This is a genomic window from Streptomyces sp. NPDC040410 (assembly GCF_055595715.1).
The window spans coordinates 228,880-344,222 of the sequence record NZ_JBVIVK010000005.1; the positions used below are offsets into that span (position 1 = coordinate 228,880).

92 protein-coding genes, 5 tRNA genes and 1 pseudogene (2 of these 98 only partly in view) are annotated in these 115,343 nt (G+C 70.5%); 20 read left to right on the forward strand and 78 right to left on the reverse strand.

Annotated elements, in window-relative coordinates:
- Window positions 1-260, reverse strand: partial view of a GTPase Era gene (gene era, locus ACZ562_RS13310; RefSeq protein ID WP_471177442.1) — the 5' end (the start) only. 700 nt of this gene lie to the left of the window's left edge; 260 of the gene's 960 nt are visible here — the first part of the coding sequence; the start codon lies at window positions 258-260; the stop codon falls past the left edge of the window.
- 222 nt (window positions 261-482) lie between these two features.
- Between era and ACZ562_RS13315 the strand changes: the two genes are divergently transcribed.
- On the forward strand, window positions 483-821 hold the full coding sequence (locus ACZ562_RS13315) for a P-II family nitrogen regulator (protein ID WP_471177444.1): 339 nt from the start codon (window positions 483-485) through the stop codon (window positions 819-821).
- 209 nt (window positions 822-1,030) lie between these two features.
- On the opposite strand, the gene ACZ562_RS13320 is transcribed toward ACZ562_RS13315, so the two are convergent.
- Both ACZ562_RS13320 and ACZ562_RS13325 read right to left on the reverse strand, forming a co-directional pair.
- On the reverse strand, window positions 1,031-1,381 hold the full coding sequence (locus tag ACZ562_RS13320; protein ID WP_471177447.1) for a cytidine deaminase: 351 nt from the start codon (window positions 1,379-1,381) through the stop codon (window positions 1,031-1,033).
- A gap of 27 nt (window positions 1,382-1,408) precedes the next feature.
- Window positions 1,409-2,230, reverse strand: a complete 822-nt coding sequence (locus ACZ562_RS13325; RefSeq protein ID WP_471177870.1) for a helix-turn-helix transcriptional regulator — start codon at window positions 2,228-2,230, stop codon at window positions 1,409-1,411.
- Between the two features lie 144 nt (window positions 2,231-2,374).
- On the opposite strand from ACZ562_RS13325, the gene ACZ562_RS13330 reads away from it, so the two are divergent.
- A complete protein-coding gene (locus tag ACZ562_RS13330; protein ID WP_471177450.1) occupies window positions 2,375-3,796 on the forward strand; it encodes an MFS transporter in 1,422 nt (473 codons plus the stop codon).
- Between the two features lie 127 nt (window positions 3,797-3,923).
- On the opposite strand, the gene ACZ562_RS13335 is transcribed toward ACZ562_RS13330, so the two are convergent.
- The 15 genes from ACZ562_RS13335 to hrcA form a co-directional block, all read right to left on the reverse strand.
- Window positions 3,924-4,283 (reverse strand): MmcQ/YjbR family DNA-binding protein, encoded by a 360-nt coding sequence (locus ACZ562_RS13335; RefSeq protein WP_471177453.1) that lies wholly within the window; start codon window positions 4,281-4,283, stop codon window positions 3,924-3,926.
- Complete coding sequence (locus ACZ562_RS13340; RefSeq protein WP_471177455.1) at window positions 4,280-5,587, reverse strand: hemolysin family protein; 1,308 nt, start codon at window positions 5,585-5,587, stop codon at window positions 4,280-4,282. Before ACZ562_RS13340 ends, ACZ562_RS13335 begins: the two co-directional genes overlap by 4 nt.
- Window positions 5,584-6,081, reverse strand: a complete 498-nt coding sequence (gene ybeY, locus ACZ562_RS13345; protein WP_471177458.1) for an rRNA maturation RNase YbeY — start codon at window positions 6,079-6,081, stop codon at window positions 5,584-5,586. The genes ACZ562_RS13340 and ybeY overlap by 4 nt, the downstream gene beginning before the upstream one ends.
- A 15-nt stretch (window positions 6,082-6,096) precedes the next feature.
- Window positions 6,097-7,170, reverse strand: a complete 1,074-nt coding sequence (locus ACZ562_RS13350; RefSeq protein ID WP_471177460.1) for a PhoH family protein — start codon at window positions 7,168-7,170, stop codon at window positions 6,097-6,099.
- A 173-nt stretch (window positions 7,171-7,343) separates the two neighbouring features.
- On the reverse strand, window positions 7,344-8,456 hold the full coding sequence (locus tag ACZ562_RS13355; RefSeq protein WP_471177463.1) for a carbohydrate kinase family protein: 1,113 nt from the start codon (window positions 8,454-8,456) through the stop codon (window positions 7,344-7,346).
- A 243-nt stretch (window positions 8,457-8,699) separates the two neighbouring features.
- Window positions 8,700-9,692 (reverse strand): adenosine deaminase, encoded by a 993-nt coding sequence (locus tag ACZ562_RS13360; RefSeq protein ID WP_471177467.1) that lies wholly within the window; start codon window positions 9,690-9,692, stop codon window positions 8,700-8,702.
- A 21-nt stretch (window positions 9,693-9,713) separates the two neighbouring features.
- Window positions 9,714-10,619, reverse strand: a complete 906-nt coding sequence (locus ACZ562_RS13365; protein ID WP_471177470.1) for a ribonuclease Z — start codon at window positions 10,617-10,619, stop codon at window positions 9,714-9,716.
- A gap of 6 nt (window positions 10,620-10,625) precedes the next feature.
- A complete protein-coding gene (locus ACZ562_RS13370; protein ID WP_471177473.1) occupies window positions 10,626-10,979 on the reverse strand; it encodes an HIT domain-containing protein in 354 nt (117 codons plus the stop codon).
- Between the two features lie 111 nt (window positions 10,980-11,090).
- Window positions 11,091-14,291, reverse strand: coding sequence for a S41 family peptidase (locus ACZ562_RS13375; RefSeq protein ID WP_471177476.1), 3,201 nt, complete (start codon window positions 14,289-14,291; stop codon window positions 11,091-11,093).
- Between the two features lie 45 nt (window positions 14,292-14,336).
- Window positions 14,337-14,876 (reverse strand): hypothetical protein, encoded by a 540-nt coding sequence (locus ACZ562_RS13380; protein WP_471177478.1) that lies wholly within the window; start codon window positions 14,874-14,876, stop codon window positions 14,337-14,339.
- A gap of 77 nt (window positions 14,877-14,953) precedes the next feature.
- Window positions 14,954-15,346 carry a VOC family protein gene (locus tag ACZ562_RS13385; protein WP_471177480.1) on the reverse strand — a complete coding sequence of 131 codons (393 nt, stop codon included), beginning with the start codon at window positions 15,344-15,346 and terminating at the stop codon, window positions 14,954-14,956.
- Window positions 15,347-15,386: 40 nt separating this feature from the next.
- Window positions 15,387-16,136 carry a 16S rRNA (uracil(1498)-N(3))-methyltransferase gene (locus tag ACZ562_RS13390; RefSeq protein ID WP_471177483.1) on the reverse strand — a complete coding sequence of 250 codons (750 nt, stop codon included), beginning with the start codon at window positions 16,134-16,136 and terminating at the stop codon, window positions 15,387-15,389.
- Complete coding sequence (locus tag ACZ562_RS13395) at window positions 16,133-17,263, reverse strand: nitronate monooxygenase (protein ID WP_471177485.1); 1,131 nt, start codon at window positions 17,261-17,263, stop codon at window positions 16,133-16,135. Before ACZ562_RS13395 ends, ACZ562_RS13390 begins: the two co-directional genes overlap by 4 nt.
- A 196-nt stretch (window positions 17,264-17,459) precedes the next feature.
- Window positions 17,460-18,596 (reverse strand): molecular chaperone DnaJ, encoded by a 1,137-nt coding sequence (gene dnaJ, locus ACZ562_RS13400; RefSeq protein WP_471177488.1) that lies wholly within the window; start codon window positions 18,594-18,596, stop codon window positions 17,460-17,462.
- On the reverse strand, window positions 18,597-19,613 hold the full coding sequence (gene hrcA / locus ACZ562_RS13405; RefSeq protein WP_471177491.1) for a heat-inducible transcriptional repressor HrcA: 1,017 nt from the start codon (window positions 19,611-19,613) through the stop codon (window positions 18,597-18,599).
- 167 nt (window positions 19,614-19,780) lie between these two features.
- Between hrcA and ACZ562_RS13410 the strand changes: the two genes are divergently transcribed.
- Window positions 19,781-20,506 (forward strand): MBL fold metallo-hydrolase, encoded by a 726-nt coding sequence (locus tag ACZ562_RS13410; protein WP_471177493.1) that lies wholly within the window; start codon window positions 19,781-19,783, stop codon window positions 20,504-20,506.
- A gap of 34 nt (window positions 20,507-20,540) precedes the next feature.
- Window positions 20,541-21,350 carry a DUF3097 domain-containing protein gene (locus ACZ562_RS13415; RefSeq protein ID WP_471177496.1) on the forward strand — a complete coding sequence of 270 codons (810 nt, stop codon included), beginning with the start codon at window positions 20,541-20,543 and terminating at the stop codon, window positions 21,348-21,350.
- A gap of 123 nt (window positions 21,351-21,473) precedes the next feature.
- Here the strand turns inward: ACZ562_RS13415 and hemW are convergent, their stop codons facing one another.
- Entirely contained in the window at window positions 21,474-22,706 is a 1,233-nt protein-coding gene (gene hemW, locus ACZ562_RS13420) for a radical SAM family heme chaperone HemW (protein ID WP_471177498.1), read from the reverse strand.
- A 69-nt stretch (window positions 22,707-22,775) separates the two neighbouring features.
- Complete coding sequence (locus ACZ562_RS13425; RefSeq protein WP_471177500.1) at window positions 22,776-24,590, reverse strand: SpoIIE family protein phosphatase; 1,815 nt, start codon at window positions 24,588-24,590, stop codon at window positions 22,776-22,778.
- Window positions 24,591-25,205: 615 nt separating this feature from the next.
- Here ACZ562_RS13425 and ACZ562_RS13430 point away from each other — a divergent pair.
- Both ACZ562_RS13430 and ACZ562_RS13435 read left to right on the forward strand, forming a co-directional pair.
- Window positions 25,206-29,369 (forward strand): HAMP domain-containing protein, encoded by a 4,164-nt coding sequence (locus tag ACZ562_RS13430; protein WP_471177872.1) that lies wholly within the window; start codon window positions 25,206-25,208, stop codon window positions 29,367-29,369.
- 12 nt (window positions 29,370-29,381) lie between these two features.
- The gene (locus tag ACZ562_RS13435; RefSeq protein ID WP_471177502.1) at window positions 29,382-29,957 is read left to right on the forward strand and encodes a response regulator; all 576 of its coding nucleotides are present in this window, start codon (window positions 29,382-29,384) and stop codon (window positions 29,955-29,957) included.
- Between the two features lie 82 nt (window positions 29,958-30,039).
- Here ACZ562_RS13435 and ACZ562_RS13440 read toward each other — a convergent pair whose 3' ends face one another.
- Together ACZ562_RS13440 and lepA are read right to left on the reverse strand one after the other, a co-directional pair.
- A complete protein-coding gene (locus ACZ562_RS13440) occupies window positions 30,040-31,914 on the reverse strand; it encodes an AMP-dependent synthetase/ligase (protein ID WP_471177505.1) in 1,875 nt (624 codons plus the stop codon).
- A gap of 202 nt (window positions 31,915-32,116) precedes the next feature.
- A complete protein-coding gene (gene lepA / locus ACZ562_RS13445; protein ID WP_471177507.1) occupies window positions 32,117-33,985 on the reverse strand; it encodes a translation elongation factor 4 in 1,869 nt (622 codons plus the stop codon).
- Between the two features lie 265 nt (window positions 33,986-34,250).
- Here lepA and rpsT point away from each other — a divergent pair, with 265 nt between their 5' ends.
- Window positions 34,251-34,517, forward strand: coding sequence for a 30S ribosomal protein S20 (rpsT, locus tag ACZ562_RS13450; protein WP_171112387.1), 267 nt, complete (start codon window positions 34,251-34,253; stop codon window positions 34,515-34,517).
- 199 nt (window positions 34,518-34,716) lie between these two features.
- On the opposite strand, the gene ACZ562_RS13455 is transcribed toward rpsT, so the two are convergent.
- From ACZ562_RS13455 to leuS, 9 genes are all read right to left on the reverse strand, one after another.
- On the reverse strand, window positions 34,717-35,112 hold the full coding sequence (locus tag ACZ562_RS13455; protein ID WP_471177511.1) for a nuclear transport factor 2 family protein: 396 nt from the start codon (window positions 35,110-35,112) through the stop codon (window positions 34,717-34,719).
- Between the two features lie 102 nt (window positions 35,113-35,214).
- A complete protein-coding gene (gene holA, locus ACZ562_RS13460; RefSeq protein WP_202424659.1) occupies window positions 35,215-36,201 on the reverse strand; it encodes a DNA polymerase III subunit delta in 987 nt (328 codons plus the stop codon).
- 77 nt (window positions 36,202-36,278) lie between these two features.
- Window positions 36,279-36,533, reverse strand: a complete 255-nt coding sequence (locus ACZ562_RS13465; protein ID WP_471177514.1) for a hypothetical protein — start codon at window positions 36,531-36,533, stop codon at window positions 36,279-36,281.
- Between the two features lie 41 nt (window positions 36,534-36,574).
- Complete coding sequence (locus ACZ562_RS13470) at window positions 36,575-37,414, reverse strand: arylamine N-acetyltransferase family protein (protein WP_471177516.1); 840 nt, start codon at window positions 37,412-37,414, stop codon at window positions 36,575-36,577.
- Window positions 37,415-37,418: 4 nt separating this feature from the next.
- A complete protein-coding gene (locus ACZ562_RS13475) occupies window positions 37,419-40,211 on the reverse strand; it encodes a ComEC/Rec2 family competence protein (protein WP_471177518.1) in 2,793 nt (930 codons plus the stop codon).
- Window positions 40,212-40,243: 32 nt separating this feature from the next.
- Window positions 40,244-41,062 carry a ComEA family DNA-binding protein gene (locus tag ACZ562_RS13480; protein ID WP_471177875.1) on the reverse strand — a complete coding sequence of 273 codons (819 nt, stop codon included), beginning with the start codon at window positions 41,060-41,062 and terminating at the stop codon, window positions 40,244-40,246.
- A 584-nt stretch (window positions 41,063-41,646) separates the two neighbouring features.
- Window positions 41,647-42,492, reverse strand: coding sequence for a DegV family protein (locus ACZ562_RS13485; protein WP_471177521.1), 846 nt, complete (start codon window positions 42,490-42,492; stop codon window positions 41,647-41,649).
- A 72-nt stretch (window positions 42,493-42,564) separates the two neighbouring features.
- Window positions 42,565-43,299: a hypothetical protein gene (locus ACZ562_RS13490; RefSeq protein ID WP_471177524.1), complete on the reverse strand. Its 735-nt coding sequence runs from the start codon at window positions 43,297-43,299 to the stop codon at window positions 42,565-42,567.
- 152 nt (window positions 43,300-43,451) lie between these two features.
- On the reverse strand, window positions 43,452-46,334 hold the full coding sequence (gene leuS / locus ACZ562_RS13495) for a leucine--tRNA ligase (RefSeq protein ID WP_471177526.1): 2,883 nt from the start codon (window positions 46,332-46,334) through the stop codon (window positions 43,452-43,454).
- A 447-nt stretch (window positions 46,335-46,781) separates the two neighbouring features.
- Here leuS and ACZ562_RS13500 point away from each other — a divergent pair, with 447 nt between their 5' ends.
- Both ACZ562_RS13500 and ACZ562_RS13505 read left to right on the forward strand, forming a co-directional pair.
- On the forward strand, window positions 46,782-48,056 hold the full coding sequence (locus tag ACZ562_RS13500; RefSeq protein ID WP_471177529.1) for a cytochrome b/b6 domain-containing protein: 1,275 nt from the start codon (window positions 46,782-46,784) through the stop codon (window positions 48,054-48,056).
- On the forward strand, window positions 48,053-49,663 hold the full coding sequence (locus ACZ562_RS13505) for an NADH-ubiquinone oxidoreductase-F iron-sulfur binding region domain-containing protein (protein WP_471177531.1): 1,611 nt from the start codon (window positions 48,053-48,055) through the stop codon (window positions 49,661-49,663). Before ACZ562_RS13500 ends, ACZ562_RS13505 begins: the two co-directional genes overlap by 4 nt.
- Window positions 49,664-49,782: 119 nt before the next feature.
- On the opposite strand, the gene ACZ562_RS13510 is transcribed toward ACZ562_RS13505, so the two are convergent.
- The 4 genes from ACZ562_RS13510 to ACZ562_RS13525 all read right to left on the reverse strand — a co-directional run bounded on the left by ACZ562_RS13510 (window position 49,783) and on the right by ACZ562_RS13525 (window position 51,825).
- Window positions 49,783-49,855: transfer RNA gene (locus tag ACZ562_RS13510), tRNA-Ala, on the reverse strand.
- Window positions 49,856-49,980: 125 nt separating this feature from the next.
- Window positions 49,981-50,214, reverse strand: a complete 234-nt coding sequence (locus tag ACZ562_RS13515; RefSeq protein ID WP_003976229.1) for a hypothetical protein — start codon at window positions 50,212-50,214, stop codon at window positions 49,981-49,983.
- A gap of 3 nt (window positions 50,215-50,217) precedes the next feature.
- A complete protein-coding gene (locus ACZ562_RS13520) occupies window positions 50,218-50,391 on the reverse strand; it encodes a hypothetical protein (RefSeq protein ID WP_471177534.1) in 174 nt (57 codons plus the stop codon).
- Window positions 50,392-50,460: 69 nt separating this feature from the next.
- Entirely contained in the window at window positions 50,461-51,825 is a 1,365-nt protein-coding gene (locus ACZ562_RS13525) for an MFS transporter (RefSeq protein ID WP_471177537.1), read from the reverse strand.
- Window positions 51,826-52,039: 214 nt separating this feature from the next.
- On the opposite strand from ACZ562_RS13525, the gene ACZ562_RS13530 reads away from it, so the two are divergent.
- Entirely contained in the window at window positions 52,040-52,918 is an 879-nt protein-coding gene (locus tag ACZ562_RS13530) for a helix-turn-helix transcriptional regulator (protein WP_471177539.1), read from the forward strand.
- A 70-nt stretch (window positions 52,919-52,988) separates the two neighbouring features.
- Here ACZ562_RS13530 and ACZ562_RS13535 read toward each other — a convergent pair.
- The 7 genes from ACZ562_RS13535 to ACZ562_RS13565 all read right to left on the reverse strand — a co-directional run bounded on the left by ACZ562_RS13535 (window position 52,989) and on the right by ACZ562_RS13565 (window position 57,447).
- A tRNA-Ala gene (locus ACZ562_RS13535) sits at window positions 52,989-53,061 on the reverse strand.
- Window positions 53,062-53,193: 132 nt separating this feature from the next.
- On the reverse strand, window positions 53,194-53,868 hold the full coding sequence (locus ACZ562_RS13540; RefSeq protein ID WP_471177542.1) for a histidine phosphatase family protein: 675 nt from the start codon (window positions 53,866-53,868) through the stop codon (window positions 53,194-53,196).
- Window positions 53,865-54,308 (reverse strand): ribosome silencing factor, encoded by a 444-nt coding sequence (gene rsfS / locus ACZ562_RS13545; protein ID WP_471177545.1) that lies wholly within the window; start codon window positions 54,306-54,308, stop codon window positions 53,865-53,867. Before rsfS ends, ACZ562_RS13540 begins: the two co-directional genes overlap by 4 nt.
- Window positions 54,309-54,408: 100 nt before the next feature.
- A complete protein-coding gene (locus tag ACZ562_RS13550; RefSeq protein ID WP_471177547.1) occupies window positions 54,409-56,178 on the reverse strand; it encodes a LytR C-terminal domain-containing protein in 1,770 nt (589 codons plus the stop codon).
- 17 nt (window positions 56,179-56,195) lie between these two features.
- On the reverse strand, window positions 56,196-56,930 hold the full coding sequence (nadD, locus tag ACZ562_RS13555) for a nicotinate-nucleotide adenylyltransferase (RefSeq protein WP_471177550.1): 735 nt from the start codon (window positions 56,928-56,930) through the stop codon (window positions 56,196-56,198).
- Window positions 56,931-57,011: 81 nt separating this feature from the next.
- A complete protein-coding gene (locus tag ACZ562_RS13560) occupies window positions 57,012-57,176 on the reverse strand; it encodes a hypothetical protein (protein WP_363118774.1) in 165 nt (54 codons plus the stop codon).
- Between the two features lie 109 nt (window positions 57,177-57,285).
- Window positions 57,286-57,447: a hypothetical protein gene (locus ACZ562_RS13565; RefSeq protein ID WP_471177552.1), complete on the reverse strand. Its 162-nt coding sequence runs from the start codon at window positions 57,445-57,447 to the stop codon at window positions 57,286-57,288.
- Window positions 57,448-57,570: 123 nt separating this feature from the next.
- Here ACZ562_RS13565 and ACZ562_RS13570 point away from each other — a divergent pair, with 123 nt between their 5' ends.
- A complete protein-coding gene (locus ACZ562_RS13570; RefSeq protein WP_471177554.1) occupies window positions 57,571-58,680 on the forward strand; it encodes a M48 family metallopeptidase in 1,110 nt (369 codons plus the stop codon).
- Window positions 58,681-58,954: 274 nt separating this feature from the next.
- On the opposite strand, the gene ACZ562_RS13575 is transcribed toward ACZ562_RS13570, so the two are convergent.
- The 5 genes from ACZ562_RS13575 to proB all read right to left on the reverse strand — a co-directional run bounded on the left by ACZ562_RS13575 (window position 58,955) and on the right by proB (window position 64,101).
- Window positions 58,955-60,025 (reverse strand): SCO2583 family membrane protein, encoded by a 1,071-nt coding sequence (locus ACZ562_RS13575; RefSeq protein ID WP_471177557.1) that lies wholly within the window; start codon window positions 60,023-60,025, stop codon window positions 58,955-58,957.
- Window positions 60,026-60,125: 100 nt separating this feature from the next.
- The gene (locus ACZ562_RS13580) at window positions 60,126-60,713 is read right to left on the reverse strand and encodes an SCO2584 family spore wall biosynthesis protein (RefSeq protein WP_471177559.1); all 588 of its coding nucleotides are present in this window, start codon (window positions 60,711-60,713) and stop codon (window positions 60,126-60,128) included.
- A gap of 220 nt (window positions 60,714-60,933) precedes the next feature.
- Window positions 60,934-62,220: a glutamate-5-semialdehyde dehydrogenase gene (locus tag ACZ562_RS13585; RefSeq protein WP_471177561.1), complete on the reverse strand. Its 1,287-nt coding sequence runs from the start codon at window positions 62,218-62,220 to the stop codon at window positions 60,934-60,936.
- 62 nt (window positions 62,221-62,282) lie between these two features.
- Window positions 62,283-62,777, reverse strand: a complete 495-nt coding sequence (locus ACZ562_RS13590; protein WP_471177878.1) for a hypothetical protein — start codon at window positions 62,775-62,777, stop codon at window positions 62,283-62,285.
- A 217-nt stretch (window positions 62,778-62,994) separates the two neighbouring features.
- Window positions 62,995-64,101: a glutamate 5-kinase gene (gene proB / locus ACZ562_RS13595; RefSeq protein WP_471177564.1), complete on the reverse strand. Its 1,107-nt coding sequence runs from the start codon at window positions 64,099-64,101 to the stop codon at window positions 62,995-62,997.
- A gap of 235 nt (window positions 64,102-64,336) precedes the next feature.
- On the opposite strand from proB, the gene ACZ562_RS13600 reads away from it, so the two are divergent.
- A complete protein-coding gene (locus ACZ562_RS13600) occupies window positions 64,337-65,749 on the forward strand; it encodes a polysaccharide pyruvyl transferase family protein (protein ID WP_471177566.1) in 1,413 nt (470 codons plus the stop codon).
- A gap of 188 nt (window positions 65,750-65,937) precedes the next feature.
- Window positions 65,938-67,983, forward strand: coding sequence for a hypothetical protein (locus ACZ562_RS13605; protein WP_471177569.1), 2,046 nt, complete (start codon window positions 65,938-65,940; stop codon window positions 67,981-67,983).
- A gap of 229 nt (window positions 67,984-68,212) precedes the next feature.
- On the opposite strand, the pseudogene ACZ562_RS13610 reads toward ACZ562_RS13605, so the two are convergent.
- From ACZ562_RS13610 to ACZ562_RS13655, 10 genes and pseudogenes are all read right to left on the reverse strand, one after another.
- Window positions 68,213-69,438: pseudogene (locus ACZ562_RS13610) on the reverse strand (glycosyltransferase family 2 protein).
- A gap of 215 nt (window positions 69,439-69,653) precedes the next feature.
- Window positions 69,654-71,768, reverse strand: coding sequence for a hypothetical protein (locus tag ACZ562_RS13615; RefSeq protein WP_471177571.1), 2,115 nt, complete (start codon window positions 71,766-71,768; stop codon window positions 69,654-69,656).
- 158 nt (window positions 71,769-71,926) lie between these two features.
- The gene (locus ACZ562_RS13620) at window positions 71,927-73,426 is read right to left on the reverse strand and encodes a D-ribitol-5-phosphate cytidylyltransferase (RefSeq protein ID WP_471177573.1); all 1,500 of its coding nucleotides are present in this window, start codon (window positions 73,424-73,426) and stop codon (window positions 71,927-71,929) included.
- Between the two features lie 835 nt (window positions 73,427-74,261).
- A complete protein-coding gene (locus ACZ562_RS13625; protein WP_471177576.1) occupies window positions 74,262-75,722 on the reverse strand; it encodes an FG-GAP repeat domain-containing protein in 1,461 nt (486 codons plus the stop codon).
- 187 nt (window positions 75,723-75,909) lie between these two features.
- A complete protein-coding gene (gene obgE / locus ACZ562_RS13630) occupies window positions 75,910-77,346 on the reverse strand; it encodes a GTPase ObgE (protein ID WP_471177579.1) in 1,437 nt (478 codons plus the stop codon).
- Window positions 77,347-77,450: 104 nt separating this feature from the next.
- Window positions 77,451-77,705: a 50S ribosomal protein L27 gene (gene rpmA / locus ACZ562_RS13635; protein WP_014672692.1), complete on the reverse strand. Its 255-nt coding sequence runs from the start codon at window positions 77,703-77,705 to the stop codon at window positions 77,451-77,453.
- A gap of 14 nt (window positions 77,706-77,719) precedes the next feature.
- Window positions 77,720-78,040 (reverse strand): 50S ribosomal protein L21, encoded by a 321-nt coding sequence (rplU, locus tag ACZ562_RS13640; RefSeq protein WP_009188585.1) that lies wholly within the window; start codon window positions 78,038-78,040, stop codon window positions 77,720-77,722.
- Window positions 78,041-78,236: 196 nt separating this feature from the next.
- Window positions 78,237-82,118 carry an Rne/Rng family ribonuclease gene (locus ACZ562_RS13645; protein WP_471177583.1) on the reverse strand — a complete coding sequence of 1,294 codons (3,882 nt, stop codon included), beginning with the start codon at window positions 82,116-82,118 and terminating at the stop codon, window positions 78,237-78,239.
- 259 nt (window positions 82,119-82,377) lie between these two features.
- Complete coding sequence (locus tag ACZ562_RS13650; protein ID WP_471177585.1) at window positions 82,378-83,145, reverse strand: TIGR03936 family radical SAM-associated protein; 768 nt, start codon at window positions 83,143-83,145, stop codon at window positions 82,378-82,380.
- 48 nt (window positions 83,146-83,193) lie between these two features.
- Complete coding sequence (locus ACZ562_RS13655; RefSeq protein ID WP_471177588.1) at window positions 83,194-84,405, reverse strand: hypothetical protein; 1,212 nt, start codon at window positions 84,403-84,405, stop codon at window positions 83,194-83,196.
- A 229-nt stretch (window positions 84,406-84,634) separates the two neighbouring features.
- Between ACZ562_RS13655 and ACZ562_RS13660 the strand changes: the two genes are divergently transcribed.
- Entirely contained in the window at window positions 84,635-84,949 is a 315-nt protein-coding gene (locus ACZ562_RS13660; RefSeq protein ID WP_471177590.1) for a hypothetical protein, read from the forward strand.
- A gap of 118 nt (window positions 84,950-85,067) precedes the next feature.
- The gene (locus ACZ562_RS13665; RefSeq protein WP_471177592.1) at window positions 85,068-86,051 is read left to right on the forward strand and encodes a hypothetical protein; all 984 of its coding nucleotides are present in this window, start codon (window positions 85,068-85,070) and stop codon (window positions 86,049-86,051) included.
- Here ACZ562_RS13665 and ACZ562_RS13670 read toward each other — a convergent pair.
- The 12 genes from ACZ562_RS13670 to ACZ562_RS13725 form a co-directional block, all read right to left on the reverse strand.
- A complete protein-coding gene (locus ACZ562_RS13670) occupies window positions 86,032-87,489 on the reverse strand; it encodes a hypothetical protein (RefSeq protein WP_471177595.1) in 1,458 nt (485 codons plus the stop codon). The genes ACZ562_RS13665 and ACZ562_RS13670 overlap by 20 nt on opposite strands.
- 152 nt (window positions 87,490-87,641) lie before the next feature.
- The gene (locus tag ACZ562_RS13675; RefSeq protein WP_471177598.1) at window positions 87,642-89,615 is read right to left on the reverse strand and encodes a TIGR03960 family B12-binding radical SAM protein; all 1,974 of its coding nucleotides are present in this window, start codon (window positions 89,613-89,615) and stop codon (window positions 87,642-87,644) included.
- A 93-nt stretch (window positions 89,616-89,708) separates the two neighbouring features.
- Window positions 89,709-91,220, reverse strand: coding sequence for a CYTH and CHAD domain-containing protein (locus ACZ562_RS13680; protein ID WP_471177600.1), 1,512 nt, complete (start codon window positions 91,218-91,220; stop codon window positions 89,709-89,711).
- An 86-nt stretch (window positions 91,221-91,306) separates the two neighbouring features.
- Entirely contained in the window at window positions 91,307-92,506 is a 1,200-nt protein-coding gene (gene rodA / locus ACZ562_RS13685; RefSeq protein ID WP_471177603.1) for a rod shape-determining protein RodA, read from the reverse strand.
- Window positions 92,503-94,749 (reverse strand): penicillin-binding protein 2, encoded by a 2,247-nt coding sequence (mrdA, locus tag ACZ562_RS13690; RefSeq protein ID WP_471177606.1) that lies wholly within the window; start codon window positions 94,747-94,749, stop codon window positions 92,503-92,505. Before mrdA ends, rodA begins: the two co-directional genes overlap by 4 nt.
- 151 nt (window positions 94,750-94,900) lie before the next feature.
- The gene (gene mreD / locus ACZ562_RS13695) at window positions 94,901-95,572 is read right to left on the reverse strand and encodes a rod shape-determining protein MreD (RefSeq protein WP_471177609.1); all 672 of its coding nucleotides are present in this window, start codon (window positions 95,570-95,572) and stop codon (window positions 94,901-94,903) included.
- A 12-nt stretch (window positions 95,573-95,584) separates the two neighbouring features.
- Window positions 95,585-96,532, reverse strand: coding sequence for a rod shape-determining protein MreC (mreC, locus tag ACZ562_RS13700; protein WP_471177612.1), 948 nt, complete (start codon window positions 96,530-96,532; stop codon window positions 95,585-95,587).
- A gap of 156 nt (window positions 96,533-96,688) precedes the next feature.
- Window positions 96,689-97,708 (reverse strand): rod shape-determining protein, encoded by a 1,020-nt coding sequence (locus tag ACZ562_RS13705; protein WP_004001297.1) that lies wholly within the window; start codon window positions 97,706-97,708, stop codon window positions 96,689-96,691.
- Window positions 97,709-98,033: 325 nt separating this feature from the next.
- Window positions 98,034-98,447, reverse strand: a complete 414-nt coding sequence (gene ndk / locus ACZ562_RS13710; protein ID WP_471177616.1) for a nucleoside-diphosphate kinase — start codon at window positions 98,445-98,447, stop codon at window positions 98,034-98,036.
- A gap of 145 nt (window positions 98,448-98,592) precedes the next feature.
- On the reverse strand, window positions 98,593-98,949 hold the full coding sequence (locus tag ACZ562_RS13715) for a DUF4233 domain-containing protein (protein ID WP_471177619.1): 357 nt from the start codon (window positions 98,947-98,949) through the stop codon (window positions 98,593-98,595).
- Window positions 98,950-98,955: 6 nt separating this feature from the next.
- Complete coding sequence (gene folC / locus ACZ562_RS13720) at window positions 98,956-100,476, reverse strand: bifunctional tetrahydrofolate synthase/dihydrofolate synthase (RefSeq protein WP_471177622.1); 1,521 nt, start codon at window positions 100,474-100,476, stop codon at window positions 98,956-98,958.
- Window positions 100,477-100,705: 229 nt separating this feature from the next.
- Window positions 100,706-103,330 carry a valine--tRNA ligase gene (locus ACZ562_RS13725; RefSeq protein WP_471177625.1) on the reverse strand — a complete coding sequence of 875 codons (2,625 nt, stop codon included), beginning with the start codon at window positions 103,328-103,330 and terminating at the stop codon, window positions 100,706-100,708.
- 136 nt (window positions 103,331-103,466) lie between these two features.
- Here ACZ562_RS13725 and ACZ562_RS13730 point away from each other — a divergent pair, with 136 nt between their 5' ends.
- Window positions 103,467-104,465, forward strand: a complete 999-nt coding sequence (locus ACZ562_RS13730) for a hypothetical protein (protein WP_471177628.1) — start codon at window positions 103,467-103,469, stop codon at window positions 104,463-104,465.
- 80 nt (window positions 104,466-104,545) lie between these two features.
- Here ACZ562_RS13730 and clpX read toward each other — a convergent pair whose 3' ends face one another.
- From clpX to ACZ562_RS13755, 5 genes are all read right to left on the reverse strand, one after another.
- A complete protein-coding gene (clpX, locus tag ACZ562_RS13735) occupies window positions 104,546-105,835 on the reverse strand; it encodes an ATP-dependent Clp protease ATP-binding subunit ClpX (protein WP_471177631.1) in 1,290 nt (429 codons plus the stop codon).
- Window positions 105,836-106,005: 170 nt separating this feature from the next.
- Window positions 106,006-106,686, reverse strand: a complete 681-nt coding sequence (locus ACZ562_RS13740) for an ATP-dependent Clp protease proteolytic subunit (RefSeq protein ID WP_471177634.1) — start codon at window positions 106,684-106,686, stop codon at window positions 106,006-106,008.
- A gap of 50 nt (window positions 106,687-106,736) precedes the next feature.
- Window positions 106,737-107,357 (reverse strand): ATP-dependent Clp protease proteolytic subunit, encoded by a 621-nt coding sequence (locus ACZ562_RS13745; protein WP_471177637.1) that lies wholly within the window; start codon window positions 107,355-107,357, stop codon window positions 106,737-106,739.
- Between the two features lie 326 nt (window positions 107,358-107,683).
- On the reverse strand, window positions 107,684-109,075 hold the full coding sequence (tig, locus tag ACZ562_RS13750) for a trigger factor (protein ID WP_471177639.1): 1,392 nt from the start codon (window positions 109,073-109,075) through the stop codon (window positions 107,684-107,686).
- A gap of 260 nt (window positions 109,076-109,335) precedes the next feature.
- Window positions 109,336-109,412: transfer RNA gene (locus ACZ562_RS13755), tRNA-Pro, on the reverse strand.
- Window positions 109,413-109,583: 171 nt separating this feature from the next.
- Between ACZ562_RS13755 and ACZ562_RS13760 the strand changes: the two genes are divergently transcribed.
- Window positions 109,584-109,657, forward strand: a tRNA-Gly gene (locus ACZ562_RS13760).
- 189 nt (window positions 109,658-109,846) lie between these two features.
- On the opposite strand, the gene ACZ562_RS13765 is transcribed toward ACZ562_RS13760, so the two are convergent.
- Window positions 109,847-109,921: transfer RNA gene (locus ACZ562_RS13765), tRNA-Trp, on the reverse strand.
- Between the two features lie 274 nt (window positions 109,922-110,195).
- Here ACZ562_RS13765 and ACZ562_RS13770 point away from each other — a divergent pair.
- Window positions 110,196-110,528, forward strand: a complete 333-nt coding sequence (locus tag ACZ562_RS13770) for a DUF6083 domain-containing protein (protein WP_471177881.1) — start codon at window positions 110,196-110,198, stop codon at window positions 110,526-110,528.
- A 279-nt stretch (window positions 110,529-110,807) separates the two neighbouring features.
- Here the strand turns inward: ACZ562_RS13770 and ACZ562_RS13775 are convergent, their stop codons facing one another.
- Window positions 110,808-111,002: a hypothetical protein gene (locus ACZ562_RS13775; RefSeq protein ID WP_125192859.1), complete on the reverse strand. Its 195-nt coding sequence runs from the start codon at window positions 111,000-111,002 to the stop codon at window positions 110,808-110,810.
- Between the two features lie 595 nt (window positions 111,003-111,597).
- On the opposite strand from ACZ562_RS13775, the gene ACZ562_RS13780 reads away from it, so the two are divergent.
- Entirely contained in the window at window positions 111,598-112,725 is a 1,128-nt protein-coding gene (locus ACZ562_RS13780; RefSeq protein ID WP_471177642.1) for an acyltransferase family protein, read from the forward strand.
- Window positions 112,726-112,731: 6 nt separating this feature from the next.
- Here the strand turns inward: ACZ562_RS13780 and ACZ562_RS13785 are convergent, their stop codons facing one another.
- A complete protein-coding gene (locus ACZ562_RS13785) occupies window positions 112,732-113,196 on the reverse strand; it encodes an HD domain-containing protein (RefSeq protein ID WP_471177645.1) in 465 nt (154 codons plus the stop codon).
- A 135-nt stretch (window positions 113,197-113,331) separates the two neighbouring features.
- Window positions 113,332-114,513 carry a PP2C family protein-serine/threonine phosphatase gene (locus ACZ562_RS13790; RefSeq protein WP_471177648.1) on the reverse strand — a complete coding sequence of 394 codons (1,182 nt, stop codon included), beginning with the start codon at window positions 114,511-114,513 and terminating at the stop codon, window positions 113,332-113,334.
- A gap of 162 nt (window positions 114,514-114,675) precedes the next feature.
- Between ACZ562_RS13790 and ACZ562_RS13795 the strand changes: the two genes are divergently transcribed.
- Window positions 114,676-115,343: the 5' portion of a GNAT family N-acetyltransferase gene (locus ACZ562_RS13795; protein WP_471177651.1), read on the forward strand. The gene runs 562 nt beyond the window's last position; only the first 668 of its 1,230 coding nucleotides appear in the window; its start codon is at window positions 114,676-114,678; its stop codon lies beyond the right edge, outside the window.

Genomic DNA, 115,343 nt, shown 5'->3' on the forward strand with positions numbered 1-115,343 from the left:
TCGCCGAGCAGCGTGCGCGGTTTGTGCAGCCCGGGGGTGTCCACCAGGATCAGCTGGGCGTCGGGCCGGTGCACGATCCCCCGTACCGTGTGCCGCGTCGTCTGCGGCTGGTTCGCGGTGATCGCCACCTTCTGCCCGACCAGAGCGTTCGTGAGGGTGGACTTGCCCGCGTTGGGGCGGCCCACGAAGCAGGCGAAGCCGGCGCGGTGGGGGGCCTCGGACGGCTCGGATGACTTGCTGCGAACGCTCATGGCGCCCATTCTCCCTGATCCACAGAGCCCCGCCGTACATGCGTCCGCCCGCGCTCCGGGCGGTGAGGTTTCCGGAAGCCGCCACGCGAGTTCGAGCCGAACGGAGCAGGAGCACACCGGCCTGGACCTTACGGTGCACGCCGGGACGGCCTACGATCACGGGGTCCTGGGGCACGGCGCCCCGGTCTCCGCATCCGTCCTCCCCTCCGCCCAGAAGGTCGGCACCCAGGCATGAAGCTCATCACCGCGATCGTCAAGCCGTACCGCCTCGACGAGGTCAAGACCGCCCTGCAGGACCTCGGCGTGCACGGTCTGACCGTGACGGAGGCCAGCGGCTACGGCCGCCAGCGCGGCCACACCGAGGTGTACCGCGGCGCCGAGTACCAGGTCGACCTCGTACCCAAGGTCCGGATCGAGGTCGTCGTCGAGGACGCGGACTCGGACGCCGTCATCGACGCGATCGTGAAGGCCGCGCAGACGGGGAAGATCGGCGACGGCAAGGTGTGGGCCCTGCCGGTCGAGACGGTCGTACGGGTCCGCACGGGCGAGCGCGGCCCCGACGCACTCTGAGCCGAGGGGCTCTGCGCCGGCGGGCGGCCTGAGCGGGGGCTCGTCATACCCGCGAGCCACCTCCCGCGGCTCTCCCGCAGCAGCGCCCGAGGCACCGGGGTCCGGGCCGCCGGCCGGCTTCCCGGCCTTCCTCACCACCGCCGCCGGGAGTGTGACCCGGTGGCCGTGGATGTACATGGGCCGGGTCTGGGGGCGGAGCCCCCGGGACCTCAGCCCGCGGAGACAGTCAGCCGGACCGTTCCGTCCGGCGAAGCCACCAGTACAGGGGTCCCGGCCCCGCCGAGATCCCGTACCGCCGCCAGATCCTCCGCAGCCGCCGACTCCGCCTCGGTCACCACAGCCGCCGCTTCCAAGGACTTCGCCCCGGACGCCACGGCCATCGCCACCGCCGTCTGCAGAGCACTGAGCTTCAGCGAGACCAGGGCAACGGTCCCCGCGACATACGTACGTCCGGTCTCGTCCCGCACGGCAGCGCCCTCCGGCACACCGTTGCGGGCCCGGGCGGAGCGGGCCAGGGTGACGATCTTGCGGTCCTCGGGGTCAAGCGCACTGTCGGTCATGACCTGAGCATACGAAGAACGCTCCCGTCACCCCGCCAAGGGGTACATCGCACCGCGCCGCCCCTCCGGCGAGGCCAGCCACTCCAGCTTCGCCGCGGTGTTCGCCTCGTCCAGCGGCGTGTGCAGCACGACCGTCAGATCGGGCCGCGCCGGCACTCTCATCGCCGTCGACTCGACGACCAGCAGCCCGGCCAGCGGATGGTCGAGCTCCTTGCGGACCTGCCCGGGGTCCTCGATGTCCCGCTCCTCCCAGAGCGCGGTGAACTCGGGACTGGCGGCCCTCACCCGGGCCAGCACGTCCTGGAGCCCCTCGTCGTCGGGGCTGGCCGAGCACGCCGCGCGGAACTGGGCGACGACCGTGCGGGCGTTCTTCTCCCAGCTCTTGCTCCGGCTCCGGTACAGCGGATCCGTGAAGAAGTCGACGAGGCAGTTCTGCGTGACGCCGGGACGCATGCCCAGCACCATCGCGGCGGCGTCGTTGTAGAGCACGCAGTTGTAGTACAGGTCCATGATGTGCGCCGGATACGGCATCCACGTGTCGATCAGCCGCTTCAGCCCGTCGCACTTGTCCCGCCGCTCCGGCTCGACCGCGGGCACGGGCGGGTTCAGCCCGGCGAGGACGTACAGATGCCGCCGTTCGGCGTTGCTCAGCCGCAGCACGCGCGCCACGGAGTCGAGGACCTGCGGGGAGACGGAGATGTCCCGCCCCTGCTCCAGCCACTGGTACCAGGAGGCGCCCACCCCGGCGAGCACGGCGACCTCCTCGCGGCGCAGTCCGGGGGTGCGGCGCCGCGCCCCGCCGTCCGGCAGACCCGCCTCGGCCGGCGAGACCCGGGCCCGCCGGCTCATCAGGAACTCGCGCAGTTCGCGCAGCCGACGGCTCTTCAGGGCGTCCTCAGGCACGTACAGTTCCCCCTCGCGCTGTCTGGTGGTGCCACCACCACCATAAGTTGCGACTCCCCACGCTTATTCCGGGCGCCGCAGGCTTCTGCCATGGCGATCGACACCACTACCTCGACCACTCCCCCCGTACGAGAACCGCTCGGCACCCCCCGGCTGTCGACGCGCGACAAGCTCGTCCTCTTCGTCCTTTGCGCGGCCCAGTTCATGGTCGCGCTCGACTTCTCCGTCCTGAACGTGGCCCTGCCGGTCCTCGGCACGGACCTGGGTATGAGCCAGTCGGCGCTGCAGTGGGCGGTGACGGCGTTCGCGCTGCCGTCCGGCGGATTCCTGCTGCTCTTCGGCCGCGTCGGCGACCTCTACGGCCGCCGCCGGCTGTTCCTGAGCGGGCTCGCCCTGTTCGGCGCGGCCTCGCTGCTGGCGACGTTCGCGTGGGACCCGGCCTCGTTCCTGGCGGGCCGGGCGCTGCAGGGCCTGGGCGCGGCGGCGATCGTGCCCACCGGCATGTCCCTGCTGACCACGACCTTCCCCGAGGGACCCGCGCGGGACCGCGCCCTCGGCATCTCGGGCACGCTGCTCTCCCTGGGCTTCACGGTCGGCATGGTGGCCGGCGGTGTCCTCACCGACGCATTCGGCTGGCGCTCCACGATGGGCCTGCTCACCGTCTTCGCACTGATCGTGCTGCCGCTGGCGCCCGGTCTGCTGCCCGAGTCCCGCACCCCGGAGCGCCCGCGCCTGGACGTGCCCGGCGCGGTCACCGTCACCGGCGGTCTGCTGTCCCTGATCTACGCCCTGTCGACGGCCGCCGACCACGGCTTCGCCCGCGCCGACGTCATCACCACGCTGGTCGCGGGCGTCCTGCTGCTCGGCGCCTTCGTCGCGGCCGAGTCCCGCGCCCAGGCGCCCCTGGTCTCGCTGCCGATGCTGCGCCGCCGCACGGTCGCGTGGGGCAACGTGGGCGGTCTTGTCACCTTCTCGATGATGTCGACGGTGGTCTTCGTCCTGACGCTGTACCTCCAGGAGGTGCTGCGCCTGTCGGCCTTCGAGACGGGCCTCGTCTTCGGCGTGCAGGGCGTGCTGTCGGCGGTCGCGGGCACATTCGCACCGAAGGTCATCGGCCGCTTCGGCGCACGCCGTACGCTCGTCGCCTCGCTCGCCGGCCAGGGCGCGCTGGTCGCCGGCCTGCTGGGCCTGAACGCGCACGGCTGGTCGGTGTGGCTCGCCACGGTCGCCGTCTCCCTGGCGAGCATGTGCCACCTGGGCGCGATCATCTCCTACGGCCTGACCGTCACCTCCGGTGTCCCCGACGAGGAACAGGGCCTGGCCACCGGCCTGGTCACCTCGACCCAGCAGGTCGGCATCACCGTCGGCATACCGCTGCTCGGCGTCCTGGCCACCACCTCGGACGACCTGATGTCGGGGGTGCACACGGTGCTGGCCCTGGACGCGGCGATCGTGCTCGCGGCGGCGGTGCTGGTGGCGCTCGGACTGCGCCGGGGTCAGCCGAGGAGCTGAGTGAGCTCGGAGCGCGTGGCCGCGTGGACGACCCGGCCGCGCGCTCCGTTCACGATCGGGGGGCGCGGGTATCGAACGGTCATGCGCCGGATTCTGACACGAGGTCAGCGCGTCCGGGCAAGGGATTTCACGGGCGGTCCAGGCGCAGCCGCTCCGCCCTCGGCAGACCGGCCACGACCAGGTCGTACGAGTCCTCGACGAGCTCGCGGACCACCCGGTCGGGAAGGCCGCCGTCGACGGTGACGGTGTTCCAGTGGCGCTTGTTCATGTGGTAGCCGGGCACGATGAGGCCCTCGTGCTCGCTCCGGAGCCGAGCCGCGTCCTCGGGGTCGCACTTCAGATTGACCGTCAGGGGGCGCGCGTCCAGGGCCGTCAGGGCGAAGAGCTTGCCCCGGACCTTGAAGACGGAGATCTCCGGCCGGAACGGGAAGTCCTCCACCGCGGCGTTGAAGGACAGGCAGAAGGAACGCAGCTGCTGCGGGGTCACTCCGCTTTCACCTCCTCGTCCGGCGGGTCCAGCGGGCCCACCGGCTCCACCAGCACTGTCACGATCTTGTTCCGGCGGCCGGCCGCCGCCTCCGCGGTCAGCCTGAGCTCACGGCTGTCGGGCAGTAGCACGAGTGACGACGCCCCGGCGATGGGCACCCGGCCCAGGGCCTTGGCGAGCAGACCGCCGACCGTCTCCACGTCCTCGTCGTCGTACTCCTCCAGGCCGTACAGCTCGCCCAGGTCGGTGATGTCGAGGCGGGCGGTAACCCGGAAGCGGTCGTCGCCGAGGTCCTCCACGGGCGGGAGTTCGCGGTCGTACTCGTCGGTGATCTCGCCGACGATCTCCTCGAGGATGTCCTCGATGGTGACGATGCCGGCCGTGCCGCCGTACTCGTCGATGACGACGGCGACGTGGTTGCGCTCCTGCTGCATCTCGCGCAGCAGGTCACCGGCGTTCTTGGTGTCGGGCACGAAGGCGGCGGGCCGCATCGCGGTGGACACCAGCTCGGTCTCGGCGTCCCGGCTGATGTGCGTCTTGCGGACCAGGTCCTTGAGGTAGACGATCCCGACGATGTCGTCCTCGCTCTCCCCGGTGACCGGGATCCGCGAGAAGCCGGAGCGCAGGGCGAGGGTGAGGGCCTGACGGATCGTCTTGTAGCGCTCGATGACCACCAGGTCGGTCCTCGGCACCATGACCTCCCGTACGAGCGTGTCGCCCAGTTCGAAGACCGAGTGCACCATCCGGCGCTCCTCGTCCTCGATCAGGGACTCCTTCTCCGCGAGGTCGACCAGCGCGCGCAGCTCCGCCTCGGAGGCGAAGGGGCCGCGGCGGAAGCCCTTGCCGGGGGTCAGCGCATTGCCGATGAGGATCAGCAGGGGCGGGATCGGGCCCATGATCCGTGCGAGCGGCAGCAGGACGTACGCGGCGGCCGTCGCCGTGTTCAGCGGGTGCTGGCGGCCGATGGTGCGCGGGGAGACGCCGACGGCGACGTACGACACGAGGACCATGACGCCGATCGCGACAAGGAGGGCCTCGGTGGTGCCGTCGAACTCCTGCAGGCAGGCGTACGTGACGAGGGCGGCCGCGGCCATCTCGCAGGCCACGCGGACCAGCAGCGCCACGTTGAGATAGCGGGTCGGGTCGGCGGCGACCTGCGCCAGCTTGGCGCTGCCGCGGCGGCCCGACTTCACGGCCTCCTCGGCGCGGAAGCTGGAGACCCGCGCGAGGCCCGCCTCCGCGCAGGCGGCGAGCCAGGCGACGACGACCAGGGCGATCGCGCCGGAGACCAGGGTGGGGCTCATGAGAGGGTCGGGGCCGGGGACGGGCCGGTCAGGCCCTTCTCCGCGCGCCAGCCGTCCACGATGGCGGCCTGCAGGCCGAACATCTCGGCCTTCTCGTCGGGCTCCTCGTGGTCGTACCCGAGAAGGTGCAGCACGCCATGGACGGTGAGCAACTGCAGCTCCTCGTCCATCGAGTGCTGTGTGGGCGCTTCCGTCCCCTGCCTGGCCGCGACCTCCGGGCACAGCACGATGTCGCCGAGGAGGCCCTGCGGGGGCTCGTCGTCGTCCTTCGACGGCGGACGCAGTTCGTCCATCGGGAAGGACATGACGTCCGTGGGCCCCGGCAGGTCCATCCACTGGATGTGCAGCTGCTCCATGGCGTCGGCGTCCACGACGATCACCGAGAGCTCGGAGAGCGGGTGGATGCGCATCCGCGCGAGCGCGTAGCGGGCGATGTCGAGGATCGCCTGCTCGTCGACCTCGGTTCCGGACTCGTTGTTGACGTCGATCGACATGGTCGTGCGTCTTCTCTACTTCCCCTTGTGCCCGGACGACCTGGCCCGGCCGCCCTTGTGGGTGCCGTTCTCGGTGCCGTGCTTGCTGTCGTACTTCTCGTACGCGTCGACGATACGGCCGACGAGCTTGTGCCGTACGACATCGTGGGACGTGAGCCGGGAGAAGTGGACGTCCTCCAGCCCCTCCAGGATCTCCTGGACCTGACGCAGACCCGACTTGGTGCCGGTGGGCAGGTCGACCTGCGTCACATCACCCGTGATCACGATCTTCGAGTCGAAGCCGAGGCGGGTGAGGAACATCTTCATCTGTTCGGGGCTCGTGTTCTGGGCCTCGTCCAGGATGATGAAGGCGTCGTTCAAGGTTCTACCCCGCATGTATGCGAGGGGCGCGACCTCTATGGTGCCGGCGGCCATGAGGCGCGGGATCGAGTCGGGGTCCAGCATGTCGTGCAGCGCGTCGTACAGCGGGCGCAGATACGGGTCGATCTTCTCGTACAGCGTGCCGGGCAGGAAGCCGAGGCGTTCGCCTGCCTCGACGGCCGGACGGGTCAGGATGATGCGGTTGACCTGCTTGGACTGCAGGGCCTGCACCGCCTTGGCCATGGCGAGGTAGGTCTTGCCGGTGCCGGCGGGGCCGATACCGAAGACGACCGTGTGCTTGTCGATCGCGTCGACGTACCGCTTCTGGTTGAGGGTCTTGGGGCGGATGGTCCGGCCGCGCGAGGACAGGATGTTCTGCGTGAGGACCTCGGCCGGGGTCTCCTGGCCGTCGCTCTCCCCGTTCTCGCTCGCCCTGAGCATGGCGATCGAGCGTTCCACTGCGTCCTCCGTCATCGGCTGCCCGGTGCGGAGCACCAGCATCATCTCGTCGAACAGGCGCTGGATGAGGGCGACTTCACCGGCGTCGCCGACCGCGCTGATCTCATTGCCCCGGACGTGGATGTCGGCCGCCGGGAAGGCCTTCTCGATCACGCGCAGGAGGGAGTCGCCGGAACCCAGCACGGTCACCATGGGGTGCTGGGCGGGGACGGTGAACTGTGCTCTCGCCTGCCCCTGCGCGGGGGTGTGAGCTGTGGGTGTCTGAGTCATGGGCCGGCTCTGTAGGCCTTGCTCGTCCTCCTCGATACGACTCGCCCGCCACAGGGGCGGCCTGGCGGTTTCAAGGGTACGCCGGGGCACTGACAACGCCGTAGGGCTTTTCGGCACCCCGTTCGACGCGCCCGGGGTCGGGCTGACGCCCGGAGTCAGGCCGACGCCCGGAGTCAGGCCGACTGGCCGAACCCGATCGTCGGCACCGCCCGCCGCAGCGGCCACGGTCTGGTCTCCTTCTCCGGGAGCATGCCCTCCAGGAACGCGTACCGGCCGAGGGCCGCCGGGGACTGGCCCTCGACCGACTGCACCTTGCGCCACCAGGCCGCGATCTCGGACCAGCCGGGGGCCGAGAGCGATCCGCCGAACTCCTGGACGGACAGGGCGGCGGTCAGTCCGGCGAAGGCGAGGCGGTCGGCCAGTGGCCAGCCCGCCAGCGTGCCGGTGACGAATCCGGCCACGAAGACGTCCCCGGCGCCGGTCGGGTCAAGGGCCTCCACGGCGATGGCCGGGACCTCGGCGGTCTCCCCGGTCCGCCCGTCCACCGCGTACGCGCCCTCCGCTCCCAGCGTGACGACCGCGAGCGGTACGTGTTCGGTCAGGGCGTGTGCGGCGGCCCGGGGGCAGGCGGCATCGGTGTAGCGCATCGCCTCCTCCGCGTTCGGCAGAAACGCCTCGCAGTGCTCGAGGTCGGCGAGGCCGGCGAGGTCCCAGGCACCGGTCTCGTCCCAGCCGACGTCGGCGAAGAGGCGGGTGCCGCGGCTCGCGGCCTGGGCGATCCACGGGGCCCGCTTGCCGGGCGTGAGCGCGGCGACGGCGGCGCGCGCGGGGGGCGGGCAGTCGGGCGCGGGCTCGTCCGGCGGCGGCTCGTGGCCGTGGGAGACCATCGTGCGCTCCCCCTCGTACGCCATGGAGACGGTGACCGGGGAGTGCCAGCCGGGCACGGTGCGCGACGGGGAGAGGTCGATGCCCTCGCCCTGTGCGAGCGCGTCCCAGCAGTACTCGCCGTAGTGGTCGTCGCCGAAGGCCGCGGCCAGCGACGTCTTCAGGCCGAGGCGGGACAGCGCGGTCGCCATGTTGGCGACGCCGCCGGGGCTCGATCCCATCCCGCGCGCCCAGGACTCGGTCCCGCGCACCGGGGCGGAGTCGAGCCCGGTGAAGATGATGTCCAGGAACACGGTGCCCGTGAGGTACACGTCCCAGGGCGGGTCCTCCGCCGCGCGCAGAGCGGCGAGGGGGTCGACCTGGGGTCGGCTGCGTTGGTCCTCTCCGGTGGACGCGATCACGGTGCGCTCCCTGACAATGGTGCGGATCAGGCCAGTGTGCCACCCCTCCTTTTCAGGCTCGGTTCACCTCCGGAGAGCAGAAGCCCGTGTCGAGCCCCGCCCGTGCTCGCCCTTCGGGCCTCCGCGTCCGGGACGGTGATCTCGCCGCCTTCGAAGGTGAGGCCCGGTCACGACGTCCTCCGACGAGGTGGGATTCCGCGAGGTCCTCACCCTCACCCGGCCGTCTCTGACACGGCGGAACGGCTACCCGAACTCGTACGCCTCCACCTCGGCGAGGTACCGCGCCCGCCGCTCCTCGTCGTGTTCCAGGAAGGAGGCGACGAAGGAGTTGCGGGCCAGGTCGCGCAGCCGGTCCTCGCCGAGGCCCAGGGTCCTGCGTACGGCGTCGAAGTTGTCGCCGGCGTAGCCGCCGAAGTAGGCCGGGTCGTCGGAGTTGACGGTGCAGAGCAGGCCGGCGTCCAGCATGGCGGGCAGCGGGTGGTCGGCGAGGACGTCGACCGTGCGGAGCCGGACGTTGGACAGGGGGCACACGGTGAGCGGGACGCGGTCACGGACCAGCCGCTGCACCAGCTGCGGGTCCTCCATGCAGCGCAGGCCGTGGTCGATCCGCTCGACACCGAGCACGTCCAGGGCCTCGGTGATGTACTCCGGCGGGCCCTCCTCCCCGGCGTGCGCCACCCGGCGCAGACCGAGCGCGGCGGCGGCCTCGAACACCTCGCGGAACTTCACCGGCGGATGCCCGGCCTCGGCCGAGTCCAGGCCGACGCCGGCGATACGGCCGAGGTGGGGCCTGGCCGCTTCCAGCGTCTCCATGGCGGACTCGGCGGACTCGTCCCGCAGGAAGCACATGATCAGCTGGGTGGAGACGCCGTGGTTCTCCTCGCTGCGGCCCAGCGCCCGCCACAGCCCCTCGACGACCGTCCCCATGCCGACCCCGCGCACGATGTGGGCCTGAGGGTCGAAGAAGATCTCCGCGTGCCGTACGCCCTGTGCGGCGGCGCGGGCGAGATAGGCCTCTCCGAGGTCCTCGAAGTCCCGCTCGGTGCGCAGGACGGCCATGAGCTCGTAGTACAGGTCGAGGAAGGACTGGAGGTCCTCGAACCGGTATGCCCTGCGCAGCGCATCGGTGTCCGGGTACGGGAGCTCGACGCCGTTGCGGGCCGCCAGTTCGAAGGCGAGCTCCGGCTCCAGTGTTCCTTCGATGTGGAGGTGCAGCTCTGCTTTCGGGAGGGGCATCGCAGCATCGTACGGCCGGTTCTACCGGCGTTTCGGAACCGGCACTCTCAGCAGGTCGTGCGCCACCGTCAGCTCGCCTTCGAATCCGGCCGCCCGCGCCTGCCGCTCGAACTCGTCCGGCTCCGGGTAGCGCTGGCTGAAGTGGGTGAGCACGAGGTGCCGTACGCCCGCGTCCCGCGCGACCCGTGCCGCCTGGGTGGCCGTCAGGTGGCCGTGTTCGACGGCGAGTTCCTCGTCCTCGTCGAGGAACGTGGACTCGATCACGAGCAGGTCGCAGCCGTCGGCGAGCGCGTACACACCGTCGCACAGCCGGGTGTCCATGACGAACGCGAACCGCTGGCCGCGCCGCACCTCGCTGACGTCGGCGAGGGACACGCCGCCCAGGGCGCCCTCTCGCTGTATCCGTCCCACGTCCGGGCCCTTGACGCCGTGCGCGGCGAGCCGGTCCGGCAGCATGCGGCGGCCGTCGGGCTCGACGAGCCGGTAGCCGTAGGACTCGACCGGGTGGGAGAGCCTGCGGGCCTCCAGGGTGTAGCCGGGCGCGGTCGCGAGGACGCCGTCCGCGGCCACCGGGGCCTCGGTGAGCTCGACCGTCTCACGGTAGGCGGTGGCGTACCGCAGACGGTCGAAGAAGCGCCGGCCTGACTCCGGGTAGTGCGCGGTGATCTCGTGCGGCACCCGGTCCAGGTTGATGCGCTGGATGACTCCGGCGAGGCCGAGGGAGTGGTCCCCGTGGAAGTGCGTGACGCAGATCCGGTTCAGGTCGTGCGCGGCGACCCCGGCGCGCAGCATCTGGCGCTGGGTGCCCTCGCCGGGGTCGAACAGGATGCCCTCGCCGTCCCAGCGCAGCAGGTAGCCGTTGTGGTTGCGGTGCCGGGTCGGGACCTGGCTGGCGGTGCCGAGGACCACCAATTCACGTACGGACACGGCTCGTTACCCGGGGGGCCACTGCATGCCGCGGCCGCCCAGGACGTGGGCGTGGGCGTGGAAGACGGTCTGGCCGGCGCCGGTGCCGGTGTTGAAGACGATGCGGTAGCTGTCCAGTTTGTCCTCGTCGGCGACTGCCTTCGTCTCGCGCAGGACGTCCGCGGCGAGGGCGGGGTCGGCGGCGGCGAGCGCGGCGGCGTCCCGGTAGTGCGCCTTGGGGATCACCAGGACGTGGGTGGGCGCCTGGGGGTTGATGTCCCGGAACGCGACGGTGGTGTCCGTCTCGCGGATGATCGTCGCCGGGACATGTCCCTCGACGATCTTGCAGAACAGACAGTCGTCCTGCGGCTCCCCTGCCATGCGGCTCCCTCCGGGTGGTTGATCGCGTACGGGGTCATCGTATCGTCGTCGGCTGCGGGTCCTCCGTAGCTGGTCGCGCAGTTCCTCGGAGCTGGTGCCGCGTCAGCGGCACTAGGCGGGCAGACTCGGCGGCGTCTTCGCCGGGCTCCCCTCCAGTGTCTCCAGCGCCAGCCGCACCGCCTCGTCCAGCTGTACGTCCCTCCCGGCCGCGTAGTCCTGCGGAGCCTGCACCACCTCCACGTCCGGGTCCACCCCGTGGTTCTCCACGCCCCACCCGTAACCCTCCAGCCAGAACGCGTACTTGGGCTGCGTGATGAGCGTTCCGTCGACCAGCCGGTACCGGCTGTCGATGCCGACGACGCCGCCCCATGTGCGCGTGCCGACCACGGGGCCGATCCCCAGCGCCTTGATCGCCGCGTTGACGATGTCGCCGTCGGAGCCGGAGAACTCGTTGGCGACGGCGACGACGGGCCCGCGGGGCGCGTCCTGCGGGTAGCTGACGGGCCGCATGCCGCGCGGCAGGTCCCAGCCGACGATCCGCCGGGCCAGCTTCTCCACGACCAGCTGGGAGGTGTGCCCGCCGCGGTTCTCACGGACGTCCACGACGAGGCCCTCCCGGGCGACCTCGATGCGCAGGTCGCGGTGGATCTGCGCCCAGCCGGGCGCCTGCATGTCCGGCACGTGGAGGTACCCGAGCCGGCCGCCGGACCGCTCGTGGACGTAGGCGCGCCGGCCGGCGACCCAGGCGTGGTAGCGCAGGGGTTCCTCGTCCGCGATGGGGACGACGACCGCGTGGCGCAGGTCTCCGCCGCCGGACGGGGAGATGGTCAGCTCGACCGGCTTGCCCGCCGTGCCGACCAGGAGCGGTCCGGGCCCGGTCACGGGGTCGACCGGCGTTCCGGCGACCGCGACGATCGCGTCCCCGGCGCGCACCGCGACACCGGGTGCGGCCAGCGGGGAGCGGGCGTCCGGGTCGGAGGTCTCGGTGGGCAGGATGCGGTCGATGCGCCAACTGCCGTCCGTGTGCCGGGAGATGTCCGCGCCGAGCAGGCCCTGCCGGGCCCCGTTGCCGTGTCCGCCGCGCGGGACGACGTAGGCGTGCGAGGTGCCGAGTTCGCCCTGGACCTCCCAGAGCAGGTCGACCAGGTCGTCGTGGGTGGCGACGCGCTCCAGCACGGGCCGGTAGCGGTCGAGTACGCCGTCCCAGTCGACCCCGCCGAGGTCCGGCCGCCAGAAGTGGTCCCGCATGATGCGGCCGGTCTCGTCGTACATCTGCCGCCACTCGGCCGCCGGGTCGACGCTCTGGCGTACGCGGCTGAGGTCCACGGTGATGTTGGTGTCGCTGTCGTCGTCGTTCGAGGCACGCCGGTCGCTGGGGACGACCTTGAGCCGGCCGTCGGTCCACAGCAGGACGCGTTTGCCGTCGCCGCTGACCGCGAAGTGGTCGGCGTCCGCGGCGAGGTGCTCGATGCGCTGCTGGGCCAGGTCGTAGCGCTCCAGCTCGGTGTTGGGGTCCGGGTCGTCCGGGGTGGCCCGGGAGGCGCCGAGCACACCGCGCACGGGGTGGCGCAGCCACAGCACACCGTCCTTGGCGGCGCGCAGGTTGGAGTAGCGGGCGGCCTCCACCGGGAAGGGCACGATGCGGTCGGCGAGACCCTCCAGGTCGATGCGGGTGGTCGGGGTGCCCTCGCTGTCGGGTGTCTCGTCCTTGTCCGGCGCGTCGAAGGGGCGGCCGTGCCGCTGCGGTCCGAAGGGGGACGGGGTGGTCGCGGCCAGGGTGATCAGGTGCGGGCGGGCGGCCTCCACGAACGCCAGGTCGAAGACGTGCTCGTCGTAGACCGGGTCGAAGGAGCGGGTCGACAGGAAGGCGAGGTGTCTGCCGTCGAGGGTGAAGGCCGGTGCGTAGTCCTTGAACCGCAGCGGGGTCGCCTCGGTGACCGACAGGTCGGTGGTGTTGGCGAGGCGGAGCTGGCGCAGCGGGTGGGTGCCGGGGTGCGACCAGGCCAGCCAGGCCGAGTCGGGTGAGAACACCAGCCCCGTGACGTCGCCGTCCTCGCTGCGGTCGACCTCGCGGACCTCGCCGGTCTCGCGTTCGACGAGCAGGACGCGTCCGTCGTGCGCGGCGACGGCGGCGCGGCTGCCGTCGGGCGCCATGGCGAGGCCGAGGACACGGCCGAGCTGTCCGGCGGCGAGCCGGCGCGGGGTGGCGCCGGGTGCGAGGCCGGTGGCGGGCGCGAACTCCAGGGCATCGTCGCCCCCCGCGTCCGTCACCCACACCACCCATTCCTCGCCGTCGGCGCGGAAGGTGCGCGGGAGGCGGGCCCGTACGCCGGGCTCGGCGGCGAGCGCGCGGGCGGGGCCGGAGCGGTGGGTGACCCAGTGGACGGCGCCGCGGACGGCGACCGCGCTGCCGCGGGCGGTGTGGTCGGGGGCGGCGGACCCGAACCAGCGGGCGGCGTTCACCGGGAACGGCTGGCGGTCGGTGCGCTGTCCGCCGAGCCCGATGTCGAGCCTGCGCGGCTCGGCGCCGTCGAGGTCGTCGAGGAGCCAGAGTTCACCGGCGGACGCGTATACGACCCGGGTGCCGTCGCCTGCCGCGTGCCGGGCGTAGAAACCGTCGAGAGGGGTGTGCCGCCGCAGGTCGGACCCGTCGGCGAGGGAGGAGTACAGCGCCCCGACGCCCTCGTGGTCGGACAGGAAGGCGATCCGGTCTCCCGCCCACACGGGGTGCTCGAGGTTGCCGTCGAGGTCCGCGTGCAGCCGTACGAACTCGCCCTGGCCGTCCGGGTCGATCCACAGCTTGCCCGCCGTGCCGCCCCGGTAGCGCTTCCACCAGGCGGCCTCGCGGCCCATGGGCGCGGACAGCAGCACCGGGCACGGCCCGTACGCGACGTCGCCGACGGGCCCGTACGGCAGGGTCGTGGCCGGTCCTCCGTCGAGCGGGACGGCCCGCGCCCAGGTGCGGCGCAGGCTCGCCTGGCCCTGTGTGCTGACCGCGAGGACCTGTCCGTCCGGGGTCCAGCCGCGCACCTGGGTCTTCCAACTGCCCCAGTATGTGAGGCGCTTGGCGGGTCCGCCGGCAGCCGGGGCGGTGTGCACCTCGGGCGCGCCGTCCCGGGTGGAGGTCCAGGCGACGGTCGCCCCGTCGGGGGAGATACGGGGCTGGGTGACCGGCACGTTGTCGGCGCTCACCCGCCAGGCGCGGCCGCCGTCGAGGGGGGCGAGCCACACGTCGTCCTCGGCGGTGAAGGCGACCAACTCGCCGTGCAGGTGGGGAAACCGGAGGTAGGAAGGCGTTGGCGACTGTGTCACCCGGTCACCCTATGCAGCGGCCGCGCCCGCGCACAGGCAAACCGATCACTTGCCCTCGACGGGCCGGCACTGGGGGTCGACCTGGCACCAGATGGTCTTGGTGACGGTCACCGTGGCCGTGGGCCCGGGCTGCCCTGGGTTGTTGACCGGCGGGGTCGTCCTTGAGTTGCAGTTGCCGAGCCCGTTCACATGGAACACGACCCTGCCGCCCACCTTGGCGGTGAGGTCGCCGCGCACGCACGCGCCGTTGACCGCGCGCGTGACCCTGCCGTTGACGGTGATGTCCTGCCCGTCGTCCGTCTTCCCCCGGCAGTCGACCTTGGCGACGGTGTTCTCGGTCGCCGAGGGCGCCGAGGAAGAAGACCTGTCGTCGTACGAGGCCGTGCAGGTCAGCCAGCGCACGTTCACATGCTCCCGCTGCAGCTTCCTGGTCGCGGTCTGGTCGGTCGTGAACGCCACGCTCGCGGAACCCAGCCCGTTCGGATCACAGGCGACCGCCCCGACCGCGGCGACCGCCGCGAGCACGGCCGCTCCCGCCACCCGCCGCCCGCGGCGCCGGCGCCAAACCCGCCTCAAGGCCCCCATGGAGGGCAGCCTGCCACTGACCCGCCCGTCGCGGTAGTGCGCATACGGCCACCCGCACGCCAGTGTGCGCCCTGCCGTCAGACCCGCAGCAGCAGCCACTCCTGGAGCTCCACCACGTTGCCCTCGGGGTCCTTGAGGTGGGCCACGCGCATGCGGTCCGTCATGGGGGCGGGACCGTGCAGGAGGGTCGCGCCGCGGGAGGTGATGTGCTCGCAGTAGGCGTCCAGGTCGTCCACGCGGAGCACCACCAGGGAGCGGTGCCCGCTGGCCTCGTCACCCAGTTCGCCCAGTATCCCGGCCATCATCGCCCGGTCCTGCAGGGCGATGCCGGCCGATCCGGTGGCGGGACTGAACTTCTCGTACGGCCCGTCCTGCGCCCCCGACTGCGGCTTGAGGCCGAGGACTTCGGCGTAGAAGCGGTAGCAGGCGGCGAAGTCGGTGACGAGCAGACGTACCTGTGCGAGTTCCAAGGTGTACCCCAGGTGTTCGGAACGGGTCGAGGACCGGCTGTCAGGACCAGCGGCCGGTACGGCCGAGCAACAGGGCCGTCGCCGCCGTGCCGGCGGTCGATGTGCGCAGCACGGTGGGACCGAGCCGGAACGCCTTCGCACCGGCCTGGCCGAACAGCGCCAACTCCTCCGGTGAGACACCGCCTTCGGGCCCCACGACCAGCACGATCTCGCCCGAGGCGGGGAGTTCCGCAGTCGCGAGCGGTTCGCTTCCGTACTCCCGGTCCTCGTGCAACACGGCGGCGAAGTCGGCTTTGGCGAGAAGTGCGGCAACCTGCTTGCTCGTTGCCGCGTCCGCGACCTCCGGGAAGCGCACCCGGCGCGACTGCTTGCCGGCCTCGCGTGCGGTGGCGCGCCACTTGGCGAGCGCCTTCAGCCCGCGCTCGCCCCGCCACTGGGTGATGCAGCGGGCGGCCGCCCACGGCACGATCGTGTCGACGCCGGTCTCCGTCATGGTCTCGACGGCAAGTTCGCCGCGGTCGCCTTTGGGCAGGGCCTGCACAACGGTGACGCGGGGCTGGGACTCGGGCTCCTCGGACACTCCGGTCATGTGGACGATCAGGCGGTCCTTGCCCTCGGCGGCGACCACCTCGCACTCGGCCCACCGTCCGGCGCCGTCCGTGAGGACGACCGCTTCTCCGGGCCGCATCCGCTTCACAGAGACGGCGTGCCGGCCCTCTGGGCCGTCGAGGACGTACTGTCCGCCGGCGCCCGCGCGGAAGTGCTCGACCACGAACACCGGAGCCGTCATCGGTCCTGGCCCTCCTCCGGAAATGCCGACAACGCTGTCCTCGCGACGTCGAGTTCGGCGGCCAGGACCTCCACCAGCTGCCCCGCGGGCAGTTCGCGGGCCATGCGGTGGCCCTGTCCCGCCCACAGCGCCATGCCCTGCGCGTCGCCCGCCTTGGCGGCCGCCTTGCGCAGCGGCGAGGTGAGGTGGTGAACCTCCGGGTAGGCGGCGGGCGCGTACGGGCCGTGCTCGCGCATGAAGCGGTTGACCAGGCCGCGGGCGGGCCGTCCGGAGAAGGCGCGGGTCAGCTCCGTGCGGACGAACAGCGGGTTGGTCAGGGCCCGCTTGTGCACGGCGTTCGCGCCGGACTCGGGTGTGGCGAGGAACGCGGTGCCGAGCTGGGCCGCGCTCGCGCCCGCGGCGAGCACCGCGGCGATCTGGCTGCCGCGCATGATGCCGCCGGCGGCGACGACCGGGAGGTCCACGGTCTCGCGGACCTGGGCGATCAGCGACAGGAGTCCGATGCCGGAGCCGTCCGCCTCGGGGAGGTCGCGGTGGGTGCCCTGGTGTCCGCCCGCCTCCACGCCCTGCGCGATCACCGCGTCGGCGCCCGCCCGCTGCACGGCGAGGGCCTCCTCGGCGGTGGTCGCTGTGACCAGGGTGAAGGACCCGGCGCGGCGGAGGCTGTCGAGGACGTCACGGCTGGGGACGCCGAAGTGGAAGGAGACGGCCGGTACCGGGTTGTCGAGCAGGACGGCGAGCTTGGCCTCGTAGCCGTCGTCGCGGCCGCTGTCGGGGTCGCCGAGTTCCGTCTCGTACCAGCCGGCCTCGCCGGCCAGCTGGTGGGCGTAGACGTCGACGGCGGCCGCAGAAGGGGGCGCGGCGCCGGCCGCTCCGGTGGCGCCGGAGCTTGCGCCGGGGTACTCGGGCTGCGGCATGAAGAGGTTCACGCCGAAGGGACGGGCGGTCAGCCCGCGCAGCTGCTTGATCTCCTGGTACATGCCGTCGGCGGTCTTGTACCCGGCGGCGAGGAACCCGAGCGCGCCGGCCTCGGACACGGCGGCGGCGAGCTGCGGCACGGAGACGCCGCCCGCCATGGGGGCCTGCACGATCGGAAGGCGACAGAGATCGGTCAGTGCGGAGGACATGACGGCATGTTGTCACGTCCTCCGAACAAGTCCGAATCCGGCTTCCGCCCGGCACAGGCCGGCGGCATCCAATGCCGGTTCGCATGTTCCGGCCCGTCCGGCGTTTTGCGGACGAGGCCGTTCAGTCCGGCAGCGGCGGTCTGGGGGCGGCTGCCCCCCGGCAAGGCCCGCTGTGGCTCTCCGGGTGCCCTGCACCTCAGCGCCCGTTGAACGCATCCTTCAGCCGCGAGAACAACCCTTGCTGCCCCGGCTGGAACTGGCCCTGCGGCCGTTCCTCGCCGCGCAGCTTGGCCAGCTCGCGCAGCAGGCGTTCCTGCTCGGGGTCCAGCTTGGTCGGGGTCGTGACCTCGACGTGGACGATCAGGTCGCCGCGTCCGCCGCCGCGCAGGTGCGTGATGCCACGGCCGTGCAGCGGGATCGACTGGCCGGACTGGGTGCCCGGGCGGATGTCGACCTCCTCCAGGCCGTCGAGGGTCTCCAGCGGGACCTTGGTGCCGAGGGCCGCCGCGGTCATCGGGATGGTGACCGTGCAGTGCAGGTCGTCGCCCCGCCGCTGGAAGGTCGAGTGCGGCAGCTCGTGGATCTCGACGTAGAGGTCACCGGCGGGACCGCCGCCGGGCCCGACCTCGCCCTCGCCCGCGAGCTGGATGCGGGTGCCGTTGTCGACACCGGCCGGGATCTTGACGGTCAGCGTCCGGCGCGACCGCACCCTGCCGTCGCCCGCGCACTCGGGGCACGGGGTCGGGACCACGGTGCCGAAGCCCTGGCACTGCGGGCAGGGGCGCGAGGTCATGACCTGGCCGAGGAAGGACCGTGTGACCTGCGACACCTCACCGCGCCCGCGGCACATGTCGCACGTCTGGGCGGACGTGCCCGGCGCGGCCCCCTCACCGCTACAGGTGGAGCAGACGATCGCCGTGTCGACCTGGATGTCCTTCGTCGTGCCGAAGGCCGCCTCGTCGAGCTCGATCTCCAGCCGGATCATCGCGTCCTGGCCGCGCCGCGTGCGCGAGCGCGGACCCCGCTGGGACGCCGTACCGAAGAACGCGTCCATGATGTCCGAGAAGTTCCCGAAGCCGCCCGCGCCGAAGCCGCCCGCGCCCCCGCCGCCCGCCTGGGAGAGCGGGTCGCCGCCGAGGTCGTAGACCTGCTTCTTCTGCGGGTCCGACAGCACCTCGTAGGCGGCGTTGATCTCCTTGAACCGCTCCTGGGTCTTCGGATCCGGGTTGACGTCCGGGTGCAGCTCGCGCGCGAGCCGCCGGAAGGCCTTCTTGATCTCTTCCTGCGACGCGTCGCGGCGCACGCCGAGAACGGCGTAGTAGTCCGTGGCCACCTACGACTCCGCCAGGATCTGTCCGACGTACCGTGCCACTGCGCGTACCGCTCCCATCGTTCCCGGGTAATCCATGCGGGTCGGTCCGACCACGCCTAGCTTGGCGACTGCCTCGCCGCCCGAACCGTAGCCGACCGAGACCACGGAAGTGGAGTTGAGTCCCTCATAGGCATTCTCGTGCCCGATCCGCACGGTCATGCCCGAATCCCCCGCCTCGCCAAGCAACTTGAGAAGCACGACCTGCTCCTCCAGCGCCTCCAGGACGGGCCGGATCGTGAGGGGAAAGTCATGTCCGAAGCGGGTCAGATTGGCGGTGCCGCCGATCATCAGCCGCTCCTCGTTCTCCTCGACGAGCGTCTCCAGGAGGGTGGAGAGCACCGTCGCGACCGTACCCCGGTCCTCGACGTCGAAGCCCTCCGGGAGATCCTCCACCAGCCGGGGCACGTCCGTGAAGCGACGGCCCGCGACCCTGCTGTTCAGCCGCGCCCGCAGATCCGCGAGCGAGGCCTCCCCGAAAGGCGCCTGGCAGTCGACCATCCGCTGCTCGACCCGGCCCGTGTCCGTGATCAGCACGAGCATCACGCGCGCCGGGGCGAGCGAGAGGAGCTCCACGTGCCGCACGGTCGAGCGGGTCAGCGACGGGTACTGCACCACGGCGACCTGCCGGGTGAGCTGGGCGAGCAGCCGCACGGTCCGCGCGACCACGTCGTCGAGGTCGACGGCGCCGTCGAGGAAGTTCTGGATGGCGCGCCGCTCGGGCGCGGTCATCGGTTTGACGCCGGCGAGCTTGTCGACGAACAGCCGGTAGCCCTTGTCGGTGGGGATGCGCCCGGCGCTGGTGTGCGGCTGCGCGATGTACCCCTCGTCCTCGAGGGCCGCCATGTCGTTGCGGACGGTGGCCGGGGAGACGCCGAGGCTGTGCCGCTCGGTGAGCGCCTTGGAGCCCACGGGCTCCTCGGTGCCGACGTAGTCCTGGACGATGGCGCGCAGCACCTGAAGCCTGCGTTCACTCAGCATCTCGCGCTCACCTCCAGAAGTCGTCGTCCCCTTGGCGCCTCGCCTGGCACTCTGTCCATCCGAGTGCCAGAGTTCCCCGGCCCAGTGTACGGCCGGGGGGTACGCCCCGGGCAAGGCCGGTCCCGCGTGGCCGTGCCCGGACAGACGGTCAACGCTAGCGTCGCCGTATGACGGTGACTTGGGAAGAGCTGGGGTGGCAGCGGATCGCGGCCGGGGTCGGGCGGTGCCGGCTGCCGGGGTGGGACTGCACGGCGGGGCTGGTCGTCGGCCGGGGCGCGGCGCTGATGATCGACGCCGGGTCCAGCCTCGCCGAGGGCGCCCGGCTGCGGGCGCAGGCCGAGGAGCTCGCCGACCACCGTGTGACCCATCTCGCGCTCACACACCCCCACTTCGATCACGTCTTCGGCGCCCCGGCGTTCGCGGGCGCGGAGGTGTTCGGCGCGGTGGGCATCGACACGGTGTTCGCCCACGGCGGCCGCGAGGAGCTGCGCGCGGACGCGGTGCGAGGGGGGCTCGACGCGAAGGCGGCGGACGAGGCGGCGGACGCTCTCGCCCCGCCCCGGCACCACGTCACCGGCGAGTGGACCCTCGACCTGGGCGGCGGCCGGCAGGTCCTGCTGGCCAACGTGGGCCCCGGCCACACGGCCCACGACCTGGTGGTCCTCGTCCCCGGCTCCCCGGAGGTCGTCTTCTGCGGCGACCTGGCCGAGGAGTCCGGCGAGCCGCAGGCGGGCCCCGACGCCGTACCGTCGCACTGGCCCGCCGCTCTCGACCGTCTGCTCGACCTGGGCGGCGAGGACGCGCTGTACGTGCCCGGTCACGGAGCGGTGGTGGACGCGGAGTTCGTGCGGGCGCAGCGCGACGAGCTGGCGGCGCGCTTCGGCGTGTCGTGACCGCCGCCCGGCGGCTTCTCCTATCGTCATCCGAATGCGCCAGTACTCTCCGGACCTGACCCCGCCGTGGAAGAAGCCCGTGCCCGTGCCCGAGGTACCGGCGGAACCGGGTCTGGTGGTGGAGGAACCGGGGACCGGCTTCTGCGGCGCGGTGATCCGCTGCGAGGCGGGCACGGTGACTCTGGAGGACCGCTTCGGCAAGCACCGCGTGTTCCCGATGGAACCGCGCGGGTTCCTCCTGGAGGGCCGGGTGGTGACTCTGGTCCGGCCGTCGTCGGCTCCGGTACGGCCGACCCGTACGGCATCCGGTTCGGTGGCCGTTCCCGGTGCACGCGCGCGCGTGGCCCGCGCCGGGCGCATCTACGTCGAGGGCCGGCACGACGCCGAACTGGTCGAGAAGGTGTGGGGCGACGACCTGCGCGTCGAGGGGGTGGTCGTCGAGTACCTGGAGGGCGTGGACGACCTGCCGTCGATCGTGGCCGACTTCGCGCCGGGGCCGGACGCCCGCCTCGGCGTCCTGGTGGACCACCTGGTGCCGGGCACGAAGGAGTGGCGCATCGCGCAGTCGGTGACGAGCCAGCACGCGCTGGTCGTCGGCCACCCGTACATCGACGTCTGGGAGGCGGTGAAGCCGGCGTCGCTGGGGATCGAGAGATGGCCGCGGATCCCGCGCGGGCAGGACTGGAAGACGGGGGTGTGCCGGGCGCTGGGGTGGCCCGAGAACACGGGGGCGGCCTGGCAGGGGATCCTGGCGCGGGTGCGCTCTTACAAGGACCTGGAGCCGGAGCTGTTGGGAAGGGTGGAGGAGCTGATCGATTTTGTCACGGATAGCGGTGGGGCTTGACTCCGGGGAACGTCCCGAAGTCGCTCGTGGCCCTCCACATCCGCCGCGACCTTTTGGCGGCAGCCTGCGAACCAGGTTCGGTGCCAAACCGACGTTCCGCTCCGATTCACCCCGTCGGAGTGATCAGTCGACCAGGTCCCTGACCACCGCGTCCGCCAGCAGCCGCCCCCGCAGGGTGAGCACGGCCCGCCCCTCGTCGTACGGCCCCTCCTGGAGCAGCCCGTCCGCCAGCGCCCGCCGCGACGCGGCCAGCCCCTCCGACCGCAGGAGATTCATCGGCACCCCGTCCCGCAACCGCAGCTCAAGCAGAATCCGCTCCACGCGCCGGTCCTCCGCCGATAGGACTTCCCGCCCGGCACCCGGCGAGCGCCCCGCGGCAAGCGCCGCCGCGTACGCCCCCGGATGCTTCACGTTCCACCACCGCACCCCGCCCACGTGCGAGTGCGCACCCGGTCCCGCGCCCCACCAGTCGGCACCGTGCCAGTACAGCTCGTTGTGCAGGCAGCGGCCGGCCGGGGAGGTCGCCCAGTTCGACACCTCGTACCAGTCGTAGCCCGCCGCCGACAGCATCTCCTCGGTTATCAGGTAGCGGTCGGCGTGGACGTCGTCGTCGGTCATCGGGACCTCGCCACGGCGGATACGGCGGGCGAGTTGCGTGCCCTCCTCGACGATGAGCGCGTACGCCGAGACGTGGTCCGGTCCCGCGCCGAGCGCCGCCTCCAGCGACGCCCGCCAGTCGTCGTCCGACTCCCCCGGCGTGCCGTAGATCAGGTCCAGGTTGACGTGCTCGAAGCCCGCCGCCCGGGCCTCCGCCGCGCACGCCTCCGGGCGGCCCGGCGTGTGCGTGCGGTCCAGCACGCGCAGCACGTGCTGCTTCGCGCTCTGCATGCCGAAGGAGATCCGGTTGAAGCCGCCCTCCCGCAGTGTCGCCAGATAGGCGGGGTCCACCGACTCCGGGTTCGCCTCGGTGGTGACCTCCGCGTCCTCGGCCAGCCCGAACTCGTCGCGGATCGACCGCAGCATCCGTACGAGATCGTCCGCGGCCAGCAGCGTGGGCGTGCCGCCGCCGACGAAGACCGTGCGGACCGGGCGCGGGTCGTCGCCGAGGACCTTGCGGGCCAGGCGGATCTCGTCGGTCACCGTGTCCGCGTAGTTGTCGCGGGAGGCGAGGACTCCGCCCGTGCCGCGCAGCTCGGTCGCCGTGTAGGTGTTGAAGTCGCAGTAGCCGCAGCGGGTCGCGCAGTACGGGACGTGCAGGTAGAAGCCGAGGGGTCGCTCGGCCGGCCCGGCGAGCGCGGACGCGGGAAGCCCGCCATCGGCGGGGACGGGCTCGCCGTCGGGGAGTGCGGAAGGCATGCCACCCATTGTCCAGCAACCCGCGGGAGGCTCCCGAAAAGCTCCACTCGGCCGGGCTCCCGCGCATACCTACTCGGCCTGCAGCACCAGCAGCGCCAGGTCGTCCTCCGGCGGACGCCCGCCGAACTCGTGCACCAGCCGCCGGATGCGTTCCGCGATCAGCTGTGCGCTCAGCCCCGCGCATCCGGCGAGCGCCTGCGCGAGGCCGTCCTCGTCGTCGAACTGGCGCGAGCCGGAGCGCCGCTCCGTCACCCCGTCGGTCACGCACAGGAGGCTGTCGCCGGGCCGCAGCTCGAAGGTCTCGCTGGCGTACGTCTCGTCCTCGACGACCCCGAGCAGGGTCTGCGGCCGCGCGGCCGTAAGGACCTCACCGCCCGCGCCGAGGAGCAGCGGCAGCGGGTGCCCGGCGGACGCGAGGGTGCAGCGGACGCCGCCGCGGAAGGGAACGAGCTCGCCGTAGAGGAGGGAGAGGAAGCGGTTCTGCGGGCCGTCGCCGGGCCCGACCGGCCGGCCGCCCGCGGCCACCAGCGCGCGGGCCGCCGCGTCCGCGGCCTCCGTCGCGTCGTCCAGGAGCAGCTGGTTGAGGCGGTCGAGGACATCGGCGACGCGGTAGCCCTCGCGGGCCAGCAGCCGCAGCCAGGGCCTGGCCAGGCCGATGACGACCGCGGCCTCGGGGCCCTTTCCCTGGACGTCGCCGAGGGCGAAGCACCAGCGGCCGTCGCCGCCCGGGAACAGGTCGTAGAAGTCGCCGCTCGGCCCTCCTTTGTCGCACGGCTCGTACACCAGGGCGCTGCGCACGCCCGGTATCTCCGCGACGGCGCCGGGCAGCAGCCCGCGCTGCAGTACGGCGCTGATGGTGGCCTGCCGGGCGTACTGCCGGGCCGCGCCGATGGCCAGCGCCACCCGGCGGCCGAGGTCCTCGACGAGCCCGGTGATCTCGTCGGGGAAGCGCAGCAGCCCGGCCCGTCCGATGACCAGGGTGCCCAGCGGGCGGCCGCCGGCGACGAGCCGGTAGGCGAGGGCGGAGCCGTCCGTTCCGTGCGGGCCGAGCGCCTCGCCGGGCCAGGGGAAGGGAACGGGCTGCGAGCGTAGGCCGTCGGGCGGGCAGGGCGGGTCCTTCTCCAGGGTCCGGCGCAGTTCCTCGATGCGGTTCTCGCTGCAGTGCCAGACCCGGGCGAGCCGGGGGCCGGGAGTGAACCCGCCGCCGTCGCCCCAGCCGCCGCCCTCGGCCTCCGTCGAGCGGGGCGACCCCCATCTCCCCATGACCTCGTCCTCCAGCCACACGGCGCACCAGTCGGCGAGGCGCGGCACGATCAGCTGTCCGGCGAGCGCGGCGACCAGGTTCTCGTCGAGCTGCCCGGCGAGCAGGTCGGAGGCCTCGGCGAGGAAGGACAGCGCGCCGCGCTCGAGCCACTCACGGTCCCGTTCGGCTCGCTGCGGCTCGGGGGCGAGGATTCTGGCAACGTGCAGCCCGCGCTCCAGCGCGCGCTCCCCGGCGTACGCGGCGATCGCGTCGCCCGCCGCTCTGCCCTGGGCGGGCAGCCGCGCCCACACGGTCTTCGCGCCCGTGCGGTAGGTGATGCCCCAGGACTCGGCCAGCGCGGCGACGAGCCGAAGTCCGCGACCGTACTCCGGTGTCTCGTACGGTGCTTCGGCATCGGCGCCGCGCGGTGCGCGCGAGGGGTGGTGGTCGCCGACTTCGATGACAAGGGCACCGGTCTCCGGCTCCACCCGGCAGACGAGCTCGACGTCGGTGCCCGCGTGCACGACGGCGTTGGTGACGAGTTCGCTGACGGCCACCACGGCGTCGTCGGTGAGCCGGTCGGTGAGGTGTTGGGTGCCGGGCAGGCCGTGCTCGGCCCACTCGGCGAGCACGGAGCGCACGAGTGCGCGGGCGGAGCCGGGTGCGAGTGGGCCGCCTGGCAGGGTGGCGTGGGCTTCGGCTCGCCGGGGTACTTCGGCGTACGCGCTCGCATCGCCGCACGCGGGCGCGTCGCCACACGCGGGCTCGTGATCGTGGGCGGGCGCGTCGCCGTACGCGGGCTCGTCGCCGCACGCGGGCGCATCGCCGTACGCGGGCTCGTGATCGGGGGCGGGCGCGTCGCCGTACGCGGGCGCATCGCCGTACGCGGGCTCGTGATCGTGGGCGGGCGCGTCGCCGTACGCGGGCTCGTCGCCGCACGCGGGCGCATCGCCGCACGCGGGCTCGTGATCGTGGGCGGGCTCGTGATCGTGGGCGGGCGGGTCGCCGTACGCAGGCGCATCGCCGCACGCGGGCTCGTCGTCGTACGCGGGCGCATCGCCGTACGCGGGCGCGCCAGAGGATCGCGCTTCTTCGCGCTCAGGCACATCGGAGGCACGGGAAGCGGTCTCCCGTTGCGCCGGAATGGCCCCCATGGACAGCTCCCCGAACGGTTCGTACGAATACGCCTCAGTCGACGCCGACAGAGTGACAGACTGGGCACGCCCATAAGCGCCGAGTTACCGAAGTGGGCCGCCATGAGTGAGAACAGTGCTACGCGTGTGCTCGAAGACGGACAGAAAGACGGTCAGATTCGAGCATCTGATCTACGTCCCCTGCTCGCCGCGATGACGGCCGCCCGGGACGGCGACTTCACGAAGGTGCCGGAGACGAGCCACGGGCTCGTGGCCGAACTCACCGCGGTCTTCAACCAGGTCATCGACCGGAGCGTGCACTTCAACTCCGAGGTGCAGCGCGTCAAGCGGGAGCTGGTGCGGCACGGCCGGCTCGACGAACGGCTCTCGGCGAGCCCGGGACAGGGCGGCTGGACCTCCCGGGTCAACGACGTGAACCAGCTGCTCGACGCCCTGGTGGCACCGGCGGCGAACGCGACGCGGGTGCTCGACGCGGTGGCCGGCGGCGATCTGACCCAGCGGGTCGATCTGCACGACGGGAGCCGGCAGTTACGCGGCGATCTGCGGCGGCTGGGCCGGGCCGTGAACAAGATGGTCGACCAGCTGTCGCTGTTCACCGGCGAGGTGACCCGGGTCGCGCGCGAGGTCGGCACCGAGGGGCGGCTCGGCGGGCGGGCCAAGGTGCAGGGTCTGTCGGGCAGTTGGCGGGACGTGACCGAGGCGGTCAACACGATGGCGTCCCGGCTGACGGCCCAGGTGAGGGACATCGCCCTGGTCACCACGGCGGTGGCCCGCGGCGACCTGACCCGCACGGTCACCGTCGAGGCGACCGGTGAGCTGCTCGAACTGAAACTGACCGTGAACACGATGGTGGACCAGCTCTCCGCCTTCGCCGACGAGGTCACCCGTGTCGCCCGCGAGGTCGGCACCGAGGGCCAGTTGGGCGGCCGCGCCCAGGTGCGGGGTGTCAGCGGGGTCTGGAAGGACCTGACCGACAACGTCAACTTCATGGCCTCGAACCTGACGTCGCAGGTCCGCAACATCGCCCAGGTCACCACCGCCGTGGCCAACGGCGACCTGAGCCAGAAGATCACGGTCGACGCGCAGGGCGAGATCCTTGAGCTGAAGTCGACCATCAACACGATGGTGGACCAGCTCTCCGCCTTCGCCGACGAGGTCACCCGCGTCGCCCGCGAGGTCGGCACCGAGGGCAACCTCGGCGGGCGTGCCCAGGTGCGGGGCGTCAGCGGGGTCTGGAAAGACCTCACCGACAACGTCAACTTCATGGCCGACAACCTGACCTCCCAGGTGCGGAACATCGCCCTGGTGTCCACCGCCGTCGCCCAGGGCGACCTCGGCAAGAAGATCACGGTGGAGGCGAAGGGCGAGATCCTGGAGCTGAAGTCCACGATCAACACGATGGTGGACCAGCTCTCCGCCTTCGCCGACGAGGTCACCCGCGTCGCCCGCGAGGTCGGCACGGAGGGCAACCTCGGCGGTCAGGCGCAGGTGCGGGGCGTCTCGGGCGTCTGGAAGGACCTCACCGACAACGTCAACTTCATGGCCCTGAACCTGACTTCCCAGGTGCGGAACATCGCCCAGGTCACCACGGCCGTGGCCAACGGCAACCTGTCCAAGAAGATCACCGTCGACGCCCGCGGCGAGATCCTCGAACTCAAGGACACCGTCAACACGATGGTCGAGCAGCTGCGCGCGTTCGCCGACGAGGTCACCCGCGTGGCCCGCGAGGTCGGCACCGACGGTCGGCTCGGCGGCCGAGCCCAGGTGCTGGGCGTCTCCGGCGTCTGGCGTGACCTGACGGACAATGTCAACTACATGGCGGACAACCTCACTTCGCAGGTCCGCAACATCGCCCAGGTGGCGACGGCAGTGGCGCAGGGCGACCTGTCGAAGAAGATCGACGTGGACGCGCGCGGCGAGATCCTTGAGCTGAAGACCACCATCAACACGATGGTCGACACGCTGTCCTCCTTCTCCTCCGAGGTCACCCGTGTGGCCCGAGAGGTCGGCAGCGAGGGCCAACTGGGCGGCCAGGCACGGGTCGAGGGCGTGTACGGCACCTGGAAGCGCCTGACGACGAACGTGAACGAACTCGCCCTGAACCTGACCACCCAGGTCCGCGCGATCGCCGAGGTGGCCTCGGCGGTGGCCCAGGGCGACATGTCCCGCTCGATCACCGTGGAGACGCAGGGCGAGGTCACGGAGCTGAAGGACAACATCAACCTGATGGTGGCCAACCTCCGCGAGACCACCCGCGCGAAGGACTGGCTGGAGTCCAACCTGGCCCGTCTCGCCGCCCTGATGCAGGGCCACCGCGACCTGATGGAGGTCGCCGACCTGCTCCTGCGCGAGCTGACCCCGCTGGTGAACGCCCAGTACGGCGCGTTCTTCCTGGCCGACCCGGACGAGGACGGCGCGGCCCTGCGCACAACCGTTCCCGCGAAAGGGCTCGCGTTCATCGCCGGGTACGGCTCCGCGCAGGGCGCGACGGTGGACACCGGAGGAATGCCGGTCCACGGGCTGGTGCGCCAGGCGGCGCGCGAGAAGAAGCGGATCCTGGTGGAGGAGGCCCCGCCGGACTACATCAAGATCAACAGTGGGCTCGGTGAGGCCGCGCCCACCAGTGTCGTCATCATCCCGATTCTCTTCGAGGACAAGCTCCTCGGCGTGATCGAGCTGGCGTCCTTCTCCCGCTTCTCCGACGTACACCTCGCGTTCTTCGACCAGTTCGTGAACACCATCGCCGTCGCGATCAACACGATCATCGCCAACTCCCGTACCGAGTCCCTGCTCGGCGAGTCCCAGCGCCTCGCGATGCAGCTCCAGGAACGCTCGGACGAACTCCAGATGCAGCAGGCCGAGTTGCAGCGCTCGAACGCCGAACTGGAGGAGAAGGCGGCCCTGCTGGCCACCAGTTCCCAGTACAAGTCGGAGTTCCTGGCGAACATGTCGCACGAGCTGCGCACACCGCTCAACTCACTGCTGATCCTGGCCCGTCTGCTGTCGGACAACCCGGACGGCCATCTCACCGACCAGGAAGTGCAGTTCGCGACGACGATCCACCGCTCCGGCTCGGACCTGCTCCAGCTGATCAACGACATCCTCGACCTGTCGAAGATCGAGGCCGGCCGGATGGACGTACGCCCCAAGCGGCTCCCCCTCATCAAGCTGCTCGACTACGTCCACGCCACCTTCCGCCCGCTCACCCTCGACCGGGGGCTCGCCTTCGAGGTCTCGGTCGGTGAGGACGTACCGCGCGAGATGTATTCGGACGAGCAGCGCCTCCAGCAGATCCTGCGCAACCTGCTCTCCAACGCGATCAAGTTCACCGCGACGGGCCGGGTCGAGCTGCGGGTCAACCGGGTCAAGGACCCCGAGCACCACTACGTCCGCGACAGCGACGAGGTGATCGCCTTCGCGGTCTCCGACACCGGCATCGGCATCGCCCGGGAGAAACTCCCGGTGATCTTCGAGGCGTTCCAGCAGGCCGACGGCACCACCAACCGCAAGTACGGCGGGACGGGCCTCGGGCTGTCCATCAGCCGGGAGATCGCGGGGCTCCTCGGCGGCCGCATCATCGCCGAGAGCGAGCCCGGCAAGGGGTCCACCTTCACGCTGTACGTCCCTGTCGTCAGTCCCGGCCACTCGGCGACCGGCCCGGTTCCCGAGGACCGCCCGCTGCCGGTGCCGGACGAGCTGTCCGCCGGCCCCTTCCCGTCCCCTCACGACACGGACGACTCCTGGCCCGCGCCCACCAAGCTGGAGGCGTGGAAGTCGGGACGCGCGGGGCAGGTCCTGCCGGGCCGACGGGTGCTGATCGTCGACGACGACATCCGCAACGTCTTCGCCCTCACCCACGTCCTGGGCCGCGTCGGCATGCCCGTCCTCTACGCGGAGAACGGCCGCGAGGGCATCGAGACGCTGGAGCGCAACCCGGACGTCGAACTCGTCCTGATGGACATCATGATGCCGGAGATGGACGGCTACGAGACCATCGCCGCCATCCGCCGCACACCGCGCTGGACGGGCCTGCCCATCGTCGCGCTCACGGCGAAGGCGATGCCCGGGGACCGCGAGAAGTCCATCGCGCGGGGCGCCAACGACTACGTACCCAAGCCGGTGGACGTCGACCAGCTGCTGACCGTCGTCTGCGCCCTCCTGGACCCCGAGGCCACGGCGGGCACGGAGGGTACGGAGACGGACACCGACGGGGAACCGGGACCGGACACCTCAGGGGAGGCCGCGGTCCCACCGACGACTGAGTGAGGCACAGTCACCATGAGCGCTGAGGCAACGACCGATGAGCGCGCCAGCATCCTCCTGGTCGACGACATGGAGGACAACCTGATCGCGCTGGAGGCCGTCCTGAGGTCCCTCAACGAGCCGCTCGTACGCGCACGTTCGGGCGAGGAGGCGATGAAGGCACTGCTGCGGCAGCAGTTCGCCCTCGTGCTGCTCGACGTCCGCATGCCGGGCATGGACGGCTTCGAGACCGCCGCCAACATCAAACGGCTCGACCAGACCAAGGACGTCCCCATCATCTTCCTGACCGGCGCGGAGGACGACTCCGGCTACGCCTTCCGCGGCTACGCGACAGGTGCCGCCGACTACCTGACCAAGCCCTTCGACCCCTGGGTCCTGAGGGCCAAGGTGAGCGTCTTCCTGGACCTGCACCGGAAGAGCCAGCAGCTGGAACGCCTGCTGGCCCAGGAACAGGCGGACGGCGGCGAGGTGAGCACCCGCCTGGCCAAGCTGGAGGAACAACTGACCGGCGACGCGCCCCCGGACCTGCCCGCCCTGCGGGCACAGGTCCGAGAACTACGCCAACTGGTGAACAGGGGACGCGTCATCTGACCCGAAGGGGCGCGGGAACTGCGCGACAAGCCACGGCAAACCCGCAGCCGCCGAACAGTCCCCGCCACCCCTGCGCTCCTCGCTACGCCTCCCGCGCGCCGGCGTACATCTCGTCAATGAGGTGCTTGTACTCCCGCTCGACAACCGGCCGCTTCAGCTTCAGACTCGGCGTGATCTCCCCGTGCTCCACATCGAGGTCACGCGGCAGCAGACGGAACTTCTTGATCGTCTGCCACTTCTGCAGACCCTCGTTGAGCTGCGAGACGTACCCCCCGACCATGGTGACGGTGGCCGGCGCTGCGACGACCTCCGCGTACGACTTGCCCGCCAGCCCGTTGTCCTTCGCCCAGTCGAGGATCGACACCTCGTCGAGCGCGATGAGCGCCGTGCAGAAGTTCCGGTCGGCTCCGTGCACCAGGATGTTGGAGACGTACGGGCACACCGCCTTGAACTGGCCCTCGACCTCGGCGGGCGCGATGTACTTGCCGCCGGACGTCTTGATGAGGTCCTTCTTGCGGTCGGTGATACGCAGATACCCGTCGGGCGACAGTTCGCCGATGTCACCGGTGTGGAACCAGCCGTCCGGCTCCAGGACTTCGGCGGTCTTCTCGGGCAGCCCGTGGTAGCCCTCCATGATGCCGGGGCCGCGCAGCAGGATCTCGCCGTCGTCCGCGATACGCACCTCCGTGCCGGGCAGCGGCTTGCCGACCGTACCGGTGCGGTATGCCTCGCCGGGATTCACGAACGAAGCCGCGGACGACTCGGTCAGGCCGTACCCCTCGAGGATGTGGATGCCGGCGCCCGAGAAGAAGTACCCGATCTCCGGCGCGAGCGCCGCACTGCCCGACACACACGCACGCAGGTTCCCGCCGAAGGCCTCGCGGATCTTGGCGTAGACGAGCGCGTCGGCGACCTTGTGCTTGGCCCCGAGCCCGAAGGGGACGGACGCGGTGCCGGTGCGCCGGAAGTTGTCCTGCGCGACCTTGGCGTACTCGCGGGCGACCTCGGCGGCCCACTGGAAGATCTTGTACTTGGCCCCGCCGCCCGCACGGGCCTTCGCGGCGACCCCGTTGTAGACCTTCTCGAAGATGCGCGGGACGGCCGCCATGTAGGTCGGCCGCACGGCCGGCAGATTCTCGATGATCTTGTCGACGCGGCCGTCGACGGCGGTGACGTGCCCCACCTCGATCTGGCCCGAGGTGAGCACCTTGCCGAAGACGTGCGCGAGCGGCAGCCACAGATACTGCACGTCCTCGCCGCTGATCAGCCCGGTCGCGGCGGTCGCCTTCGCCATGTACGACCAGTTGTCGTGCGGCAGGCGCACACCCTTGGGGCGGCCGGTGGTGCCGGAGGTGTAGATGAGGGTGGCGAGCTGGTCCTTGGTGATCGCGCCGACCCGCTCCTTGATCAGGTCGGGGTTCTTCTCAAGGTACGCGGCACCCCGCTGCTCCAGCTCGGCGAGCGTGAGCACCCAGTCACCGGTCTCGACGCCGGCCGGGTCGATGACGACCACGTGGGTGAGATCGGGCAGCTCACCGCGCTTCTCCTGTGCCTTGGCGAGCTGAGCCGCGTCCTCGGCGATCAGCACCCTGCTGTCCGAGTCGGCGAGGATGAAGGCGGACTCCTCGGCGTTGGTCTGCGGGTAGACCGTGGTGGTCGCCGCGCCGGCGCACATGATGCCGAGGTCGGCGAGGATCCACTCGATCCGGGTCGAGGAGGCGAGGGCCACCCGCTGCTCGGCCCGCACGCCCAGCTCGATGAGTCCGGCCGCGATCGAGTAGACCCGTTCGGCGGCCTGGGCCCAGCTCAGCGATTTCCAGTCGTCCGGGCCCTGACCGGAGGCGGGAGGCATGGGGTAGCGGTATGCCTCGGCGTCCGGTGTGGCCGCGACGCGCTCCAGGAAGAGGGCCGCCACGGTCGGCGGACGGTTCTCGATCAGGGTCTGTGTGTCGCTCACGACATCCTCCGGGGCCCGCGACGGCGCGGCTGGCTCAGTTGCGGCTGTTGTTTAACTCGCGAGTAACTATCGGGCAGAGATCAGAGTAGAGCGCGACCGGCCCCTGCGTAAGGGGCGGCGGACTGTCACTTCCTACAGAGGAAAAGCGCAGGGCCCGCTGCGCGCAAGCGCAACGGGCCCTGGAAATCGGGGTGAGGGCGGGTTATTTCTTCCCCTTGCCCGATCCGGCGCTGTCATCACTGCTCAGTACGGCGATGAAGGCCTCCTGCGGAACCTCCACAGAGCCCACCATCTTCATCCGCTTCTTGCCCTCCTTCTGCTTCTCCAGCAGCTTCCGCTTACGGGAGATGTCACCGCCGTAGCACTTGGCGAGGACGTCCTTGCGGATGGCGCGGATGGTCTCGCGGGCGATGACCCGGGAGCCGATGGCGGCCTGGATGGGCACCTCGAAGGCCTGCCGCGGGATGAGCTCGCGCAGCTTGGCGACGAGCCGCACACCGTACGCGTACGCGGCGTCCTTGTGGGTGATCGCGGAGAAGGCGTCCACCTTGTCGCCGTGCAGCAGGATGTCGACCTTGACCAGGCTGGAGGTCTGCTCGCCGGTGGGCTCGTAGTCGAGGGAGGCGTAGCCACGGGTCTTGGACTTCAGCTGGTCGAAGAAGTCGAAGACGATCTCGGCGAGCGGGAGGGTGTAGCGGATCTCCACACGGTCCTCGGACAGGTAGTCCATGCCGAGCAGGACACCGCGCCGGGTCTGGCACAGCTCCATGATCGAACCGATGAACTCGCTGGGCGCCAGGATGGTGGCGCGCACGACCGGCTCGTAGACCTCGCCGATCTTCCCTTCGGGGAACTCGCTCGGGTTGGTGACGGTGTGCTCGGTGCCGTCCTCCATGACCACGCGGTAGACCACGTTCGGCGCGGTGGCGATGAGGTCGAGCCCGAACTCGCGCTCCAGCCGCTCGCGGATCACGTCGAGGTGGAGCAGGCCGAGGAAGCCGACGCGGAAGCCGAAGCCGAGAGCGGCGGAGGTCTCCGGCTCGTAGACCAGCGCGGCATCGTTGAGCTGGAGCTTGTCGAGGGCGTCGCGCAGCTCGGGGTAGTCGCTGCCGTCCAGCGGATACAGCCCGGAGAAGACCATGGGCTTGGGGTCCTTGTACCCGCCGAGCGCCTCGGTGGCCCCCTTGTGCTGCTGGGTGATGGTGTCGCCGACCTTGGACTGGCGGACGTCCTTCACACCGGTGATGAGGTAGCCCACCTCGCCGACGCCGAGCCCGTCGGCACCGAGCATCTCGGGCGAGTTCGTCCCGATCTCAAGGAGCTCGTGCGTGGCCCCGGTGGACATCATCCGGATCCGCTCGCGCTTGTTGAGCTGCCCGTCCACGACACGGACGTACGTCACGACACCGCGGTAGGAGTCGTAGACCGAGTCGAAGATCATCGCACGGGCGGGCGCTTCCTCGACACCGACCGGCGCCGGGATCTCCCGGACGACCCTGTCGAGCAGCGCGTCGACGCCGACACCGGTCTTCGCGGACACCCGCAGCACATCGTCCGGGTCGCAACCGACGAGGTTCGCGAGCTCCTCGGCGAACTTCTCGGGCTGCGCGGCCGGCAGGTCGATCTTGTTCAGTACGGGAATGATCGTGAGGTCGTTCTCCATCGCCAGGTAGAGGTTGGCGAGGGTCTGGGCCTCGATGCCCTGGGCGGCGTCGACGAGGAGGACGGTCCCCTCGCAGGCGGCGAGCGACCGCGAGACCTCGTAGGTGAAGTCGACGTGCCCGGGGGTGTCGATCATGTTGAGGATGTGCGTGTTGCCCGGATCCTGGGTCGGGGCCCAGGGCAGACGCACTGCCTGGGACTTGATCGTGATGCCGCGCTCACGCTCGATGTCCATGCGGTCGAGGTACTGAGCACGCATCTGCCGCTGCTCGACCACACCGGTCAGCTGGAGCATCCGGTCGGCGAGCGTGGACTTGCCGTGGTCGATGTGCGCGATGATGCAGAAATTGCGGATCAGAGCCGGGTCGGTACGGCTCGGCTCGGGCACATTGTTTGGGGTCGCGGGCACGCAGGGTCCTGTCTCTTGAGGCGCCTTATGCCTCGGGTCGGATCGATACGTAGGTTCCATGGTCCCACGGGCGGAGAGCGGGGGCGGATTTGCCCCGATGCAAGCAGATGCCGGCCCGTGCCCCGCGGCCGGTTTGGGCTGCCCGAAGTGCCGCTGGTACGCTGGGTGGCTGTGCCTCATGCCCTCTCAGCGCGAGGCACACCCCAAGAAAATCACCGGTACGGGACCCGTGCGGCCCCGTGCCAGAACCTGTAGAGGCTCATTCGTGGCGAACATCAAGTCCCAGATCAAGCGGATCAAGACCAACGAGAAGGCCCGGCTGCGCAACAAGGCAGTCAAGTCCTCTCTGAAGACCGCGATCCGCAAGGCCCGCGAGGCCGCTGCCGCGGGTGACGCCGAGAAGGCCACCGAGTACCAGCGCGCTGCCGCGCGTCAGCTCGACAAGGCCGTCTCGAAGGGCGTCATCCACAAGAACCAGGCCGCCAACAAGAAGTCGGCTCTGGCCGCCAAGGTCGCGTCCCTCAAGGGCTGACACTCACACCTTGATCTGACCGCCGTAGGGAATCGAGCGGGCCCTCTCTCATCCGCTCCCGTCCGGCACCCCTGGATCCGCGCGCGGCCTGCGTTCGCCACGCGGGCGCGGATCCACCGTCTTGAACCGAAGGCCCCGGCGCCTGCCCTTCCCCAGGGCGGTCACCGGGGCCTTCGGCGTGCTCGGGCGAGCGCAGGGATCACTCCCAGAACGCGTTGCTCTTCTCGATGTCCGCGACGCACTCGTCGAGGTCGGTGATCTTGTCTCCTACGACCCTGAAGACGATGCCGCCGATCTCGTCGATGTGCTTGCCCTTGCGGTCGGCCGAGAAGTGGTGCACGGAGACCGCGTGCCCCCGGCCGTCCACCAGGATGTTGCGCAGTTCGACGCGCAACGTGCCGCCCGTCTCCTCGAAGAGCCGGCCGTACATCTCGATGACCGCGTTCTGTCCCTTGAAGTCGCCCGACAGCGGGTGACTGCCGGGGACGTGGTGCGCGGCGTCCGCCGTCATCAGACTGCGCAGGGTGTCCATGTCACCGCGTGTGAAGGCTTCGTAGCCCTGGCGTACGAGCGCTGCGTGCGGGTGTTCAGCCATGCCGACCGCCACCTCTCATTGCCTCGGCGTTGTGCGGCTGCTACACCCGATTGTCCTCTCCGGCGCCGCGACGGCGACTGGATCACCGGGACCGCGTGCCCCTCACCGCCCCCGGGAACGAGCCGCCCTGGCGATCGCGACGACCGCCTTCTCCAGGGCGTACTCCGGATCGTCGCCGCCGCCCTTGACCCCCGCGTCCGCCTCGGCCACGGCCCGCAGCGCCACGGCCACCCCGTCCGGCGTCCATCCCCGCATCTGCTGCCGCACCCGATCGATCTTCCACGGTGGCATCCCGAGCTCCCGGGCCAGGTCGGCGGGCCGGCCCCCACGGGCCGACGACAGCTTGCCGATCGCCCGCACCCCCTGCGCCAGCGCACTCGTGATCAACACCGGCGCCACGCCGGTCGCCAGCGACCACCGCAGCGCCTCCAGCGCCTCCGCCGCCCGGCCCTCGACCGCCCGGTCCGCGACCGTGAAACTGGAGGCCTCCGCCCGCCCCGTGTAGTACCGCCCGACGACCGCCTCGTCGATCGTCCCCTCGACATCCGCGACCAGCTGGGACACCGCCGACGCGAGCTCGCGCAGATCACTCCCGATCGCGTCCACGAGCGCCTGGCACGCCTCGGGCGTGGCCGACCGCCCGAGCCCGCGGAACTCACCCCGCACGAAGGCCAGCCGGTCCGCCGGCTTCGTCATCTTCGGGCACGCCACCTCCCGCGCCCCGGCCTTGCGCGCGGCGTCGAGCAGTCCCTTGCCCTTGGCGCCGCCCGCGTGCAACAGCACAAGGGTGATCTCCTCGGCGGGCGCCCCGAGATACGCCTTCACGTCCTTGATCGTGTCGGCCGAGAGATCCTGGGCGTTGCGTACGACGACGACCTTGCGCTCCGCGAAGAGCGACGGACTCGTCAGCTCGGCCAGCGTGCCGGGCTGCAACTGGTCCGGGGTCAGATCACGTACGTCCGTGTCGGCATCGGCGGCCCTGGCGGCGGCCACCACCTCCCGCACGGCACGGTCGAGCAGGAGGTCCTCCTGGCCCACGGCAAGGGTCACCGGGGCGAGCGGGTCGTCATTCGCAGTCTTCCTGGCCATCGCGACAAGCATCGCACGCACCACTGACAGTCGGGCCCGGCCACCGCACCTTACGAGGCCGGCCCCGACGCGCGGGGCTACGGCTCCTCGCGCCAACCGTCCCACTCCCCCACGAACTCGTCCAGCTCCCGGGGATCGAGCCGCCCCTGCTCGTCGCGCAGGACGACGAGCCACTGTGCGTCCTCGGCGTCGTCCTCCCCGGCCAGCTCGTCCCGTACGAGCCGCGGCTCCTCGTCCAGCCCGAACCGCTCCCCGAGCGCCTCGGCGGCCTCCTCCGCGGCGTCACGGTCGGGCAGCACCAGCACATGTCTCACGTCACTCACGCAGGCCATTGTCCGGCACCCGCACGGGACACCCCGCGGGAGGCGGCCCGTCAGCCGTCCAGGTCGGTATCGCGCACCGCCGGCACACGGTCGAGTTCGATGCCGAACCGGTCCCGGTACACCGCGAGCACCTCGGCGTCCGCGGCCAGTTCGCGCACCTCACGCGTCCCGTCGGGGGCCGTCACCGTGAAGCTGCGGCCGCTGAGCGTGATCCTCCCTCCGTCCTCCGCGACCCGCGAACAGACCAGCGACCGTGTGAAGTGCGACACCGGCGAGGTGCTGTGCCACCAGGCCCCGGCAACGAAGTCGCCGAGCACCCGGGACCGCACCTCCAGGCGGTACTGAGCCTTGCCGTTCATCACGACGTCCAGATCCGCCGCCTCCGCCGCTCCGGCCCCGCCCCGCACCCCGGCCGCGTCCGGCTCCGCCTCGGCGATCCGGAACACGCCGCCGGGATCCGACTGTTCTCCCCTCTCCCCGAACGCCAGCGGGTAGTGGCTGTGCGCCCCGAAACCCACGTCGGCCAGCCAGTCGTCCCCGTCCACCGTCCGCACCCGCAGCGCAAGGTGGTCGTACGGGATCCCGAGGCGCCCCTCGTCCCCGTACACCCGTGCCGCGAGCAGCGTGACGTCGAAGCCGAGCGCGGTCAGCAACGTCCCGAACGCGCCGTTCAGTTCGTAGCAGAACCCGCCCCGTCGCGCGCCCACCACCTTGTCCAGCAGCTGCTTCTCCTCCAGCACGATCTGCTCGCCGAGGTGGATCGACAGGTTCTCGAAGGGCACGGTCCGCAGATGGCGCAGCTGCAGATCGCGCAAGGCGTCGACGGTGGGCCGCGCGGGGCGCTCGGCTCCCAGGCGGCGGAGATAGGCATCGGCCTGTGCGGAATTCATGACCTCAGTCTCGCGCCACGCGCACCTCCCCGCCGCCCGTACCGGTAACTGCCAGCGCCCCGTCCCGGTCCGTCCGCAGCACCGCCGCGCCGCCGGCCCGCAGCGCCGCGACCGTGCCAGGAGCCGGGTGCCCGTACGGGTTGTCGCTCCCGCAGGAGATCAGCGCCAGCCGCGGGGCCGCCCGGCGTATCAGGTCCGGATCCTGGTAGGCCGAACCGTGATGGGCCACCTTCAGCACGTCCACGCGGCCCAGCCGCGCTCCCGCCGGGGTCCTCAACAGGGCCTGCTGGGCCGGGGGTTCGAGGTCTCCGAGCAGCAGGAGCCGCAGCCCGGCCGACCGGGCGATCAGCGCCACGCTCGCGTCGTTCGGACCGTCCGGTTCTGGCGCCGGACGCGGCGGTGGCCACAGCACCTCCCAGGACAGGGACCCGGTGCGCCGCCGCTCTCCGGCCACGGCGCGCGTCAGGGGGATCCCCCGTGCCGCCGCCGCTCTGCGTACGAACTCCGCCTGGTCCACGGGCTCCCCGAAGCCCGTCGTCTCGATCGCGCCGACCGAGCGGCCGCGCAGCACGCCCGGCAGACCCGCCACGTGGTCGGCGTGGAAGTGGGTCAGCACGACCAGCGGAATCCTGGTGACGCCGAGCGTGCGCAGGCACCGGTCCGCGAGCTTCGGGTCGGGTCCGGCGTCCACCACCACGCCGGTCCCCTCACCGGCCGCGAGAACGGTCGCGTCGCCCTGCCCCACGTCGCACATCGCGAACCGCCAGCCCGGCGGCGGCCAGCCCGTCACCACCCGGGTCAACGGCGGCGGCTGCACCACCACGAGCAGAAGCAGCACTCCACAGGCCCCGCACAGCCACGGGTGGCCGAGCAGCCACCGGCCCGCGCACACGACCACCGCCGTGACGAGGGCGAGCAGCAACGCCCCGGTCCAGCTGCCCGGCCAGTCCACCCCCGCGCCCGGCAGCTCCGCCCCGGTGCGCGCGATCGTGGCGAGCCACCCGGTGGGCCAACTCGCGCACCAGGCCAGCGCCTCGGCCACCGGCATCAGCACCGGCGCCGTCGTCAGCGCCGCGAAGCCCAGCACGGTGGCCGGTGCCACCGCGAACTCCGCCAGCAGGTTGCACGGCACCGCCACCAGGCTCACCCGCGCCGAGAGCACGGCGACCACCGGCGCGCACAGGGCCTGTGCCGCGGCCGCCGCACCCAACGCCTCGGCCAATCGCGGCGGAACCCGGCGCCGCCGCAGCGCCGCACTCCAGCGTGGCGCGAGAGTGAGCAGGGCTCCGGTGGCCAGGACCGAGAGCAGGAAGCCGTAACTGCGGGCCAGCCACGGGTCGTACAGCACCAGCAGGAGTACGGCCGTCGCCAGTGCGGGGATGAGCGACCTCCGGCGTCCGGTCGCGAGGGCGAGCAGGGCCACGGTTCCGCAGGCCGCGGCCCGCAGCACACTGGGGTCCGGTCTGCACACGACGACAAAGCCGAGCGTGAGCGCCCCGCCGAACAGCGCGGTCGCCCTGAGGGGGAGTCCGAGCCGGGGTGCCATCCCCCGGCGCTCGACGAGCTGGGCCAGGCCGGGCGGCCCGAGGAGCAGGGCGAGCAGGATGGTGAGGTTGCTTCCGGATACCGCGAGCGTGTGCGCGAGGTCCGTCTCCTTGAACGCCTCGTCCAGCTCCGGGGTGATCCGTGACGTGTCCCCGACGACCAGCCCCGGCAGCAGCGCCCGGGTGTCCGCGGGCAGCCCGTCCGTCGCCTCCCGCAGCCCGGCCCGCAGCCGGCCCGCGAGCCGCTGCGGCGCCGACGGCTCTCTCACCACGTCCGGCACCGCCCGGTCCCGTACCCGCAGGACGGCCACGATCCGGTCGCCGGACGCCGTCGGGAGCGCCAGCCGCGCGGTGACGCGCAGCCGCGTGGACGGCAGCAGCCCGAGCCAGGGCGACCGGGCCGAGCCGTCCGCCTTGGCCCGCGGACCCGCGTCGACGATCACCAGCACCGGCGTGCGCGTCGCCACCCCCGATCCGTTCACCTCCTCGACGCGTCGTACGTCTGCCTTGATCAGTACAGCGGCCGGGGCCATGTGATTCCCGCTGATCCGGGGTCTGGTGATCCGCGGATCGGAGGTGATCTCGATCTCTGCGGTCACGGTGGCGTACTCCCGTGCCAGCGTCGGCACCGGTCCGCGCCGCAGATCGGCGCCGTGCAGACCGGCGGAAACGGCGACCGCGCTGACACAGAGCAGCACGGCTGCGACAGAGGCGCGGGGCCAGGTGAGGCGTTGAGAGCGGCCATGCGCGCGCCGGTGTGCTGCGGCTGGGAGCGGGGGCGTGGGCGCCTGCGCCTGCGCCTGCGCCCGCGCCGGTTCCTGTTCCGGGGGCGGGGGCGGGGGCGGGGGCGGCTGCGGCTTCAGCCCCGGCGGCGGTTCCGATCCCGGCTCCGGCGCCGTCTCGGGTTCCGGCTCCGGCGCCGTCTCGGGTTCCGGCTCCGGCGCCGTCTCGGGTTCCGGCTCCGGCGCCGTCTCGGGTTCCGGCTCCTGCTCCGACGCTGGCTCCGGCCCGGTCGCCCCGCCGTCGGTAGGCGTGTGGCGCCGTGTCGCCATCAGTGCGCCGGCTGCGGCGAGGCATGCGAGCGTGACGCCTGTGATCCACTCCGGCGGGGCGTCCACCATCAGCGCGGCCGTCACCCAGGCCGCGAGGGCGGGTGGCACGAGTCGTAGGTCGGCCGGTCCTTCCTGTCCCGGGTGAGCTACTCCGAGCCGCTTGCCGGTGACGGCGCGCACCGCGGCCTGCCCTCGGTCCATGGACCCCTGTTGTGGGTCAGCGGGGTCGCGCCTCATGGCCGTACGAGATTTCGCAGGTCGGCGAAGCGGCGGTCGCCGATGCCGTTGACCTCACGCAGTTCGTCCACCGAGCGGAAGCCGCGGTGTTGCGTGCGGTAGTCGACGATGTGCTGGGCAAGTACCGGGCCGACGCCCGGAAGGGTGTCCAGTTGCTCCACGGTGGCCGTGTTGAGGGAGACGGGGGCCGCCGGTGCCGCTCCCGCCGGAGCCCCGGCCGCGCCATCGCCCACGCCAGGCCCCTGAGCAGGAGCCGGACCGCCCACGATGACCTGCTCTCCGTCCACGAGGAAGCGGGCGCGGTTGAGACCATCCGTGTCGGCGCCGGGGCGCACACCCCCGGCCGCGCGCAGGGCGTCGGCGACGCGCGAACCGGCCGGCAGACTGTGGATCCCCGGATCCCGGACCTTGCCGCTGACGTCCACCACGATCTCGGTCCCCGCCGTGCCCACGGCGTTCGGCGCACCGGCGGAGGGGGCCGGGCCGGCCTCCCCGGCCGCGGGCTCCCCGTCAGTGCCCCTTGCGTCACCCTCTGCGTACGGAGCGACCGCGCGCACCACGTCGGGCGCTCGGACGGACTGGGTCCGGCCGGCCCAGAAGTGCTGGGCGGCGAAGGCGGCGGCGAGGACGAGCAGCACCGTCAGCGCGAGCACGCTCCGCCGCTCCAGGCCACACCTCACCTGCAGCCACACCGGCATCCGCTCCCGAAGAGCCGGACCGACCCGCTCCCGCCAGCCAGCCACGCGTGGGGCTTCCGGGTGTGCGCCGTCACCGGTGTACAGGACATCCGGGTCCGCAGACGCACCGGCGTGCACGACATCCGAGCCGTCGGCCGTACGGCCGGACAAGATGTCTGAGCCCACAGCTGTCCAGGCATACGGAACACGGGAGCCCGCAGCACCAGCGGAACGCGCGACATCGGGGTCCACTGCCACACCACCGCGCGGGACATCCAGGCTCACCGCCGCACCGTCGTCCGTAACACGCCGAGCACCCCGAGCACTCGGAGCACCCGGGACATCCGAGCCATCCGGCGCATCCGGGCAACCGCTGCCCGGCGGTCCCTTCCCCGACTCCCGCCATTCCCCGGCGTGTTCGGCGAAGAGCGTCTCCGCGCGTCGGCGGAGTTCGTCTGCCGACGCGTGCCGGTGGCGGGCCCGGTCACGGACGGGCGGGCGGCGGTGGCGGGTTCGGCCGTCGGAGGCGGGTCCGCGCCCCGGTCCGCTGGTTGCGGTCGCTGTGCGTGAGTGTGATCGAAGTGCCATGCGACGAGGATCGGGCAGCTCGGCACATCGCGATGATCTTGGTCAAATTCCGGGGGTTACCGCCTAGTTGTGGATAACTCGGCCACCCACACGAGTTACTCGCGACCCATCCCGTAGACCAAGGATCCCGTCCGTCACCGCGGCGAGACCACAACCCCCAGCAACCCGGGCCCCGTGTGGGCACCGATGACCGCACCCACCTCGCTCACATGCAGGTCGGCGAGTCCCGGCACGCGCGCCCGCAAGCGGTCCGCCAGGGCCGCCGCCCGGTCGGCGGCGGCGAGATGATGGACGGCGATGTCGACGGGCGCGCCCCCCGCCCGGTCGGCCACGATCTCCTCAAGGCGGGCGATGGCCTTGGACGCCGTCCGCACCTTCTCCAGGAGTTCGATACGCCCGCCGCTCAGTTGCAGCAACGGCTTCACGGCGAGCGCGGATCCGAGTAGGGCCTGCGCCGCGCCGATCCGCCCGCCGCGGCGCAGATAGTCGAGGGTGTCGACGTAGAAGTAGGCGGACGTGCCCGCGGCCCGCTTCTCCGCGACCGTGACCGCCTCGTCCACCGTGCCGCCGGCCTCCGCCGCCTCGGCCGCGGCCAACGCGCAGAACCCGAGCGCCATCGCGACCATCCCGGTGTCCACCACCCGCACCGGCACCGGTGCCTCACGTGCGGCGACGACCGCCGCGTCGCACGTACCGGACAGCTCCGCGGACAGGTGCAGGGAGACGATGCCGGTGGCACCGGACTCGGCTACCTTGCGGTAGGTCTCCGCGAAGAGCTGGGGGCTGGGGCGCGAGGTGGTGACCGGCCGTCGCTTCTGGAGCGCCTGGGCCAGCGAACGGGTCGAGATCTCGGTGCCTTCTTCGAGCGCCTGGTCGCCGAGAACCACGGTCAGGGGCACCGCCGTGATGCCGTGGCGCTCCATCGTCCGCGGCGGCAGGTAGGCCGTTGAATCGGTGACGATCGCGACATGGCGGGACATGAGCTGGAGGTTACCTGGCGTAGCGCCCGCGCGGCAGCCCGGCCCCGCTCACCTGGGGCGGCTGTGTCCGGATCAAGTCGTGCTCTCGGGGCGGGCCTTCTTCTGCCAGGGGTACTCGGGGCGGCGGCCGGCTGGAGCGATGGCGGCCCGCGTCTGCTCCTCGGCGGGACGCGACCGGGGCCCCTCCGCCCAGGCCTGCTGGGCCGTTGCCTGGTCGGTGGCCGGGGCCTCGGGCCACGGGGGCGGCGGGGATGACGGCTCCTCCGTAGCCCAGTGCCGCAGGGCGCCGGACTCCACGTCGAGCTGCGCGCTCAGCGCGTCGAGGTCGTCGTCCGCGAAGCGGCGGGCCCGGTCGCGGGCCGCCCAGCGCAGGGAGTCCGCCGAGTGTGTGATCCGCTCGGTGCGTTCGCACAGCGAGGGCAGCCGCTTGGCGAGTGCCGCCCGGTCCGGTTCGGACTCCAGGCGCTTGAGTTCGGCGTCCAGTTCGTGGCCGTGCGCGCTGAGCCGCTCGAACAGGCCGAGGGACTCCTTGAGCGACTCGTCCTCGGCCACGCCCGCGTGCAGCGCGTCCTGTGTGGCACGCATCGAGGTGCGCAGTTTCAGCCGCAGCTGGGCGATCTCGCCGGCCGGGCCGGGCTGGGCGAAGGACTTGACCCGCAGTGTGTGGTCCTCGACCGTGCGGCGAGCCTGGGTGACGGTGCGGTCCACACCGCGTTTGGCGGCGCCGACCACCTTCACCGTGGCGTAGGCGCCGAGGGCCAGGAAGAGCACGAAGAGCAGGGCGACGACTGCGATCACTGGTTCCACGACGCTCCTCCTCGGCGGGCGACGCTCGCCACGCCGCTCTTCAACGGTAAACGCAACGAACAGGTTCTGGGTTCCGGAAGAACCCGGAACCTGCCCTTAGGGGACTACCCCGAGCCCGGCCAGCGACCCCGGCTCGTGCCCTCGGCATGCGTTCAGGTCGTGACGATGTTCACCAGCTTCGGCGCCCGCACGATGACCTTGCGGATGCCGGCACCGCCCAGCGCGGCCACGACCTTCTCGTCGGCCAGCGCGACCTTCTCCAGCTCGTCCTCGGAGATGGACGGGGAGACCTCCAGACGCGCCTTGACCTTGCCCTTGACCTGGACCACGCAGGTCACGCTCTCGTCCACGACGTACGCCGGGTCGGCGACCGGGAAGTCCCGGTGGACGACCGAGTCGGTGCGGCCCAGCTTGCGCCACAGTTCCTCGGCGATGTGCGGGGCCAGCGGGGCCACCAGCAGCACCAGGGGCTCCGCGACGGAGCGCGGCACCGCGCCGCCCGCCTTGGTCAGGTGGTTGTTCAGCTCGGTGACCTTGGCGATGGCGGTGTTGAACCGCATGCCCTCCAGGTCCTGGCGCACCCCGTCGATCGCCTTGTGCAGGGCACGCAGCGTCTCCTCGTCGGGCTCGGCGTCGACTACGGTCACCTCGCCGGTCGTCTCGTCGACCACGTTGCGCCACAGCCGCTGCAGCAGCCGGTACTGGCCCACCACCGCGCGCGTGTCCCACGGCCGCGACACGTCCAGCGGGCCCATCGCCATCTCGTACAGACGCAGCGTGTCGGCCCCGTACTCGGCGCAGATCTCGTCCGGAGTGACCGCGTTCTTCAGGGACTTGCCCATCTTGCCCAGCAGCCGGGAGACCTTCTCGCCCTGGTAGTGGTACGCGCCGTCGCGCTCCTCCACCTCGGCGGCCGGCACCGCGATGCCACGGCTGTCGCGGTAGACGTAGGCCTGGATCATGCCCTGGTTGAACAGCTTGTGGAACGGCTCGGCCGAGGACACGTGCCCCAGGTCGTACAGGACCTTGGACCAGAAGCGCGCGTACAGCAGGTGCAGTACGGCGTGCTCGGCGCCGCCGACGTACAGGTCGACGCCGCCGAGTGGCCGGCCCTCGCGCGGACCCATCCAGTACCGCTCGATCTCCGGGTCGACCAGCTTCTGGTCGTTGTGCGGGTCCAGGTAGCGCAGCTCGTACCAGCAGGAACCGGCCCAGTTGGGCATGGTGTTGGTCTCACGGCGGTACTTCTTCGGCCCGTCGCCCAGGTCCAGGGTGACGTTGACCCACTCCTCGTTGCGCGACAGCGGCGTCTCGGGCTGGGTGTCGGCGTCGTCCGGGTCGAAGGTGCGCGGCGAGTAGTCCTCGACCTCCGGCAGTTCCAGGGGCAGCATCGACTCGGGCAGGGCGTGCGCGACGCCCTCCTCGTCGTAGACGATCGGGAAGGGCTCGCCCCAGTAGCGCTGACGGCTGAACAGCCAGTCGCGCAGGCGGAAGTTGACGGTGCCCTCGCCGATGCCCTCGCGCTCCAGCCATTCGGTGATGCGCGCCTTGGCGTCGGCGACGCCCAGGCCGTCCAGGGAGACGTCGTCGTTGGAGGAGTTGATGATCTTCGCGTCGTACGACCCGAAGGCGTCGTCCCACGTCGACGTGTCGGTGCCCCGGCCGTCGGTCGGCTCGACGATGCAGTGGACCGGCAGCTCGAAAGCGCGCGCGAACTCGAAGTCGCGCTGGTCGCCCGCCGGGACGGCCATGATCGCGCCGGTGCCGTAGCCCATCAGGACGTAGTCGGCGATGAAGACCGGGACCTGCTCGCCGTTGACCGGGTTGGTCGCGTACGCGCCGATGAAGACACCGGTCTTGTCCTTGGCCTCGGCCTGCCGCTCGACGTCGGACTTCGTGGCGGCCTGCGCCCGGTAGGCGGCGACGGCCTCGGCCGGTGTGGCGTGGCCCCCGGTCCACACGTCGTGGGTGCCCTCGGGCCAGGCGGCCGGGGTGAACTTCTCGACCAGCGGGTGTTCGGGTGCCAGCACCATGTAGGTCGCGCCGAACAGGGTGTCCGGACGCGTGGTGAAGACCGTGATGCGCTCGCCGTCGATCGGGAAGTCGACACGGGCGCCCTCGGAGCGGCCGATCCAGTTGCGCTGCTGCAGCTTGATGGCCTCGGGCCAGTCCAGCGCGTCCAGGTCGTCCAGCAGCCGGTCGGCGTAGGCGGTGATCCGCATGTTCCACTGGCGCAGCTTGGCCTTGAAGACCGGGTAGTTGCCGCGCTCGGACCGGCCGTCGGCGGTGACCTCCTCGTTCGCCAGCACGGTGCCCAGGCCGGGGCACCAGTTGACCGGCGCGTCGGAGGCGTACGCCAGGCGGAACCCGCTCAGGACGTCGGCGCGCTCGGCGGCGCTCAGCTCGCTCCACGCGCGCGTGTCCCCCGGTACGGCGCGCTCACCGGACTCGAACCGGTCGATCAGCTCGGAGATCGGGCGGGCCTTCTTGGCCTCGTCGTCGTACCAGGAATTGAAGATCTGCAGGAAGATCCACTGGGTCCACTTGTAGTAGTCCGGATCGATCGTGGCGAACGACCGGCGCTTGTCGTGGCCCAGGCCCAGCCGGCGCAGCTGGGACGTCATGTTGTTGATGGCCGCCTCGGTGGTGACCCGGGGGTGCTCGCCGGTCTGCACGGCGTGCTGCTCGGCGGGCAGGCCGAAGGCGTCGAAGCCGAGGGTGTGCAGGACGTTGTGGCCGGTCATCCGCTGGAACCGGGCGAATACATCGGTGGCGATGTAGCCCAGGGGGTGACCGACGTGCAGGCCCGCACCGGAGGGGTACGGGAACATGTCCATGATGAACTTCTTGGGCCGGGCGACCAGTGCGGGGTCGCCCGCCAGGTCACCGCTCGGGTTCGGCGCCGCGTAGGTGCCGTCGGCTTCCCAGAAGTCCTGCCAGCGTGCCTCGATCTCGGCCGCCACGGCGGCCGTGTAGCGGTGCGGCGCTGCCTCCACCGACACGGCAGCGGCGGCAGTGGGGTTCGTCTCGCTCATGATCCTCAAAGCTCCATCGATCGTCTCTGCCAGCGGCTGCGACATTCAAGAAACGAAAAATCCCCTCGCACAGGAGGGGACGCCGCGCCGATTCCGAACCACCCGATACCGGCGGTCGGGACTGATCAGCGCGGCTCGCTAAGCAGAAGGCGTACGGCACGCATGGCGTTAGGGTACCGCAGGCACTGAGCGCGCCGCGACGCGCTTACGTATGCCTCCTTGCCGCCGGGTGTCGCTCCCGCGGACCCCCATGGGTCACTTCAACATCATCCGACAAAAACAGAACTCAGGTCAAAGTTACTTCGCGTAACAGCCGCTATGGGACATCACAACGACCCCATCGCCCTTTGATAACAACGCAATAACTCAAACGCCGTACCCACCGGTATGGCGCCGCTTAGAGTGCGACAGCGGGACCGCTTTCCCGAACTGCTCGGAGTTGCCCCCATGAACCCTCGTCTCAGTGACAGCTCGCTCCCCAAACCCGGCCGGTCGGCCTACGGGATGGCGACCGCTGTCGTACTGCTGCTCATACCCGTGGTCGTCCTGCTCGGAGGCACGTGGCTCCAGGACTTCCTCAACTTCGGTGCGGGCGTTCTGTCGCTCGTCTCCCTCACCTGCTCGGTGATCTGGGGACTTGTGGCCCAGGACCGGATGATCCTCAACACCCGCCAGCGGATCATCGCGCAGGGTGTCCACCGGGTGACCGCCGCGGGCTCGATCGCGTTCCTCCTGGTACACATCACCATCAAGCTGGCGCTGGAGCACACCGTCCTCGTCGCCGCGCTGATCCCCTTCAGCCTCGGCGTCACCGGCAGCGCCGGACTCATCGGCCTGGGCTCCCTGGCCGCCCTGCTCATGATCTTCGTGGGCATCACCGGCGCGCTGCGCAACCAGTTCGCGTCCCCGGCACCCGTCGCCGCGCGCTGGCGCGCGATGCACATGCTGGCCTACCCGGCCTGGTGCGCGGCCCTGATCCACGGCCTGTTCGCCGGGCGCCCGGCGAAGACGTTCTTCATGGTGTCGTACGAGCTGTGCGTGATCGGGGTCGCCGCGGCGCTCGCTCTACGCGCGGCACCCCGGCCGGTCAAGCGCAAGGTCGCCGACCGGATCGCCGCGGTCCTGGGCACCGAGGAGCGGCCGGGCCGGGAGGACCTGGAAGCGAGCAGGGCCAGGGTGGCGGAGTCCGCCGTGCCGGGCTACCAGAACCAGCGGGCCGCGCAGCAGCGCGCGTCGGCGCCCCAGTACGAGGCGCCCGCCGCGCCGGAGCCCCCCTCGAACGGTTTCGCGGCCGCCTACCGGGCCGTGTCGGCACCGCAGCGTCCGCAGCAGCCCTTCCGGGCCGACCAGACCGCCCGCATGGACCTGCCGCTGGACATGCAGCCCACGGAGGCGATCCCGCGCGTCGACAACGGCGGCAGCACGTCCGGCAGCTGGCCGATCCCGTCGCCGCCGCCCGTCGGCGAGGCGCCCCCGTCGGCCTACGACCCGTTCCAGGACACCGGATACAACATCCCGCCCTATGGCAATCCGGACGCAGGCGGGTACGGCGGGCGTGATGTGTACGACACAGGTGAGTCGAACACCCTCTACGGCACGTACAACCCGAACGACACGTACAACAGCGGTCCCGCCACTGAACCATCGCCCGGTGCCGGCTACGACTTCGACGCACCGGGTTCGGGCGAACCTTGGAACACGCCTTCCGGAGGCTATAGGTGAACGAGGCCCTGCCCGACGTCCCGGAAGTCCGCGTGGTCGGCCTTCCCCAGCTCACGTCGGGCTTCGACCTTGTCGAAAGACTTGATCTGCCCATGCACCTCAAGGTGCACGGGCCGCTCGAACCCATGGGCGGCGAGCAGCTCGCGAAGCTCGCCGAGAACATCAACCTGAGGGGCCGCGGCGGCGCGGGCTTCCCCTTCCACAAGAAGCTGCGATCGGTCGCCGAGTCGGCGATCAAGCGCGGAGTGCGGCCGGTCGTCGTCGTCAACGGCAGTGAGGACGAGCCGGCCTGCCGCAAGGACACGGTGCTGATCAACCGTGCCCCGCACCTCATTCTGGACGGCGCGCTGCTGGCGGCGGAGGCACTGGGTGCCCGCACGCTCGTGGTGGGGGTCACCCGTGAGTCCACACAGCGCTCGATGGAGTCGGCGCTCGCCGAGCGTGGTCTCAGCAACAGCCGGAGGTCGGCGCTGCGCGCGAGCGTGCAGCGCAATCCGGTGCGCATGGTCACCGGCGCCGCCGCGTCGCTGATCCGCTCCATCGACGGCGGTCCGGCGATCCCGCCGGGACGCAAGATCAGCGCCTCGCAGAGCGGCGTCGGCGGCGCGCCCACCTTGCTGTCCAACGCCGAGACGTTCGCGCAGCTGGCGATCGCCGCCCGCATCGGCCCCGAGCGCTATGGCAACACCGGCCTGTACGACGAGCCGGGCACCGTCATGCTCACGGTCTCCGGAGCGGTCGCCCGCCCCATGGTGATCGAGGTGCCGACGGGCGTGCCGCTGCGCTACGTCCTTCAGCTGGCCGGCGCCCCGCCCGTCCCGCAGGGCGTGCTGACGGGCGGCTACCACGGCAAGTGGATCGACGCGGCGACGGTCAACGAGGCGATCGTCTCCCGCAACTCCCTGGACGCGGTGGGCGGTTCGCTGGGCGCGGGCGCGATCCTGCCGATCAGCCAGGAGACCTGCCCGCTGGGCGAGTCGCTGCGCGTGGCCCAGTGGCTGGCCGAGGAGAGCGCCGGACAGTGCGGTCCCTGCTACCTCGGTCTGCCGGCCGCGGCGCGCGGCATGGAGGACATCATCAACGGCGGCGGACCGGCGGCCCTGGAGGCTCTCAAGCAGGTCGCCAAGAACGTGAAGCGGCGTGGCGCGTGCTCGCACCCCGACGGCTCCGCGATGTTCCTGGAGTCCACCATCAAGGCCTTCACGGACGACCTGGCCGCACACGTCCTCGGAAACGGCTGCGGACGACCCGTGGAGGGCGTTCTGCCGCTCTTCGAGGGCGGCCAGCTGCCGACGGGCATCCCGGGCGGCGGCGAGCCCGAGGAGAACGGTCCCAGCCGTCAGAAGATCTTCGTCGACTGGACGCTGTGCCGGGGCCACGGCCTGTGCGCGGACATCCTCCCGGAGGTCTTCCAGCTCGGCGCCGACGGCTTCCCCACCGTCGCCCAGGCGAAGGTGCCGCGCTTCGCTGAGGCCAAGGCTCTACGCGCGGTGCGCCGCTGCCCGGCACTCGCCCTGCGCATCGAGGAGGACACGCGCTCCCAGGCGCCGTCCCGCAACCTGCCGGTGCTCTCCCAGGGCCGCGGGCGCCGCGCCCTGGGCCGCTGAGCGCACCGGCGCCGGGCCGTCCGCACAGGGCGGCCCGACGTTCGACCGTCGCAGGCGAACAGCCCTGTACACACGTCGAAGGCGGGTCATCCGATCGGATGACCCGCCTTCGACTTCCGTGGAGCTAAGGAGAATTGAACTCCTGACCTCCTGCATGCCATGCAGGCGCTCTACCAACTGAGCTATAGCCCCTTGTGGTGTTCCGGCCGGTTTCCCAGGCGGCGACGCCAACATTACACGGTCCACCGGGTGCAGCACCAAATCGTTTCCGTTCTGCGCGGATTCGGCACTTTTGTCGGATTTACGCGATGTCGGCGTCAAGCCGTGACGAACGAGTAGAACCGCTTCAGGGTGCAGTGCTCCTCGAGGAGCCGGCCGTAGATCGGCTCGCCCTCCAGTTCGCGGTACGTCTCGATCGGGTCGCCTTTTATGATCAGCGCCCGCGCGCATTCCTCGCACCAGTACTGGTAGTCGGGATTGACCGGCTCCATGTCCCGGACGATGGGCGTGCCGCTGCCACACCAGTCGCACTTTCGCCTGTGTGCACCCATCGATCAGCTCCAGCTGTGGCCGCAGGCCGTGCACACGTAGGAGATTCCGCCGTTGTCGCCGAGTACTTGGGCCACACGGACGGAACCGCAGGAAGGGCAGCTGAGACGGGTGACCGTGTCCCGTGCCGACGCTGCTTCGAGGAGGTGGCCGACCTCCTCGAAGATGCTCGCAGGCATCACTGCTCCCTCCCGTCGGGCCGCGCCCCCTTCCGGCCGTTTGATTCTGCCACGACCGGACCAATACGGTCAGCGACGCCTCAGTACCAGTCCGGACACGGCACCCACCGCGGCCGTCCCGGCCAGCGCGAACATGCACGCCAAAAGCGCCTCCGCAGAGGTATACGCCCCGGAGGCCCCGAGTGACTCAAGCCGGTTCAGGAACAGTGTGCCGAACGCGGCGACGCCGATCAGCTGACCGAGCTGGGTGACCGTCGCGAGCAGGCCGCTCGCGTCCGCCGCGTCCTCGGGGCGGACCGTGGCCAGCGCCCTGGTGAGCGTCGGACTGAAAGCGAGCGCGAGTCCGACGCCCACGCCGGCGTACGCGCCGTAGAGCGGGGCGCCACCCTCGTCGCCGCCCTTCAGTACGAGGCCCACGCCCGCCAAAGCCACGGCGGCGAGCACGAACCCGGCCGGGGGCAGTGCGCGCTGCCAGGAGGCGGGCCAGTTGCGCCAGGTCAGGCCGACCAGCCCGAAGACCACCGCGGTCGGCGCGAAGGTGAGGCCGGCCCGCAGCGCGCTGTAGCCGAGGCCGCCCTGGACGTGCAGGGTGAGCGCGAACAGGAAGCCGCCGTTGACGGCCATGACCGCCATGATCCGGAAGACGGCGAGGCCCATGCCGGGGTGACGCAGCACGCGAGGCGCGATCAGCGGGGTCCCGCCGCGCTGGGCCAGCCGTGACTCGTAGCCGCTGAACAGTCCGAAGACGACCACGGCCCCCGCCAGCGACAGCCAGGACCACAGCGGCCAGTCCTTCTCCTGCCCCAGCACCAGCGGCACCGTGAACAGCGACACGGCCGCGCCGATCAGCACCAGACCCGGCAGGTCGAGGCCGCGCGCCCGCTCCCGTTCCGCCGCGCCGTCCCGCGGCAGGACGCGCCTGCCGACGACCAGGAGAACGAGGCCCACCGGCACGTTGACGAGGAAGACGGGCCGCCAGCCGGTGCCGAACAAGTCGGCGCTGACCAGGACGCCGCCGACCACCTGCCCCGCCGCCGCGCCGACGGCGAGGACCGCCGAGTAGGAGCCGAGGGCCTTGACCCTGGCCTCACCGGTGAAGTTGCGCTGGATCAGGCTGAGCACCTGCGGGATCATCACCGCCGACCCGGCGCCCTGGACGAGCCGGAACACGATCAGCTCGGTGGCTCCCTGGGCCAGACCGCAGGCGAGCGAGGCGGCGGTGAACAGGGCGAGGCCGGCGAGGTGGACCCGCCCGTGACCGAGCCGGTCGCCGAGGCGCGCGCCGGTGATCAGCAGGACGGAGTACGTGATGGCGTATCCGGCGATCACCAGCTGCAAGTCGGCGCCCGAGGCGTGGAGTTCGGAACCGATGGTGGGGGCCGCGACGTTCACGATGAACACGTCGAGCAGTGCCATGAACTGGGCCGCGAGCACGGCCGCGAGCAGCGGCCGCGGTCCTCTGTCAGTGGCGGGCGCTTTACTGATGGCAGGACTTGGAACGGGTGAAGGACCCGTTCCCGTCCTGGGTGTTGTCGTCATGCCGTCGAGCCTGGCGACATACCAATACGGGTGCCGAGTGCCCGCTGATGCTGGTACTGACAGCACCTGGCAGGGGACGAGCGGGGCGTCGACGATGGGGGATGTGACGATGGGGACGACACAGCGACGCCGACCCGAACTGGCCGCGTTCCTGCGCAGCAGGCGCGCCCGGGTGACACCGGCCGACGTGGGCATGCCGCCGGGCTTGCGGCGACGCACTCCAGGGCTGCGCCGCGAGGAGGTCGCCCAGCTCTCGGGCGTCGGCGTGACCTGGTACACATGGCTCGAACAGGGCCGGCCGATCAACGCCTCCGCGCAGGTCCTGGACGCCGTGGCGCGCACCCTGCGGCTCGACGCCCCAGAGCGGGAGCATCTGTACCACCTCGCCGAAGTGCCGTACGCACACACCCCGGAGGCCCTCGCGCAGACGGTGGGGCCGGAGATCCGGGGCATCATCGACGCCCTCGACCCACGCCCGGCGGTGGTCTACAACTCGCGGTACGACATCCTGGCCGCGAACCCCGCCTACCGCGAGCTGTTCTACTCCGAGCCGGCGCCGGCCGGCCGCCCTCGCAACGCGCTGTGGAAGTTGTTCACGGTGTCGGAGGAGGCCTGCCCGTTGGTGTCCCGGGAGACCGAGTTGCCCATGATGGTGGCGACACTGAGGGCCTCGTACGGGCTGCATGCCGGGGAGCCGGCGTGGGAGGGCTTCATACGGGGGCTGTCCGCGGCGAGCCCGCTGTTCGCCCGGCTGTGGGAGAGCGGTGACGTGGCGGAGCCCGGGCGGCGGGTGAAGGTGTTCCGGCACGCCGGGCTCGGTGAGCTGCGGATGACGTCGGTGTCGCTGTCGGTCAACGGCATGCCGGAGTGCCGGATCGTGGTCTACACGCCGGACGACGAGGAGACCGCACGGCGCGCGGCTTTGCTGAGGGAGCGGCGGGAGACGCTGTGGCCCCCGACGAAGGAATGGTGGGCACCGGCGGAATGAAAAAACCGCCCCCTGAAGGGGGCGGGATCTTCACAAGCGATCTTTGACAACTCAACAGAGTGTCGATCTGTGGAGCTAAGGAGAATTGAACTCCTGACCTCCTGCATGCCATGCAGGCGCTCTACCAACTGAGCTATAGCCCCTTGTGCCACGCGGCGGAGCCGCATGGTGTTTTCGCCCCGCTCGGCGGGGCGAACAAGAAGAACTTTAGCCTGCGACCTGCCGGAAAGTGAAATCCGGGTCCCGGGGCTGGAACGGCGCTCGACCCACGCCGTTCAGTCGTCGTCGCCGAGCACCGGCTCCGGGAGGGTGCCCGCGTTGTGCTCGAGGAGGCGCCAGCCCCGAGCGCCCTCACCGAGGACGGACCAGCAGCAGTTGGAGAGGCCGCCGAGGCTCTCCCAGTGGTGGGCCTCCAGGCCGAGGAGACGCCCGATGGTGGTGCGGATCGTGCCGCCGTGGCTGACCACGACGAGCGTGCCGTTCTCGGGGAGCTTCTCCGCGTGCCGGAGCACGACGGGTGCGGCGCGGTCGGCGACCTCGGTCTCCAGTTCGCCGCCGCCGCGGCGCACCGGCTCACCGCGCTTCCACGCGGTGTACTCCTCGCCGTACCGGGCGATGATCTCCTCGTGCGTCAGGCCCTGCCAGACGCCCGCGTAGGTCTCGCGCAGGCCCTCGTCGTGGGCCACGTCCAGGCCGGTGAGCTCGGCGAGCTCGGCGGCGGTCTTCGCGGCCCGCTGGAGGTCGGATGCGACGATCGCGTCGGGCTTCAGGGAGACGAGCAGCCGGGCGGCCCGGCGGGCCTGGCCGACGCCCGTCTCGGTCAGCTCGACGTCCGTGGTGCCCTGGAAGCGGCGCTCCACGTTCCAGGAGGTCTGGCCGTGCCTCCACAGAATGACGCGCCGGCCCGGGCCCGGCCTGCGGCCGGCCCCGGCTGCCTGGGGGGCACTCACCGCAGCTCCCCGAAGTCTCCGGCGTCCTCCTCGGACTGCAGCTTGGCGTGCTCCTCGGCCTTGCCGCGGGTCGCCTTGGCGTCGGCGGGCAGCTCGAGCTCGGGGCAGTCCTTCCACAGCCGCTCCAGGGCGTAGAAGACGCGCTCCTCGCTGTGCTGGACGTGGACGACGATGTCGACGTAGTCGAGCAGGACCCAGCGGGCCTCGCGGTCGCCCTCGCGGCGCACCGGCTTGGCGCCGAGCTCCTTCAGGAGCCGTTCCTCGATCTCGTCGACGATCGACTTGACCTGGCGGTCGTTGGGGGCGGAGGCCAGCAGGAAGGCGTCCGTGATCGACAGGACGTCGCTGACGTCGTAGGCGATGACGTCGTGGGCGAGCTTGTCGGCGGCCGCCTGTGCGGCGGTGTTGATGAGCTCGAGAGAGCGGTCAGTGGCGGTCACTACAAGGCTTTCCGTCGGCGGTCACTTGGCATCAAGGGTCTCACGGACCGCAGACGGCACCCCACGTGATTGTTGGTTCACGTGGGGCACCGTCTTCCGTCTAGGACGACGAGGGCCTGTAGTCCTGGCCGAGGACCACCGAGACGTTCGCGTTCGCGGACACGTTGCCCTTGGTCACGGAGCTGGTGGGCAGGCCCAGGGTCTTGGCGACCTCGGTGGCGTTCTCCTTGTCGGCGGCGTCCGCGTAGAGGATCTTGGACGTGGCCTGGGCGGATGAAGCCGTGCCGCCCTCGAGGAAGGTGAAGCCGCCGTTGAGGAGCACGACGCGGGCCTTCTCGGTGTTGTCCTTGGTGCCGCTGGCGTTCTGGACGGAGACCCGGACCGCCGACCCCTGATCGGGGCTCTTCGCACTCCCGCCGAGCACGTCCTTGACGACGCTGGCGCTGGTCTGGGCGCTCAGCGTGCCGTCGGTCTGGACGGGCAGCAGGGCGGTCTTGTAGTCGCCGCCCTTGGCGAGGTCGGCGAGCTTGGCGAGGAAGGTGCCGAGGTCCTTGTCGGTCAGCGACGGGTCGAGGATCTGGGCGAGCGTCTGCACCGTGGTGGTCGCGCCGGCCGGGTCGGAGGACAGCTTGCGCAGCACGCCCTGCATGACCTGTCCGAACCGCTCCAGCTGCCCGTTCTGGGCCTCGCCGGAGGCTCGGTAGGTGGCGTAGGCCACGGCCATCTTGCCGCTGAGCGTCTGGTCCTTGCCCTGGTTGACGAGGGGCGAGGCGCCCTTCTTCCTGGCATCCGGGTCGGGGACGTCGGCGTTGGTGTCGACCTCGATGTTGCCGACGAGGTCGACGAGGTTCTGCAGGTACGGGGTGTCCAGGCGCCAGGTGCCCTCGATGTCGGTGCCGAGGACGGTGTCGAGGGAGTCGCGCGTGCCCGAGGAGCCGTCGTCCTCGACCGACTTGGCGAGGGTGGTCGCGGAGCCGTTGTCGTCCGTCAGGGAGAGGGAGTTGGGCAGCAGGACCGTGGTGCCCTGCCTGGTGGTGGTGTTGTCGACGAGCAGCGCCGTGGAGGTGCCGCCCTTCTTGGTGTTGTGCAGGTGGACGACGATCACGTCCCGGTTCTGCGCGCCCGAGGCGGTGGCGGTGCCGGTCTTCGAACCGGACGAGGACAGGCCGGGCAGCTTCCCCGCGTACCAGAGGTAGCCGACGCCGCCGGCGGCGACCAGCGCGAGGACGACGGCCAGCGCGACGAGACGGCTGCGGGCCCGGCGCTTGGCCTCCTCCCGGCGTTCGGTGCGGTTCTCGGTGAAGTTCAGCCAGTCGATGACGTCCTCGGAGTCACCGTCGGGCTGATCGACGAAGGCGAACTGCTCGGTGCGGTAGTCCCGTTCGGCCTCGGAGCCGTGCTCTCGTCCGGTCCCGCTGCCGTACCCGCTCTCCGGTTCGCCGCCGAACTCTCTTCCCGGCCGGGCCGGGGCGTCCGGTTGCCCGGACGGGCCGGTCTGCTGCGGGATGTAGGCGGTCTGTTCGGCGACGCGGGGCTGCTGGCCGCTGGTGGCGGTCTGGCCGTAGGGGTCGTACGCCGTCGTGGGCCCGACGCCCTGGTGGGTACCCGTGGCGTAGGGGTCGTAAGGGGGGACGGGCCCCGGACGGCCCGTGCCGTACGGGTCGTACCCGGGCGCGGACTGCTGCCCGCCCGCCGCGTACGGGTCGTATCCGTAGCCCTGTTGCGCGTACGGGTCGTACGAGTGCTGCGGAGACTGCTGTTGTGGAGACTGCTGCGACGGGACCTGCTGGTACACCGGCCGGCCGTACTCGTCGTAGCCGACGAGTTCGTACGGGCCGCCCTCGTACCCCGCGTCGTATCGGTCGTTCACCGGGTGCCCCTCTCGGCTCACTCGCCGCGGTACAGCTCTCGCTTGTCGATGTAGCGCACAACTCCGTCCGGCACCAGATACCAGACGGGGTCTCCGTTGGCGACTCTCGCACGGCAGTCCGTGGAGGAGATGGCGAGGGCGGGGACCTCGACGAGCGAGACGCCGCCCTCCGGGAGGCCCGGGTCGGACAGGACGTGGCCCGGCCGGGTGACCCCGATGAAGTGCGCGAGGGAGAACAGCTCTTCCGCGTCCCGCCAGGTCAGGATCTGGCCGAGGGCGTCGGCGCCGGTGATGAAGAAGAGGTCGGTGTCGGGGTTGAGCGCCTTCAGGTCGCGCAGCGTGTCCGTGGTGTAGGTCGGGCCGCCGCGGTCGATGTCGATGCGGCTGACGGAGAACTGCGGATTCTCGGCGGTGGCGATGACCGTCATCAGATAGCGGTCCTCGGCCGGGGAGACGCTGCGGTGGCTCTTCTGCCAGGGCTGGCCGGTCGGCACGAACACCACCTCGTCGAGGTGGAACTGCGCGGCGACCTCACTGGCCGCCACCAGGTGCCCGTGGTGGATCGGGTCGAACGTTCCGCCCATGACGCCCAGGCGGCGCTTGCCCGGGTTCGACGGGCCATTTCCCGGGCCACCGGCCGAACGGCTGCCGGCGCCGCTCGACGCACGGTTCTCCGCACCGTTCGCCGCGCCGTTCGCCGTGTCGTCCGTGGTGTCATTCGCCGGACCGGTAGGCATGTCCTGCTCTCCCATGCGTGCAGACCCTACCGGCCCGGCCTGAGAGCCTCGGCCGGCAGATCTCCCGGACGCCCCGGAAAGGGGCTTTTGCCGGGATCAGCGGTCGCGGTTGAAGCGGGTGGTGACCCAGAGCAGGAGCAGCAGGATGAAGAGGGCGCCGCCACCGGTGAGGTAGGGGCTGAGGCTCTCGTGGTTGCCGCCGTGCTCCTCGCCCTCTGCGGCGAGGGTGACCAACTGGGCAGCGGTGCTGTGGAAGCTCATCTTCGGCGGACCTATCCGGTGTGGGCGGGATAAAGATGTCGGCCCATCGTAAGCGGGCGGGTCGGAGGCGATCACCCCGACTCCACCGTGGGGGAACCTTCCCCCGCGCTCAGTCGTCCTTCCGCTTGTAGCCGCGCAGCACGAACCAAGCGGTCAGCCCACAGCCCAGCACCATCACGATCAGCACGACCCGGAGCAGATTGCCCGCCCCTTGCTGCTCGGCGGCGCTCGCGGCCTCGGTGAGCCAGGCGGAAGCGGGGTGGTGTTCCATGGCGGGACTCCTTCACTGCACTGCCCGTCCACGGTATCTCCGCCTAGGCTGGGCTCTGCTTCGGGGGCGCAAAGGGCCGCACAAGGGTCCGCAAAGGACCACACACACGCACATGGGGGAGACATGTCCGACGACGGCCACGAGCACAACGGGCACGAGCATGTACCGAGCCGGCAGCGCAGGCGCTTCCCTGGGATCTCCTCGCGCGCGTACGAGCACCCGGCCGACCGCTCGGCCCTGGTGGCGTTGCGCAAGCTGAGCGGCTTCGACACGGTCTTCAAGGCGCTCAGCGGCCTGCTGCCCGAGCGCAGCCTCAGGCTGCTGTTCCTGTCCGACTCGGTGCGCGTCTCGGACCAGCAGTTCACCCACCTCAACGACATGCTGAGGGACGCCTGTTACATCCTGGACCTGGAGAAGGTCCCGCCGATGTACGTCAACCAGGACCCCCAGCCGAACGCGATGTGCATCGGCCTGGACGAGCCGATCATCGTCGTCACCACGGGACTCGTCGAGCTGCTCGACGAGGAGGAGATGCGGGCGGTCATCGGGCACGAGGTGGGCCACGCCCTGTCCGGCCACTCCGTCTACCGGACCATCCTGCTGTTCCTGACCAACCTGGCCATACGGATCGCCTGGATCCCGCTGGGCAACCTCGCGATCATGGCGATCGTGACCGCGCTGCGCGAGTGGTTCCGCAAGTCGGAGCTGTCCGCCGACCGCGCGGGCCTCCTCGTCGGGCAGGACCTGAAGGCCTCGATGCGCGGCCTGATGAAGATCGCGGGCGGCAACCACCTGCACGAGATGAACGTGGACGCGTTCCTGCAGCAGGCCGAGGATTACGAGGCGGGGGGCGACCTGCGCGACTCCGTGCTGAAGATCCTCAATGTGCTGCCCCGCTCCCATCCCTTCACCACCGTGCGCGCGGCCGAGCTGAAGAAGTGGTCCGAGTCCCGCGACTTCCAGCGGATCATGGACGGCCACTACCCCCGGCGCAACGAGGACAAGGACTCCTCGGTCTCGGACTCGTTCCGCGAGTCGGCGGCGCACTACGCCACCCATGTGAAGAGCTCCAAGGACCCGCTGATGAAGCTGGTCACGGACCTCGCAGGCGGGGCCGGGGACCTGGGCGGCCGGGTGCGGCGCGGCTTCGGCGGCTTCACAGGTTCCGCGCCGCAGGACCAGCCGCCGACAGACCAGCCCCCGACGGACACGCCGCCCCGCGAGGACGACTGACCTGCGGTACGAGGGTGCAGGGTGAACCGTACGGCTCACACGGCGTGACCTGACGGCTCACCCGGCGGTCCTTACGGCTCACGCCCGGCGGACGTACGGCTCACCCGGCGGACCCCACGGCTCACGCCCGGCGGATCCTACGGGGCACCTGACGGACCCTGCAGCTCACGCCCGGCGGACGTACGGCTCACCCGGCGGACCCCACGGCTCACGCCCGGCGGACGTACGGCTCACCCGGCGGACCCCACGACTCACGCCCGGCGGGTCGTACGGCTCACGCCTTGGGCTGCGCGCTCGTCGCCAACGACCCGCACAGTGCCGTGGCGCTTCCCGTCGCGTAGGGGTCCGTGCCGGCCGGGCCGCCCGCCTTCGCGGTCTGGCCGTAGAGCAGCGGGCGCAGATGGTTCGTCGAGTCCTCTGCGCACGACAGGGGGCCGGCCTGGACGTAGGAGACGACGAGCTGGGCGGTGTGCAGGCGCAGGTCGTCGCGGTCGAAGCGGAAGTGCAGCTCGCGCCGGACGGTGAACAGCGACGCCTCGGCCTTGTCGTCGGCACCGGCCGGCCGCAACGCGTACACGAAGGTGTGGTCGGCGGTGACCTCGAGCGTGGACGAGTCGGTCTCGGCGGCCTGCAGGGTGCCCTGGACCCGGATCTTGCGGTCGGCCAGCTCGGCGCCGGCCGGGTCGAAGCGGACCAGCCATCCGGTCGGCGCGTGCCGCCCGTCCGCGGTCGGATGGGCGAAACTCTCGTCGAACTGGTCGAGTTGGTCGGAGTCGAGGAGGACGCGCACGGGGCGGACCTCCTGGCCGGTGATGACCTCCGGGTAGAGCGAGGACCGGACGATGTAGTCCTTGGCGGTGGTCAGGGCACTGACGACCTGGCTGTCCGAGAAGTGAGCCGTTCGCCGGGAGGCGGGCAGCGGTATGCCCTCGGCGCCGAGACGGAACTGCGCGGCCGGACTGTGCGCGTACAAGTACTCGGGATCGGTGTGGCCGGGCACCTTGCCCTCGGGGGCGAGCGGGATGACGGTCATCCGCAGGGGCTCGACGGGCTGCCGGGCGGCAGGGTTCTGGTAGGGGTGCCGTACGCCCATATAGATCGCGGTGCCGAAGGCGACGGCGATCAGCAGGACCAGGATCAGCGCCTGCCGGGACACGCCCCGGCGCAGGGGCGGGCGGCGGCGCACGGCGGGGGCGTGGTCGGCCATGCGCTCGTGCGCGGAGTACTCCTGGAGGCGGGCAGCGCGGACGAACGACTCGTCGAAGACGACGGATCGGTACTCGTCCTCTCCACCTCCGGGGCCGCCCTCGGGTGTCCCCTCGGGTGGGTCTCCAGGCCCTCCCATATCTTCAGAGTAGGTCTCCGGGAGCCCAGGTAAACGCCCGGCCGCGCGACAAGTTCTGACAGGTTCTCACCAGGACGGCCGGGGGGCGGGCGGGTACTGCTCAGGGGGTGCGCGGGTCCGCCGAAACGGCTGGCCGGGAGTAGTCGGCGGACGCGGAGGGAGCCGCCGCACCGCCCTGTTCCAGGCCGGTCGAGGCGGGCGGCGGAACCTGGTCCCGGCTGCCGCCCGAGGACGCGCCCCGGTAGACCGCCGCGAAGGCGAGCGCGACCATGCCGACGCCCATCAGCAGGGCCAGCACCCAGGCGACGGGGCGGTGCCAGCGGACGTGTTTGCCGTACGCGCCGTGGGGGCCGTAGCGGCGCTCCCATGCTTCGGGGTCGTCGGTGTCGCCCAGGTCGTCCAGTTCCGGATCATGGCCGAATCCGACGCGCCCGTCGGGGCCGAAGGCGTCCTCATAGCGCTCGCCTCTGCCGTGCGCCCGGCGCGCCTCGGCCTCGGAGGCCTCCGCTCTCGCCCGGGCGGCGGCCAGAAGGCGTTCGACGGCGGTCGGCTCGTGCACCGCGGCCGCCTGTACGAAGGCCTCGTCGAAGACCACGGAGGCGAACTCTTCGTCCGACACTCCGCGGTCGTGGTCGTCGTCGGGCTCCCAGCCGTCCGGGAACGGCGTGCCCCCCACGTCCTCCGGCACGGATCCAGAGTAGACCTGAGGGGTCAATTTGGGCAGACGGTACGGCAATTCATCCGATGGCTGAGACGGCTTCCCAGGCACGGGCGCGGACCTGGGCGCATGCCCCACGCATATGTGCCCCGCGTATGCCGCAACCGGGACCGCCGGCCGAGACGGCCCGGACCGCTCGGACCGACCGGGCCGACCGGATGCCCGGGCCGACCGGATGTCCGGGTACGTCTCAGCGGCGGATGTGCCCGTCCCCGGTGACGATGTACTTCGTGCTGGTCAGCTCCGGCAGCCCCATCGGTCCCCGGGCGTGCAGCTTCTGCGTCGAGATGCCGATCTCCGCGCCGAAGCCGAACTGGCCGCCGTCCGTGAACCGGGTGGAGGCGTTGACCGCGACCGTCGTGGAGTCGACCAGCTGCGTGAAGCGGCGGGCGGCCTGCTGGGAGGTCGTCACGATGGCCTCGGTGTGGCCGGAGGTCCACAGCCGGATGTGCTCCACGGCCTTGTCGAGGGAGTCGACGACGGCCGCGGCGATGTCGTAGGACAGGTACTCGGTCTCCCAGTCCTCCGGGGTCGCCTCGACGACGGTGGCCTTGGAGTCCTTGGCGTAGGCGAGCACCCGCTCGTCGGCGTGCACGGTCACGCCCGCCTCCGCGAGAGCGTCCAGCGCCCGCGGCAGGAACTCGGCGGCGATGTCCCGGTGGACGAGAAGGGTCTCGGCGGCGTTGCAGACGCTGACCCGCTGCGCCTTGGAGTTGATCAGGATGTCGATCGCCGTGTCGACGTCGGCCCGGGCATCGACGTAGACGTGGCAGTTGCCCGTGCCGGTCTCGATCACCGGGACGGTGGACTCCGAGACGACGGTCTGGATCAGCGAGGCGCCGCCGCGCGGGATGAGCACGTCGACCAGGCCGCGGGCGCGCATCAGCTCGCGCACGCTCTCGCGGCTCTCGCCGGGCACCAGCTGCACGGCGTCGGCGGGCAGGCCCGCCCCGCCCACGGCGTCGCGGATCACCCGGACGAGGGCGGAGTTCGACTCGTACGCCGAGGCCGAGCCGCGTAGCAGTACCGCGTTGCCGGACTTGAGGCACAGGGCGGCGGCGTCGACCGTGACGTTCGGGCGGGCCTCGTAGATGATCCCGACGACGCCCAGCGGGACGCGGACCTGGCGCAGGTCGATGCCGTTGGGGAGGGTCGAGCCGCGCACGACCTCGCCGACCGGGTCGGGCAGGGCGACGACGTCCCGTACGTCGGAGGCGATCGCGCGCACCCGCTCCGGCGTGAGCGTGAGCCGGTCGATGATCGCCTCGCTGGTGCCGGCCTCGCGGGCCTTGGCGATGTCCTTGGCGTTGGCCTCGACGATCTCGCTCGTACGGACCTCCAGCGCGTCCGCGACGGCGAGCAGCGCGTCGTCCTTCTCGCCCCGCGGCAGCGGCGCGAGGTCGGCGGCGGCCGCCTTGGCTCGGTAGGCGGCCCGGTTGACCGGGGACATGGAGTCGTACGGAGAGAGCGTGGTCATGAGGGAAGCGTAGTGCGCCGCGCGGGCGCGTCCACCGGTCATCCCAATGCGCGAGACAGGGTTCAAAAGGGGTGAACTCCGACAGGGGTCGCCGGCAGCGGGCCGTATCCCTCGGCGATGCGCTGGTGGTAGGTCTGCCGGTCGATGACCTCGAGGCCGACGATCTCCCACGGCGGCAGCCCCGCGGTCTGGCGGTGCTCGCCCCACAGGCGCAGGGCGACGGCGGCCGCGTCGTGCAGGTCGCGGGCCTCTTCCCAGTACCGGATCTCCGCGTGGTCGCCCGCGTATCTGCTGGTCAGGAGGAAGGGGTGGTCGTGCGCGAGCTGTTCGAGGGCGCGCCGCACCTCCTTGAGCGGGGCCTCGTCGCCGGAGACGCTGAGGGTGACGTGCCACAGGCGCGGCACGTCCTCGGGCCGCTCGCCCTCGTACCGGTCACCGACCGAGACGCTCGTCAGGGCGCGCTCCTCGCCGGGCGCACGGGCGGAGGCGCCTCCGGCGCCGCTGACACCGCTGACACCGCTGACGCCACCGCGGGCCGCCGCCGCCCCAGGGCGCACTCGTCTCACGACGGCCTCCTTTACGCAACGGTCGAGCAGGGCGCGTGCCGTGTGCGTGCCTGCTCGTACGGAATATCTCCCTGGGACAAAGTTGAGCAGGCCGCAAGGGCTCGCGTGGCGGTTTTGCGGAACGTCCACCTGAGGGCGACGCCCTTGTCGGGGCGTTCACCCCGTTTTCGGGTGCCTCGTGCGGCCGCTCCGCCGGCTCCGTGGCCGGTCAGGGCTGCAGGATCACCAGGTCGTCCCGGTGGACGACCTCGCGCTCGTAGCCCGGGCCCAGGTCGCGGGCCAGTTCCCGGGTCGAGCGGCCGATCAGCAGGGGAATCTCCTTGGCGTCGAAGTTGACGAGCCCGCGGGCCACCGCGCGCCCCCCGCCGTCGCGCAGCTCGACGGGGTCGCCGGCGCTGAACTCGCCCTCGACGGAGGCGATCCCGGCCGGCAGGAGCGACTTGCGGCCCTGGACGACCGCGCGCACCGCCCCGTCGTCCAGCGTCAGGGAGCCCTGCGGGGTGGAGGCGTGCTGAAGCCACAGCAGCCGGTCGGCGGAGCGCTTGCCGGTGGGGTGGAAGTAGGTGCCCGTGTCGCCGCCGGAGAGCGCGTCGGCCGCGTGGACCGCGCTGGTCAGCACCACGGGGATGCCCGCGGCTGCCGCGATCCGGGCGGCCTCGACCTTGGTGACCATGCCGCCTGTGCCTACGCCGGCCTTGCCGGTGCTGCCGATCTCGACGTGCGCGAGGTCGGCGGGTCCCCGCACCTGGGTTATCCGCGACGTGCCCGGCTTGCCGGGGTCGCCGTCGTACACGCCGTCCACGTCGGACAGCAGCACCAGCAGGTCGGCGCGGACGAGGTGGGCGACGAGGGCGGCGAGCCGGTCGTTGTCGCCGAAGCGGATCTCGTCCGTGGCGACGGTGTCGTTCTCGTTGACGACCGGGAGGGCGCCCATGGCGAGGAGCTTGTCGAGGGTGCGGGAGGCGTTGCGGTGGTGCGAGCGGCGGCTCATGTCGTCGGAGGTGAGCAGGACCTGGCCGACGCGGACGCCGTAGCGGGCGAAGGAGGCGGTGTAGCGGGCCACCAGGAGGCCCTGGCCGACGCTGGCCGCGGCCTGCTGGCGGGCGAGGTCCTTGGGGCGGCGGCGCAGTCCCAGCGGGGCCAGGCCCGCGGCGATCGCACCGGAGGAGACCAGCACGATCTCCCTCTCGCCCCCGCTGCGGCTCTTGGCGAGGACGTCGACGAGCGCGTCGACACGGTCGGCGTCCAGCCCGCCCGACGCGGTGGTCAGCGACGAGGAACCCACCTTGACCACGATCCTGCGGGCCTCGCTCACAGCCTGCCTTGCCCCTGCCACCTTGGTTTATGTCCCCTCGCGTAGTCTCGGCGCCCCCTTCGGCAATCTACGCGAAGGGGGGCGGGCCCCGCGCATCGGTCCCATTCATCGGACACACCGTGCGTAGTCGTTTGCTCACACGTCGCATACGGGCAAAAAGGTTGTACTGGTTGCTTATAGAAATCAAAGAGCACTTAAACTTAGTTTGAAGTTTGTGTCACCTATAGTTCGCGACGTGAAGCGCATACTTCTGAGATCGGGGAAGAGCCCCTACGACGTCATCCCCGTGGAGGAAGCCCTCCATCGCGACGTCATCGCCACCAACTCCGGCAACCTGATCTTCAGCGACGCCGCGCACAAGATCCTCGAGACTCCGGACACCGAGGTCGTCTCGAACCGCATGCGGATCGACCCGGCTCAGGCGGGGCGGATCAACGAGGAGTACGACGCCTTCGTCGTGCCGCTCGCCAACGCCTTCCGGCTGTCGTTCGAGCCCGCGCTGCAGAAGCTGACGCGGCTCATCACCAAGCTGAAGATCCCGGTCGTCGTGCTCGGCACCGGCGCGCAGTCCTCGCTGGACTACGACCCGGACAAGCTGAAGTCCATGGAGTCCTCCGTTCGCGAGTTCGTCTCCGCGGTGCTCGACCGCAGCGCCACGATCGGTGTGCGCGGCGAGTTCACCGAGAAGTACCTGAAGGACATGGGCTTCCGGGACGTCGAGGTCATCGGCTGCCCGTCCATGTTCATGTACGGCAAGGAACTCGCCGTGCACAAGCGGGTACCGGCGCTGACCACCGACTCGCGGATCGCGATCAACGGCTCGCACAGCGCGGTACGGGGCCAGGGCATGGACCAGGTCATCCGCCGCACCCACGAGCGCTACGCGAACCTGCGCTACATAGCCCAGAACCTCAGCGACGCGCGTCAGCTGCACTGGCGGGACCTGTCGCACCCCAATGGCCGGATCAAGGCCATGCCGACCCACCCGGACCACCCGATGTACGCGGAGGACAAGGTCCGCATCTACATCGACCCCATCACGTGGATCGACGACCTGCGCGAGTTCGACTTCTCCTTCGGCTCCCGCATCCACGGCAACATCGCGGCGCTGCTGGCGGGCACGCCCGCGACCGTGCTGACGGCCGACTCGCGGACGCTGGAGCTGTGCCGCTACTTCGACATCCCGCACCAGCGGATCGACCAGATCCCCGAGGACCTGGACCCGGCGCGGCTGTACGAAGAGGCCGACTTCACCAAGCTGGCCAGCGGTCACCAGGAGCGATTCGAGCGCTTCACGTCGTTCCTGGACAAGAACGGTCTGAAGAACACCTTCACCCACGGCGACGGCGGCGCGGCCTTCGAGGAGCGCATGCGGAAGCTGACCTTCCCGCCGGGCATCGGCCCCTGGAACGACACCGACCTCGTCTCGCTCACCACGCGGTTCGGCTTCCTGCAGAGCAGGATCGTCCAGCTGTCCAAGGACAACGCGCAGTTGAAGCGGGAGGTGGCGAAGGCCAAGGCCGGTGCCGACAAGCCCACCGCGGTGTCCAAGGCGGCTGCGGACGGGTCCTCGACCTCGGTCATCCGTCGCGCACGGCGGGCCGTCGGCCGGCCGCTGCGCCGGACACGTCAGTCGGACGGCCGGTAGCACCCCGTAACACCCCGGGCTCACTCCAAGGCATACGGACACGCGCGTGTCGTCCAGTGGTCGGCACGCGTTAACCGGATCGTCCGTCTTACGGCGACCTTGGAGTGACCGCAGTGCACGTACGTCTCCCCCACCGGTGGTCCACGGCGAGGCTTTCGGGCCGGCCGGCCGCGCCGGAGCCCCTGCGGATGCGGAGCGCCATACGGCTTCCGCACCGGCAGACCCTGTCGACGGCGCTCGTCGCGGTCGTCCTCGCGGCCGCCTTCACCGCCCAGACCGTGGCCGCCCTGCGCCCGCACGTCCCGCTGCTGCTCGTCTCGACGGCCGCCTCGCTGGCCGTCGAGGGCTTCCTGTCCCGGTGGCAGCGGGACATGGTGACGGTGCTCGCCAAGCTGCACGCGGACCTCACCGTGCGGCACGTGCTGCGGGACCTGCTGCTCGTCGTGGGCCTGCTGCGGCTGGGCGAGCAGGACCGGGAGACGGAGTACGCGCCGCTCCTCGCCGGTCTGCTCGCCTTCTACGCGCTGCACTGCGCGATCCAGGCGGTCTCCGTCCTGGTCCGCCGCACCCGCACCCTCCCCGTGGTCACCCGCAACATCGACGCCTCCGCCCTGCGCCTGTCCTCGGCCCCGCCCGCGCTGCTGCGCCGCCCGGGCCCCCGGCTGCTGGTCTTCGGCCTGCCCTCGACGGCCGGGCTGCTGGCGACGGCGGCGAGCGGCGAGTCCGACTTCGCGGCCGTCGGCATCGCCCTGTCCCTCGGCCTCGCCCTGACGGGCCTGCTCGACCTGCTGCTGCGGCTGCTTCCTGGCCGCCGTCCGGCGGGCGAGCAGGAGGTACTGGACTGGTTCGACGCCTGGCTCGCCGAGTACCGGCCGACCGTCGGGCTGTACTTCTCCGGTGGGGCGTCCTCGGTGTACCAGGCGAACATGTGGCTGGAGCCCCTGGCCGGGCTCGAGGGACGGCCGCTGATCGTGCTGCGCGAGCGGTTCATGGTGCAGAAGATCGCGGCGACCGACATCCCGGTCGTCTGCCTGCCGAAGGTCACCCACCTGATGCGTCTGGAGCACTCCACGCTCCAGGCCCTCATCCACCCGTCGAACTCCGGCAAGACCTCCCAGGTCCTGCGCATCCCCACGATCAAGCACACCTTCGTCAACCACGGCGAGAGCGACAAGCTCTCCTCGTGCAACCCGTACGCGAAGGCGTACGACGAGGTGTGGGTGGCCGGTCCCGCGGCCCGCGAGCGGTACGCGCTGGCCGAGGTCGGCGTCGAGGACAAGGACGTGGTGGAGACCGGCCGCCCGCAGCTGGACGCGGTACTGCCGTACGCGGGCCCGCCCGCCGGTCCGTACACGACGGTCCTGTACGCGCCGACCTGGGAGGGCTGGGACGGCAACCCCGGTAACACGTCGGTGATCGCGGCCGGTGAGAACCTCGTACGGGCGCTGCTGGCGGACCCGGGCGTGCGGCTGCTGTACAAGCCGCATCCGCTGACGGGGTCGGTGGACGCGCGGGCGGGGGCGGCCGATCTGCGCATCCGGGAGCTGATCCGGACGGCGAACCGGGAGCGGGCGGGAGAGCGTCCGGCACGGGACGGTGAACTCGCCCGGCGGACGGCCGAGCTGGACCGGCTCACCGCGGACGGTTTCCGGCCGAGCGCCGATCAGGTCGAGCGGATGATGCTGCAGTCCGCCCCGCCACCGGGCCGGGCCGAGGAGGTGGCGCGGGCCACAGCGGCCTGGGAGGAGGCCTACTGGGCCTCGCTCCCGGAGGGCGAGCACCAGATCGTCACGGAGGCCCGGCCCGCGCTGTACGCCTGCTTCAACCAGGCCGATCTGCTGGTCAGCGACGTGTCGAGCGTGATCGGCGACTTCCTGGCGAGCGGCAAGCCGTACGCGGTGGCGAACACCAGCGGGCTGGCGGAGGACGCGTTCCGTACGGCCTTCCCGACGGCCGGTGCGGCGACGGTGCTGACACCGGACGCTGCGGGGGTGCCGCGACTCCTGGACGCGGTACGGCACCCGGAGCGCGACGAACTGGCCGGGGCCCGTGCCGCGTTGAAGCTACGCCTGCTGGGCCCGGCCGACCCGCCGTCCCAGGTCCGCTTCAACGGGGCGGTGCGGGCGCTGTGTTCGGCGGCGCGGGCGCACCGGGGACGGATGGCTGCGCGGGCGGCGGCGGAGGTCCCGGGGCAACGGAAGAGTTCCGAGACCGAGGAACCCGCCACTCCCTGACCGTCGTCACACCTGCGCGGGGTCCTCTCCGTCGCCGCGGCAACGCGCCTCCACGTGTCCGCGGTTCGGCCGCGAAGAAGGCGCCGCTGTCCCGAAGACCGCCGGCGCCGCCCTTCCAGGACCGTCGTCCGCCCCCGGAGCCTCCGACAGCACGAACGCCTGCAAGGGCATCACGTCCACGCCGAGGACCCGTCCCGGCCACGGGGTGACGTCCGGACGGGCCGGGAGGTCAGGCCGCCGCGGCCCGCCCCCCGGACCCGGCGTCACGCGAGGTCATCACCCGCCGTGCCCCGTGCGCGCCACCCGGCGCAGCAGTGCGTCGACGCGGTCTTCCCGGTAGCCCGGGAAGGCCCGGGCCTCGCGGGGCTCGGCGAGGTAGACGGCGTCGGGGATGCCCGCCGCCTCGTCACGGAAGTGCGGGTAGGCGAGGTAGACGCGGCGGCCCCACCTCTCCAGGACGGCTTCGGGCGCCTTCTTGGACCGCATGAACTCAAGGACATCCTTGAGGAGTTCGGGCCGCCCGGCGGCGACCAAGTGGAGCCGCAGCCGCTCGTGGACCTTGAGGCGGCGGGCGATCCCGTCGCTCCAGTACGCCTGCATCAGCGGCCTTGCCAGGTCGAACTTGTTGCGCCGGACCTTCTCTCCGTCCTTGAGGTACTTGGGGCCGAACTGCGGCAGCAGGGTGACGAGGAAGGGGCGCACCATGAGCGTGTCGCGCCTCGGGCCCGCGGGGACCATCTCGGCTATCAGCCGCATCAGGGCCCGCGCGGAGTCGAAGCGCAGGGTGTAACTCCCGCTCTTCGTGACGTGCTTGCCGTCCTCGCGGCCCACCAGGTAGTAGCAGGTGTGGTCGGCGAGCACGGAGACGCCGTCGGCCCGAAGGTAGGCCTCCATCGTGAACAGGGCGTCCTCACCGGTCCACAGTGACTCGTCGAAGCGCATGCCGTGACGTTCGAGGAGTGCGCGGCGGAAGAGCTTCTGCGCGCTCAGGGTGAACTTGATGTTTGAGGAGAAGACGTCGGTACGGTCCAGCGTCCGGCCCCACATCGACTGCGGCGGCTTGCGGTTGACTCCCTCGACCCTGCCGAGGACCACGTCCGTGCCGTTGCGGTCGGCCATGACGACCATCCGCTCCAGGGCCTCGGGGCCGAGCCGGTCGTCGGCGTCGAGGAAGAAGACGTAGCGGCCGGCGGCCTTGCCGAGCCCGACGTTGCGCGGGCCGCTGGGGCCGCCCGAGTTCTCCTGCCTGATGACCGTGACGGGCATGGGCGCGCGGCCGGCGAACTCCTCCAGGTACTCCCCCGTGCCGTCCGTCGATCCGTCGTCGACCGCGATGACCTCGATACGCGCCGGGTCGAGGGTCTGCGCCTCCACGGATGCCAGGCACTCGACCAGATACGGCATCGCTTCGTACGCCCCGATGACCACGGTCACATCAGGCTCCGGCACGATCACGCTCCCCTCGTCACGGAATATTTCCCCCCGTATCGGCTCGTTGCCTGCCTGGAAGACGGGTGCGCAGAGAAACCGGTTGCCCGGACGGCATCCTTTGGTGACTCAGGTCACGCGCGGGCGGGCCAACACGACGGACACCTGGAGATACGTACGCAGGGCCCGGTTTTCGAGGATCACTCCTCGAAAACCGGGCCCTGTCACAAGGGACCGCGCGGTCAGCCCGCGGCTGCTCCGTCCGGGTCGCCGGGGGCGGAGGCGCGCGGCACGGGCATCGCGTCGGCCAGCTCCTCCGCCTCCTCGACGTCGGCGGCCGCGATCCGTGCCTCCTGGCCGACGTTGCGCGTCTCGGCCTTGATCGCGAGGTTGCCCACAGCCGTGTTGAACTGGTCGATGGAGGTGGGCTCGTCGGGGCCGAGCAGGTACTGCTTCAGCTCCTTGCGGTCCTCGGCCAGCGGGTCGGCGCCCGGGTCGCGGACGGCCGCGAGCAGCGCGCCCAGTTCGGCCGCGCTGTTGGACAGGATCACCGCGGCGCGCACCGCGGTGTTCTGCCGCCTGAACTCCTCCACGCCGAGCTCCGCGGAGTCGGTGACCGCGTACGGCTTGCCGCTCGCGATGAAGTCGGAGACCACGCTGGAGATGTCGGAGACCATCGCGTCGGAGACGTTGAAGCAGTCGTACAGGCGCGGCTCGGCGCCCGTGATGACCCGGTGCTCCCAGCTGCCGAAGGAACGCCAGTAGGCGTCGTTCCACTCGGTGCGCAGCCGGGCGACCTCCTCGTGCTTCTTCACGTCGACCAGACCGTCGCGGCTGGCCACGGCCTCGTCGCCCTTCTCGTCACCGCCGCCGGACAGCTCGGCGATCCGGGCCTGGATGCGGGCGAGCTCCGTCCTGGCCTGCGCCTGGGCGGCCGCGTCGGTGGTGAAGCGCGGGTCGGCGGCGCGCTCGGCGGCGGCCTTCTCGATCAGGGCGGTGATCCGCCGGTGCGCGGCCCCGGCCGCGGCGCTGACGGTGCCGGTGAAGGGGTGCGGCTTGTAGAGGACGCGGACCGGCGGGTCGGCCTTCACCAGCTTCTTCACGATGTTCTCGCCGGCGAGCAGGATCGAGGTGTTCCCCGGCTGGCCGTCCCAGCCCTCCCAGGTGGGGGCGTAGAGGACCGTCGGCACGCGGTCGTCCGGCGCGCTCTGCGAGGTCTGGATGGGCGCCAGCTGCGGGCGGCCGACCTCCACGATGTCGTCGTCGCGGACGCCGACGTCGGCGATGGCGTAGCGGTCGCGGCCGGCCCGGCCCGCGGTCCACACCTCGTCGTACACCTTGCTGAACGGGTTGACGCTGGCGAGCTTGTCGCTGTCGCCGTGGCCGATGAAGACGTGCTTCATGGTCGGCACCCGCAGCATGTGGATGTTCTTGCCGACGTTCGCCGCGTAGAGCGCGACGCGCACCGTGGACAGGTCCATGTTCATCAGGTGCACCCCTCCGGGCACGCAGATGACGGGGACGGTGGTGGGCGCCAGGTTCTGCAGTATGACGCGCTCGCGAAGGATGATCAGCGGCCGGCTCGTCAGCTGCTCCATCGTCTCCAGCCACATGTTGACCTGGTACGCGGAGTCCTTGGAGCCGGAGAAGTAGAGCACCGTCTCCGGCCGGTACTCGCCCAGCCAGCCGTCGACGGCGGCCAGGACGGCCTCGTCGTTCGGCGGGATCTGCCTGCCCCGGACGTACGGCACCAGGACGGCGACGTACAGGCAGCCGAGGAACAGCGTGAGGCCGATGCCGATGAAACCGGCCGCGGGCACGTCGATGGCCGCGGAGACGAGCATGCCGACGACGGCCGCGAGGTCGAGGTGGAGCATCTTCTCCGCGGAACGGTTCAGCAGGCGCCTCGGCGGTGCGTCCGGGATGCGGATGCGCGCGGACAGGTCGACGTTGCGGGTGGCGACCGGCATCCGGCGGCGGTTGCGGATCAGGGTGACCAGCGCGCCGTGCGGGGCCTGGAGGCCGTAGAAGGCGATGAAGCAGGCGATCGCGCCGTAGAAGACCAGGTCGTCCGAGAGGCCGAGGCGGGCCAGCAACAGGATCAGGAGGAGCTGCCTGATCAGGAAGCGGATCGACAGACCGGCCCGCACCTTGCTCAGACGGTTGATCAGGTAGCTGTTCCTGCGGTGCAGGAAGTGGTCCGCCAGGTACGTCACGGCGGTCGCGGCCGCGAAGGCGGGAACGCTGGGGACGAGCGCGGCCAGCATGAGGCAGGGGAAGCCCAGCATCATGAGGACCGCCGCGGCCAGCTCGGCCGCGCTGCCCACCCGGGCGACGCGAATAGCGGTGGTTATCACGGAGAACCTGCTCTGGGAGGGGTGCCGGTTGTAAATGCCGAAAAAGTCCGGAAAGCGAATTGTGAAGACTCCGGTAAATTTACGGACTCAGGCCCCTGCGAATGCGCCGTGAGGGGCAGCCACAGAGGCCTGAATGACAGACGACTATTTGCGGTTGATTATGCCACGCCGTCCTGGCGGTCCAGAACGCTGGCAAGCGCCTGCTCGAAGCCGGAAGCCTGCCCGGCGGAGGCCGTCGGGTCCTGCTGGCGGACGTCGATGACATGCCCGGTCAGCTCGGACAACAGCACGTCGAGCGAGGTCAGGGCCACGGCCTCGGAGGACAGCAGGGTGCCCGCCGGCTCCTGCCCGAAGGCCTTGGTACGCATCGGCGTGGCGGTGCGCTCCGGGTTGATGCAGTTCACCCGGATGCCGTCACCGGCCCACTCGTCGGACAGGGCCTGGGTGAGGTTCACCATCGCGGCCTTGGTGGAGGAGTAGAGGCTGTACTCGGCACGGCCCCGGGTGTAGCTGCTGGAGGTGTACAGCAGCAGCTGGCCCTTGGTCTCGGCGAGGTATTTGTAGGAGGAGCGGGCGATCTGCACCGGGGCCAGGTAGTTGACTTTCAGTGCTTCCTCGATGGTCGCGTTGTCCGTCTCGGCCAGCTTGCCGATGCGCAGCACGCCCGCGGTGTTGACGACGTAGTCGACGCGCCCGGTCTCGCCGTACGCCTTGGACAGCGCGTCGTCGACCTCCTCCGGGTTCTCGACGTGCGTGCCGGTGGTGGAGCGGCCCAGGGCGTACACCTTCGCGCCGTAGGACTCCGCGAGGTCGCAGATGTCCTTGCCGATGCCGTACGACCCGCCGAAGACCACGACCGTCTTGCCGGTGAGGAGTTCGCGGTAGGCCTCCTCGCCCTTCTGCTCGGGCGCGGCGGTGGAGGCGAGCTGGAACAGCTTGTCGGCGATGAAGACGTCGACCGGCTGGGTGACCTTCATGTTGTACTCGTCGCCGGCGACGACATGGATCGGCACGTCCGGCAGGTACTTGAGCACGACGGAGCAGTCGTCCGTGGCCTGGAAGTTGGGGTCACCGGCCGCGACCTCGTAGGCCCGGCGGATGGTGGACAGTTTGAAGGCCTGGGGCGTCTGGCCGCGGCGCAGTCGGGAGCGGTCCGGGATCTCCGTGATGAACTCGCCGTCCTCGCCGTGCGTTCGGGTCACGATGATGGTGTCCGCCGACGGTATGGCGACGTCGACGGCCTGGAAGCGCTCCAGGGCCGTGACGCAGTCGTCGATGACGCGCTGCGACAGCAGGGGGCGCACGGCGTCGTGGAAGAGGACGTTGAGGTCCTCGCCCTCGGCCAGGCCCTCACCGAGCGCGGAAATGGCGCGTTCGGTGGTCTCGTTACGGGTCGAGCCGCCTTCGATGATCTTCTTGACCTTCTGGAACCCGGCCTTGGCGACGATCTTCTCGATGTCGGGCACGTAACCCGGCGCCATCAGCACGATGATGTCGTCGATCGAGTCGGCCTTCTCGAAGGTGGTCAGGGTGTGCTCGATGACCGCCTTGCCGGCGATCTTCAGCAACTGCTTGGGGATCGACAGACCCACGCGCTGGCCGGTGCCACCGGCCAGGATCACTGCGGTGGTACGGGGCTTGTCTATGCGCTGTGACACAGGTGACCTACCTCGGGACGACAGGGAACGTGGAAATGGTCCCACTCCGGGTTACTGCAGTGCAAGGTGAGCGCCCTCCACTGCATATGTGCACGCAACCTGTCATTCACCTTGTACTCCTGGTGATTAGGGAGACCTTCCGTTCAGCTCCCCGTGGAATTGCTGTGAGTAACTCCACAGGCGTTCGCCATTGAGCCGGGTGACGCCGGCGTCGGCGAGCCCGCTGCCGGTACACGCTGTGGCGGCCGACCTGTGCCGGACGGGGGCCGAGGCAGCCGCGGCCAGAGCACCGTACAACGCCTGGGCAGCCGGGTCTCCTGTGCCGCGTACACCCATTCGGCCGATCCGGCCGGCCATCTCCCAGTCGATCTCGGCGGCGGCGCCCCCACCGCCCACCGAGGAGTACGGATCTTCACGCCCGGCGGGGACGGGCTGCACGCGTTCTTCATATGCATGACGGCGCCGTTGCGGACGAGCATGGAATACAGCTCGTCCGGAAGCCCATTGTCACGGAATAACCTGTTAAGATCCCGCAGCATTTCGGTCTCGGCGAGGGTGAGGGAACGGTTCGCCGTGTCCGGTACGGGCCGCAGGACGACCCTCCCGGTCGCGGTCGGCGACCACGACGACGGTGACGCGCTCCGGGCCCGGCAACCAGTGGCGCCGGCACCAAGGCCACACCAGCCAGCCGCCGTTCAGCGGGTCGGGGGCGAGCCGCGTCCGGGACGGGACCGTCCGGTCACCGAACCCGGGCGTTCGTGTTCATGACGATCAGGCAGGCAGCCGTCCTTGGCGACCATGCCGAGCGTGCGCACCGGCGGGAAAAAGGGGGAGGTCACGTGGGGAACGCGAAGCCGAGCCAGCCCTCGCGGGCGACCGTGCCGAGGGCGCCGGCGCCGAAGGAGTAGGAGCCCTTGGCCGTGACCCCGGAGGCGGTGGCGCGGAACACCCACACGGCACCGGCCATGTCGTTCTCCGCGTACGAGGCCACGACGGGTTCCGACCGGCCGTCCCCGTTGCCGTCGACGAGGTGGAGGGAACGGCCGAACGCGTCACCCTTCTCGGCGGTGCCGGGAACGTCCGCGCTGTTCTGGCTGAAGACCTTGGTGCCGGCGCCGGTCGGTCCGTGCGCGCCGCCGGGCACGACGGCGAAGGAGCCCACGGCATTGCCCCTGAAGCCCATCTCGGCGATGCTCTCGCCCGGGATACCCGCCAGGATGTCCCCGTATCCGTCGCCGTCGACGTCCCCGACGGAGAGCGCACGGCCGAAGGCGTCCTCGTCTTCCTGGGCGCCGGGCACGCCGGACGTGTCCTGGGTGATCACCCGGGGTGCGGTGGTGGTCGCCGGGCCGTTGGCGGTGCCGGCGAAGACGGTGAGCGAGTTGCGGCCGAGGACGAGGTCGGCCCGGTGGTCGGCGTCGAGGTCGCCGAGCGCCAGTGTGGAGTCCTGCGGGTCGACAGCGTGGCCCTGCGCGTCCTTCAGCACGGTGGGCGGCAGCAGGCCGTCGCCGCTGCCACGGACGTAGTTCAGGAAGCCGAAGTAGTTGCCCTCGTCGTCCCGGTCGTAGGACAGCGTGACGAGGTCGGTGCTGCCGTCGCCGTCCACGTCACCGGCCGTCATGTTCCCTATCGCCAGGTCGCCGTCGGTGAGTTCGGCGTCGTCCTGGACCGAGGCGGGCAGGCCGTCCCGCCCGAACGGCCCGAACTCCGCGCGGCCGGGCTGGACCAGGTCCTGGTGTCCGTCGCCGTCGAAGTCGCCGGTGACGGACACACCGCCCTGGTACCTGCCGTCGCCGACGGCCGGCAGGACCTTCCCCGAGGCGAAGCCGGAGCGGCCGCCCCACAGCACGGTCCGGTTGCCCTCCCGGTCGATGCCGCCCTGCTGCCAGTACTCCCTGTCGGCCTCGACCAGCAGGTCGGTGTATCCGTCCCCGTCCAGGTCGGCGGCGGCGAGTCGGGTCCCGAAGTGGTCTCCGCCCTCCGGAGTACCGGGGACTCCGGATGACGCCTGCGAGTACACCTTCCTGACCGTGGGGCGGAGCCCGTCCGCGGACCCGTACAGCACGGCGACGTACCCCGCTCTGGCCTTGCCGTTCACGGTCGCGTACGGGGCGGCGACCGCCAGATCCTCGTACCCGTCCCCGTTGAAGTCCTGCCGCACCTTCGTCGCGTCGGCGGTGGTGCCGGCGGCAGCGGGCCCGGCATGGGCCGCCGGCAGCGCGGTGGCGGTGGCGGCAAGCAGGGCGAGCGCGACCACGACGGTACGCCGCATTCTGCGCGAGCGGGGATCGGACACGTCAACTCCGGGAATATGTAGGGCAGTTGGCCACAGAGGTGCTCCAAGATCACCCCCGTGCTGCCCAGTACGACTCGCCGGATCAACACATGGTTGCCCTGCAGCGCGCCGGGACTTTTCCTGGAGTTGACACAGAAGCGGTGGGCGTGCCCTGGCACTCCCACCGCCTAAACTCCCGGATACCGCTCTAGAACGGCTCGAAGTCGTCGAACTCCTGCGTCGCCTCGTCCCGTTCGGCCTGCCGGTCCCGGCGCCGCTGGGCGGCGGGCCGCGGTTCCTCGAAGCGGTGGTCCTCGCCACGGCGGCCCAGCATCTCCGCGCCGGCCATCACGGTCGGCTCCCAGTCGAAGACGACCGCGTTGTCCTCGGGGCCGATGGCGACGCCGTCCCCGGCGCGGGCACCCGCCTTCATCAACTCCTCCTCCACGCCGAGGCGGTTGAGCCGGTCCGCGAGATATCCCACGGCCTCGTCGTTGTTGAAGTCGGTCTGCCGCACCCAGCGCTCCGGCTTCTCGCCGCGCACCCGGAACAGGCCCTCGTCCTCGCGCGTCACGGTGAAGCCCGCGTCGTCGACGGCCTTGGGCCGGATGACGATCCGCGTCGCCTCCTCCTTCGGCTTGGCGGCCCGCGCCTTCGCGACCAGGTCGGCCAGCGCGAACGACAACTCCCTCAGCCCGAGGTGGGCCACGGCCGACACCTCGAAGACGCGGTAGCCGCGCGCCTCCAGATCCGGCCGCACCATCTCGGCGAGGTCCTTGCCGTCCGGTACGTCGATCTTGTTGAGGACGACGATCCGCGGACGGTCGCCGAGGCCGCCGTACTCCTTCAGCTCCGCCTCGATGATGTCCAGGTCGGAGACCGGGTCGCGGTCGGACTCCAGGGTGGCCGTGTCCAGGACGTGCACGAGGACGCTGCAGCGCTCCACATGCCGCAGGAACTCCAGGCCGAGGCCCTTGCCCTGGCTGGCGCCCGGGATCAGCCCCGGCACGTCGGCGATGGTGTACACGGTCGAGCCGGCGGTCACCACGCCCAGGTTCGGCACGAGCGTCGTGAAGGGATAGTCGGCGATCTTCGGCTTCGCGGCGCTCAGCACCGAGATCAGCGACGACTTGCCCGCGCTCGGGTAACCGACCAGCGCCACGTCGGCGACCGTCTTCAGCTCCAGGACGATTTCCTGGAGATCCCCCGGCTCCCCGAGCAGCGCGAACCCGGGCGCCTTGCGCCGCGCGGACGCAAGCGCCGCGTTGCCGAGGCCGCCACGGCCGCCCTGCGCGGCGACGTACGACGTCCCGTGCCCCACCAGGTCGGCGAGCACGTTGCCCGCCTTGTCGAGGACGACGGTGCCGTCCGGCACGGGAAGGACGAGGTCCTGGCCGTCCTTGCCGGAGCGGTTGCCGCCCTCCCCCGGCTTGCCGTTCGTGGCCTTGCGGTGCGGGGAGTGGTGGTAGTCGAGGAGGGTCGTGACGGACTGGTCGACGGTGAGGGTGACATCCCCGCCGCGGCCGCCGTTGCCGCCGTCCGGGCCGCCGAGCGGCTTGAACTTCTCGCGGTGGACGGAGGCACAGCCGTGACCTCCGTTACCCGCGGCGACGTGCAGCTCGACGCGGTCCACGAAGGTGGTCATGGGATGTGCCTCCAGTTACGTACAGGAATGTCTCTTGGTCAACACGCGAAAGGCGGACCCGCTTCCCGAACGGGAAGTGAGGTCCGCCTCGCGAAAGCTTCCGGTCAGGCGACCGGAACGATGTTCACGACCTTGCGGCCACGGTGGGTGCCGAACTGCACCGAACCGGCCTGCAGGGCGAACAGCGTGTCGTCGCCGCCACGGCCGACGCCCGCGCCGGGGTGGAAGTGGGTGCCGCGCTGGCGGACCAGGATCTCACCCGCGCTGACGACCTGACCGCCGAAGCGCTTCACGCCGAGCCGCTGGGCGTTCGAGTCGCGACCGTTCCGGGTGGACGATGCGCCCTTCTTGTGTGCCATTGCTCAGTCCCTCTTTACTTCGCGGCCGTCGGGATGGACGTGACCTTGATCGCCGTGTACTGCTGACGGTGACCCTGGCGACGGCGGTAGCCGGTCTTGTTCTTGTAGCGCAGAATGTCGATCTTCTGGCCCTTGTGGTGGTCCACGACCTCGGCCTGGACCTTGATGCCGGCCAGCACCCACGGGTCGCTGGTCACAGCGTCGCCGTCGACAACGAGCAGGGTCGAGAGCTCGACCGTGTCGCCAACCTTGGCAGTGGAAATCTTGTCAACCTCAACGATGTCGCCGACAGCAACCTTGTGCTGGCGACCACCGCTGCGCACGATGGCGTACACGCGGATCTCACTCTCTCGCTCGGGAACGGCACCCCCGCAGTCCAGCCGCCCGGCACGCGGACGGCCTCTCCGGAGCACCCTGTGCCCTGGAGGATGAGGTTTACGGGGATGTGGCGCGCTATGGCACGCCGACGGTCAAGACTACGGTCCTGCTCCCGAGGGGTCAAACCGAGCCCCTCGGGGGCAGGAGGCCGGGTCAGTCCTCCGTCGAGGCCGACACCGACGGTGCCGTCTGCTGCGCCGCCGCCGTCGTCTTCGACGTCGACTTCGCCGCCTTCTTGGCCGTCGCCTTCTTCGCGGCCGTCTTCTTCGCGGCCGTCTTCTTGGCCACCGCCGTCTTCTTGGTGGCGGCCTTCTTCGCCGTGGCCTTCTTCGCCGTCTTGCGGGCGGCCGTCTTCTTGGCCGGAGCCGCGTCCTCGGCGGCCTCCTCCACGGCCTGCCCGGCGGGCTGCGCCTCCGTGGCCGACGGGACGACCACGACGGCCGTCTCCACGGGCGCGGTGGGCGCGGTGGCCTTGCGGACGGCACGGCGGCGCGGACGGGCCGGGGCGGCGCTCTCGGCGGGCACCTCGGCCACCGGCTCGGGCTGCCCGGCCGGAGCCGGAGCCTCCTCGGCCACCTGCGGCGCGGCCTCGGCGACCGTCACCACGGCGGCCTCCGCCCCGGCCGGCGAACCGGCGGGCGCGGACACCTTGCGGGTCGCGCGACGGCGCGTACGTCCCTTGGGGGCGGCCTCCTCGGCGGCCGGAGCCCCGGCGACCGGGGCCTCGACCACCGGATCCTCGGCGGCGACCGGCTCCGCGAGCGCCTCGGCGGCCGACTCCGGCATCACCGCACGCGCGGCCTCCTGCTCGATCGTGACGTCCTGAGCGGTCGGCGTCTCCTCGCGCCTCGGCGCGCCGGCCGGAGCCGACGCCCGCCGGCTCGCCCGGCGCCGCGTACGGCCGCGGCCGGCCGCGGCCTCCGCCTCGGCGACGCTGCTGTACAGCTCCTCGTCCGGCGCGAAGTCGGGCGCGGGCAGCGCGACGGGCTCGGCGGCCTCGGCAGCGACCTCGACCTCGGTCTCCTCGGGGAGCTCCGGGACCTCGACGGCCACCGCGGCCTCGTGCTCGTGCACATGCCCGTCACCACCGCGGCCGCGCTTCTTGCGCTTGCCGCCGCCCCCGGCGGAGGCCGGCTGCTCCATGTGCACGATGACACCGCGTCCGTTGCAGTGGACACAGGTCTCGGAGAAGGACTCCAGCAGCCCCTGCCCGACCCGCTTACGGGTCATCTGCACGAGCCCGAGCGAGGTCACCTCGGCCACCTGGTGCTTCGTACGGTCGCGGCCCAGGCACTCGAGGAGGCGGCGCAACACCAGGTCCCGGTTGGACTCCAGAACCATGTCGATGAAGTCGATCACGATGATGCCGCCGAGGTCGCGCAGCCGCAGCTGGCGCACGATCTCCTCGGCCGCCTCCAGGTTGTTCCTGGTGACCGTCTCCTCAAGGTTGCCGCCCTGCCCGGTGAACTTGCCGGTGTTGACGTCGACGACGACCATCGCCTCGGTCCGGTCGATCACCAGCGAACCGCCGCTGGGCAGCCACACCTTGCGGTCCAGCGCCTTGGCGAGCTGCTCGTCGATCCGGTAGGTGGCGAAGACGTCGACCTCGGAGGTCCACTTCGACAGCCGTTCGGCCAGGTCCGGCGCGACGTGCGAGACATAGCCGTGGATGGTCTCCCACGCCTCGCCGCCGCTGACGACGACCTTGGAGAAGTCCTCGTTGAAGATGTCCCGCACAACCCGGACGGTCATGTCCGGCTCGCCGTAGAGCAGCGTCGGCGCGTTGCCGCTCTTGGACTTCTTCTGGATGTCCTCCCACTGCGCCTGCAGGCGCTCGACGTCCCGGCGCAGCTCGTCCTCGCTGGCACCCTCGGCGGCGGTGCGCACGATGACGCCCGCGTCCTCGGGGACGATCTTCTTGAGGATGGTCTTCAGCCGCGCCCGCTCGGTGTCGGGCAGCTTGCGGCTGATACCGGTCATCGAGCCCTCGGGCACGTACACGAGGTAGCGGCCGGGCAGGGACACCTGGCTGGTGAGCCGCGCGCCCTTGTGCCCGATCGGGTCCTTCGTCACCTGCACGAGCACGGACTGCCCGGACTTCAGCGCGCTCTCGATGCGCCGCGGCCCGTTGGCCATGCCGAGCGCCTCGAAGTTGACCTCACCGGCGTACAGGACGGCGTTGCGTCCCTTGCCGATGTCGATGAAGGCGGCCTCCATGGACGGCAGCACGTTCTGGACCTTGCCCAGGTAGACGTTGCCGACGTACGAGGTCGACTGCTCCTTGTTGACGTAGTGCTCCACGAGGATGTTGTCCTCGAGGACACCGATCTGCGTACGGTCGCCGTGCTGACGCACGACCATCACACGCTCGACGGCCTCGCGCCGGGCCAGGAACTCGGCCTCGGTGATGATCGGAACCCGGCGGCGCCCCTGCTCACGCCCCTCGCGGCGGCGCTGCTTCTTGGCCTCGAGACGCGTCGAGCCCTTGATGGACTGCACCTCGTCGGACGGCTCGGCGGGCTTGCGGGGCTCGCGGACCTTGACGACGGTGCGCTCGGGGTCGTCCGACGACGGCTCGGCCTCCGTGCCGGAGTCACCGGAACGGCGGCGACGGCGACGACGGCGACGACTGCTGCTGGAGCCCGAACCGCCCTGGTCGTCACGGTCCTCGTCCGCGGCGTCCGCGGCCTCCTCCTGGTCTTCCTCGACCTGCTCGGCGGTGTCCTCGGCGTCCTGTTCGGCCTGCTCGTCGGCGAGCTCGTCGGACTCCTCCGAGTCGTAGTCACCGGCGGACTCGCCCCGGCGACGGCGGCGGCCACCACGACGGCGACGGCGCCGCGAACCGGTCTCCTCGGTCTCGTCGGCCTCGTCGGCCTCGGCGGAGTCGTCGTCCGACTCCTCGGACTCGGCCGGCTCCTCCACGACGACGGTCTCGGCGGCGCGGGCCTCGGCGTCCTCGCCCCCGGCGCCCCGGCGACGGCGGCGGCGGCGCGAGCCGGTCTCCTCCTCGACTGCCTCCGGGGCCTCAACGACCTCAACGGGCTCTTCGGTCCCGGCCGCCTGGGCGGCAGCGGCAGCTGCGGCCCGCTCCGGCGTCTGGAACATCGGCTCGGTGAAGACGGGCGCCTGGAAGACGGCGACCGCGGGCCGCGCCGGCCGGCGCGGAGCCTCGGCCGACTCCTCGGCTGCGGACTGAGCGGGCGCGGCGAAACCACCGGCGGCCTGCCGGACGGCCCGACGCCGCGCACGCCGCGGAGCGGCCTCCTCAGCCGCTTCCTCAGCGGCCTTCGGCTCTACGGCCTCTGCGGCCTCGGCGGTCTTCGGCTCTACGGCGGCCTCCGCGGCCGGCGGCTCCACGGGGGCCGCGGCGGCCTCGGGCGCGCCGACGGGCGCCGTCGCGCGCCGGGTGGCACGCCGACGCGTACGACCGGCAGGCGCAGCCTCCTCGGCAACAACGGCAGGCTCGGCAGGCACCACGGCCCCGGCCTCGACGGCCCCGGCCTCGACCACCTCTACGGTCTCCGCGGTCTCCACGGCCTCCGCCGCCTCGGCGGCAGCAGGCGACGCCGCGGGCGCCGTCGCGCGCCGGGTCGCACGCCGACGCGTACGACCGGCAGGCGCAGCCTCCTCGGCAACAACGGCAGGCTCGGCGGGCGCCTCGGCCGGCACCACGGTCTCCGCCGCCTCGGCGGCGGCAGGGGCGGTGGCAGGCGCGGACACGCGGCGGGTCGCACGCCGACGCGTACGAACGGCAGGCGCAGCCTCCTCGGTGACGGGCTCGGCGGCGGCTTCGGCTTCCGCTGTCACTGCTGCTGCCGTCCCGGCGCTCTCGGTGCTCTCGTCACTCGCGTCCGCAGCGAGGTCGCCGGACTCCGCGGCCGGTATGGCTGGAGCGGTGGTCTCCGCAGGGGTGTCGGAGGCGCCGACGGGCGGACCCGCCGGGCGGGAAGCGGCACGGCGCCGACGACGCGGCGGCAGGGTGTCGCTGGGGGTGTTCAATTCGGAACCCTCAGTGGGTTCGATCGGCTCGAGCATGCGGGCGTTTCTCCCGTCAGGCTCCCGGGCGCCGCGCCTGGTCCGGCGATGCCGGTGACGTCCGCGGCTCGCGCGGTGCGCGGTGCCGCCGTCCGGGGCGCGGGCGCCGCACGGGAGCTTTCTGTGTCCTGTCTCGCCGGTTCCGTACGCCGAATGCGTACGGCCTGGCGAAAGTCTTGTGGTCGGTGCGCTGCCCGACCCAGGTGGCTCCCGAGTACGAGGGCGGCGCTACGACGTCCGTCCCTGAGCGGAACCTTCCTTACGCCGACGCCTTCGCGGCGGCAGTCGCGGCGGCCGGGGATTCCTCGGTCGCTGCTGCCTCGCGGTCGGGCGCGAGCGGGTCGGTCACCACACCGGTCTCTTCATCGAACAGCCCCTGCGCCAGCCTGGTCACCGCTGCGGGGACCGGCGGCGCCAGGTCGGCCACGGCGCGGAGACCGGACAGGACGTCGTCGGGTCGTACGGCAGGCGTCACGTGCCGAACAACCAGCCGCAGTATCGCACAGGGCTGGTCGGTCGGCCTATCAGCCTGCGCGCCCAGCGTTTCAAGGTGCGCGACCGCCGGGCGGGCGTCGAAGGTACGCATGCCGTTCTTGGTCATGCGCTGGACCTCGACGGTCCCGGCGGAACGGAAGGCCGCGGCCGCGCGTTCGGCGTCGGCCGGGTCGACGCCGTCCAGCCGCAGCTCCCACACGGAAGCCGTGAGCCGGTCGGCGAGCCCCGAGGTCCGGGCCTCGACCGCCTCGACGACGTCGAGCCCTGCGGGCAGCGACTCGTCGAGGAGGATCCTGAGCTGCTCGGGATCGCGCGCATCGGTGAGCGCGATCTCCAGGTACTCGGCCTCACTGCCCGTGCCGGTGGGTGCGGCATTGGCGTACGACACCTTCGGATGCGGCGTGAACCCCGCCGAGTACGCCATCGGCACCTCGGCACGGCGCAGCGCACGCTCGAAGGCGCGCTGGAAGTCACGGTGGCTGGTGAACCGGAGGCGGCCGCGCTTGGTGTAGCGCAGTCGGATGCGCTGCACCGCGGGTGCGGGCGGCGGGCCTACGGGCTGTCGCTTGCCCAGTGTCGTTCAGTCCTTCGTGAGAGCCGTCGTACTGCTACCTAGAGTACGTGTGTCACGGGCCGCCGGTTCCCGCCGGTCCACGGCCTCCGGCTGCCGCGACTCCCCGAAGAGCATCCGCCGGAAGTCGGCGCGGGCCTGGCGGACGGACTCGCGGGCGGAGGCGAGCGCCTGCCGTGTGGCCCGCCCGACACTGCGGGCGGCCTCTGCGGCAGGACGCAGGACCACGTCCCGTACGGCATGCCCCACCGGCGTCAGCACGCCGCGGTACACCCAGCGCACCGGCTCCACGAACACCCACCGGAAGACGGTGGCGAGGAACCGCCCGACGGCGAGCGAGATGTGCCCCGCGATCCGCCAGGCGTGCCCTAGGGCCTCGCCGATCTCCCGCCCGACGACGAGCAGAACGCGGCCGACGGGCGCCAGTACCCATCGCCACAGGGCGAGGGCCGGCAGCACGACCAGCAGGCGGGCGGTCCAGTACAGAACCAGGCCGATGCCCGTGACCGACATGCGCGCCGCCCACGCGATTCCCCCGGCGCACCACACGACGGCGCGGCCGAGGGGCGTGAGGATCCATGCGTACACCCACATGGCAGGTACGACGACGAGATACCGCACCAGCCAGGCCACGGCGGTGTACACGCCGATGCCGGCCAAGGCGATCACCGCGCCGAACCCCCTCAGGACCCACAGGACGGCACGCCCGACCGGAGCGAGCACGCGCGCGTACACCCAGGCCAGCCCGGCCCCGATCCCGCGCCCGACCCACACCAACCCGGCCCAGACCCCACGCCCCACCCACACCAACCCGGCCCAGACCCCACGCCCCACCCACACCAACCCGGCCCAGACCCCACGCCCCACCCACACGAGGGCGTTTCCGAGTGGCGTCAGCACCTGCCGGTGGAACCACACGGCCGGCACGACGACGAGCACGTACCCGAGCCACCCGAACCCCTTTGCCACGGGCACGACGACGTACCGCCACAGGGCCACCCAGGGCCACACGAACAGCGCATGCCCGACCCACGACAGAGCGCGCCCCACCGGCCGCAACACCGTGTCGTTCAGGAACCGCCCCGCGACGACGAGCGCGTCCCACACCATCCGCACCGGCACGACCAGCACGAGCGCCACGATCCGCACGGGTATGCGGATCGCGACCACGAGGCACCCCTCGGGCTCCTGGCGCTGCTGCGGCGGCTTCTGGAGATCCATACCGACGTAGACGCCACAGCCGCCCGTCCGGATCCCATCTCGCCCTGCCGTTCCCCGCCCGTCCTCGAATTCCCCGCACACCGGCCTTGATCACTATGAGCCCGGGGTGCGTGCGCAGGGCCGCGTACGGACGGTCCGGCGACAACACCGGGCCCGAGGCGAGGTGTTCGCATTGCGGGATGCACCGACCGGGTTGAGAGTGGATTTATCGGGCCTGGTCCGCGAACGGATGAAGCAGCACACCGCACAGCGCATCTGGAACCAGCATGGCCAGAACCACCCGGCGGTACGCCTCCCACAGGGTCGACGCATCCCTCCTGGCTGCGGCACTTCTGTTCCCGACGGGTCTGACGAGTGCTGTGGCAGCGCCTCAGACCCTCAGCGCGAGCGGGCCCGACGCACCCGCTCAGACGACACCGCCTCCGTCGTCCACGCCTACGCCGCCTCCCTCGTCGACGCCGACTGTGTCATCGACGCCCACGCCCACGCCTACCGGGTCCGCACCGACCGATACGACGAATTCGAGCAGCACGTCGAACACTGATCAGTCGTCAGGTACCGGTGACACGGACCAGCAGGCGCAACAGACGCAAGCGATTGAAGACGTAACGACCCGTCTGAACGAGGAGCAGGAAGAAGTACCTCAAGAGCTCACGTCGGCCGTGGAGAAACTGACCACCGCGCTACGGGAGGTCGAAGACCCGCAGACGTCACCGCAGGACAGGCAGGAGGTCATCGAAAGCGGGAGTGACCTCGCCTCGACGCTGGCAGTCATCGGCGACGAGAGCACGCCCCACAGGCTGCGGGAACAGTTGACCGCGCTCGTGAAGCAGGTGACCTCGACCCTGGAGGTGGGCCACGAGCAGAGCGTGCCGCCCGAGGACCGGTCGAGGCTCCTCATGGTGGTGAAGAGGACGACATCGGCCCTTGAGATGATCGCAGACCCCGATACGCCGCAGAAGAAGCGGGGACCGCTGACAGCAATCGTGGAGGACGTGAACTACGCCCTGGAGAACAGCCAGGGCGCGACGGACATCGGCCGCACGGCGATGTGGGCGAGCTCCTCGATGAGCTGGCTCCTCCACTCGAACATACCTCTGGAGCGCCAGGACCGGCTCGCGGATGCCACACGGCAGGTCAGTCGGCTGGCGCGGCAGGCAAGCGACCCCAGGAGGTCGTCGGCGGACCGGGCCGAAGCCCGGGAGGAAATGAGGGACCGGACCGCCCGGATGAAGGATGAGCAGGAGGAAGCCGCCTCGGCGCAGGATCCGCCGGACGACCCCCTCGGCAAGGCGGCCGAAGTGTGCACCAACGCCATATTCGAGGCCGTCCCGGATCGTCTTCTCACCGAGGGGCTGAAAGATCGGATCCCCCCGAGCTGGGACAGCGAAGGGGTCAAGGACTTCTGGAAGGCCAAGAACGAGGAAAACGACTCGCTCGACGTCCTCGCCCAGCTGCAGAACGACGAACACACCCACGCCGCCTTCGAAGTCGCAGCCCTCATCACAGGGCTCGCCGAAGTCCTACCGGGGAGCCAACTGAACGCAACGCTCGGAGATCCGGCCCTCTATTGCGCGCAGACAGCCGTTTACCTGGACCAGGACGGGATCACAGCGGGGACCTGGCTCACGTTGTCCGAAGGGTAGACAGCAATTCCGCGACGGACACCTCTGAATCAGCGTGAACGATGGCAGCTCCGTACCTGTCCAATTCCCTCCTCTCCTCCGAGTAGGAACCCGGCGCCCCGGTGAAAGGGACGGATGAAATGGAGGATACCATCGGGCCCCCCGGCGACCAGATCGCCGTTACATAGCGGGGTTTACGCGTCACATTGATGAGATTGTTGTTGTGCCGCACCCTCCCGTGATACATGAGCCGCGACCCGCACAACCTCCATGGGCAGTATCGTGCTTCGTTTTTGTGCCACGAATAGTGAGTAGCGCCGAACTCCTTCTCATCCAGCTTCCCTCGGTCCTTCCTCATGTATGCAACCTGCACGTCGACGCCCACAATGTCGTACCTGGCGTCTTCAGGGAGCTGGAAGACGCGCTCCAGAGCGTATTCTTGCCCGACTTCCAGCCACTTGCCGGGACCGTAGAAATGCCCGCTACTTATTGTGGTGTACGTGAGGTCGTCGACATAGAGTTCCGCCTCCCCCACCGGATCGCCCCGCTCGCCCGCACTCTCTCTCCACTTCGTCAACAAATCCGTGTCCTTGGGGAATCTAGAATACGCAGCAGCTCGGCCGCGGACCGTGTAAATGTCATTGATGATGTAGACAGGAATCCCGCCGGTGTTCTTCATGTAAAGCGTCAGCGGGACGTGAACAAACGGCAGTCCGCGGTCCGGCCGCGACGTCCCGAATTTCGCCCGCAAAGTGAAGTGCATGGGGGCTGCCGCGGGTTGGTACATGGTCGAATATGCCAGGCTGACGGCAGTCAGCAGTACGGTGGCGACCACACCGGCCGCAAATGTCTTGGGTTGCGGGACTCCCTTCCATGATTTCTCTCGAACAAGAAGGAGGACCGCCCACAGAGACCAGCACCAGAGGGGCATGAACACCAGCAGATAGGGCGTGTATTCCTTTTCTTCGAGCCACATGAACAGAAGGAGGCTGGCCGTGGCCAGTGAAATGAGGACCCCGAGCAGGACGACCGCTCCGGAGATCTTGAACTGCCGTCTTCCCCAGTAGTCGAGCACCATGACCGCGGCAGCACCCTGCACCACACCTGACAGAACGAAAAGTGCCCCGGTCATCCGTTGCGCAAAGGTAGGCGCCCCGGAGGCGTCCGGCCATCCGATAACCGCGTTGAGCACCATGGACGCCAGCAGTCCCGCCATCATGCACACGATGGTCGCGCGCCTTCTCCACGCTCGGTCAGGCCACGTCCCGCTGCCACCTCCGCGCCAGCATATGGATGCCGGATCCTCCAGATCCATGTTCTCCGGGTAACCGAGGCGGCCGAGTATTTTTCGCAGCTCACGCAGCGACCAGGCACTACCGGCCGGCTCGCTGCCAACGGTGACCCGGCGAAGACCACGACTGTCCGGTGCCTCGACAACGACCCATGGACGGATGCTCATGGAACCAGGCTCAAACCTGCCCCACCCTTGCGCACGCGGGGCTACCCCGTTCGGCCTCCCAACGGTGCACTGAGGAAAGACGCATTGAGCCCCCTCCGCCAAGAAGGGGGCTCAGTGGTCTTCCAACGGCTTCAGTCGGCCGCGTCAGCACATCAGTGCGTGTGCCCGCTCCCGCTCCCCGCCGGCTGCTTCACCGTCAGTGGCAGCAGCTTCTTGCCCGTCGGTCCGATCTGGATGCTGGTGTCCATCGCGGGGCAGACCCCGCAGTCGAAGCACGGCGTCCAGCGGCAGTCCTCTACCTCGGTCTCGTCGAGGGCGTCCTGCCAGTCCTCCCAGAGCCAGTCCTTGTCGAGGCCGGAGTCGAGGTGGTCCCAGGGCAGGACCTCCTCGTAGGTGCGCTCACGCGTCGTGTACCAGTCGACGTCGACCCCGAAGCCGGCCAGTGCCTTGTCGGCGCAGCTCATCCAGCGGTCGTAGGAGAAGTGCTCGCGCCAGCCGTCGAAGCGGCCGCCGTCCTCGTAGACGGCGCGGATCACGGCGCCGATGCGGCGGTCGCCGCGCGACAGCAGGCCCTCGACGATGCCGGGCTTGCCGTCGTGGTAGCGGAAGCCGATGGAGCGGCCGTACTTCTTGTCGCCGCGGATCTTGTCGCGGAGCTTCTCCAGACGGGCGTCCGTCTCCTCGGCCGACAGCTGCGGCGCCCACTGGAAGGGCGTGTGGGGCTTCGGGACGAAGCCGCCGATGGAGACCGTGCAGCGGATGTCGTTCGAGCCGGAGACCTCGCGGCCCTTCTGGATGACACGGGTCGCCATGTCGGCGATCTGGAGGACGTCGTCGTCGGTCTCCGTCGGCAGACCGCACATGAAGTACAGCTTGACCTGGCGCCAGCCGTTGCCGTAGGCGGTGGCGACGGTGCGGATCAGGTCCTCCTCCGAGACCATCTTGTTGATGACCTTGCGCATGCGCTCGGAGCCGCCCTCGGGCGCGAACGTCAGGCCCGAGCGCCGCCCGTTGCGGGTCAGTTCGTTGGCCAGGTCCACGTTGAAGGCGTCCACGCGGGTCGACGGCAGCGAGAGGCCGATCTTGTCTTCCTGGTACCGGTCCGCCAGGCCCTTGGCGATGTCGCCGATCTCGCTGTGGTCGGCGGAGGACAGCGACAGCAGGCCGACCTCCTCGAAGCCGGTCGCCTTCAGGCCCTTCTCGACCATGTCGCCGATGCCGGTGATCGACCGCTCGCGCACCGGGCGGGTGATCATGCCGGCCTGGCAGAAGCGGCAGCCGCGGGTGCAGCCGCGGAAGATCTCGACCGACATCCGCTCGTGGACGGTCTCGGCGAGCGGGACCAGCGGCTGCTTGGGGTAGGGCCACTCGTCCAGGTCCATGACGGTGTGCTTGGACACGCGCCACGGGACGCCCGACCTGTTGGGGACTACCCGGGCGATACGGCCGTCGGGGAGGTACTCGACGTCGTAGAACGCCGGGATGTACACCGAGCCCGTCTTCGCTAGGCGGAAGAGAACCTCCTCACGGCCGCCCGGCCGGCCCTCCGCCTTCCACTCACGGATGATCTTCGTCATGTCGAGAACGGCCTGCTCGCCGTCGCCGATGATCGCCGCGTCGATGAAGTCGGCGATCGGCTCGGGGTTGAAGGCCGCGTGGCCGCCGGCCAGGACGATCGGGTCGTCGAGGCCGCGGTCCTTGGACTCCAGCGGGATGCCGGCGAGGTCCAGAGCCGTGAGCATGTTCGTGTAGCCCAGCTCGGTGGAGAAGGAGAGACCGAACACGTCGAAGGCCTTGACCGGCCGGTGGCTGTCCACGGTGAACTGCGGGACGCCGTGCTCCCGCATCAGCGCCTCCAGGTCCGGCCACACGCTGTAGGTGCGCTCGGCGAGGACGCCCTCCCGCTCGTTCAGTACCTCGTAGAGGATCATGACGCCCTGGTTGGGCAGGCCCACCTCGTACGCGTCCGGGTACATGAGCGCCCAGCGGACGTCGCACGACTCCCACGGCTTGACGGTGGAGTTGAGCTCTCCGCCGACGTACTGGATCGGCTTCTGCACATGCGGGAGCAGAGCTTCGAGCTGCGGAAACACAGACTCTGCGGCCGCAGCGACTTCGGCAGGCATCTCGCGAACCTTCGTGAGCTGGACGGAACTGACAGGACTGAATGACAGGGGTGACCATCTAGCCTAACGCGACCGCGACGGCTCCCCGCACGCTCAGACCTCCGCCCCGTCCGAGATCCCCTGCCACACGGCGGGCAGCGCCGCCTCCACCCCCGCCGCCCGCTGCTCCTCGCGCCCGTACAGCACCCCGTACGTGAAGGAGCTCTCGCCCGCCGCATGCGCCACGGCGGACAGCTCGCGCAGGGTCCGGCGGACCATCACGCTGTCCTGGTGGTCGCCGAGCAGGCCCTGCAGAAACTTCATGGCCTTGACCAGGTCGGCGGCCGGCTCGCCGAGGGCCGGGGCGGCGGCCTCCGCCGAGTACCGGGTGCGCTTGGCCTTCTTGCGGGCCTCGTGCACGGCGACGTCGCGGTCCTGGCCGGGCGGCAGCTCCAGTGCCCGTGCGACGTGTCCGGACAGCGTGCCGAAGTCCTTCCGTACGGTTTTGGCGATCACCTTGGCGGGCTTGCCACCGGCCGCTTCGAGCAGCGGCGGCTCGGTGACCACGGCGTCCAGGGTGTCGAGCAGGGCCATGTACCGCCCCGAGTCCAGAACCCCGATCAGGCGGCTGCGCGATCCGCCGCGCTTGGCGTTCGCCCAGGTGCGCAGCCGGGTGCGGACCGGGCCGGAGACCAGCGGCCGGGGCAGTTCGCCGAGGGACGCGGTCAGGCGCTCGGTCAGCACCTCCTGGTCCCGGTCCACGCCCAGCTCGCCGGCCAGCCACTTGAGCTCCTCACCGATCGGGTCGGTGACGGCCCGGTCGAGGACCTTCCCGTACGAGCGGAAGGCGCTGCGCATCCGGCGGGTGGCGACCCGCATCCGGTGCACCGAGTCGTACACGTCCCGCCGGACGGCGGGGTCGAGTTCGACGATGGCGTCCCGTTGTGCGCGGACGTACGCGAGGACGTGGTCGCCCGCCGTCACGGGCTCCTGGGGAGGCGGACCCTCGCGCCTCTTCCTGTCCTTCTTCGAGGCGGTCTCCGTCAGAGCCCGCGCGAGCTTCGACGCCGCCGGGGACGGCCGTACGCCCGCCTTGCGCAGCCGCTTGTCCACCTTGTCGAGGAAGGCGGGGTCACCTCCGTCGGCCAGCTCCACCTCGATCTCGGTCCACTGGGCGCTGCCGCCGGCCCCGGTCAGCCGCTCGGCGCGCACGGAGTCCACGCTCACCTCGGCGAGCAGCCGGCCCTCAGCGTCCACGAGATCCCGTACGTCCCGGTCGGAGCGCAGCCGGACCAAGGGCGCCGGCTCCGCGTCCCGCACCCGGGAGCGGATCAGGCCGGCGAGCGTACGGGGGAGGGTGTCGGACAGCGGCGCCTGGATCTCGTCCCGCACACCCGGGGCGACGGGGAACTTCAGATGCCAGCCGGCGTCGGACCCGCCGGTGCGGCGGCGCAGGGTGATCGAGGCGGCGGCGAGGCGTTCGTCGGCGGTGTCGTAGTAGACGGCGTCCAGTTGCGCGACGCCCTTGTCGACGACGGCCGCGACCCCGGCGACGCCGGTGAGGTCGGGCAGCCCGCTCTCGTCGGACTCGTACTTCCGCTCGATCTCGCGCTTGGTGTCCGCCATGAACTGAATCTAGTGCGCGGCGGGCGGTTGCGGCAGGGGGCGCAGAAGCCGAACGGCCGGGGAACGCCTGGCCGACCGCCGCGGGCCTACGCCGACATCGGCCGCTGCACCCGGATCGACTGCAGCAACCCCACCGCCACCCACACCGCGAACATCGACGTGCCGCCGTACGACACGAACGGCAGCGGCAGGCCGGTGACCGGCATGATGCCGAGCGTCATGCCGATGTTCTCGAAGGACTGGAAGGCGAACCACGCCACGATTCCGGCGGCGACGATCGTGCCGTACAGCTCGGTCGTCTCGCGGGCGATGCGGCAGGCGCGCCACAGGACCACGCCGAGCAGGAGGATGATCAGGCCGCCGCCGACGAAGCCCAGCTCCTCCCCCGCGACCGTGAAGACGAAGTCCGTCTGCTGCTCCGGCACGAACTGTCCGGTCGTCTGAGAGCCCTGAAAGAGGCCCGCGCCGGTCAGCCCGCCCGAACCGATGGCGATCCGGGCCTGGTTGGTGTTGTAGCCGACGCCCGCCGGGTCGAGGCTGGGGTTGGCGAAGGCCGCGAAGCGCGCGATCTGGTATTCGTCCAGGATGTGCAGCTGCCAGACGGTGACCGCGCCGGCCGCGCCCGCGCCGAGCAGCCCGAAGACCCAGCGGTTGGAGGCGCCGGAGGCGAGCAGCACACCGAGCACGATGATCACCATGACCATGACCGACCCGAGGTCGGGCATGAGCAGCACGATCAGCATCGGCACGGCGGCGAGTCCCAGGGCCTGCAGGACCGTGCGGTGGTCGGGGTACGGCTTGTCGCCCGCGTCGACCCTTGCGGCCAGCAGCATCGCCATGCCCAGGATGATCGTGATCTTCACGAACTCGGAGGGCTGGAGGGAGAAGCCGCCGCCGAGCACGATCCAGGAGTGTGCGCCGTTGACCGTCGAGCCGAGCGGGGTGAGCACCAGCAGGATCAGGAACACCGAGGCGCCGTACAGGATCGGCACGGCCGTGCGCAGGGTGCGGTGGCCGAGCCACATCGTGCCGATCATCAGGGCGAACCCGATGCCGGTGTTCATGACGTGCCGGATCAGGAAGTAGTACGGGTCGCCCTGGTTGATCTCGGTCCGGTTGCGAGTCGCCGAGAAGACGAGCAGCGAGCCGATCATCGACAGCGCGACGGCCGCCAGCAGTATCGGCCAGTCCAGCCGGCGCGCGAGCGAGTCCCGGGCGAACACCCGCGTCCAGCCCGCGCGTTCGGGCCCGTACCCGGAGACGGAGAACGAGTTCGCGCCGGTCATGTGAGCATCCTCCGGCTTCCCCGCTTGCGCGGTCGCCGCCGTGTGTCGCGGTTGCCCGTCGTGGGCGTCCGCACGGTCGCCGCCTGCTGCGTCTCGTCCGGCCCGGCCGCGCCCTCCTGGCTGGCCCGCTGGTCCTCGGCCGGGTCCTTGGCGACCTTCGGGGACTTGATGGTCCCGTCCGTCCGGACCTTCGGCAGGCCCTTCTGCGGCGTGGGCAGCAGGGCGTTCTTCTTGTCGATCACGCCGCCGTCGGAGACGCCGTACAGCGCGTCGTAGATGTTGCGGACGGCCGGACCGGAGGCGCCGGAACCCGTACCGGCCTGCGAGATCGTCATCACGATCGAGTAGTCCTTGGTGTAAGTGGCGAACCACGACGTCGTCTGCTTGCCGTAGACCTCTGCGGTACCCGTCTTGGCGTGCATCGGGATCTTGTCCTGCGGCCAGCCCCCGAACCGCCACGCGGCCGTACCGCGGGTGGCGACGCCCGCGAGGGCCTCGTCCATCTCGGCGAGCGTGGTGCTGCTTATCGGCAGCTTGCCGTGCGTCCTGGGCTTGATCTCCTGAACGGCCCTGCCGTCGGCGCTGAGGACCGCCTTGCCGACCGTAGGGTCGTGCAGGGTGCCTCCGTTGGAGATCGCCGCGTAGATCGTGGCCATCTGGATCGGCGTGACGAGGGTGTCGCCCTGGCCGATGGAGTAGTTGATCTCGTCACCGGCGCGCATCTGGTTGCCTTCGAGGCAGTTCTCGTAAGCGATCTTCTCGACGTACGAGCCGTCCCTCTTGCCCTGCTTGCACCAGGCGTCCTTGTTGGCCTTCCAGTAGTTCTGCTTCCACTGGCGGTCGGGGACGCGGCCGGTGACCTCGTTGGGCAGGTCGATGCCGGTCTCCTTGCCGAGGCCGAACTGGTGGGCGGCCTTGAAGAAGTAGTCGTTCGCCTTCTTCTTCGGCTTGATACCGCCGTCCTTCTGCCACTCCCGGTGCGCGAGGCCGTAGAAGACGGTGTCGCAGGAGACCTCCAGGGCGCGGCCGAGCGAGATCGGGCCGAAGTTCTCCGACTCGAAGTTCTTGAAGACCTGGCCGCCCACCGAGTACGAACTCGTGCACGGGTAGCGCCCGTCGAAGGGGTACCCGGCCTCGACGGCCGCCGCCGTAGAGATCACCTTGAAGGTCGAGCCGGGAGCCGACTGCCCCTGGATGGCCCGGTTCAGCAGCGGGTAGTTGGAGCCCTTGCCGGTGAGTTTGCGGTAGTCCTTGAGGGAGATGCCGCCGACCCACGCGTTCGGGTCGTACGTCGGGTTGGACGCCATGGCGACGATCCGGCCGGTCTTGGCCTCCATCACCACGACCGCGCCGGAGTCGGCCTTGTAGTTCTCCTGGGTGTTGCGGTCCCACTCCTTGCGGGCCTGCTTCATGGCCTCGTTCAGTTCGTACTCGGCGACCCGCTGGACACGGGAGTCGATGCTGGTGACGAGGTTGGAGCCGGGCTGGGCGGCGTCGGCCTCGGCCTTGCCGATGACCCGGCCGAGGTTGTCGACCTCGTACCGGGTGACGCCCGCCTTGCCGCGCAGCTCCTTGTCGTACTCGCGCTCCAGGCCCGAGCGGCCGACCTGGTCGGAGCGAAGATACGGCGAGTCGGTGTCCTTGGCCTGCTGGATCTCCTCGTCGGTGACGGGCGAGAGGTAGCCGAGCACCTGGGCGGTGTTGGACTTGCCGGGGCTGGGGTAGCGGCGCACGGCCTCCGGTTCGGCGGTGATGCCGGGGAAGTCCTCGGCGCGCTCACGGATCTGCAGCGCCTGCTTGGGGGTGGCCTCGTCGGTGATGGGGATCGGCTGGTACGGCGAGCCGTTCCAGCACGGCTGCGGCGTCTTGGAGTCGCACAGCCGCACCTTCTGCATGACCTCCTTCGGGTTCATCCCGAGGACGCCGGCGAGCTTGGTGAGGACGGCTTTGCCGTCGTCGGCCATCTTCAGCAGATCGGTACGGGAGGCGGAGACCACGAGCCGGGTCTCGTTGTCGGCGATCGGCACCCCGCGCGCGTCCAGGATCGAGCCGCGGACGGCGGGCTGGACGACCTGCTGGACGTGGTTGCCCGACGCCTCCTTCGCGTACTCGGCGCCCTCACGGATCTGCAGGTACCACAGGCGGCCGCCGAGGGTGCCGAGCAGGGAGAGGACGAGGATCTGGATGACGACGAGCCGGATCTGGACGCGTGGGGTCCGACCGGTCTCCGGGATATTGGTCATGGGCGAAGCCCATTCCTTGGAAGCGCGGTGGTGGGCGACGGGTGGGCGTTGGTCACTGCGGCCGCCTCCCCCTCTCAGAGCGTGTACGAGCAGTGCGTGTACGAGTCATATACGACGGACCTGTGAGCCCGGACCGCCAACACCGGCGTGCTCACAGCCGCTTGACCCCCTTGATGCGGCCGGCGCGGGCCACCCGCGCCCGGGCCGCCTTCACCCTCAGCCCGCCGCGCTGGCTGCCGATGCGCAGCCCGGTGCCGGAGGACAGCCAGCCGGAGGCGATGTCGGCCGTCTTGGACGAGGAGTTGGTCTCGGCGAGCGGGTCGTTCTCGGCGCGCCGGGCCAGGGCCATGATCCCGGGGACGACGAACGGGGCGAGCAGCATGTCGTACAGGGCGGCCGAGAACAGCAGGCCGCCGAGGCCCACATGGCGGGCGGCGGTGTCGCCGACGAGGGCGCCGACACCGGCGTACAGCAGGGTGGAGCCGATGGCGGCGGCGACCACGACGAGCATGGGGCCGGTGGCCGATTTGAGCCGGCCGTTCTCCGGCTTGATGAGCCCGGCGAGGTAGCCGATCACACAGAGCACGAGGGCGTAGCGGCCGGCCGCGTGGTCGGCGGGCGGAGCGAGGTCGGCGAGCAGGCCGGCGGCGAAGCCCACGAGGGCGCCGCCGACATGGCCGTACACCATGGCCAGGCCGAGGACGGTGAGCAGCAGCAGGTCGGGGACGGCACCGGGCAGGTGGAGGCGGGCGAGGACGCTCACCTGGAGCACCAGGGCGACGACGATCAGGGCCGAGGAGAGCAGGATCCGGTTGACGCGCATGGGCTACAGCTCCTACTGCTCTTCTTGGATCTGGCCGTCGACCGGCGCGTCCGCGGACGGGGTGACGGTCACCGTCACGGTCGGCGTGGGGGTCGGCTTGGGCTTGGCGGGCAGCACCGTGTCACGCGGGTCCTTCTTCGGGGCCTCGACGACGACACCGACGATGTCGAGCTTGGTGAAGCTGACGTACGGGGTCACGTAGAGGATGCGGGTCAGACCGCCGCCGGACGGGTCGACGCGGGAGATCACGCCGACGGGCACGCCGGGCACGAAGGGCTTGTCGGCCTGCGAGCCGAACGTGACCAGGCGGTCGCCCTTCTTCACCTCGGCCTTGCCGTTGAGGAGTTCGACACGCAGCGGGCGGTCGCCCTGGCCGGAGGCGAAGCCGAGCTCGTCGGTGGACTCCATGCGGGTGCCGACGGTGAAGTCGGGGTCGCTGGCGAGGAGCACGGTCGCGGTGTTCGGGCCGACGGTGGTGACGCGGCCGACCAGCCCGTCACCGTTCAGCACGGTCATGTCGCGCTTGATGCCGTCCTCGGCGCCGGCGTCGATGGTGATCGTCCAGGAGAAGCCCTGGGCGGCTCCTATGGCGATGACCTCGGCGCCCTTGATGCCGTACTGGCCCTCGCCCGCGATCTTCAGCATCTTGTCGAGCTGTTTCAGCCGGCTGCGGCTGCGGTCGTCGCTGCCCAGCTTCGCCTTGAGGGCCGCGTTCTCCTTCTCCAGCGCGGCGAGCCGGTCGTGGCGCTCGCCGGAGTCACGGATCGCGGAGACGGCGTTGCCGACCGGTTCGACCGCGGCCGACACACCGTTCTCGATCGGACCGAAAACCGCGGCCGCGGCCTGGCGGGCACCGTCGACCGGCGAGTCCTCCCCACCGCGGATGTCCACCGTGATCAGCGCGAACGCGACGGCGACCAGCAGCACCAAGAGCAGCCGGCTCTCTCGTGTGTCCCTCACGTGCGGCGGCCGTGCCTTCCTCATAGGAATGTGCGGGTGTCAGAAATGTGCAGGTGTCGGGGGCGTGCAGAGGCTTATGGGCGAGCTTATGCCTCTATGTCAACGATCCGCCGTACGAGAGGAGATCAACTCGTACGGCGGAATCGAAGAGTTACGTCATCTGCGCGGCTGGGCGTCCAGGACCTGCTGGAGCGCCTCGAACTCCTCGACGCACTTGCCGGAGCCGAGAGCCACGCTGTCCAGCGGGTCCTCGGCGATGTGGATCGGCATCCCGGTCTCCCGGCGCAGCCGCTCGTCGAGACCGCGCAGGAGGGCTCCGCCGCCGGTCAGAACGATTCCGCGGTCCATGATGTCGCCGGACAGCTCCGGCGGGCACTTGTCGAGGGTCGTCTTGACGGCGTCGACGATGGCGTTGACGGGCTCCTCGATCGCCTTGCGCACCTCGGCGGCGGAGATGACGACGGTCTTGGGCAGCCCGGAGACCAGGTCCCGGCCGCGGATCTCGGTGTGCTCGTCGGAGTCGAGGTCGTACGCCGAACCGATCGTGATCTTGATCTGTTCGGCCGTCCGCTCACCCAGCAGGAGTGAGTACTCCTTCTTGATGTGCTGGATGATCGCGTTGTCCAGCTCGTCGCCCGCGACGCGGATGGACTGGGCGGTGACGATGCCGCCGAGGGAGATGACCGCGACCTCCGTCGTGCCGCCGCCGATGTCCACCACCATGTTGCCCGTCGCCTCGTGGACCGGCAGGCCGGACCCGATGGCCGCCGCCATGGGCTCCTCGATGATGTGCACCTGACGGGCGCCGGCCTGGGACGACGCCTCGATGACGGCACGGCGCTCGACGCCGGTGATGCCGGAGGGCACACAGACGACGACCCGCGGACGAGCCAGATAGCGCCGCTTGTGAATCTTCAGGATGAAGTAGCGGAGCATCCGCTCGGTGATCTCGAAGTCGGCGATCACGCCGTCCTTCAGCGGACGTACGGCAACGATGTTGCCGGGCGTGCGCCCGATCATCTTCTTCGCCTCGGCGCCGACCGCGAGGATGCCACCGGTGTTGGTGTTGATCGCGACCACGGACGGCTCGTTGAGTACGATCCCGCGACCCCTGACGTACACCAGCGTGTTGGCGGTCCCGAGGTCGACAGCCATGTCACGGCCGATGAACGACATTGAGTTCCCCATCAGGATTCGACTGGCCTTCCCATGAGCTTTTGAGGGCTTTTCAGGTAGGCGAGGTGGGTGCTGTGACGTGAAGGCTTCCATCGTAGACGCGCCTGCACGAACACTGCGCGAGGGTCTTCGCCATTGTCAGCAGATGACGTGCCGCCTCGCTTGTGGAGACGGTCCATCGGGGGCACTCGTTCCCCCGATCGCCACGCATATGCCAGAGGACGGCCGAAAACGTACGGCCGCCCCGGGTCAGGCGCGTCGGCGACCTGACGGTCGCTCAGAAAATGCGTCAGAAACAAGCATCGGAAAAAATGCGTTCGACGGCTCAGGCACGGCCGGGGAAGAAGATCTTCACCTCGCGCTCGGCGGACTCCTCGGAGTCGGAGGCGTGGATCAGGTTCTCCCGGACGATCACACCGTAGTCGCCGCGGATCGAGCCCGGGGCGGCGGCGATCGGGTCGGTCGGGCCGGCGAGCGCGCGCAGGCCCTCGATGACCCGCTCCCCCTCGACGATCAGGGCCACGACCGGGCCGGAGGCCATGAACTCGACCAGCGGTTCGTAGAAGGGCTTGCCCTTGTGCTCGCCGTAGTGCTGCTCCAGGGTGTCCTGGTCCAGGGTGCGCAGCTCCAGCGCGGTGATCCGCCAGCCCGCCTTGCGCTCGATGCGGCTGATGATCTCGCCGGTCAGGCCACGAGCGACTGCATCGGGCTTGAGCAGGACGAGGGTGCGCTGGGTCACGACGTAACTCCTTTTCTGCGGTGTGCGGTGGCAAGAGGCTACAGGGCGTGCCCGGGGGCCGGTTACGCAGTGTCAGCCTGCGGTGGTGGCCGTCCCTGGGGGCTGCCGCCCCAGCCCCCGCTCCGGCCCTCGACGGGCCTCGTCCTCACACGCCGGACGGGCTGTTCTCGCCGGCCTGTGCCGCGAAGCGGGCCTTCGCCTCGTCGATCTTCCGTCCGAAGTGGACCGACGCCCACCACAGGGCGCCGAAGACCGCCCCCAGGAAGAACATCGTCGGGATGACGAAGCCGGACGCGATGAGCGCGATCTGGAGGGCCCAGCCCATGGCGATCCCGCCGGGGCGGGTCACCGCGCCGCACAGCAGCACGCACAGGAACATGGCGATGCCGCTGACCGTCCACACCGTGGTCATGGACAGGTCGGGGTCCTTCATCGCGACCAGCCCGGCGAAGCCGATGATGAAGAACTCGCCGATCAGGGTCGAAGCACAGAGCGTACGCACGGAAAGTCAGCCCCTCCCCAGGAGCAGTCGGGCCTCACCGACGGTGATGACGGAGCCGGTGACGAGCACGCCGCCGCCCGCGAACTCGCCCTCCTCCTCGGCGAGCGTGATGGCGGCCTCCAGCGCGTCGGGCAGCCGCGGCTCGACCTGCACCCGCTCCTCGCCGAACACCTCGACCGCGATCGCCGCCAGTTCGTCGGCGTCCATCGCACGATGGCTGGAGTTCTGCGTGACGACGATCTCCGCGAAGATCGGCTCGAAAGCCTCCAGGAGCCCCCGCACGTTCTTGTCCGCGCTTGCCCCGACCACGCCGATCAGCCGGCTGAAGTCGAAGGCCTCGCCGACGGCCTCGGCCGTGGCACGGGCGCCCGCCGGATTGTGCGCCGCGTCCAGCACGACGGTGGGCGAGCGCCGCACGACCTCCAGCCGGCCCGGGGACGACACGGCCGCGAAGGCCTTGCGGACCGTGTCGACGTCGAGCGGCTCGGGCCGCTGGGAGCCGACTCCGAAGAACGCCTCGACGGCGGCCAGCGCGACGGCGGCGTTGTGGGCCTGGTAGGGGCCGTGCAGCGGCAGGTACACCTCTTCGTACTCGCCGCCGAGACCGCGCAGGGTCAGCAGCTGCCCGCCGACGGCGACCTGCCGGGCGACGACCCCGAACTCGAGCCCTTCCCGGGCCACGGTCGCGTCGACCTCGACTGCCTTCTTCAGCAGCACCTGCGCCGCGTCCACGGGCTGCTGGGCCAGGATGACGGTCGCGTCCTGCTTGACGATCCCGGCCTTCTCGGTCGCGATCTCGGCGGGCGTCTCGCCGAGGCGGTCGGTGTGGTCCAGGTCGATCGGGGTGACGACGGCTACGTCACCGTCGATCACATTGGTGGCGTCCCAGGAGCCGCCCATGCCCACTTCCACGACGGCGACATCGACGGGGGCGTCGGCGAAGGCCGCGTACGCCATGCCCGTCAGCACCTCGAAGAAGGAGAGCCGGTACTCCTGCTGGGAGTCGACCATCTCGATGTACGGCTTGATGTCCTGGTACGTCTCGACGAACCGCTCGGCGGAGATCGGCACCCCGTCGAGGCTGATCCGCTCGGTGATCGACTGGACGTGGGGCGAGGTGTACCGCCCGGTCCGCAGTTCGAAGGCGCCGAGAAGGGCCTCGATCATGCGGGCGGTGGAGGTCTTGCCGTTGGTCCCGGTGATGTGGAGGGAGGGGTACGACCGCTGCGGCTCCCCCAGCACGTCCATCAGCGCGGCGATACGGCCGACCGACGGCTCCAGCTTGGTCTCGCCCCACCGCGTCGCCAGCTCCGCCTCGACCTCGCGCAGGGCCTTGTCGGCCTCGGGGTCCGCCGGGCGCGCGGGTACGTCGGCCTCGGGCGGGCCGCCCTGGGTGCGCAGGGTACGGCTGCCGGCCTCGATGACCGCGAGATCGGGGTCACGGTCGGTCTCGGCGGCGATGATCTCCTCGAAGGAGTCGAGGGGGCCGGCCTGGTCGTCGTTGCCGTTCGGGGGGAGCTCACTCACGAGGCCAGTCTACGGAGGGAGGGGGACGAAGGTTGCGGTGGCTTGCGACGCCGGGCGGCCGGGGGTCGTCCGGGGCTGGTCGCGCGGTTCCCCGCGCCCCTGAGGTACTCACCGTCACGCTGCCGCGTGGGCGCGGCGCGGCCTGCGGGCAGCCGACGCCGTCGAGCCGCGGCAACCGAAAGCCCCGGAACCCAAGCAGCTCCGGGGCCTTCAACAACGTGAGGGACGCCTACGCCTGCGGCAACCGCTCCAGCTGGACCTGGATGCGGGCGATGTCCTCGTCCGCCTTCGCCAGCCGCGTCCGGATCTTCTCCACCACGTGGTCCGGTGCCTTCGACAGGAACGCCTCGTTGCCGAGCTTGGCGTTCGCCTGGGCCTTCTCCTTCTCCGCGGCGGCGAGGTCCTTCGCCAGCCGCTTGCGCTCCGCCGCCACGTCGATCGTGCCGGAGAGGTCGAGCGCGACCGTGGCCCCCGAGACCGGCAGGGTCGCCGTGGCCGAGAAGGCCTCGCCCTCCGGCTGGAGCCGCAGCAGCTGGCGGATCGCGGCCTCGTGCGGGGCGAGCGCGGTGCCGTCCAGGTCCAGGCGGGCCGGAACCCGCTGGCCGGGCTGCAGACCCTGGTCGGCGCGGAAGCGACGGACCTCGGTGATGACCGACTGGAGGGTCGCGATCTCCTTCTCGGCGCCCGCGTCGCGGAAGCCCGAGTCGGTCGGCCACTCGGCGACGACGACCGACTCGCCACCCGTCAGCGTGGTCCACAGCGTCTCCGTGACGAACGGAACCACCGGGTGCAGCAGCCTCAGCGTGACGTCGAGGACCTCGCCGAGGACCCGCTTGCTGACCTCCGCGGCCTCGCCGCCGGCGGCGAACGTCGTCTTGGACAGCTCGACGTACCAGTCGAACACCTCGTCCCACGCGAAGTGGAACAGCGCGTCCGAGAGCTTCGCGAACTGGAAGTCCTCGTAGTACGCGTCGACTTCGGACACGACGGAGCCCAGGCGGGACAGGATCCAGCGGTCCGTCGCCGACATCGCGGACGCGTCCGGCAGCGGCCCCTCGACCGTCGCGCCGTTCATCAGCGCGAAGCGCGTCGCGTTCCAGATCTTGTTGGCGAAGTTGCGGGAGCCCTGGACCCAGTCCTCGCCGATCGGCACGTCGACACCGGGGTTGGCGCCCCGGGCGAGGGTGAAGCGGAGGGCGTCGCTGCCGTACTTGTCCATCCAGTCCAGCGGGTTGACCGCGTTGCCGAAGGACTTCGACATCTTCTTGCCGAACTGGTCGCGGACCATGCCGTGCAGGGCGATGGTGTGGAACGGCGGGGTGCCGTCCATCGCGTACAGGCCGAACATCATCATCCGGGCGACCCAGAAGAAGAGGATGTCGTAGCCGGTGACCAGGACGGAGTTCGGGTAGAACTTCGCGAGGCTCTCGGTCTGCTCGGGCCAGCCGAGCGTCGAGAACGGCCAGAGGCCGGAGGAGAACCAGGTGTCGAGGACGTCGGTGTCCTGATGCCAGCCCTCACCGCTCGGCGGCTCCTCGTCGGGACCGACGCAGACGACTTCCCCGTCCGGGCCGTACCAGACCGGAATCCGGTGTCCCCACCACAACTGCCGCGAGATGCACCAGTCGTGGAGGTTGTCGACCCAGTCGAAGTACCGCTTCTCCATCTCCTGCGGATGGATCTTGACGCGTCCGTCGCGGACGGCGTCACCGGCCGCCTTCGCGAGCGGACCGACCTTGACCCACCACTGCATGGACAGCCGCGGCTCGATCGTGGTCTTGCAGCGCGAGCAGTGGCCGACACTGTGGACGTACGGCCGCTTCTCGGCGACGATCCGGCCCTCGGCGCGCAGGGCGGCGACGATGGCGGAGCGGGCCTCGAGGCGGTCCAGGCCCTGGAAGGGGCCGTGGGCGGTGATGACCGCGTGCTCGTCCATGACGGTGAGGGACGGCAGGTTGTGGCGCTGGCCGATCTCGAAGTCGTTCGGGTCGTGGGCCGGGGTGACCTTGACGGCACCCGTGCCGAACTCGGGGTCGACGTGCTCGTCGGCGACGACCGGGATGGAACGGTCGGTCAGCGGCAGCCTGATGAGCTTGCCGATCAGGTGCTTGTAGCGCTCGTCCTCGGGGTGAACGGCGACGGCCGTGTCCCCGAGCATCGTCTCGGCGCGGGTGGTGGCGACGACGATGGTGTCGTCCCCCTCGCCGTACTTCATCGAGACGAGCTCGCCGTCGTCGTCCTGGTACTCCACCTCGATGTCCGAGATGGCGGTCAGGCAGCGCGGACACCAGTTGATGATGCGCTCGGCGCGGTAGATCAGCTCGTCGTCGTAGAGCCGCTTGAAGATGGTCTGGACGGCCTGCGAGAGCCCCTCGTCCATGGTGAAGCGCTCACGGGACCAGGCGACGCCGTCGCCGAGGCGGCGCATCTGCCCGGAGATCTGCCCGCCTGACTCGGCCTTCCACCGCCAGACGCGCTCGACGAAGGCCTCACGGCCCAGGTCGTGCCGGGACTTCCCCTCCTTGCCCAGCTCCCGCTCGACGACGTTCTGCGTGGCGATGCCGGCGTGGTCCATGCCCGGCTGCCACAGCGTCTCGCAGCCCTGCATGCGCTTGCGGCGCGTGAGGGCGTCGATGAGGGTGTGCTCGAAGGCGTGCCCGAGGTGCAGGCTGCCCGTGACGTTCGGCGGCGGGATGACGATGGTGTACGGCGGCTTGTCGCTCTTCTCGTCCGCCTCGAAGTAACCCCGCTCCACCCAGCGCTCGTACAGCGGCCCCTCTACGTCGGCCGGCGCGTACTGGGTCGGCAGTTCGGTGTCGGGCGCTGGTGGCTGCTGCTGAGCGTTCTCGGTCACGGGCTCAGTTTAGGGGTGTCGCAGGCGTGTCCCGAAACGCGATTCCTTTGGTAACGGTGCGCCCCCGCCGCACTGAGCGCTCCACCCCTGCGTCAGGATGTCAGGAACACATAAGCATCTGGAGGGGAACCCAGAAATGAGCTACAACCAGCCGGGCCCGTACGGCGGGCAGCCACAGCAGCCTGGACCGTACGGCCAGCCGGGTCCCTACGGCCAGCAGCAGCCGCAGGCACCCCAGCCCGGCTACGGCTACCCCCAGCAGACCCCTCCCCCCCAGCCGCAGCCCGGCTACGGCTACCCGCAGCAGCCCCCACAGGGCGTCCCGCCGTACGGCCAGCAGCCTCCCTACGGCCAGCAGCCTCCCTACGGCCAGCAGCCGCCGTACGGCCAGGCCCCGTACGGCACTCCGCAGCCCCCGGCTCCGGGCGGCGGCGGCAAGAAGACGGGCCTGATCATCGGCGCGGTGGCGGTCGTGGCCGCGATCGCGGTGGGTGCGTACTTCGTGATCGGCGGGGGCGGGGGCGGCCTGGAGGACGACGGGGCGCACACGCTGTCGACGCCGTCGAAGGTGCTCACCGAGTACATGCGCGTCGGCAAGGGCGGCGAGACCAGCGACTCGGACACCGTGAAGTACCTGGAGGAAGCCGGCGTCAGCAACGGCAAGGCCGTGATCGGGCAGTGGTCGACGGTCGACTTCGGCGACTACGACCCGCAGAACCCCGACGTTGCCGACCTGCCCAGCGAGTCCGAGCTGCTGACGGCCAAGGGCGTCACGATGCTGGGCGGTTACGGCAAGATCGCGGACCCCGAGACGGCCCTGGACAAGTACTTCGCCGCCATCCAGAAGGAACTCGAGAAGAGCGGCTCCTCCGGCTCGTCGAGCAGCACCGAGGGCGAGACAGAGCTGGTCGGCCAGCCCGAGGAGGCCGACATCGACGGCGCGCTCATGAAGTGCCAGGCGACCAAGAGCACCAACTCGCTGACCAAGAAGCTGTCGACCGACTGGTTCTGCGTCTGGTCCGACTACAGCACGCTCGCCATGGTGTCCCCCGGCGACAACACCCAGGGCACCAGCAAGGACACGGCGATCGACATCACCACGAAGCTGCGCGAGGAAGTCCGCGTCAAGGCCTGACGCCTCTGCCGCCGCAGTCCCCGACTGCGAAGGGCCCCGGTCGGTTGACCGGGGCCCTCGTCGTGCCGTGCGCGTACCGCCTACGCCGTCTTCTGCTCGCCCGGCCCGCGGCCGTTGCGTGCGTCGCGCGGGATCAGCGTCGGGTTCACGTTCGAGTGGACGACGTCCGCCGTGATGACGACGCGGGCCACGTCCTTGCGGGACGGGACCTCGTACATCACCGACATCAGGACCTCTTCCATGATGGCCCTCAGGCCTCGCGCGCCCGTCTGGCGGAGGATCGCCTGGTCGGCGATGGCCTCCAGGGCCTCGCGCTCGAAGTCCAGTTCCACGCCGTCGAGTTCGAAGAGGCGCTGGTACTGCTTCACGAGCGCGTTGCGGGGCTCGACCAGGATCTGGAGGAGTGCCTCGCGGTCGAGGTTGTGGACCGAGGTGATGACCGGGAGACGGCCGATGAACTCGGGGATCATGCCGAACTTGACCAGGTCCTCGGGCATGACGTCCTCGAACTGGTCCTTGGCCTCCAGCTCTCGCTTGGAGCGGATCGTCGCACCGAAGCCGATGCCCTTCGCGCCCGCCCGCGACTCGATGATCTTCTCCAGGCCGGAGAAGGCACCGCCCACGATGAACAGGACGTTCGTCGTGTCGATCTGGATGAACTCCTGGTGCGGGTGCTTGCGGCCGCCCTGGGGCGGCACGGAGGCCGTCGTGCCTTCGAGGATCTTGAGCAGGGCCTGCTGGACGCCCTCGCCGCTCACATCGCGCGTGATCGAGGGGTTTTCACTCTTCCGCGCGACCTTGTCGATCTCGTCGATGTAGATGATGCCCGTCTCGGCCTTCTTGACGTCGTAGTCCGCCGCCTGGATGAGCTTCAGCAGGATGTTCTCGACGTCTTCTCCGACGTAGCCCGCTTCCGTCAGCGCTGTCGCGTCGGCGATGGCGAAGGGGACGTTGAGCATGCGCGCCAGTGTCTGGGCGAGGAGCGTCTTGCCGGAGCCCGTGGGGCCGAGCAGGAGGATGTTGGACTTCGCCAACTCGATGGCGTCGTCGCGGCCTTGGGCGCCGCCGTTCTCGCCGGCCTGGACCCGCTTGTAGTGGTTGTACACCGCGACCGAGAGCGCCTTCTTGGCCGCCTCCTGGCCGACGACGTACCCCTCGAGGAACTCGTAGATCTCGCGGGGCTTCGGGAGTTCCTCCCAGCGGACCTCGCTGGTCTCCGCGAGTTCTTCCTCGATGATCTCGTTGCAGAGATCGATGCACTCGTCGCAGATGTAGACACCGGGCCCTGCGATGAGCTTCTTGACCTGCTTCTGGCTCTTGCCGCAGAACGAGCACTTGAGCAGATCGCCGCCGTCACCGATGCGTGCCACGGTGTGCTTCCCCTTCGCCTGGGAGACGCCTAGGTCCAGCGGCTCCTGGTGCTGCCTTAATCCGACGGTACCTTGCCGAGCCCCCCGTTCGGGCCCCCCTTGGCGCGGTTCGCTTGACGTGGACCGTGTCAAACCAGGCCAAGGGGCGGCAGACGTGTGCAGCCTTCCGCTCAGCGGACGGCGGCGTTGTTCATCTTCCGGGTGGAGATGATCTGGTCGATCAGGCCGTACGACAGTGCTTCCTCGGCCGTGAGGATCTTGTCGCGCTCGATGTCCTCGCGGATCTTCTCGATCGGCGTGGTGGAGTGCTTGGCCAGCATCTCCTCCAGCTGCGAGCGCATCCGGAGGATCTCGTTGGCCGCGATCTCCAGGTCGGAGACCTGGCCGCGGCCGGTCTCGCTGTACGGCTGGTGGATCAGCACGCGGGCGTTCGGCAGCGCCATGCGCTTGCCGGGCGTACCGGCGGCCAGCAGGATCGCGGCGGCGGAGGCCGCCTGGCCCATGCAGACCGTCTGGATGTCCGGCTTCACGAACTGCATCGTGTCGTAGATGGCCGTGAGCGCCGTGAAGGAGCCGCCGGGGCTGTTGATGTAGACCGAGATGTCCCGGTCGGGGTCCATCGACTCCAGGCACAGCAGCTGCGCCATGACGTCGTTGGCGGAGGCGTCGTCGATCTGCACGCCGAGGAAGATCACCCGCTCCTCGAAGAGCTTCGCGTACGGGTCGTACTCGCGGATGCCCTGCGAGGTGCGCTCCACGAAGCGCGGGATGACGTACCGGGACTCCGCCGCGGGACCCGTGTACTCGGCGCGTGTGCGGTCGTACAGGCCGCTGCCGGGGATGTCGTTCACTGTCTCTCTCCTAGGGGCTGAGGCGGTCGGCTGGGGGCTGCGCTGGGGCCTCAGGCCCCGGTGCCGCCGCCGCCCGGCATGTTGACGGCCGCGGTGATGACGTCGTCGATGAGGCCGTAGTGCTTGGCCTCCTCGGCGTCGAACCAGCGGTCGCGGTCGGAGTCGCGGGTGATCTGCTCGAACGACTGACCGGTGTGCTGGGCCGTGAGCTCCGCCATGCGCTTCTTGGTGTGCAGCAGCCGCTCGGCGTGGATCTTGATGTCGGAGGCCGAGCCGGCCAGGCCCGCGGAGGGCTGGTGGATCAGGATCTCGGCGTTCGGGAGCGCGAAGCGCTTGCCCGGGGTACCCGCGCTGAGCAGGAACTGGCCCATCGAGGCGGCGAGGCCCATCGCGATCGTCACCACGTCGTTCTTGATGAACTGCATGGTGTCGTAGATCGCCATGCCGGCCGTGATCGAGCCGCCGGGGCTGTTGATGTAGAGGTTGATGTCCTTGTCGGGGTCCGCCGCGGCAAGGAGCAGCAGCTGCGCAGTGATCTTGTTCGCGATGTCGTCGTCGACCGGCTGGCCGAGGAAGATGATCCGCTCGTTGAGCAGCCGGTTGTAGACCTGGTCGCCGAGGCCACCACCGATGGAAGGCTCGCCGGCGGCGGAGGGCATCAGATTCGTCACGTATCCACCTGCTCGTCTTACGACGGCGCCGGGCCGTCTCACGTTTCCCTGCGGGGGGCCTCCGGCGGTTCGCCGAGTTCCCTGCCCCGTATTCATGGACCCTAACGCGCTGGTCCCTTCGGGGAATCCCGCAGAGGGGAGTGTTCGCCGGGGGCGTAGCGGAGTGGGCGCGTTCCGTCGCGAGCGGCTGCGGTCGCGTGTGGCGGTCGCGCCGGCGCGGCGGAGCCGCATATTGCATACCGCCGCGCCCCTGGGGTAGGCGGACGGGCCCTGGGTCTTCAGTGACCCAGGGCCCGTCTCGTACGTACCTACAAAGCGCCGCGGGCTCAGTCCTCGGTCTTCTCCTCGGCGGACTCGGCCGGGGTCTCCTCGGAGGCGGCCTCGACGGTCTCGGCCGTCTCGTCCTCCTCGTCGTCGAGGTCGATGATCTCGCCGTTGGTGTCCTTGACCGTGGCGGCCTCGACCACGACGGCCAGGGCCTTGCCGCGGGCGACCTCGCCGACCAGCAGCGGAACCTGGCCGCCCTCGACGACCGCCTGGGCGAACTGGTCGGGGGACATGCCGGAGGAGGCCGCGCGCCGCATGAGGTGCTCGGTGAGCTCCTCCTGGTTGACGTTGAGCTTCTCCTGCTTGACGAGCTCGTCGAGCACGAACTGGGTCTTGATGCCCTTGACCGCGGCCTCACGGGTCTCGGTCTCGAACGCCTCCTCGGTCTTGCCCTGGATCTCCAGGTACTTCGCGAGGTCGAGGCCCATCTGGCCGAGCTGGTGGTGCTCGAGGTTGTGCTTACGGGTGTTGATCTCGTCCTCGAGCAGCTTCTCGGGGACCGGGACCTCGACCAGCTCGAGCAGCTTCTCCAGGACGCGCTCCTGGGCCTGCGTGGCCTGGTCGTACTGCTTCATGTTCTCGAGGCGCTTGCGGCTGTCGGCCTTCAGCTCGTCGAGGGTGTCGAACTCGGAGGCGAGCTGCGCGAACTCGTCGTCCAGCTCGGGCAGTTCGCGTGCGGCGACCTGGGTGACCTTGACGGTGACCTCGGCCTCCTTGCCGGCCGCCGAGCCGCCCTTGAGCTCGGAGGTGAAGGTGGCCTCGCCACCGGCCTCCACACCCTTCACGGCGTCGTCGATGCCGTCGAGGAGCTCGCCGGAGCCGATGGTGTAGGAGACACCGCTGGCGATGCCGTCCTCGAGGACCTCACCGTCGACCTTGGCCTCCAGGTCGATGGTGACGACGTCGCCGTCCCCGGCGGCCCGCTCGACCGGGGAGGTGGAGGCGAAGCGCTCACGGAGCTGCTCGACCGACTTCTCGACGTCCTCGTCACTGACCTCGACGGCGTCGACCTCGACCTCGATGCCGGAGTAGTCCGGGATCTCGATGGCCGGGCGGACGTCGACCTCGGCGGTGAAGTTCAGCGTCTCGCCGTCCTTCAGCTCGGTGATGTCGACCTCGGGCTGGCCCAGGACGTTGAGCTCGGCCTCGTTGACCGCCTCGGTGTAGAACTTCGGAAGCGCGTCGTTGACCGCCTCCTCCAGGACCGCACCGCGGCCGAACCGCTGGTCGATGACCCGCGCCGGGATCTTGCCCTTCCGGAAGCCCTTCACCGTGACCTGCTGGTTGATCTTCTTGTACGCCGCGTCGAGGCTGTCCTTGAGCTCCTCGAAGGGCACCTCGACAGTGAGCCGAACCCGGGTCGGGTTCAGGGTCTCCACGGCGCTCTTCACGGTTCGGTCTCCTTGTGGCTGACTTCTTGGTTTCTGCCGGAGCCAGAGTGGTCCGGCGGATTTCGCCGCCCGGAGGACTTCAGAGGATGAGACACACGGGCGTGCAGCTTGCATAGTAACGGCAGCGACGACACGCCCCAAAGGCGATCACGCGGGATGGTCGCGCGAGTGGCCGGTGACGGCCGGTCGGCGACCGGTGACGGTCGATGACGGACGGCCGACGCCCCCGGGAAGGCCGGCGGCCGGGGGACGCAGGGCAGTGGTCGGGGTGGCGGGATTTGAACCCACGGCCTTCCGCTCCCAAAGCGGACGCGCTACCAAGCTGCGCCACACCCCGTCTGGTGTGCGACACGTAGGGTACATGCCCACAGGCAGCGTGGCCGCCGCATTTCGCGAGCACCGCCGCCCGTGCCGGTGCGGGCGGGACACGGGGTGTGCGATGAGGGGGGACGACCCGCTACGATGCCTGCAGTGCCGCCGCGATCATCCGGTCCGCGGCGCGTCCTACGCGGGCGTAGCTCAATGGTAGAGCCCTAGTCTTCCAAACTAGCTACGCGGGTTCGATTCCCGTCGCCCGCTCCAAACAAATCAGGGCCAGGCCAGAGGATCTTTCCTCCGCCTGGCCCTGATCATTTTGAACTCAGGGACAGGTACCACGAGCACCTTGACGGCGCATCGATCTCGAAGAGGAGACGAAGCGCTGTGGGCCCCACGCCGAACCGACAGCAGTACCGGCTGGCACACGGCAGCCACGCCGGATAGACGAGAAGGCAGAACCGGCCGGATTCGAACCGGCGTCCTCGCGATTTTGGAGACCGCGCGCGACGACCTCTGCGCTACAGCTCCGCCCCGCCCGCCATCCTAAGGACTCGCGCCGCTGCCGAGGTGGGACCTGCCCGTTGTCGTCACCGTGGGTACGTAATCGCCAAATGAGGCCAAATCGCGAGCTACTACGACCCGCTCAGGTTCGCTCACACTCAAACGCATGGGGGCGATTCAGGATCGTGACCAGTTCGTATGCGATCGCTGCGAGGAGACCAACCTCACTGTGTGTGAGCGCGGACGGTTCCGCCTCATGGCGCGCCTCTGCGAGCGGTGTTGGAACATCCTCGCCAACGAGATGGCCGAAGCCGACGGAGCCACAGCCGCGCCCAGACCGGACCACGACCCTGACGACGTGACATGGATCGAGCCGCCAGTTTGCTCAGAATGTGGTGCCTTGATCCGCATATGTCCGACCAATTACGACCGGTGGGTCAGCCTCGCCATGGTCGAGTTGCCCGCCAAGGACGTCCCAGAGGCCTTCCGGTGGCGTTTGACGAGGGTTCCGGACCGATCCCCCATCCCCACGGATATCGTGGCCGTACGGGTCCGTGGAATCGATCCGCTACCGAGCGAACCCGTCGTGCCGGCCCACCGCATGATGTGCGTTCCCGAGTGGGGCGAGCCGTAGAGCGCGCGGCGGAGAGCACGAAGTGCGGTCCGTGCCTCTCGCGTGCCCGATCAGGTGGCGACCGGCGGGGAGTAGCGGGGAACACCGGGGAGCGAACCGGGAACCCGCACGTCAGCGAGTCGCCAGGTCAAGCCCGGTCCGCGTACGCGATCTTCCACACTAGCTACGCGGGTTCGATTCCCGTCGCCCGCTCCGAAAGGCCTCCGGCCCGGTCCCTCCAGGGATCGGGCCGGAGGCCTTTGTGTGGTTTCGCCCCCGGGGAGCCGGACCCGGAAGCGGCTAGAACTGGATCGAGTTGATCGTCTCGGCTATCGAGTCCAGGAACCGCTGGATGTCGTCGGCCATGCCGGTCGAGGCGAGGAAGAAGCCGAAGAGCACCGCGACGATGGCGGGGCCGGCCTTGATCGTTCCCCCTCGCATCAACACCACCAGGATGATCCCCAACAGCAGCACCACTGACAGTGAAATGGCCACAACTGATCACACCCTCGGTCGGTCCGCTCTCCCGGCCCGGGGATGCAACCCCGTGCACCCCCGCCAGAACCATCGTGCCACCAACGCGGCTCGCATATGCGACGCGTGACGCATCGTTGACCCTGTCCGTCCGGATCCGCGCGCCCGCGCCCGCGCGCCACCGGCCCACCGACCGTGCCCCGCACAGTAATTCGACGGTGCACCCGCACGGGCAATTCACCGGGATCGTTTCCGTGTCCACACAACGTGTTCGCAGCGATTTCGAATTGTTGCCCCGGCTTCATCGTGACGACATGCAGGCCCGTCGGACTGGTTACTTAATGCACCATTTAGTCGGGATGAATCGTGACAATCAGAGTGCATATGCGGGCACCGGCGACTTCCGTGAGATGTGTCGGCCATCACGCGGACAAGGAAGCCGACTTCGCCAAATCGCGGGTAGGCGAAGCGGATAAGCAGGAATGACGTCGAGCGTTTTACGGAAACGCAAGTGAACGCTAGGGTGCCTCAGATGTTCCACGCCGCCTCGAACTCGCTGCGACCGCACGGCCCCGACCGAGCGCCACTCCCCCCGGCACAGTCGCCGTCGGACGGAGTGCCGAGTCCTCGCTCGTTCCGGGACGATCGGAACAGACCGAACAAGCAGGGCGAACGAGACGGTGCGCGGCCCAAGCAGCGCGACGCCTTCTTCGACAACGCCAAGTACCTGGCGATCGTGCTGGTGGCGATGGCCCACTCCTGGGAGCCGCTCAAGGGCGACAGCCGGATCGTGGAAGGCGTGTACACGGCGGTGTACACGTTCCACATGCCGGCGTTCATCATCATCTCCGGCTTCTTCTCGCGCAGCTTCGACATGCGCCCCGACCGGCTCAAGCGGCTGGTCACCGGCGTCGCCGTGCCGTACGTCCTGTTCGAGGCCGGCTACTCGCTCTTCAAGGGCGCCATCACGGACGCCCGGAACCCGGAGATCAGCCTCCTCGACCCCTGGTACCTGACATGGTTCCTGTGCGCGCTGTTCGTCTGGCGGCTGACCACCCCCATCTGGAAGCTGGTGCGCCATCCGCTTCCGCTCGCGCTGGGCATCGCGATGCTGGCGTCCGTCACCCCGGACATCGGCAACGACCTGGATCTGCAACGGGTACTGCAGTTCCTGCCGTACTTCGTGCTCGGCCTGTGCCTGAAGCCCGAACACTTCCGGCTGGTGCGCCGGCGTTCGGCGCGGATCGTGGCGGTGCCCGTCTTCGCGGCCGCGCTGGCGGTCGGCTGGTGGGCGGTGCCGCGCATGAACACGGCGTGGTTCTACCATCGTGATGCCGCGCAGGAGTTGGGCGCGCCGTGGTGGGCGGGCCCGGTCATGGTGCTCGCGATGTTCGGCTGCTCGCTGCTGCTGACCGCGTGCTTCTTCGCCTGGGTGCCCGGCCGGCACATGTGGTTCACCGCGCTCGGCGCGGGCACGCTGTACGGCTATCTGCTGCACGGCTTCCTGATCAAGGGCGGCGACTACGCGGGCTGGTTCGACCACCCCGCGCTGCACCGGCCCCTCGGCGAGATCTTCCTCACGCTCGTCGCGGCCGCCGTCGTCACGCTGCTGTGCACCCGGCCCGTGCAGCGGATCTTCCGGTTCGCGATGGAGCCGAGCATGGAGTGGGCCTTCAAGCGGGACGCGGCCGAACTGGCCCGGGAGCGCGAGCACCGCGAGCACCGCGAGAAGGTTCCGGCGTAGCCGGTTTCAGTCACCGGCCAGACCGAGAAGTGCGCGCATCCGGGCGTACTTCTCGGTCAGTCGTGTGCGGGTTGCCTCGTCGAGGACCGCGAGGCGCGCCGGGTCCGCGTTGTGCGCCAGGTCCGCCTCCTTCACGAGCAGCGCGCCGGGCGTGGCGAGGATGCGCGCGGCGTACACCTCGGGCGGCTCCCCGGCCCGCTTGGTGACCGCGAGCACGATGTCCTTGGTACGGCGGCTCAGCGCGGCCTCGTGCAGCCACCGGGCGGAGAGCGCGTCGTCCTCGACGGCGTCGTGCAGCCAGGCGGCCGCGATCTGCTCCTCGTCTCCGGCGCGGGCCCGTACGCCCTCCGCGACGGCCTGGAGGTGTTCGGCGTACGGCCGTCCGGCCTTGTCGGTCTGCCCCTCGTGCGCGGCGCGGGCAGCGGCCTCTACTGCGGCCAGGGTCAAGGGGCTTCGAGAGGTCTCGGTCACCCGTCCAGTGTCCCTCGTACTGGATGTACGAGGGCAAGGGCCCCGGTGCGGCGAGTGGGGGCACCTCCCACGCCCTGAAGGCAGTGGGGGAGCGTGCATGGCGTCGCGCGGCAGGCGGGAAGGAGACGACAGGGCCTAGCGTGCCGCCGCCATGGCGGTCGGCCCTTCCCGGCAGATCAGGAGCAGTGCGCGGTCGTCGTTGACGTCCCTCGCCACCGCCTCGATCAGGTGCCAGGCGGCCCCGTGGAAGCCGCCGGCGACGTAGCGGTCGGCCTCGCCTGTGAGACGGTCGATGCCCTCGACTATGTCGCGATCGGACGTTTCCACCAGACCGTCTGTGAACAGCATCAACACGTCACCCGGGCGGAGCGAGCCCTTCACGGGGTCGAACTGCGCGCCGTCGTACACACCCAGCAGCGGGCCCTCTGCCGCCTTCTCCTCCCAGCGGCCGCTGCCCGCGCTGAGCTGCAGGCCCGGCGGATGGCCGGCGGAGTAGAGCTCGTAGTCGCCGGAGTCCACGTCGAGGACCAGGTGGATCGAGGTCGCGAAGCCCTCGTCCCAGTCCTGGCGGAGCAGATAGCCGTTCGCCGCCGGGAGGAAGGCGTGCGGGGGCAGCGAGCCCAGCAGGCCGCCGAAGGCGCCCGACAGGAGCAGGGCGCGCGAGCCCGCGTCCATGCCCTTGCCGGACACGTCCGTCAGGACGACCTCGAGCGTGCGGCCGCCGTTCGTCCGGGCCGCGACCACGAAGTCGCCGGAGAAGGACTGGCCCCCCGCCGGCCGCAGCGCCATCTCCCGGTGCCAGCCCTGCGGCAGCTTGGGGAGCTTGCTCTGTACCCGGATGCGTTCGCGCAGGTCGAACAGCATCGTGCCGCCGCGCCGCCAGGGCACGCCGACCCGGCTGCGGAACTGGGCGATCAGCAGACCGAAGAACCCGCAGGCGGCGACGACGAGCACCACGCCCGGGGTGACCCGGGAAGGGCCCTCGGTGTACGGGCCCAGCTGCACCGACTCCACGATCAGCGCCGTCGCCGCGGCGGCGTACAGGCCGAGCAGGCTCGCCGGGCGCAGCAGCAGGCCGCCCGCGACGATCGGGAGGACCAGCGCGGCCGGGGAACACCACACCGAGTTGGCGAGCGTCGTGGCGGCGATCAGCGGGATGGTGATGAGCAGGCCGGCCAGCGCGACCCAGTCCGAGCCGTCCCCGCGGAAGTAGTCCACGGCGCTTCTGCGCAGGCCGACGCGGACCCGGTGCCACTGCATCTTCAACCGGGCCGTGAACGTCTCGGCCGCTGCGCGCCGTTCTCGTCCTGCTGCCATTAGTTCGGGACCCTATCCATCGGACCAGCTGCTTGGCACGGGAGGTCCCACTTGTCCCCCGTCCGAGGCTCAACTTCACAGTGAACTTCACTGAAAGCCGTCGCGCGGCCGCCAGGGAGAAATTCCCTGGCTCGTCCCGCAATGCCCTGGTAGGCATGGAGTATGGGGACTGATCTGAGGGTGCTACGTCAGGACGAATGGGACGAGTGGTACGACAGCCTGCTCCGCGCCTTCGGCGGGGTCCCGGAGCCGGCCGCGGAGCGGGCGCTGCTGCGCGAACTCACCGAGACGGAGCGCTCCCTCGGCGTCTGGGACGGTGCCGCGTGCGTGGGCACGGCGGGGGCGTTCAGCTTCCGGCTGACCGTACCCGGCGGGGCCTCGGTGCCCGCCGCGGGCGTCACCATGGTCGGCGTGGCGGCCACGCACCGGCGGCGCGGCGTGCTGACGTCCATGATGCGGCGGCAGTTGGACGACGTACGGTCCTGGGGCGAGCCGCTGGCCGTGCTGACGGCCTCCGAACCGGGGATCTACGGGCGGTTCGGGTACGGCATCGCGACGTACCACGTCAACGCCGTGATCGACACCAGCCGCGTACGGCTGACGGTGCCGCCCGGTACCGATGACGTACGGCTGCGGTACGCGGAGCCCGCCGAGGCGATCGACGCATGCGAGGCGGTGTACGCACGACTCGTACCCCGGCGGCCGGGGATGGTGGCGCGCACTCCGGGCTGGGAGCAGCTGTGGCTGCTGGACCCGGAGAACAGCCGGGAGGGTGCGTCGCCGCTGCAGTGCGTGGTGGCGGAGCGGGACGGGGAGGTCGTCGGGTACGC

What these genes read in the sequence shown, in the direction of transcription:
- ACZ562_RS13315 (WP_471177444.1), top strand. Translation starts at nt 483, where the DNA reads ATGAAGCTCATCACCGCGATCGTCAAGCCGTACCGCCTCGACGAGGTC.
- ACZ562_RS13320 (WP_471177447.1), bottom strand. Translation starts at nt 1,381, where the DNA reads ATGACCGACAGTGCGCTTGACCCCGAGGACCGCAAGATCGTCACCCTG.
- ACZ562_RS13325 (WP_471177870.1), bottom strand. Translation starts at nt 2,230, where the DNA reads ATGAGCCGGCGGGCCCGGGTCTCGCCGGCCGAGGCGGGTCTGCCGGAC.
- ACZ562_RS13330 (WP_471177450.1), top strand. Translation starts at nt 2,375, where the DNA reads ATGGCGATCGACACCACTACCTCGACCACTCCCCCCGTACGAGAACCG.
- ACZ562_RS13340 (WP_471177455.1), bottom strand. Translation starts at nt 5,587, where the DNA reads ATGAGCCCCACCCTGGTCTCCGGCGCGATCGCCCTGGTCGTCGTCGCC.
- ybeY (WP_471177458.1), bottom strand. Translation starts at nt 6,081, where the DNA reads ATGTCGATCGACGTCAACAACGAGTCCGGAACCGAGGTCGACGAGCAG.
- ACZ562_RS13350 (WP_471177460.1), bottom strand. Translation starts at nt 7,170, where the DNA reads ATGACTCAGACACCCACAGCTCACACCCCCGCGCAGGGGCAGGCGAGA.
- ACZ562_RS13360 (WP_471177467.1), bottom strand. Translation starts at nt 9,692, where the DNA reads ATGCCCCTCCCGAAAGCAGAGCTGCACCTCCACATCGAAGGAACACTG.
- ACZ562_RS13370 (WP_471177473.1), bottom strand. Translation starts at nt 10,979, where the DNA reads ATGGCAGGGGAGCCGCAGGACGACTGTCTGTTCTGCAAGATCGTCGAG.
- ACZ562_RS13380 (WP_471177478.1), bottom strand. Translation starts at nt 14,876, where the DNA reads ATGGGGGCCTTGAGGCGGGTTTGGCGCCGGCGCCGCGGGCGGCGGGTG.
- ACZ562_RS13390 (WP_471177483.1), bottom strand. Translation starts at nt 16,136, where the DNA reads ATGACGGCTCCGGTGTTCGTGGTCGAGCACTTCCGCGCGGGCGCCGGC.
- ACZ562_RS13395 (WP_471177485.1), bottom strand. Translation starts at nt 17,263, where the DNA reads ATGTCCTCCGCACTGACCGATCTCTGTCGCCTTCCGATCGTGCAGGCC.
- hrcA (WP_471177491.1), bottom strand. Translation starts at nt 19,613, where the DNA reads ATGCTGAGTGAACGCAGGCTTCAGGTGCTGCGCGCCATCGTCCAGGAC.
- ACZ562_RS13410 (WP_471177493.1), top strand. Translation starts at nt 19,781, where the DNA reads ATGACGGTGACTTGGGAAGAGCTGGGGTGGCAGCGGATCGCGGCCGGG.
- ACZ562_RS13415 (WP_471177496.1), top strand. Translation starts at nt 20,541, where the DNA reads ATGCGCCAGTACTCTCCGGACCTGACCCCGCCGTGGAAGAAGCCCGTG.
- hemW (WP_471177498.1), bottom strand. Translation starts at nt 22,706, where the DNA reads ATGCCTTCCGCACTCCCCGACGGCGAGCCCGTCCCCGCCGATGGCGGG.
- ACZ562_RS13430 (WP_471177872.1), top strand. Translation starts at nt 25,206, where the DNA reads ATGAGTGAGAACAGTGCTACGCGTGTGCTCGAAGACGGACAGAAAGAC.
- ACZ562_RS13435 (WP_471177502.1), top strand. Translation starts at nt 29,382, where the DNA reads ATGAGCGCTGAGGCAACGACCGATGAGCGCGCCAGCATCCTCCTGGTC.
- ACZ562_RS13455 (WP_471177511.1), bottom strand. Translation starts at nt 35,112, where the DNA reads ATGGCTGAACACCCGCACGCAGCGCTCGTACGCCAGGGCTACGAAGCC.
- holA (WP_202424659.1), bottom strand. Translation starts at nt 36,201, where the DNA reads ATGGCCAGGAAGACTGCGAATGACGACCCGCTCGCCCCGGTGACCCTT.
- ACZ562_RS13465 (WP_471177514.1), bottom strand. Translation starts at nt 36,533, where the DNA reads ATGGCCTGCGTGAGTGACGTGAGACATGTGCTGGTGCTGCCCGACCGT.
- ACZ562_RS13470 (WP_471177516.1), bottom strand. Translation starts at nt 37,414, where the DNA reads ATGAATTCCGCACAGGCCGATGCCTATCTCCGCCGCCTGGGAGCCGAG.
- ACZ562_RS13475 (WP_471177518.1), bottom strand. Translation starts at nt 40,211, where the DNA reads ATGGACCGAGGGCAGGCCGCGGTGCGCGCCGTCACCGGCAAGCGGCTC.
- ACZ562_RS13485 (WP_471177521.1), bottom strand. Translation starts at nt 42,492, where the DNA reads ATGTCCCGCCATGTCGCGATCGTCACCGATTCAACGGCCTACCTGCCG.
- leuS (WP_471177526.1), bottom strand. Translation starts at nt 46,334, where the DNA reads ATGAGCGAGACGAACCCCACTGCCGCCGCTGCCGTGTCGGTGGAGGCA.
- ACZ562_RS13500 (WP_471177529.1), top strand. Translation starts at nt 46,782, where the DNA reads ATGAACCCTCGTCTCAGTGACAGCTCGCTCCCCAAACCCGGCCGGTCG.
- ACZ562_RS13515 (WP_003976229.1), bottom strand. Translation starts at nt 50,214, where the DNA reads ATGGGTGCACACAGGCGAAAGTGCGACTGGTGTGGCAGCGGCACGCCC.
- ACZ562_RS13520 (WP_471177534.1), bottom strand. Translation starts at nt 50,391, where the DNA reads ATGCCTGCGAGCATCTTCGAGGAGGTCGGCCACCTCCTCGAAGCAGCG.
- ACZ562_RS13530 (WP_471177539.1), top strand. Translation starts at nt 52,040, where the DNA reads ATGGGGACGACACAGCGACGCCGACCCGAACTGGCCGCGTTCCTGCGC.
- nadD (WP_471177550.1), bottom strand. Translation starts at nt 56,930, where the DNA reads ATGGGAGAGCAGGACATGCCTACCGGTCCGGCGAATGACACCACGGAC.
- ACZ562_RS13560 (WP_363118774.1), bottom strand. Translation starts at nt 57,176, where the DNA reads ATGAGCTTCCACAGCACCGCTGCCCAGTTGGTCACCCTCGCCGCAGAG.
- ACZ562_RS13565 (WP_471177552.1), bottom strand. Translation starts at nt 57,447, where the DNA reads ATGGAACACCACCCCGCTTCCGCCTGGCTCACCGAGGCCGCGAGCGCC.
- ACZ562_RS13570 (WP_471177554.1), top strand. Translation starts at nt 57,571, where the DNA reads ATGTCCGACGACGGCCACGAGCACAACGGGCACGAGCATGTACCGAGC.
- ACZ562_RS13575 (WP_471177557.1), bottom strand. Translation starts at nt 60,025, where the DNA reads ATGGGAGGGCCTGGAGACCCACCCGAGGGGACACCCGAGGGCGGCCCC.
- ACZ562_RS13585 (WP_471177561.1), bottom strand. Translation starts at nt 62,220, where the DNA reads ATGACCACGCTCTCTCCGTACGACTCCATGTCCCCGGTCAACCGGGCC.
- ACZ562_RS13605 (WP_471177569.1), top strand. Translation starts at nt 65,938, where the DNA reads ATGCGGAGCGCCATACGGCTTCCGCACCGGCAGACCCTGTCGACGGCG.
- obgE (WP_471177579.1), bottom strand. Translation starts at nt 77,346, where the DNA reads ATGACCACCTTCGTGGACCGCGTCGAGCTGCACGTCGCCGCGGGTAAC.
- rpmA (WP_014672692.1), bottom strand. Translation starts at nt 77,705, where the DNA reads ATGGCACACAAGAAGGGCGCATCGTCCACCCGGAACGGTCGCGACTCG.
- ACZ562_RS13645 (WP_471177583.1), bottom strand. Translation starts at nt 82,118, where the DNA reads ATGCTCGAGCCGATCGAACCCACTGAGGGTTCCGAATTGAACACCCCC.
- ACZ562_RS13655 (WP_471177588.1), bottom strand. Translation starts at nt 84,405, where the DNA reads ATGGATCTCCAGAAGCCGCCGCAGCAGCGCCAGGAGCCCGAGGGGTGC.
- ACZ562_RS13660 (WP_471177590.1), top strand. Translation starts at nt 84,635, where the DNA reads ATGAAGCAGCACACCGCACAGCGCATCTGGAACCAGCATGGCCAGAAC.
- ACZ562_RS13670 (WP_471177595.1), bottom strand. Translation starts at nt 87,489, where the DNA reads ATGAGCATCCGTCCATGGGTCGTTGTCGAGGCACCGGACAGTCGTGGT.
- ACZ562_RS13675 (WP_471177598.1), bottom strand. Translation starts at nt 89,615, where the DNA reads ATGCCTGCCGAAGTCGCTGCGGCCGCAGAGTCTGTGTTTCCGCAGCTC.
- ACZ562_RS13680 (WP_471177600.1), bottom strand. Translation starts at nt 91,220, where the DNA reads ATGGCGGACACCAAGCGCGAGATCGAGCGGAAGTACGAGTCCGACGAG.
- rodA (WP_471177603.1), bottom strand. Translation starts at nt 92,506, where the DNA reads ATGACCGGCGCGAACTCGTTCTCCGTCTCCGGGTACGGGCCCGAACGC.
- mrdA (WP_471177606.1), bottom strand. Translation starts at nt 94,749, where the DNA reads ATGACCAATATCCCGGAGACCGGTCGGACCCCACGCGTCCAGATCCGG.
- mreD (WP_471177609.1), bottom strand. Translation starts at nt 95,572, where the DNA reads ATGCGCGTCAACCGGATCCTGCTCTCCTCGGCCCTGATCGTCGTCGCC.
- ACZ562_RS13705 (WP_004001297.1), bottom strand. Translation starts at nt 97,708, where the DNA reads ATGTCGTTCATCGGCCGTGACATGGCTGTCGACCTCGGGACCGCCAAC.
- ACZ562_RS13730 (WP_471177628.1), top strand. Translation starts at nt 103,467, where the DNA reads ATGAGCTACAACCAGCCGGGCCCGTACGGCGGGCAGCCACAGCAGCCT.
- ACZ562_RS13770 (WP_471177881.1), top strand. Translation starts at nt 110,196, where the DNA reads ATGGCCGAAGCCGACGGAGCCACAGCCGCGCCCAGACCGGACCACGAC.
- ACZ562_RS13790 (WP_471177648.1), bottom strand. Translation starts at nt 114,513, where the DNA reads ATGGCAGCAGGACGAGAACGGCGCGCAGCGGCCGAGACGTTCACGGCC.